Genomic DNA, 112391 nt, shown 5'->3' with positions numbered 1-112391 from the left:
GAGCGACGCCCGCGAGGCCCTCGCCGCCGACAACCGCCTGGACCTCGCGGCGCTCGCCAAGGAGCTCAACTGCTCCCCGTACCACCTCAGTCGCGTCTTCCGGGAGGTCACCGGCACCACGCTCGCCCGGTACCGGGGCGGGCTGCGGCTCGCCGCCGCCCTGGAGCGGCTGCTCGGCGGCGAGCGGCAGCTCGGCCTGCTCGCCGCCGAGGTGGGCTTCACGGACCAGGCCCACATGACGCGGGTCCTGCGCGCGCAGACGGGCCTCGCCCCGGGCCGGCTGCGGGCGCTCCTCGGCCCGGCCGGTCGAGCGGAACCCGAGGCTCCCCGCGAACAGCCCGTACGGGGTGATTAGGCTGCCGCCATGACTGAGCCGCAGACCGGCGCCGGCGCCGGCTCCACCCCCGCCCAGCTGCAGCCCATGCCCGAGGACTGGCAGCGGGCCCTCGCCGTCGTCGCCCACCCCGACGACCTCGAATACGGCTGCTCCGCGGCCGTCGCGGCCTGGACCGACGGCGGCCGCGAGGTCGCCTATCTCCTCGCCAGCCGCGGTGAGGCGGGCATCGACACCCTGCCGCCCGCCGAGTGCGCGCCGCTGCGCGAGCGGGAGCAGCGGGCCAGCGCGGCCGTCGTCGGCGTCAGCACCGTCGAGTTCCTCGACCACCGGGACGGCGTCATCGAGTACGGGACGGTGCTGCGCCGCGACATCGCCGCCGCCATCCGCAGGCACCGTCCCGAGCTCCTGATCACCCTCAACCACCGGGACACCTGGGGCGGCGTCGCCTGGAACACTCCGGACCACGTGGCCGTCGGCCGCGCCACCCTGGACGCCGCCGCCGACGCGGGCAACCGCTGGATCTTCCCCGAGCTGATCGAGGAGCAGGGCCTTCAGCCGTGGGACGGGGTGCGCTGGGTGGCCGTCGCCGGGACCACCGAGCCGACGCACGCCGCCGACGCGGGCCCGGGACTGGAGCGCTCCGTGCGCTCGCTCCTCGAACACCGCACCTACATCGAGGCGTTGACCGACGCGGACCCCGAGAAGTACTGCCGTTCCTTCCTCACGGCCAACGCCGAGGCACGGGCGGCGCGCTTCGGCGGGCGGCCCGCGGTCGCGTTCGAGGTCTTCACTCGGTGACCCCGCCCCCGTAACCTGACGCACCGTCAGTAAGTGGCGGTGGCACGGTTCTTGGGGGCTGGATGATCGACACGATCGGCACGGACATCCCGGAGGGCACCGAGCGCCTCCGCCTCGACGTCGAGGACGGCATCGGTGCCCTCACCCTCTGTCGCCCGGACAAGCTCAACGCCTGGAGCTGGGAGTCCACCCGCCAACTCGGCCTGTTCGCCGACCGGATCCGCTTCGACGACACGATCCGGGTGGTGCTGCTGCGCGCCGAGGGCCGGGCGTTCTGCGCGGGCATCGACGTCACCGCGCCGGGCGGCGCGATCACCGGCCGCTCCGGCGCCGAGCGCACCCGCAACTACCACGAGGGCATCCGCTGGGTGCACGAGCGCTTCCGCGCCTTCGCGGGCCTGCCCCAGCCGGTGGTCGCCGCCGTGCAGGGCTACTGCCTCGGCTTCGGCTTCGAGCTCGCGCTCATGGCCGACGTGCGGATCGCGGCGGCGGACGCGGTGTTCGCGCTGCCCGAGGCGCAGCTCGGCGTGGCCGTCGACGCGGGCGGCGACCTGCGCATCGCGCGCGAGGCGGGCGCGGGCTGGGCCAAGCTCCTCGCGCTCACCGGCCGCCGTGTCGACGCGGCGACGGCGGAGCGCCTCGGCCTGGTCCAACTCCTCGTGCCCGAGGAGGAGTTGGGTGCGTCCGCCGGTGCCGTGGCGGCCGAGGTCGCGGCCAACGCGCCGCTCGCCGTCCAGGGCATCAAGCGGGACATCGACGCCTACGCCGACAGGGGTCTGGCAGAGGCCCTCGACCAGGTGGCGATGACCGCGGCGCTCACCCTCGCGTCGGAGGACGTCCGCGAGGGGTACGCGGCGAAGGCGGCGCGCAGGGCGGCGCGCTTCGAGGGGCGGTGACGTCCGGCGGACGCCGCCGCCCCTCCGGCTCACCGCTGCCCGAGCGGGAGAGCGGTGCCCTCCTCGACGGCCCGGAGCTTGTCCGGGTTGGCCACGTTGTGGAGGGTGGTGATGCGGCCCTCCGCGTCGAAGTCGAACGTGACCGTGGCGATCACCCGGTCCGGGGCGCTGAACATCAGGCCGAGGCCGCCGTTGAGCTCGACGAGTTCGGCCTTCATGTCGGCCGGTGCGACGCCCTGATAGGTGACGGTGCCCATCGCCGCGAACCAGCCCGCGACCGTGGCCGCTCCCACCACCGGGCGCAGCGCCTGGCGCACCTTGCCGCCGCCGTCGGTCCACAGGGTGACGTCCGGGGACAGCAGTTCCATCAGGGAGTTGACGTCCCCACCGGTCGCGGCCGCGAAGAACCGCTCGGTGACTTGGCGCTGCCGTGACCGGTCCGCCTCGAACCGCGGCCGCCGGGCCTGCACGTGCTCACGGGCGCGGTGCGCGGCCTGCCGCACCGCCGCCTCCGACCGCTCCACGGCCTCGGCGATCTCGGCGTGGCTGAAGGCGAAGACCTCCCGCAGGACGAACACCGCGCGCTCCAGCGGGCTCAGCGTCTCCAGGACCACCAGCATCGCCGTGGAGACCGTCTCGGCGTCCGCGACGGCGTCGGCGGTGTCGCCGGTGGTGAGGATGGGCTCCGGCAGCCACGGGCCGACGTACGTCTCCCGCTTGTGGCGGGTGGAACGCAGCCGTTCGAGCGCCAGGTTGGAGACGATCCGCGACAAGTACGCCTTGGGGTCGGCCACTTGCGAGCGGTCGGCGGCCGACCACTTCAGCCAGGCGTCCTGCACCGCGTCCTCGGCGTCGGCGGCCGAGCCGAGTATGCGGTACGCCACCGAGAACAGAAGGGTGCGATGCTCGTGGAAGGGGTCGGCGGGGGTGGTGTCGGTGTCGGTCACTGCTCGTCCTTGCGGGTGCGGGTGAAGCGGCCGCCGTGCGGCCAGAACGCGCCCGAGGCGGGCATCTTCTTCATACGGCCGTACGTCGGCCAGGGTGAGGCTGTCACGAACTCCTTATACCGGGCGGCCGTCCTGCCGGTGAGGAAGATCCTTCTCGGACTGTCGTCGGGGTGTGTGAACTGCACCACGCCGTCGTTCCGGCCGAGGCTCACCGGCGTGTGGTAGTAGCCGAAGCGGAACGGCTTCGGCCGCTTGCCCTTCAGTTCGCGCAGCACCGACAGGGCGGCGTGCACCCCGGTCGGCATCCCGCCCTGGCAGGTGCCGTGCATGACGCCGTAGCCCTGCCGGATCGCGGCCGCGTCGCCCACCGCGTACACCTCCGGGTGCGAGACCGAGCGCAGCGCGGCGTCGGTGACGACGCGGCCCCGCTCGTCGACGGTCAGCCCGGCCGCGGCCGCGAGCGGCGACACGCGCGTCCCGCTCGTCCACAGCACCGCGTCGGCGGACATGCTCTCCCCGCCCGCCAGTTCGACCGAGTCCGGCAGCACCTTGGCGACCTCCACCCCCTCGCGCACCTCGACGCCCAGGCGGTCGAGGGCGGCCCGCAGATACGCCCGCGCCTTCGGCCGCAGGGACGCGCCGACTTCCCCCCGCCCGAGCAGCACGACCCTCAACTCCGGGTGCCGCTCGGCGATCTCGGCCGCCGACTCGACGCCGGTGAGCCCGCTGCCGCCGACCACGACCGTGCCGCCGCCGAGCCGCGCGAGCCGGTCGGCGAGAATCCCGGCGTCCTGCGCGGAGTCGAGGGTGTGCGCGTGCTCCTCGACGCCCGGCACCGCGGCGGTGTCGGCGACGCTGCCCACGCCGAAGACGAGCGTGTCGTAGGAGAGCACCCGGTCGTCGTCGATCCGCACCGTGCGCGCGTCCGCGTCGACGGCGGTCACCCAGCCGCGCACGAACCGGGCGCCCGTTCCCGCGAGCAGTTCCGGGATGCTGAACTCCGGGAGCGGCTGTCCGGTCGCCGTCATGTGCAGCCGCAGCCGCTCCGTGAACCGCTCCTGCGGGTTCACCAGGGTCACCTGGACGTCGTCGCGTCCCTTGGTGCGGGGAGCGAGCTGCATGGCCGCGGCCATGCCCGCGTAGCCCGCGCCGAGGATCAGGACGCGGTGGGTTCCGGCCGCCTTCGGCCGCGCCGTCTCGCCCTCGTGGTGGTTGCTCATCGCTGTTCCCCTTCGCTCTCGCTTCGTTGTTGACGACCACCAGATGGAAGGAGAGCGCCGGAACGTGACATCGGGTCCATGTGACGCCGGTCACAGGCGAGTTGGCGGTGTCACGAGCTGCATCGGCCGATGGCTCACCCGGTGAACGGGCCGCGCCCCATCTGCTCCCGCACCGTCACCACGGCCGGGCTCACGAGCCCCCGGCGCTGCCAGTTCGCCCCGTCCACCACGAGGGTGTGACCCGTGATGAAGCGGGCGTACGGGGAGGCCAGGAAGGTGGCGGCCCAGCCGAGTTCGCGCGGGGCGCCGACACGCAGGGCGGGCTGGCGGTCGTCCTGGTCGCGGGCGCGGCCGAGGCTGCCACCGTGACCGTCGCCGCTGTCGCCGCTGTCGCCGCTCGCCCGGTCGAGGTTCGCGCGGATGTCGGCGGTCATGTCCTCGTGCGGCATCAGGCCCGGTACCAGGCCGTTGACCTGGATCCCGTACGGGCCCCACTCCACCGCGAGGCTCTCCACGAGCGACTTCACTCCGGCCTTCGCCGCCGCGCTGTGCGCGAAGCCGGGGCCGCCGGTCCAGGCGTACGAGGCGCCCACGTCGATCACCGAGCCGGGGGCGCCCGCCGCCAGGTGGCGGCGGGCGAACTCGCGCGTGACCAGGAACGTCCCGGTGAGGGTGATGTCCACGACCGAGCGCCATGCGCGGGGCGACATCTCCTCCGCCGGTACGGGGAAGTTGGCGGCGGCGTTGTTGACCAGGACGCCCGGGAGGCCGTGGGCCGCCTCCGCCGCGTCGAAGAGCTCCACGATCCGCTCCGGGTCCCGGATGTCGCAGACCACGGCCGTCACCTTCCCGCCCAGCGCGGCGAGTTGGTCCCGCGCGGCCTTGAGGCGGTCCTCCTTGCGGCTGGCGATCACCAGGTCCGCCCCGAGCCGCGCGAACTCCGCCGCGATCGCCTTGCCGAGCCCCGTGCCGCCCCCGGTGACCAGGACCACCTGCCCGTCATAGGTGCCGGGCGGCAGCGCGCTCGCGCCGGGCGGGGGCGGGGCGGGGAGTCCGGGCAGGGCGCGGCCGGTGTGCTGGGTGCCCTCGTCGTCGTACGTCATGGGCGCCATCGGTAGCGCGACGGGCGTGAAATCTCCATGCCCGTACGGGATTCCGCTCCACGCCCCACTGCGGCGTTGACAAACAAGTTTGCCGAAACTGGAATGGGTCCATGAACGCAGACGGGCACAGTCACGCGCACGGACAAGCGCAGACCCACGCGAACGAAGGCGCCGGAACCGGGGCCGACGAGATGGACCACGTCCTCGCCGAGGTCGGCGCCCGGCTGCGCAACATCCGCAAGGAGCGCGGCGCCACCCTCGCGGGACTCTCCGAGGCGACCGGTATCTCCGTGAGCACCCTCTCCCGACTGGAGTCCGGCCAGCGCAAGCCCAGCCTCGAACTCCTCCTGCCGATCGCCCGCGCCCACCAGGTCCCGCTGGACGAACTGGTCGGCGCCCCGCCCGTCGGGGACCCGCGGGTGCGGGCCAAGCCGATCGTCCGGCACGGCCGCACACTGCTGCCCCTGACCCGGCAGCCCGGCGGCCTCCAGGCGTACAAGTGCATCGAGCCCGCCCGCACCGAGCCGGCCCCCGAGCCGGGGACCCATGAGGGCTATGAGTGGCTGTACGTCCTGTCGGGAAAGGTGCGGCTGATCCTCGGCGAGCACGACGTGGTGCTCGGACCCGGCGAGGCCGCCGAGTTCGACACCCGGGTGCCGCACTGGTTCGGGACCACGCCGGAGACGGGCGCGGAGTTCATCAGCCTCTTCGGGCCGCAGGGTGAGCGGATGCACGTACGGGCGCGACCCGCGAAGAAGGGCGGGGACGAGTAGGGGCGCCCTTCGGCCCCGGGCCCCTCCGGCGGATCAGAGCTGGCGCAGCTTCTTCCACGTCCTCGGGCCGACCTTGCCGTCCGCGGCACCGGCGCCCAGCTTCTTCTTCTGGTACCACTTCACGGCGCGCACGGTGTCCGGGCCGAACTGGCCGTCGACGACGAGCCGGCCGGGGTAGTGCGCGGTCTGCATGATCAGCGCCTGGATCTCGTTCACGTGCCGGCCCCGGTCGCCGGAGTCCGTGTACTGCTGTCCCTTGTAGTAGCCGCAGTACATGCCGACGCCCGCCTCGCGGCCGCACTCCACACCTCGTGCCTGTGCCTGCGCCTGCGGCGCGAGGTTCGCGGTCAGGGCGAGGGCCGCGGTGAGGGCGCCTGCGATCACAGTGGCTGAGCGGTGCCGAGCGTTCATGGTGGTTCCCCCGTGTGGTGTTGCCTGCGTCGTGCGGCGTGGGTCGTGCGGTCTCGGTAAAGAGTCGTGCCCGGGCCGGGTGTGATCAAGTGCCGCGGGAAGTCTGTGGCAGAGAAGTGACCATTCCGGCTCCCGGGGTGGGGCGGGACGGTTCCCCTCGGGGCAAGCGACCGCTTAGTATGCCGTTGAGCCCGGTCGACGACAGCCCGTGGAGGCCCCGCATGCAGGCATGGCAAGTGCACGAGAACGGCGAGCCGGGCGAGGTGATGCGCCTCGCGGACGTGGACCGGCCTGTGCCCGCCGAGGGGCAGGTCCTGGTGAAGGTCCGCGCCGCCAACATCAACTTCCCGGACGCGCTGCTCTGCCGGGGCCAGTATCAGGTCAGGCCGCCGCTGCCGTTCACGCCCGGCGTGGAGATCTGCGGCGAGACCGAGGACGGGCGGCGCGTCATCACCAACCCGGCGCTCCCGTACGGGGGTTTCGCGGAGTACGCGGTCGCGGACGCCGCCGCCCTGCTGCCCGCCCCCGACGCCCTCGACGACGCGGAGGCCGCCGCCCTGCACATCGGCTACCAGACGGGCTGGTTCGGCCTGCACCGGCGCGCGCACCTCCAGGAGGGGGAGACGCTCCTGGTGCACGCCGCCGCGGGTGGCGTCGGCAGCGCCGCCGTCCAGCTCGGCAAGGCCGCGGGCGCCAAGGTCATCGGTGTCGTCGGGGGAGCGGACAAGGCGGTGGTCGCCCGCGAGCTCGGCTGCGACCTGGTCCTGGACCGGCGCGCCGACGACATCGTGGGCGCCGTGAAGGAGGCCACCGGCGGCAGGGGCGCGGACGTCGTCTACGACCCCGTCGGCGGCACCGCCTACGCACAGTCCGCCAAGTGCGTGGCCTTCGAGGGCCGCATCCTCGTCGTCGGGTTCGCGAGCGGCGCCATCCCGACGCCCGCACTCAACCACGCCCTGGTGAAGAACTACGCGATCGTGGGCCTGCATTGGGGCCTCTACAACACCAAGGACCCGCGGTCGATCGCGCGCTGCCACGAGGAGCTGACCGAGCTCGCGGCCAAGGGTGCGATCAAGCCGCTGATCAGCGAGCGCGTGGCCCTGGGCGGCGCGGCCGCCGCCGTGCAGCGCGTCGCGGACGGGGTCACCACCGGCCGGGTCGCCGTCGTTCCGGAAGGAGCCGCCGCATGACCGACGCCGAGAAGGCCACCACGAAGGCAGCCGTGGACGAGGCCGAACTGCGCCGCCGTACCCAGGAGTTGCTCGCCGCGCACCCGCCGGGGGCCACCGACCGCCTCGACTTCCTCAAGGCCCGCTTCGACGCGGGGCTCGCCTGGGTGCACTTCCCCGAGGGGCTCGGCGGGCTCGGCGTGCCACGGACCCTGCAGGCCGTCGTGGACGAGGAGCTGGAGCTCGCGGGCGCGCCCGACAACGACCCGCGCCGGATCGGCATCGGGCTCGGCATGGCCGCGCCCACCGTCCTCGGCTTCGGCACGGACGAGCAGAAGGAGCGCTTCCTGCGGCCCCTGTGGGTCGGCGAGGAGGTGTGGTGCCAGCTCTTCAGCGAGCCCGGCGCCGGGTCCGACCTGGCCGCGCTCGGCACCCGGGCCGTGCGGGACGAGGCGACCGGCGACTGGGTCGTCAACGGCCAGAAGGTGTGGACCTCCAGCGCCCACCTGGCCCGCTGGGCCATCCTCATCGCCCGCACCGACCCGGACCTGCCCAAGCACCGCGGCATCACCTACTTCGTGTGCGACATGACCGACCCCGGCGTCGAGGTGCGGCCGCTGCGGCAGATCACCGGCGAGGCCGAGTTCAACGAGGTCTTCCTCACCGATGTGCGGATCCCCGACAACCGGCGCCTCGGCCCCGTCGGCGACGGCTGGAAGGTCGCACAGACCACGCTCATGAACGAGCGGGTCTCCATCGGCGGCATGCGCATCCCGCGCGAGGGCGGCATGATCGGCCCGGTCGCCGCCGCCTGGCGCGCACGCCCCGAGCTGCGCACCCACGACCTGCACCAGCGCCTGCTGAAGCTCTGGGTCGAGGCCGAGGTGGCCCGCCTCACCGGCGAGCGGCTGCGCCAGCAGCTCGTCGCGGGCCAGCCCGGCCCCGAGGGCTCCGGCATGAAGCTCGGCTTCGCCCGCCTCAACCAGGAGATCAGCGGCCTGGAAGTGGAACTCATGGGAGAACAGGGGCTGTTGTACGACGACTGGACGATGCGCCGGCCCGAACTCGTCGACTTCACCGGGCGCGAGGCGGGCTACCGCTATCTGCGCGCCAAGGGCAACAGCATCGAGGGCGGGACCAGCGAGGTCCTGTTGAACATCGTCGCCGAGCGCGTCCTCGGCCTGCCCGCCGAGCCGCGCACCGACAAGGACGTCGCCTGGAAGGACCTCGCGCGATGAGCGACCTGCTGTACACGCACGAGGAGGAGGCGCTGCGCGCCGCGGTCCGCGACCTCCTCGCCGCCCACTGCCAGCCCGCCTCCGTGCTCGCCCGCAGCGAGTCCGACCAGCCGCACGACCGCGAGCTGTGGAAGGCGCTCACCGAAGGGATGGGGCTCGCGGGCCTCCTCGTCCCCGAGGAGTACGACGGACAGGGCGCCTCACACCGCGAAGCCGCCCTGGTCCTGGAGGAGTTGGGCCGCACGGTCGCGCCCGTGCCGTTCCTGACGAGCGCCGTCATCGCCACCGAGACGCTGCTGATCTGCGCGGGCGGTGCGGCGGCCGAGCTGCTCGGCGGCCTCGCGTCCGGGCGCACCATCGGCGCGCTCGCGGTCGGGTTCGCCACCGCCCCCGGGGGCGCCTTCACCCGCGTACGACACGAGAACGGCGCCCTGCACGGGCAGTTGACCGGCATCGCGGACGCGAGCGTCGCCGACGTCCTCCTGGTCCCCGCCGACGGCGGCCTCTACGCGGTCGACACCGCCCAGCGCGGCGTCACCGTCACGCCGCAGACCTCCCTCGACCGCACCCGGCCGCTCGCCACGGTCACCTTCGAGGCGGCCGCCGCGCGCGTGCTCACCGACGACGCCGAGCACGCCGAGCAGTCGGTGCGCCTCGGCCTGCGGGCCGGGGCCGGACTGCTCGCCTCCGAGCAACTCGGCCTCGCCGAATGGTGTTTGACGGAGACCGTCCGCTACACGAAGGAGCGGAACCAGTTCAACCGGCCCGTCGGCTCCTTCCAGGCGCTCAAGCACCGGCTCGCCCAGCTCTGGCTGGAGACGGTGGGCGTCCGCGCCGCCGCCCGGCACGCCGCCGACGCCCTCGCCACCGGCAGCGACGAGCCGAACCTCGCCGCCGTCCTCGCGCAGGCGTACGCCGCCCCGGTCGCGGTGCACGCCGCCGAGGAGGCGCTCCAGCTGCACGGCGGCATCGGCATGACGTGGGAGCACCCCGTGCACCTCTACCTGAAGCGCGCCAAGGCCGACGCGATCGCCCTCGGGACGGCGGGCCGCCACCGGGAGGAACTGGCCGCCCTGGTCGACCTCCAGGCGCCCTGAGGCGCTTCTGCTCCCTGAGATCCTCCCCGCAGCCCGTACGGACCCCCGTACGGGCTGCGCGTTTTACCCACCCATTACATGAGGCATAATTGCGAGCCGTTCGCAATAACGTTTGATCTTCAGTAGGGGTGTGGCATGAGGGCCCGATCGATACGCGCAGCCGGTGTCGCCGCGACGGCGACCGCACTGACGGTTGCCGCGTCGGCCTGTTCGGCGCCGGGCGACGGCAAGGGGTCCGGCGGCGCGAAGGACTCGGCGGTCGTCGGCATCGCGTACGAACCGGAGACCCTCAGCCCGCTCCTCGGCTTCGGCAAGGACGGCAACTCCAAGATCTTCGACGGCCTGCTCACGCACGACGCCGACATGAAGCTCAAGCCCGCGCTCGCCGCCGCGCTCCCCAAGGTCACCGACGACGGCAAGACCTACACGTACGAGCTGCGCAAGGGCGTCAAGTTCAGCGACGGCAAGCCCTTCACGTCCAAGGACGTCGTCTTCACCTACGAGACGATCCTCGACAAGAAGACCAACAACGCCTCCAAGACCGAGCTCGACGCCGTCAAGAGCGTCCAGGCCAAGGGCGACGACACCGTCGTCTTCCACCTGAAGTACCCCTACGCGCCGTTCGCCGAGCGCACCGTCCTGCCCATCGCGCCCGAGCACATCGCGGGCAAGCAGGACGTGAACACCGGCGACTTCACCAAGAAGCCCATCGGCACCGGCCCCTACAAGCTGGTGAACTGGTCCAAGGGCGAGAAGCTGACCTTCAAGGCGAACCCCGGCTACTGGGGCGGCGCACCGAAGATCAAGAACTTCACGATGGCGATCATCAAGGACGACGACATCCGCGCCACGCGCCTGCGCACCGGCGACCTCGACGGCGCCATCCTGCCGCCCAACCTGGCCAAGACGTTCAAGGGCGACGGCGACAAGAAGACGTACGCCGCCAAGACCTTCGACTACCGCGTCGTGACGCTGCCCACCGGCAACAAGGTCGCGGGCGACACCGACGTCCGCCGCGCCCTCGACATCGGCGTGGACCGCGCGGCCATGGTCAAGTCGATCCTGGAGGGCGCGGGCAAGGAAGCCTACGGGCCGGTCCCGACCGACAGCCCCTGGTTCACCAAGGGCACCGAACGCAAGCAGGACCTCGCCAAGGCCAAGAAGATCCTCGACGACGCGGGCTGGAAGCCGGGCAAGGACGGCATCCGCGAGAAGGACGGCGTCACGGCCACCTTCCCGCTCTGGTACCTCACCGGCGACAAGCTCCGCCAGGACCACGCCCTCGCCTACGCCTCCGACGCCAAGAAGCTCGGCATCAAGGTCGAGGTGCAGTCCGGCACCTGGGAGGTCATCGAGCCGCGCATGCCCAAGGACGCGGTCCTCGCGGGCGGCGGCGCCCCCGCCGACCCGGACTTCGACCAGTACCTGATGCTCAAGTCCGCGCTCGCGGGCGACGGCTTCAACAACATGGCGCACTACAAGAACGCCACGGTCGACAAGGCCCTGGAGGACGCCCGCGAGACGGACGACCGGGCCAAGCGCAAGGCCGCCTACGATCGCGTCCAGCGCGAGCTCGTGAAGGACCCCGGCTACACCTTCCTCACCCACATCGACCACCTCTACGTCGTCGACAAGGGCTACGGCGACCTGAGCACCCAGGTCGAGCCGCACGACCACGGCCTCGCCTCCGGCCCGTGGTGGAACGTCGAGGACTGGCAGACGAAGAAGTGAAGTCCCCCCGCCGGGCGCTCCCTTGGGGGCCGATGGCGCGCCTGACGGCACGGCGGGCCCTGTTCGCCGTGCCCGTCCTGCTCGCCGTCACCTTCGGGGTCTTCGCGATCGCCGCGCTCTCCCCGTTCGACCCCGTCAAGGCGTACGCCGGGAACGCCGGGCTCACCGCCTCCCAGGAGAACCTCGACCAGCTGCGCGCCAACCTCGGCGTGGACAAGCCGCTCGTGGGCCGCTGGTGGGACTGGCTGACCTCGGCCGTCACCGGGGACCTCGGGCAGTCCAGCACCCTGCGCCAGCCCGTCGCCGACGCCATCGGCGAGCGCGTCGGCTGGTCGGTGCTGCTCGCCGCGACCGCGTTCGCCGTGGCGATCGTGCTCGGCACCCTGCTCGGCGTGCTGGCCGCCCGCCGCCCCGGCGGCTGGCTCGACCGCGCGGTGACCTCCCTCGCCTACACGCTGGAAGCCGCGCCCCCGTTCTGGCTCGGCCTGCTCGCCGTGTGGTTCTTCGCCCTGAAGCTCGGCGTGCTGCCCGCGGGCGGACTCACCGACACGGCGAGCTCCACCGTCTCGGCCGGACAGGTCCTGCACCACCTGGTGCTGCCCGCCGGGGTGTTGGCGGTGTCCCAGCTGCCGTGGTTCGTCCTGTACGTGCGCCAGGGCGTGGGCGACGCGCTCGGCGACGACCCCGTACGCGGCGCCCGCGCGCGGGGGCTCGCCGAGCGCACCGTGCTGCTCGGGCACGCGCTGCGCTCGGGGATGCTGCCGGTGCTCACGCTCGTCGGCTCCCGGGTGCCCGAACTCATCACCGGAGCGCTCCTGGTGGAGACCGTCTTCAGCTGGCCGGGCATCGCCGCAGCGACCGTGCAGGCCGCGACGTCCGTGGACTTCCCGCTGCTCGCGGCCCTGACCGTGCTCGCCACCGTCGCGGTGCTCCTGGGCAACCTGCTGGCCGACCTGCTGTACGGCCTGGCCGACCCGAGGGTGGGATTCGATGGCTGACACCACGACTGTCTGGCGTGCCCGAGGAGGCGTACGGCGCTCCACGCGCGCGTGGCGTGTGCGGACCTCCGCGGTGCTCGTCGCCGCCGTCGTCCTCACCGTGCTCGTGGTGCCGCCTCTGGTGCACCTGGACGAGCAGGCCGTGGACCTCGCCGCCAAGCTTCGACCACCGTCCTGGGCGCACCCGTTCGGCACCGACGACGTGGGCCGCGACCTGCTGCTCCGCTGTGTGTACGGGCTGCGCGTCTCCCTGCTCGTGGGCGTGGTGGCGGCCGTCGTCGCCACCGTGATCGGCACCGCCGTGGGCGCGCTGGCCGGGGCGCTCGGCGGCTGGGTGGACCGCGTCGTGATGCGGCTCGTCGACGTCTTCTCGTCGGTGCCGCACCTGCTGCTCGGCATCTTCATCGTCGCCATGTTCCGGCCCGGCGTATGGCCGGTGGTGGTGTCCGTGGCGCTCACGCACTGGCTCTCCACGGCCCGCATCGTCCGCGCCGAAGTGCTGTCCCTGCGCTCGCGCCCGTACGTCGACGCGGCCGTCTCCGGGGGTGCCTCGCGGTGGCGGGTCACCGTGCGCCACCTGCTGCCGGGCGTGCTGCCGCAGGCCGGGCTCGCGGCCGTCCTGATGGTGCCGCACGCCATCTGGCACGAGTCCGCGCTGTCCTTCCTCGGCCTCGGCCTGCCCACCCACCAGGCGAGCCTCGGCACCCTCGTGCAGACCGCGCGCGGCTCGCTGCTCGCGGGCGACTGGTGGCCGACGCTCTTCCCCGGCCTGTTCATCATCGTGCCGACCCTGGCCGTCGCCGGGCTCGCGGGCGCCTGGCGGGAACGGATCAACCCGCGCCGCCGATCGGAGCTGATGCTGTGACCGCCTCTGCCTCTGCCTCTGCCCCTGCCTCCGCCTCTGTCGACGCCGCGCCCGTGCTCTCGGTGCGAAACCTCTCCGTGCGCTTCCGGATGCGCGGCGACACCTTCGTACGGGCCGTCAGCGACGCCTCGTTCGACCTCGCGGCGGGGGAGTGCCTCGCCCTCGTCGGCGAGAGCGGCTGCGGCAAGTCGGTGCTCGCCTCCGCGCTGCTCGGCCTGCTGCCGCAGAACGCCGAGACCGCGGGGTCCGCCGTCCTGAGTTCCCCCAGGGGCGACGGCACCGACCTGCTCACCGCCGACGAGCGGACCCTCGCCCGCACGGTGCGCGGGCGCCGCGTCGGCCTCGTGCCGCAGAGCCCCGCCGCCCACCTGACGCCCGTCCGCACGGTCCGCTCCCAACTGGCGGAGACCCTGCGCGCGTTGACGGGCGTCCGCAAGCCGGAGGTGCGCGCGGCCGTGGAGGGGGCGGCCGCGCGCACCTCGTTCCCCGTCGACCACCTGGACCGCTATCCGCACGAGCTGTCGGGCGGGCTCGCCCAGCGCGCCGCGACCGCGCTCGCGCTGATCGGGGACGCCCCGCTGCTCCTCGCGGACGAGCCCACCACCGGGCTCGACCGCGACCTGGTCGACCGCACGGTGGACGAGCTGCGCCGCCACACGGGGGCGGACCGCGCGCTGCTGATGATCACGCACGACCTGGCGGCGGCGGAACGCATCGCCGACCGGATCGCCGTGATGTACGCGGGCCGCATCGTCGAACTCACCGACGCCGCCGCCTTCTTCGGCACGCCCGGCCCGCGCCACCCGTACGCCCGCGGCCTCCTGAACGCCCTGCCCGAGCGGGAGTTCACCCCCATCCCGGGCATGCCGCCCGAGCTGGCCGCCCTCCCGGACGGCTGCGCCTTCGCCGCGCGCTGCCCCCGGGCGAGCGCGGCGTGCGAGGACCAGCCGCCGTTCGTGGGCGGCTTGGCCTGCCATCATCCGGAGGCCGGGCTTGAGCCCGGAGGTGGGGCAGGTGCGGGAGCCGAGCCCGCAGCCGGAGCTGAAGCCGAGAGCGAGACCGAGCCTGCGGCTGGAGCCGGATCGGAGACTGAGGCCGAGTCCGCGGCTGCCGCCGTAGCCGGGACCGAGTCCGAGTCCGCGTCCGTATCCGCGACCGCCGCCGTCACCCCCGCCGAGGAGGCCCGCCATGCTTGAACTCGGCGCCGTCACCGCCGGATACGACCCCCGTGAGCCCGTCTTCCGCGACGTCAGCCTCACCATCGAGACCGGCGAGTCCGTCGGGCTCCTCGGGCCGAGCGGCTGCGGCAAGTCCACCCTCGCCCGGGTCGCCGCACTGCTGCACCGCCCCGACGCCGGACGCGTCGTCATCGACGGAGAGCCCGCCCGCGGCTGGCGCCATCGCGCGCCCCGCGAGCAGCGCACCGCCTTCGGCGTGGTCTTCCAGCAGCCCCGGCTCTCCGCCGACCCCCGGCTCACCCTGGCCGACCTGATCGCGGAACCCCTGCGGGCCACCGGCCGCCCCGAGAAGGGTGAAGTGCGCGAGCGGGTGGGGGAGTTGGCGGACAGCACCGGGCTCGGTGACGATCTGCTGCGGCGCCGTCCGCACGAGGTGAGTGACGGGCAGCTGCAGCGGGCCTGCCTGGCCCGGGCCCTGGTGCTGCGGCCGCGATGGCTGATCTGCGACGAGATGACCGCGATGCTGGACGCCTCCACGACGGCGGCCCTCGTCGCGGTCGTCGAGGAGTACCGGCGCGAGCGGGGTGCGGGGCTGCTCGCCGTCGGCCACGACCGGGCCCTGCTCGAGCGGTGGTGCGACCGGACGGTGCGCTGGAGCGAGCTGTAGCGGAGCGCGGCCCCGTTCGGGAGCGGTGGCTCAGTCCTCGGCCGCCTGCGCCTGGCCCCGCGCCACCACCCGTACCTCCAGGCCGTCCGCGCGCAGCGCCCGTACCCGCTCCGCCGGCAGGCCGTCGTCCACGACCAGCAGGTCGAAATCGGTCACCGGCGCGAGCGCGTACAGCCCGTCGCGGACGAACTTCGAGTGGTCGGCGACCAGCACCCGGCGGGTCGCCGCCGCCATCATCGCCCGCTTGACCTGCACCGTCTCCGGTGACGTGTGATAGCAGCGGCCGCGCGTCACCGCCGTCGTCGACATGAACAGCACATCCGCGCGGAACGCCTCCACGCTGTCGGCCGTGTGCAGGCCCATGAACGCGTCGTACGCCGGGAAGTAGGAGCCGCCGAGCGCGATCAGGGAGACGCCGGGCTCCTTGGCGAGCGCCGCCATCGCGGGCAGCGAGTTCGTGATCACCGTGAGCGGGGTCAGCGACTGGAACTGCCGCGTCATGTGCAGACACGTCGTGCTGTCGTCGAGCAGCACCGTCTGGCCGGGGCGCACCAGCGTCGCGGCGGCCCGTGCGAGCAGCTGCTTCGTCTGCGCCATCGTCGACATGCGCTCGGCGACGCTGCCGTGGAACTGCGCCGAGGGCAGCCCCGTGGCACCGCCGCGCACCTTGCGCAGCCAGCCCTGCGACTGCAGGAAGTCCAGATCCCGGTGGATCGTCATCAGGCTGACGTCGAACTCCTCGGCGAGCTCCGCGGCCCGGACGAAGCCGCCCCCGAGCACCCACTCCCGGATGCGGCGCCGCCGCTCCTCCCGGACGTCCGCCCGGTCCGTCCCCGCCATCGCGTCCGCCGCCTCTCCGGTTCCCGGGTTCCCGCCCGGCCCATCGCTGTGTGAAGTTCCCGAGTGATGATCTCATGGATTTCACAGCCGTGCCGGGCCGTACGGGGGCGTGCGGCCAGTTGAGGGGCGGGGGTCGAAGGTCCTCCTCACACGGCGAACGGCCCCCCGTACGGGATGAATTCCCAGTCGATTGACTTGGCTTTATTCGCACTTGTTAGCTCGGTTCTGCGTCCACCCCGTCCCCCTCGTGGACACCTCAACCACCGCCGCAGGGAGCTTCAATGACGAACACTCCCGTGCCGCCCGCCACGGGCAGCACCGGCCGACCGCGTTCCGTCTTCACACGCGTCGGCATCCCCCAGTCCCTCTCCTGGGGCTACCTCGGACTCCTCGTCTTCATGACCGGTGTCGGCATCGAGGCCGGCTACCTCTCGCCGTACCTGGAGAGCCTCGGCATCTCCGCCTCCCATGTCGCGATGGTCTTCACCGTCTACGGCATCACCGGAGCCGTCGCCGCCTGGTTCGCCGGGGCGCTCTCCGACCTGTGGGGCCCGCGCAAGGTGATGTGGATCGGGCTCATCACCTTCGTCGTCACCCACGTCTTCTTCCTGACGGTGGCCATCCCGAGCGCCGACTATCCGCTGCTGCTCCTCGGCTACGGCCTCCGCGGACTCGCCTTCCCGCTCTTCGCCTACGCCTTCCTCGTCTGGATCGCCGCCGTCGCCCCCGCCCGCCAGATGGGCAGCGCCATGGGCTGGTTCTGGTCCGCCTTCTCCGCCGGACTGCCCACGATCGGCTCGCTCGCCGCGAGCATGCTCATCCCGCACATCGGCGAGCGCGGCACCCTCTGGGCCGCGCTCGGGGTGGTCTGCGCGGGTGGCCTCATGGCGCTCCTCCTGATGCGCGAACGGACCGGGTCGCAGCGCCTCGCACCCGCCGGGGAGAGCCCCATGGCCGGGCTCGTCGGCAGCCTCACCATCCTCTACCGCAACCCGCGCGTCGGCGCCGGAGCGGCGGTCCGGATGTTCAACACCGCCTCCCAGTTCGGCTTCCTGGTCATGCTGCCCGTGTGGTTCGTGAAGGAGATCGGGCTCACCAACGAACAGTGGCTGCGCCTGCTCGCCATCATGTTCGCCACCAACATCGTCACCAACGCCCTCTTCGGCGCCATCGGCGACCGCGTCGGCTGGCGCACCACCGTCGCCTGGTGCGGCGGCCTCGGCTGCACCCTGTCGACCCTCGTCCTCTACTACGTGCCCACGGCGGTCGGTTCGCAGTACCTGGTGTGTGTGCTGGTCGCCGTCTTCTACGGCGCGACGCTCTCCGGATACGTGCCGCTGTCCGCCCTGATGACGGCCATCGCACCCACCCACAAGGGCCAGGCCATGGCCGCCCTCAACCTCGGCGCCGGCGCCTCCACCTTCGTGGGACCGCTCGTCGTCAGCCTCTTCCTCGGGCCGCTCGGGGTCGGCGGAGTCACCTGGATCTTCGCCGGATTCCATGCGGTCAGCGCGCTGCTCACGCTCGTCCTGAAGACGACCGTGCCGCCGCTCGCCCCCTCGCAGTCCCTGCCGCGTCAGGCCGAAATCGGGAATGAACTCGTCGTCGGCGCCACCAGCAGCACTCCGAACGGACGGTGACCCCACCATGTCGGTCCTCGCCATCGATGTCGGCACCACCATGATCAAGTCCGTGGTCTTCGACGACCAGGGCACCGAGATCGCCGTATCGCGGCTCGCCACCGAGGTGCACCGGCGCCACGCGGGCTGGGCCGAGCAGGACATGGACACCGTGTGGAACGCCGTCGTCTACACCGTCCGCAACGCCCTCTCCGAGATCGACGACCCGGTCTGGCTGGTCACCTTCACCGCGCAGGGCGACGGCGCCTGGCTCGTCGACAAGGCCGGGCGCCCCACCGGGCCCGCCATCCTCTGGTCCGACGGGCGCTCCGGCGACATCCTCACCCGCTGGGAGCGCGAGGGCGTCCTCGAAGAGGCGTTCCGCCGCAACGGCTCCCTCACCTGCTCCGGCATGCCGAACGCCATCTTCAGCTGGCTCGGCTCCCGCGACCCGCAGCGCCTGGCCCGCTCCAGCGCCTCGCTGACCGCCGCGGGCTGGCTGTTCCTCAACCTGACCGGCGTCGTCGCGATGGACGAGTCGGACGCCTCGGCGCCCTTCCTCGACCACCGGACGGGCGACTACGACCCGGAGATCATCGACCTCTTCGGCCTCACCGCCTACGCCCGGCTGCTGCCGAAGGTCCTCGGCGAGGAGGAGCGCATCGCCGAGATCACCAAGGAGGCGGCGAGCCAGCTGGGCCTGCCCGAAGGGCTCCCGGTCGTGATGGCCCCCTACGACATCGCCTCCACCGCCCGCGGCGTCGGCGTCGTCAACCCGGGCCAGGCGTGCTCGATCCTCGGCACCACCCTCTGCACGGAGATCGTCCGGCACGACGTCGACACCACCGGCGAGCCGTCCGGCATCAACATCGCCTACCGCGGCCGCGAGCGCATCCTGCGCGCCTTCCCCACCCTCAACGGCGCCGAGGTCCTCGGCTGGGCCTCCAAGCTGCTGCGCCTGGAGGGCGGCCCGCCGGAGCTGTCCGAGCTGGCCTTCACGGCAGCGCCCGGCGCGGGCGGCCTGATGTTCATGCCGTACCTCTCGCCGGCCGGGGAGCGCGCACCGTTCCTCGACCCGCGCGCCCGCGGCGCCTTCTGGGGCCTGTCCCTGGAACACACCCGGGCCGAGATCGCCCGCGGCGTCTTCGACGGACTCTCCCTCGCCCTGCGGGACTCCCTCGTGGCCTCGCGCACGGACGTCACCGAGCTGCGGCTGTGCGGCGGCGGCGCCAACAGCGACGCCTGGTGCCAGCTCATCGCCGACGCCACCGGCGTGCCCACGGCCCGCTCCGGCGACACCGAACTGGGCGCCAAGGGCGCCTTCCTCACCGGCCTGGTGCTCAGCGGCGCCGAGTCGAGCATGCACAGCGCCGCCGCCAAGTACGTGCGGATGCGCACCAGTTGGGAGCCGGATGCGAAGCGCTCCGCCTTCTACGCCGGCCAGTTCGACTCCTTCCTGAAGTGGCGCACCCTCGCCCGCGACTCCGGCTGGAGCGCCGAGGCCGCCGTCCCCGGCCCCCGTACCACGACCGAAGCAGCCGACCGCCCGCACATCGGAGACTTCCATGACTGACCAACTGACCTCCCGGCCGGGCCAGTTGCCCGCCGACGCCGTCTGGCTCGGCCTCGACCTCGGCACCCAGTCGGCCCGCTGCGTCGCCGTCGACGCCACCGGCCAGGTCCTCGCCGCCGCGTCCCGGCCGCTCACCAGCCACCGCGACGGCAAGCGCCATGAACAGGACCCCGAGCAGTGGTGGACCGCCCTCGCCGAGGCGTGCCGGGAGGCCCTCGCCGGCATCGCCCCCGAACGCGTCCGCGGCCTCGCCATCGACGGCACCTCCGGCACCATCCTCCTCGCCGACGCCGCGGGCACCCCCCTCACCCCGGGCCTCATGTACGACGACGGGCGCGCCGCCGAGCAGGCACAGCGCGCCAACGCCGTCGGTGAGCCGGTGTGGCAGGAGCTCGGCTACCGCTCCATGCAGCCCTCCTGGGCGCTGCCCAAGCTGCTGTGGCTCCTGGAGCAGGAGGGCCACGAGACGGCAGCAGCCACCACGGGGGTGCGGCTGCTGCACCAGGTGGACCTCGTGACCTGGCGGCTCGCGGGCCGCCAGGTGGCGAGCGACGCCAGCCACGCCCTCAAGACCGGCTACCACCTGGTCGAGGAGTGCTGGCCCGGCAAGGAGTTCGCCGAACTCGGCGTCCCCGAGGGCCTGTTGCCCGACGTCGTGCGCCCCGGCACCGTCCTCGGCGCCGTGTGCGCCGAGGCCGCCGCGGCCACCGGCATCCCCGAGGGCACCGCGATCGTCGCGGGCATGACCGACGGCTGCGCCGCCCAGATCGGCGCGGGCGCCCTCACCCCCGGCGCCTGGAACTCGGTGCTCGGCACCACCCTCGTCTTCAAGGGCATGAGTCCGCACCTGGTGCGCGACCCGGCCGGGGTCGTCTACTGCCACCGCGGGCCCGGCGACAGCTGGCTGCCCGGCGGCGCCTCCAGCAGCGGCGCGGGCGTCATCTCCCGCGAGTTCCCCGGCGCCGACCTCGCCGAACTCACCGTCCTGGCCGCCGAGTCGGACAGCGACACGGTCGCCTACCCGCTGGTGTCCACCGGCGGCGAGCGGTTCCCGTTCCGCGCCCCCGACGCCGAGCCCTTCGTCCTCGGCGAGCCGCGCTCCGAGGCCGAGCGCTTCCACGCCCACCTCCTGGGCGTGGCCTGCGTGGAGCGGCTCTGCTTCGACTACCTGGACCTGCTCGGCGCCCCCGTCGACGGTCCGCTCACCCTGACCGGCGGCGGCGCGAAGAACCACTACTGGAGCCGGCTCCGCGCCGACGTCATGGGCCGCCCGGTGCGGCTGCCCGAGCAGGCCGAGGGCGCCCTCGGCATGGCCGTCCTCGCCGCCACCTCCAGCGGGGTGTCCGTGCAGGACGCCGCGGCCGCCCTGGTCCGCATCGGCGAGGAGATCCAGCCCGACCCGGCCCGCACCCGCCGCTGGATCCCCGTCTACCTCGCCTTCCTCGACGAACTCGTCCGACGCGGCTGGCTCGACAACGCCGTCGCCGCACACGCCAAGCAGAGGGCAGCACAGTGACCGACTTCATCCTCGTACGCCACGGCGAGACCGTCTGGCACGCCGAGAACCGGTACGCGGGCCGCGCCGACGTGGCCCTCACCGAGCGCGGACTGCACCAGGCCGAACAGCTCGGCGCCTGGGCGCGCGGCCAGCAGATCGACGCCGTGTACACCTCCACGCTGTCCCGGGCCCGCTACACCGCGGCCCCCGCCGCCCGCGCGCTCGGCCTCGAACCCACCGCCGACGAGCGGCTCTGCGAGATCGACTTCGGCGACGGCGAGGGACTGACCATCGCCGAGATGGCCCAGCGGTTCCCCGAGCAGCAGGCCGCCTTCCTGCGCGACCCCGTCGCGAACCACCTCCCGAACGGCGAGGACCCCCGCAAGGCCGCCGAGCGGGCCCGCACCTGCCTGGAGGAGATCGCCGCCGCCCGCCCCGGCGGCCGGATCCTGATCGTCGCGCACAACGCCCTCTTCCGGGTCCTGCTGTGCGACCTCCTCGGCATCGAACTCGGCGCCTACCGGCGGGTGTTCCCGGTCCTCGACAACGGCACCCTCACCGAGGTCCGCCTCAGCGGCGGCAACGCGTCCCTCCTGCGCTTCAACGCGCCGACGCCCGCCGTCCCCGCCATCTCGCTCCCCTGACTCCCCCCCACCCCTCACCGAGAGAGCACCATCATGAGCACCAAGGTCCTCGCCGCAGGCGACCACTTCGTCCTCCCGCACCTCCTCACCGAGGAAGTGGAGAAGGCCACCGCGGCCACCGACGAGACGGTGGACGTCACCGAGCTCAAGCTGCCCTGGCCGCACACCCCCTTCGGCCCCGTCGCCGAGGTCATCGAGGCGTCCGGCACCGAGGACGAGCTGATCGAGGCGCTCCAGGGCGTCGAGGTCTGCGTCACCCAGCTCGCCCCGCTCACCGAGCGGATCCTCGCGGGCTGCCCCGACCTGAAGCTGATGTGCATCAGCCGCGGCGGCCCGGTCAACGCCAACCTGGAGGCGGCCACGAAGCACGGCGTCGCCGTCTGCTACGCCCCCGGCCGCAACGCCGTCGCCACCGCCGAGCACACCCTGACGCTGCTGCTCGCCGCCGCCCGGGGCGTGGGGGACACCCACTACGACATGCGTAACGGTGTCTGGCGCGGCGACTACTACGACTACGACAACTGCGGCATCGAGATCGACGGCGCCACCGTGGGCCTCATCGGCTACGGCGCGATCGGCTCGCGCGTCGCCAAGGTCCTCAAGGCCATGGGCGCCGAGGTCCTCGTCCACGACCCGTACGTCAAGCCCGAGCTGGTCGCGGGCATCGCCGAACCGGTCGGCCTGGACGAGCTGTTGACCCGCTCCCGCATCGTCTCGCTGCACGCCCGCGTGACCGACGAGACCAAGGGCATGATCGGCGCCGAGCAGCTCGCGAAGATGCCGCGCGGCTCCGTCCTCGTCAACTGCGCCCGCGGGGCGCTCCTGGACTACGAGGCGGTCTGCGACGCCCTGGAGTCGGGGCAGCTCAGCGGCTGCGGCTTCGACGTGTTCCCCGAGGAGCCCGTCCCCGCCGACTCCCGCCTGCTCACGGCCCCCGGCGTCGTGATGACCCCCCACATCGCGGGCGGCAGCCAGGAGGTCGCGCACAAGGCGGCCCGCATCGTCGCCGGTGAGGTCGGCCGCTACCTGCGCGGTGAGCCGCTCGCCCACTGCGCCAACCCGGACGTCTTCAAGGCCGCCCCCGCCCAGGGCTGAACGCCGCAGACCCCCCACGAGAATTCAGACTTCTAGGAGAACCACGTCATGGACCAGTCGAACCGGTACGCGCGCCTCGACCTCAGCGAGGCCGAGCTCATCGAGGGCGGCCGCCACGTGCTGTGCGCCTACACCATGAAGCCCAAGGCGGGCTACGGCGACTTCCTCTCCACCGCCGCCCACTTCGCCGCCGAGTCGTCGACCGGCACCAACGTCGAGGTGTGCACCACCGACGACTTCACCAAGGGCGTCGACGCCCTCGTCTACGAGATCGACGAGCCCCGCGAACTCATGAAGATCGCGTACCCGATCGAGCTCTTCGACCGGAACATCATCGACGGCCGCGCGATGCTCGCGTCGTTCCTGACCCTCACCATCGGCAACAACCAGGGCATGGGCGACGTCGAGTACGCCAAGATGCACGACTTCTACGTGCCGCCGGCCTATCTGCGCCTGTTCGACGGCCCGGCCATGAACATCCAGGACATGTGGCGCGTCCTCGGCCGCCCGGTGGTCGACGGCGGCATGGTCGTCGGCACCATCATCAAGCCGAAGCTCGGCCTGCGCCCACAGCCCTTCGCCGACGCCTGCTACGACTTCTGGCTCGGCGGCGACTTCATCAAGAACGACGAGCCGCAGGGCAACCAGGTCTTCGCGCCGCTCAAGGACACGATGAAGGCCGTGGCCGACGCCATGCGCCGGGCCCAGGACGCCACCGGCGAGGCGAAGCTGTTCTCCGCCAACATCACCGCCGACGACCCGGCCGAGATGATCGCCCGCGGCGAGTTCATCCTGGAGACCTTCGCCGAGAACGCCTCGCATGTCGCGTTCCTCGTCGACGGCTACGTGGCCGGTCCCACCTCGGTCACCACCGCCCGCCGGAACTTCCCGAACCAGTTCCTGCACTTCCACCGCGCCGGCCACGGCGCCGTGACCAGCCCCCAGTCGCAGCGCGGCTACACGTCCTTCGTGCACTGCAAGATGACCCGCCTCCAGGGCGCCTCCGGCATGCACACCGGCACCATGGGCTACGGCAAGATGGAGGGCGACGCCGCGGACAAGAACATCGCGTTCATGCTGGAGCAGGACGCTGCCGACGGCCCCTTCTACCACCAGGAGTGGCTGGGCCTGAAGTCCACCACCCCGATCATCTCCGGCGGCATGAACGCCCTGCGCCTGCCCGGCTTCTTCGACAACCTGGGCCACTCGAACGTGATCCAGACCTCCGGCGGCGGCGCCTTCGGCCACAAGGACGGCGGCACCGCGGGCGCCAAGTCCCTGCGCCAGGCCCAGGACGCCTGGCAGCAGGGCATCAAGCTCACCGAGTACGCCAAGGACCACCCGGAGCTGAAGGGCGCCTTCGAGTCGTTCACCGCCGACGCGGACAAGCTCTACCCGACCTGGCGCGACGAGCTCGGCGTCAAGTGAACGCCTGAGGGCAAGTCCGCCAACTCATGGCACGCGCCTCCCTGTTGGCGCCGTACGGGGCACATACTCCCCAAGGCCCGTCACGCCGTACGGCACTACCAGGGAGGCACCGTCATGGCCCGCACCACCCGTCGCAGAGCCCTCACCACCCTCGGCGCCGCCGTCGCAGGATCGCTCGTCGTGCCCGCCCACGCCGCCGCGACCGAGCAGCGCACGGGCGGCCACCACCACCCCCGGCCCCTGTTCCGCGCCCACGCCCACAACGACTACGAGCACCCCCGCCCCCTCCTCGACGCCCTCGACCACCGCTTCAACAGCGTCGAGGCCGACATCTACCTCGTCGACGGACAGCTCCTGGTCGCCCACGACCCGGCCGACCTCGACCCCACCCGCACCCTCGAATCCCTCTACCTGGAGCCCCTTGCGGCGCGCATTCGCGCCAACCACGGCTCCGTGTACCGGGGTTGGCACACCCCGCTGCAGCTCCTCATCGACATCAAGACCGAGGGCGCCTCGACGTACGCCGAGCTCGACCGCCATCTCGCCCGCTACCGGCGCATGTTCACCACGTACGCGAAGGGCAAGGTGCACCGCTCCGCCGTCACCGCCGTGATCTCCGGCGACCGCGCGGCCCGCGGCCCCATGGAGGCACAGCAGTTGCGCCGCGCCTTCTACGACGGGCGCCTCCTCGACATGCTGGCCCCGACCCCCGCGCCCGCCTCCTTCATGCCGCTCATCAGCGACAACTGGACCCTCAGCTTCACCTGGCAGGGCGTGGGGCCGATGCCCGCCGCCGAACGCGACAAGCTGCGCTCGATCGTGGGCAGCGCCCACCAGCGCGGCCAGCGCGTCCGCTTCTGGGCCACCCCGGACCTCGCGGGCCCGGAGCGCGAGGCGGTGTGGACCGAGCTCCTGGCCGCCGGGGTGGACCACCTCAACACCGACGACCTCGCGGGCCTGGAGGCGTTCCTCGACGCGCACGGGCGGTAGCAGGGCCGCGGGCAACGAGCCCCGCACCACCACCCGTTCGGCGGGCACGTCGTGCGTCCGGACGGCCCCTCCGCTGCGCCACACTGACGGCCGAAAGCCGCGGTGCTGACGTGGCGGAGGAGGTTCGACGTGGCCATTTCGGTGTCTGTGGTGCTGCTGCTTCTGATCCTTGCGGTGGTCTTCCTGCGCAACGGGGCGCTGAAGATCTCGCACGCGATCGTCTGCACGCTCCTCGGCTTCTTCCTCGCGGGCAGCAGCATGGCGCCCACGATCCACAACGGTCTGACGGCGACGGCCGACATCGTGAGCGGCCTCCAGCCCTGACCTCCGCGGGCGCGCACCGTCGCCGCATGGCGTGATCGTTGCGGCCTCGTGAACAACTCCCGTGATTGCATGGACACTTCATGGGGTCGGCTCTAGCTTCGGCGCATGCCACGCATGTCTCCCCGGGCCCTGCGCCGAGCGCTCGCCCTGACCCTCACGGTCCCGGCCGCTGCCCTCGCCGTCCCGGCCCACGCCGACGACATCCCCAAGGCCCCCGGCCACCGGCTCGTCGAGCAGTACGCGGGCGCGCCCGTCACCGCCGCCCCGGTGCCCGGACCGACGCCGCCCCAGCACCCCTACCTCGCCGCCAACGGCCGCAGCGGGATGCACGCCGACGCGGCGGGCAGCGGAACCTACCCGTGGAACGGGCCGTTGGGGAAGAAGCCGAAGGTCAGCAGCGAGAAGATGGCGGCGCTCGGCGGCGAGTGCGCCACGGTCACCTTCGACAGGGCGGGCCGCATCGTCACCGTCTGCGGCACCTTCACCGGCTTCCTGGTCAAGCTCCTCGACCCCACGTCGCTGAAGACGCTCGCCGAGTACAAGCTGCCGCAGCGGCCCTCCACCGTCGAGGCCATCACCCGGCTCGACTTCTCGAAGATCTTCAAGGACACCTCGGGCGGCGCCTACTCCTACCTCGACAACGAGGACCGCCTCGTCCTCGCCGACTCCCGCCAGCACATCGTCCGGCTCGCCCACGAGCAGGCGGCGGACGGGAGTTGGCGCTTCGTCGTCGACAAGGACTGGGACCTCACCGGGCAGGTCCCGCACGACTGCGTGAGCTGGACCAACCTCCACCCCAGCGGCGAGTGCGACCCGGTGACGTCCGTGATGCCCGACTGGCAGGGGCGCATCTGGTGGGTGACCCGGCAGGGCCGCATCGGCACCGTCGACCCGAAGGCCGAGTCCGGCTCCGGCGCCATCCGGTCGATCCGGCTCGACGGGGAGGAGATCCAGAACTCCTTCACCGTCGCCGAGGACGGCGTCTCCATCGTCTCCGACCACGCCCTGTACAGCTTCAAGGCCGCCGCCGACGGCACCCCCCAGGTGCAGTGGCGGCAGACGTACGACCGCGGCACCGGCTCCAAGCCCGGCTCGATCAACCAGGGTTCCGGGACGACGCCCGACCTGTTCGGCGCGCACGACGAGTACGTGGCGATCACCGACAACGCCGACGACCGCATGAACGTCCTCGTGTACCGCCGCGACCCCCGGGTACCGGACGACAAGCGTCTCGTGTGCAAGGTGCCGGTCTTCGGCTCCGGCGCCTCCACCACCGACAACTCGATGATCAGCCACGGCAACAGCCTCGTCGTCGAGAACAACTACGGCTACGAGAACATCACTTCGCTCACCTTCGGGCGGAGCGTCGTCGGCGGCGTCAGCCGGGTCGACGTGCGCGCGGACGGCAGCGGCTGCGACACGGTGTGGGAGAGCGACGTGCGCTCCCCGTCGACGGTGCCCAAACTCTCCACCGCCGACGGCCACGTGTACCTCTACACGAAGGAGCCCAACAAGCTGGGCATCGACGCCTGGTACCTGACGGCTGTCGACTTCCGCACCGGCGAGCAGAAGTGGAAGCAGCTCGCCGGCACCGGCCTCGCGTACGACAACAACTGGGCGCCCGTCACGCTCGGACCCGACGGCACCGCGTACGTCGGGGTCTTCAACGGACTGGTGGCGGTGCGCGACAGCGAGTGAGGCGTCAGCCGAGTGAGGCGTCAGCCGAGTTCGGCGTAGACGATGAGGTTGTCCACCGGGTGGCCCGCGTCGTCGAACGCGCCGTCGCACGTGATCAGGCGCAGTGCGCGGGAGTTGGTGGCGCCGTAGACCTTGTCCGTGGGGAAGGTCTTCTTGCTGACCGTCTCGGTGTCGGTGACGGTGAAGCGGAGGGTCTTCCCGCGGGAGTTCCGCACGGTGATGTCCGCGCCCTTGCGGAGCTTCTTCAGGTCGTGGAAGACGGCCTTGCCGAACCGGGTGTCGTTGTGGCCGATGATGACGGCCGCGCCGCGCTCGCCGGGCGCCGGGTTGCCGGTGTACCAGCCCGCGGTCATGCCCTTCTCGGCGGGCGGCACCTCGACCGTGCGGTCCTTGTTGAGGCCGAGCCGCATCAGGCCGCTGGAGACGCCGATCGAGGGGATCGTGACGCGGGTGGGCGACGCCGAGGAGTCGCCCGCCTTCTTGCCGGAGACGTGCGCGTCCTGGTCCGGGGGCGGCGTGTCCGCCGTGGCGGGGGTGTCGGAGGCGGTGATGGTCCGCACGTCCCCGCTGCCGTCCGAGCAGCCGGTGACGGCCGAGGCGAGGGCGAGACAGGCGACGGCGGGCAGGACGTGGGTGCGCCAGATCGGTTGCGGGCTGCGGCTGCGGAACATGCGGGCTCCTGAAGGTTCCTGGAGGCTGGGTCGGCAACGGGCTGGGTCGGCAAAGCAGGTGGCGCCGCCCGGGGGCAGGGCGGCGCCACGGTCAGGTGGGTCAGCCGTTGTTGCCGCCGAGCCCGCCCCGGCGGCGCAGCACGAAGGTGCCCGCGCCCGCGAGGAGCGCCGCGCCGGCGGCCGAACCGGCGAGCACCGTCGTGGTGTCGGTGCCGGAGGCGGCGGTGGGGCGCTCGCCCGCGGCGACGCCGCCGCGCGGCTTCTTCTCCATGCCCTGCTGGTCGGCGGCGGCGCGCTTCTTGGCCGCCAGGGCGGCGGCCTCCTTCTTCTTCGCCGCGTCCGAGGGGGCGTCGGGCTTGGGCGCCTCCGAGGGAGCCTCGGTCTTGGGCGCGGGGGTGGGCTTGGTGGCCGGGAGCTCACCCGCGGCGACGCCGCCGCGCGGCTTGGTGGCGGGTGCCTTGGTGGAGTCGGCGGGGGCCTCGGGCCTCGGCGTCTCGGAGGCCGCCGGGGCGGGGGCCTTGGGCTTCGGCGTCGCGTCGCTGGCGAAGGCCGCGGCCGACGGCACGAGCACCCCGCCGAGCACAGCGGACGTGAGGACGGCGGTGCGCAGCGACTGGCGGCTCGCCGACGGGCGGCGGTGGGACGCGTGACGGGACATGAAAGTGGCTCCAATTCAGCTTCGGCTCGGCCGGATCGGCCGGTTCGGCGCCCCGCCGCGCCGCGCTGGGCGCCGCCGGGGCGTGATCGTCAGCCTCGCGCGAAGTTATGAGGAACCTGTCAGGGCACTTATGAGGAACCTGTCAGGACGCTGTGGTCCTCACATCAGGGCCGCCGCCAGGACCCTGCGCCGGCAGCCGCAGCGTGAACACCGAGCCCTCGCCCTCCGTGCTCACCGCGCTCGCCGAACCGCCGTGCGCCTCCGCGAGCTTGCGGACGATCGCCAGGCCGAGCCCGCTGCCGCCGGTGCGCCGGTTGCGGGACTTCTCCGCGCGCCAGAAGCGGTCGAAGACATGCGGCAGATCGGCCGCGGGGATGCCGCTGCCCGAGTCGGCGACCTCCACCACGACCAGGCCCGACTCCCAGCCGTCGGCCAACTGCTCCGCGTATGCCCGGAGTTCGACCGTGCCGCCCTCGGGGGTGTGCCGCACCGCGTTCGACACGAGGTTCCCGACGGCCTGCCGCAGCCGCACCGGGTCGGCCGTGAGCGCGACGGGCGGGCCCCCGGGCGCGGTCACCTTCAGCTCGACGTCCGCCGCGTCCGCCCGCACCTGATGGGCGGCGGCGACCTGGGTGAGCAGCTCCGTGACCCGGACCGGCTCGGGGTGCAGGCGCAGCGCGTCCGCGTCCGCCTGGGCGAGGTCCTGGAGGTCGTCGATGATGTGCTGGAGCTGCACGGCCTCCTCCAGGAGCGAGGAGACGAAGGCCGGGTCGGGGTCGGCGAGCCCGTCCTGGGCCGCCTCCAGCCAGCCGCGGATGTTGCTCAGCGGCGTCCGCAGCTCGTGCGCGACATCGCTGACCATGGCCTTGCGCAGCTCCTCCAGACGGGTCCGGTGCGCCGCCATGTCGTTGAAGGCGGCGGCCAGTTGGCCGATCTCGTTGTCGGCGCTGACCGGGACGGGGTCGGAGCGGTCGCCGTCCTTGAGACGCTGCGCCGCTCCCGTGAGGGCCCGCAGCGGCCGCACCAGGCGGCTGCCCGTGAGCACGGACACCCCGAAGGTCAGGGCGAGCACCAGGGCCGCGACACCCGCGATCTTGGCGGTGTTCGCGGGGGAGAGGTCGAAGCCCGGCACACTCGCCCGGTCCGGGTCGCCGATGAACAGGAGCGCGGGCCCCGCCACGTAGGAGCGCAGCTGCTCCTGGCGGGACGAGTTCACACAGGTCGCGACGGTCTCGTCGGCGTTGTCGTCGTAGGCCGTCGGCGCCGGACCCGTCTTCGTCATGTCCAGGCCCAGCTTCACGGGGTCCCGGCCCTGGCGGCGCAGACAGGCGTCGGTGAGCTTGGTGAGGGCCTTGAGCGCCTTCGTCTCGGTCTTGGTGGGCTCGTCGAGGAAGCTCGGCACCTTCTCGCTCGGAGCCTTCTCGTCGGGCGCCCTCGTTCCGGGGGCTTGCGGCGCGGGGGTCGGGACCGTCGCGGCCGAGCACTTCGCCGTCTCGGCGTCGTTGTCGACCCGGCCGCTCGCGGTCTCCGTGACACGGGGGCGCCCCGCCGAGTTCACCTCGACGTCCGCGGGGATCCCCATCTGCCGCAGGCACTCCGCGTTCCGCTCGGCCAGCGCCCGCAGCTTGGCCCGCTCCTTCGCGGGCAGCCTGAACGGGCCGACGGCGCGCGGGTCGATGCGGTCGGTCGTGGCGGTGCTCCCCGTCGCGGGCGTACCGCCCGAGCCGAGCAGCGTGTCCACGGTCAGCGGGTCGACGACGGCGGAGTGGCGGGTGGGCAGCGCGGGCGGGGAGTCGCCGGTGGCGGAGTCGGCGATGGTCCGGCGGTCCGGGGCCTGCGTGGTCACGGCGATGCGGCGGCCGTACTGGTCCGCCAGGTCGCGCACCGTCTTCTCGACGCCGTCCCACTGGCGGTGCTCGGCCGCGTAGCCGAGCAGGGTGTCGTAGATGCGGGCGTCGTCGGCGAGGTTCTGGCCCTGCTCCTGCCGGATCGCCCCGGACGTCGTCTGCACCGCGAGCCAGGCCGTCGCCGCCACGGAGCACGCGGCGACCAGCGCCGAGACGGCGAGGAAGCGGCCGAGCAGGCTCTTGCGCAACGGGAGCCTGCGGTAGGGGCGTTCGGCCCTCCCGGCCCGGCCCCTACGCCGAGCCACGCCCCGCGCCCTTCTCGGGGTCGGTCAGCTTGTAGCCGACGCCGAAGACGGTGAGCAGCCGCGCGGGGCGGCGCGGTGCGGGCTCGATCTTCTTGCGGAGGTTCATGACGTGCACGTCGACGGTGCGGTTGCTGATGAACCGGTCGAAGCCGTGCAGCTCCTCGAGCAGCTGCTGCCGGGTGAAGACCCGGTCGGGCTCGGCGGCCAGCGTCTGCAGCAGCCGGAACTCGCCGGGCGTGCACTCCACCGGGGTCCCCTCGACGGTCACTTCGTGCCGGTCGGGGTCGACGCACAGCGCGCCCACCGTGAGGACGGAGCTCTCCGGCTCCGGGGCGGGCGCCGCGGTGCGCCGGGTGCGGCGCAGCAGCGTGCGCACCCGGGCCATCAGCTCGCGCGGGCTGTAGGGCTTGGTCATGTAGTCGTCGGCGCCGAGGTCCAGCCCGAGCAGCAGATCGTCCTCGGTGGAGCGGGCCGTCAGCATCAGGACCGGCAGCTCCCTGGCCTCGCCGCGCAGCACCCGCACCACGTCGAGCCCGTCCGCGCGCGGCATCATCACGTCGAGGACCAGCAGGTCGGGCTCCTTGTGCCGGACCTGCTCCAGGGCCGCGCGGCCGTCGCGCACGACCGTGACGGAGTGGCCCTCCCGCTCCAGATAGCGGCGGACCAGCTCGGCCTGCTTCTCGTCGTCTTCGGCGACCATGACGTCTGCGCACACGCGGACGATCGTAAATGAGTCCGATTTGTGCGATTTGAGCGCCCCCTCCTGGGGGCGGGCTCGTTCCTCCGGGGCAGGCTCGTTCCTCCGGGTCAGGCCCGCGAGAACACCCCTATCCCGTTCGCCACCGCGCGCTCCGGGGCGTCCGTCGGATGATTCCGTACGGTGACGCCGGGCGCCCCCGGATCCCGGGTGACGAGCGTCGAGGAGCCGCCGCCGTCCAGGCTGAACGCGTCGTCGGAGCCCAACTGGCGCATGGTCGCGGCGACTTCGGCGATGGTGAGACCGGTGCGGTACTGCGGGGCGCCGTCGAGTGCGAGCAGCAGCAGGCGCCGGCCGTGGTCCGTGATCCCGGCCGCGGTGCGCACCGCCGACACCGTGTTGTCCAGGCCCGGCAGCGGCTGCCCGCCCCGCAGCACCGGATAGCCGCCGACCGCGAACCGGAACGGGATGTGCGAGTCCGCGGCCACCAGCCGGTGCCGTAGGAACACCGGGTCGCCCTCCGACAGCTTCCGCAGCCACTGCGCCCCCGCCTCCCGGCCGACCAGGACCGTGGTGTCCGCCGCGATGGGCCCGGAGCCCGGCGCGTCGGCGGCGGCCACCACGCGGCCGTGGCGCACCGTCACCTCATGGGTGTCCTGGCTGCACGGCGCCGCCCGGTCGGTGTCCGTGCCACAGGTCGAGCGGACCCGCGACGTGCTGCCCCAGTCGGCGGTGAACGCGCCTATGGAGCCCACCGGCAGTGCGTACTGGTTGAGCCCGCCGAGCGCGACGCGCCCCTCGCGGGTGCGCACGGACCCGTCGAGGGCGAGGCTGTCCAGGCGGGCCCTGCGGTCGACGCCCACGCCGAGGACGTCGCGGGTCGTGGTCGACGGCGGCAGGGCGGGCCCGAAGCGCTGGCCGTCCGGGACGGCGGCCTTGAGGGTGTGGCCGTTCACGATCGCGGGGCCGACGGGCGCGCCGGTCGGCTCGACGCCGGGGTGCTGGGTCTCGCTGATGTTGAAGAAGTCGCCGTTGACCCCGCCGACGGCACCCCCGGCGTCGGCCATCGCGGAGACCCGGGCGCGGGCGCCCACGGCCCCCGGATACAGCAGCCCGACGCCCACCCGCGGGTCGCGCAGATCCACGCTCAGCACATGGGCGTGCGCCGTGCCCTTCGCCGCCGGTATGTCGAACTCGGTGTACTCCACGCCGGGCGCGACCGTGCGCGCCTGCGCCGTACCGGGCCCCTCCGCGCCGCTGGCCGGTGCCGCTCCCGAAAGAGCCGCACCGGCCAGCGCGCCCATGGCGATGACGGTAGTGAACAGTGCTCTGAGCCGTCCCGTACGTCCGCGCACCGTGCCCCCAGGTCTCCACTGTGTTCTGTTGGAAGCACCAACTGTCCCAGCGGGCAGGGGAGTTCACCAGACGGTCGGAGTGGCTAGGCCCCGACGAGCCGGGAACGGATCAGGAAACGCACGCCCTCCGGCGCCTCCAGGGAGAAGCCGCTGCCGCGCCCCGGCACGACGTCCACGATCAGCCGGGTGTGGCTCCACACCTCGTACTGGCTCCTGGACATCCAGAACGCCACGGGCTCGGCGACGCCGTCCACGGCGAGGGACGCCAGCAGTACGTCGGAGCCGCCGGTGCGGAACTCGCCCTGCGGATAGCACATGGGCGCACTGCCGTCGCAGCAGCCGCCGGACTGGTGGAACATCAGCGGCCCGTGGTCGGCCCGCAGCCGCCGCACCAAGTCGGCGGCGGCCGGGGTGAGTTCCACGCGCGGGGTCTCCGGCATCGGGTCCATGGCGGGCAGTCCACACCCGGCGAGGTTGCGAGGAGGTTGCAACCGGCGCCCCGCTCCCGCACCTGGGGCGTCGAGTAGGGTTTCGCTCCCGGGGCGCACAGGGGACACGCGGGGGAAGGCGGGGGCACCGAGGTGAGCGGGCAGGTGGAGCGAGGCGCGCGGACCCGGCCGCGCAACCGCAAGCAGCTCATCGTCGCCGCCGCCGGGGCCCGCTTCCTGCGCTTCGGGTACACCGGCACCGCGATGACCGCGATAGCCGCCGACCTGGACGTGACCTCCACCGCCCTCTACCGCCACTTCCCGAACAAGCAGGCCCTCCTCGCGGCCGTCGTCACCGAGGCGACTGGCTCGGTCGTGGCCGCCGCCGAGGAGGCCCGCGGCGACGGTGTCGACGCCCTTCTGGACGTCCTGGCCCGGCAGGCCCTGCTCCGCCGCGGCCACCCCGCCCTCTGGCGGCGCGAGGCCCGGCAGCTGACCACCGCCGGGCAACAGGCCACCGGGCGGCGGCTGTTGGCGCTGCGCGACGCCGTACGGGACGAGCTGCGTGCCGCGCGGGACCTCGCGGAGCCGGATGCCGCCTTCCTTGCCGAGTGCGTCCTGTCGCTGCTCGGCAGCGTCTCGTACCACCAAGTGGCGCTCCAGGGCGGCCGGTTGGAGGCGCTCCTGCGGGAACTCGCCGGGCGGGCGGCGACGGCGCCCCTGCCCGTGGCGGTGCTCGCCAGTGGTGCGGCCGGTGTGCCGTCCGTACCGTCGTCCGTGCCGTCGCAGGCGCCCGGACCACCGGCGGACCGCCGCGAGCAGCTCATCCGGGAGGCGACGCGGCTCTTCGCCGCCCGGGGCTACGCCGACGTCGGCATCGAGGACGTGGCCGCGGCCGCAGGGATCGCGGGGCCCAGCGTCTACCACCACTTCAGCGGCAAGGCCGACCTCCTCGCCGAGATCATCGACCGCTCGGCGCGGGCGATCCGCCGCTACACCGACGCGGCCCTCAGCGACGGCAGTTCGCCCGCGGACTCGCTCCGGCTCCTGCTGCGCTCCTACGCCGACTTCGCCCTCGGCCACCGGGCCGGGATCGCGGTCTCGGTGACCGAGGTGATCCATCTGCCGCGGGCCGAGTCCGCCGCGTACCGGGCGGTGCAGCGCGAGGGCATCCTGCGGTGGGTGCGGCTGCTGTGCGCCGCGCGGCCCGGGTTCGACGAGGACGAGGCGCGGGTGACGGTCCAGGCCGTGGTCATGATGGTGAACGACGCGGTGCGCCGCCCGCCGCCGGTGGACCCGGGGGAGCGGGCCGCGCTCGTCGACCGCCTGGCGGCCGTCGGCCTGCGCGTCCTGCTCCCCGAGACCTAGGGAAACCTGGCCGAACCAAGGCAATCCATCGCGACCCAGGCAACCCCGAGCGACCCCGGGCAACTCGGCGCCATTCAGGACGCCTTGCGCAGTGCGGCCGTCGCCGCGTCCCAGTCGCGGCCGCCGTGGCTGCCCCACTTCTGCCGCGCCTCGGCGGGCGTCAGCGTCACGGGGTCGATCGGCGGATCCCCGTACAGCTTCTGCTCCATGACCGGGCGGACGGCCGGGGCGAGTCGGTCGACGGCGGCGAGCAGCGCCGTGGGGCGGGCGGCCGCCCGGGTCAGCGCGCGGGCCGGGGCGGCGATCGCCCGGTCCAGGGCGCGCGGCTGGTCGAAGCCGCCGAGCACCCGCATCCAGCGGGGGATGGTCGCGATGACGGCGGGCGCCATGAAGCGGCTGCCGAGCCACAGCTGCGTCCCCGCCAGGGAGCGGTCCGAGCGCAGGAAGTAGTGGATGAGGGCGCGGGCGTGCTCGGTCATGCAGAGGCGCCGCCGGATGTCCGCGTAGTAGTCCCGCACGTCCGCGCGCGAGCGGGGCACCTTCGCGGGGTCACAGGTCTGCAGCTCGGCGGCGACGGCCGACTCCGCCCAGAACTGGTCCTGTTCGGCGGGGGAGAGCGGACCGGGCCCGTAGCGCTCGTACATCAGCAGGTTGGAGTGCCAGCCGGTGATGTGGATCCAGAGCTGCGAGTCCGGGTCGTTGGCGCTGTAGGGGCGCTGGGTGACCGGCTCCGTGCCCTGGGCCCGGTCGTGGATGCGCATGAGGACGTCGGACGCCTTGAGCGCGGTCTTCGTGTCGGCGACGGCGATGGTGAGGAAGTAGGCGAGCGTGTGGTTGAAGCGGCTCTGCGCGTACTCCCGTACGCCGTTCTGGTCCTCGACCGCCGCGGCCAGGAACGGGTCGAACGACTCGACGACGATGGAGCGCTGGAAGGCGAGCAGGCCCGTCGGTCCGTACCCCCACACCTTCCAGGTGGGTGAGCCGGGCCCGAAGAACCCCCAGTCCTCGCGGCGCGGCAGCGGCTTGTACGTCATGGCGGTCGGCCTCCCGAATGGCGAGTAACTTCTCGCGACTCGACGCACCATAGGCTGTGATACATCGAGTCAACAAGGGGTGCGCCGTGGACAGTTGGGGGCCCGTCGCGCAGGATGGGCCCGCTCGCAAATTCGCGTATGGAGGAGCTGTTCACATGCGTAGACGAACCTTCCTCGTGGGTGGCGCCGCGCTCGGCGCGTCCGTCGCCGCGCAGCCCTGGTTCACCGGCCCCGCGGCAGCCGCCCCCGCGACAGCCGCCCCCGCGCGACCCGTGGGCGCGCTCCCGCCCAGGGGCGCCGTGATCGAGGTGCTGCGCCGCGTCGCCGACCACTGGACCGGCGCCCACGCGGACCCCGGCGACAACGGCTGGGCCAACGCCACGTTCTTCAGCGGACTGCTCGCCCTGCACCGCCTCACCGGCGACGCCAAGTACCTGACGTACGCGCGCGGTTGGGCGGAGAAGCACGCGTACGGGCTGGGCGGCGGCGTCACCACCCGGCACGCCGACAACCAGTGCGCGGGCCAGGCGTACCTCGACCTGTACGAGCTCGACCCCGCGCACGACGAGCGGCAGCTCGCCGCGATCGAGGCGTGCCTGCACGGGATGACCGTCACCGACCGGCCCGACAAGAACGACGACTGGTGGTGGGACGACGCCCTGCACATGGCGATGCCGCCCTTCGCCCGCCTCGGCGCCCTGCGCCGCGACCCCCGGTACTGGGACAAGCTCCACCGCCTCTACGGCCACACCAAGCACACCGAGGGCGGGCCGGGCCTCCACGACGACGCCACCGGGCTCTGGTACCGGGACAAGCGGTTCCTGCCCGGCGGCATCGTCTCGCCCGGCGGCCGTCCGGTGCTCTGGTCGCGCGGCAACGGCTGGGTGGCCGGCGGCCACGTCAAGACCCTCAAGGCGCTGCCCGCGGGCGGGCGCCACACCGCCGAGTACCGGGCCACCCTCGTCCGCCTGGTCAAGGCGGTCGCGGCGGTCCAGCGCGCGGACGGCTTCTGGAACGTGAACCTCGCCGACGCGAGCCATCTGCCGGGCCCCGAGACCAGCGGCACCTCTTTCTTCCTGTACGGGACGGCGTACGCGCTCCGGGCCGGGCTCGTGGACCGCGCGGCCCACGAGGCGGTCGCCGCCCGGGCCTGGCACGGACTCGTCACGACGGCCGTGCACCCCGACGGATTCCTCGGCTACGTCCAGAAGGTGGGCGACCGGCCCGAGTCCAGCCAGCCCGTCACCTACGAGAGCACCGCGGACTTCGCCGTCGGGGCGTTCCTGCTCGCGGGGACGGAGCTGGCCCGGCTCGTGAAGTGAATCCTGGCTCGGGAAGTGAGTCGTGGGCCGGGGCGAGTTTGCCCGGATAAAAGCTGCCATTTACCAGCATTGCGATGACGATCGACCATCATGGCCGGGTGAGAGCGAGCCGCCCATGCTGATCCCGGTCCTGCTGGCCTGTGTCGTCTCCTGGTACCTGCTCAAGGCCGTCGGCCGGCGGGTCCCCCGGGTGGGGCGGCTCGTCGACCGCGCGGTCCCCTGGACCCGGAGGCTGCACGCGTGGGTGCTCTCGGCCCCGGCCACCTTCGGCTACATCGCCGTCTTCACCTGCTTCACGCTCGTGCAGACGACCTCCCCGCCGCGCCTCGTCGACGTGCTCACGCGGGTCAACAGCACCAGCCTGTTCGAGCTCCGCCGGGACGCCCTCGACGTCCTCGCCACCAGTGCGTTCTGGGTGGCCGACCGGGGCAGCGGCCTCGCCCTGTACGCGGTCGCCTTCGCCACCGTGGTCGCGTGGGCCGAGCGGCGCTACGGGACGCCGCGGCTCATCCTCATCGCCCTGTCCGGCCACGTGCTCGGCTCGCTCATCACGGAGGGGCTGCTGCAGAACCAGATCAACACCGGGCGGGCGTCGGAGAAGCTGATCTACTCGACGGACGTCGGCGTGAGCTACATGCTCGTGGCCTCCGTCGCCGCGGCCGTCCTCGTGATGCGCGGCCGGGTGCGGCTCGTCGCGGCCGCGTGCGTCCTCGCCGCGCTCGTCACGCCCATGATCAGCGACCGCACCATCTGGGACCTCGGCCATGTCATCGCGGCCGCCTGCGGGCTCGCGGTGGCCGCCCTGTCCCTGCTGGCCGGGCCGCTCCGCGAACCGCAGCCCCTGCGTGATCCGCGCGTTCCGAGTGGTCCGGGTGGTCCGGGTGTCACGGGTGGTCCGGGTGTTCCGCGAGAGGGCGGAGTGCAGGACGTTCAGGAGGGCCGGGATCGTGCGTAAGTCCGCCTGAAGTGACCGGAGTTGATTACGATCGCGGTCATGTTGCTGCGAAATATGCCCAGGATGTCGATGTCGCGCATGGTCATGGTGCTCGCGGTCTCCCTCGCCGCCGTCTTCACGGGAGTCGGCGCCGAAGGGGCGAGCACGGCGCGGGCCGACGACGGCGGACCGCCGTCCGGGAGACAGGTGCTCTTCTTCAACCACGCCTACGGAGTGCTCGACCGGGAGACCGCCGACGCCATCGAACACTCCGCCTACCTCCGGGAGTTCGCCAACTTCGAGGTCCGCACCACGACCGGGTCCGGCGGCGAGACCTGGACCGGCCGCTACCTCAAGGGCCGCGAGACCTACGTCGAACTCTTCGGCATCGGGGACGTGCCCGGACAGGACGGCACCCTCGGCTCCACCGGCCTCGGCGTCTCCGCCGAGCGGGCCGGCGGGCTGAACACGGCGGCCGAGCGGCTCAAGGACGAGGGCGTGCCGGAACCCGTACGGTTCCGGCAGACGCGCGACTTCGGCGACGGCGTGCCCGTGCCGTGGTTCGACGCCGTCTTCACCACCGACCAGTACGACGCCTTCGGCGCCTGGGGCATGGAGTACCTGCCGGAGTACTTCGCCGACCCGCGCAGCAGGACGGAGCCGCCCAACTACCCCGGTGACGTGGGCCGCGAGCGCTATCTGCCGGACGACTACCGCGACCACCAGATGCGCGACGTGACCTCCGTCCGGCTCGCCGTCACCGCGCGCGACCTGGGCAACACCGTGCCGCTGCTGCGCGCCGGGGGCTTCGCCGTCCGGACCACGGCCGACGGCGGTGCCGTGGCGCAGGGCGGCGGCACCACGATCCGGCTCGACGCGGTCGCCTCGCGCGACCAGGCGGGCCTGCGGCAGCTCACGTTCGGGCTCAACCGGCCCGCGAAGGAGCGGCACGTGGAGGAGATCGGCCACTCGAAGCTGGTCGTCGGGCCGGGCACGGGCGCGGTCTGGGACTTCGCCGCCCCGAAGTAGGCCCGGGGAGCGGCTTCCCGGGCAGCCGGGGGAGCGGTTCTGGAAAAAACCGAAGTGGTGCGGGGCCGTCCCCGAACAGCCCTGGAACCCGCCGCATCGGTGCTGGGCTGCGACGTTGGGGGCGGGCGACGGCGGCTGACCGAAAAGCGTCGTTGTCGCCCGCGCACCCCGGTGTCAGCATCGGCGGACGCCGTGTCGCGCTGCCTTGGGGGAGGCTGATGCCGGTGGACGACCGACTCGCAGTCGACGGAGCGCTCGCGCGCGACACGCTCGGCATGAGTTCCGACTATGTGGCGCCCCGCACCGCCACCGAGGACAGACTCGCCGCCCTCTGGGGGACCGGCCTGGAGATCGCGCCGATCGGCGTCGACGACGACTTCTTCGAACTCGGCGGGGACTCCCTGCTCGCCGCCGAGCTCCAGCTCGCCATCGACCAGGAGTTCGGCGTGGAAGTGCCCGCCGCCGCACTCTTCCTGACGCCCACCGTCGCGGCGCTCGCCGTGGCCGTGGAGGCGGCGGCACGGGACGGCGACGGCGGGGGAGCGGTCGAGGGCGCGGACGGCGCCGCGCGGCACGGGGCGTGAGCATGAGCGCCCCGCCCTCACTCCCGCCGCCGTCCTCGTGGCCGGACCTCGCCGACCCGGACCTGTACGCCGACGGCGACCCGTACGCCGCCTGGCGCGGCCTGCGCGAGCACGCCCCCGTGCACTGGCAGCCGGCCGGTGACGGGCTCGGCTTCTGGTCGGTGACCCGGTACGCGGACGTCGAGCGGGTCCTGGAGGACCACGCGAGCTTCACCTCCGAACGCGGCACGCTGCTCAGCCTGTTGGGCCGCCACGACCCGGCCGGGGGCCGCCAGATGGCGGTCACCGACCCGCCCCGGCACGACCGGATGCGGGCGCCGCTGCACCGGGCGCTGCGGCTGCGCTCGGCCGAGGCGCACAGCGAGGAGATCCGGGCGGGGATCCACGAGCTGCTGTCCGGAACGGGTACGGCCGGTTCGGCGGGTGCTCTTGGTCCGGCCGGTTCGGCGGGTGTGGCCGGTTCGGCCGGCCGGGCCGGTTCAGGCAGTGAGGACCGGACGTTCGACCTCTCCGCCGCCTGCGCCCAGCTCCCGTTCGTGGTGCTCGGGCCGCTGCTCGGGCTGCCCGCCCGCGACCGCCCCCACCTGGTCCGCCTGGCCCTGATGTGCGCCGCCGAGGACGACCCCGAGCACCAGCTGCCCGAGGGCCCCGAGGCCACCCTGGAGCGCGGACACCGCGAACTGTTCGCCTACTTCGCCGACTTGGTACGGGACCGGCGGCGCCGCCCGCGCGAAGGGGACGGCGGCGACCTGGTCGACGTCCTCCTGGCGATGGAGGTCGACGGCGTCCGCCTGACCCCCGGCGAGGTCCTCTCCAACTGCTACAGCCTGCTCCTCGGCGCGAGCGTCACCCTCGCCCACGTCCCGCCCGCCGCCGTGCTCGAACTGACCCGCACCGGCGGCTACCACGACTGGGCCACCCGGCCCGAACTCCTCGACAGCGGCGTCGAGGAGGCCCTGCGCTGGGCCTCGCCGGCCCGCCACTTCATGCGCCACGCCCGCCGCCCGCTCGACCTCGCGGGCGTGCCCGTCGCCGCGGGCGACCCGGTCGTGGCGTGGCTGGGCTCCGCCAACCGCGACGGGGCGGTCTTCGCCCGGCCCGACACCTTCGACCCGGCCCGCCGCCCCAACCGGCACCTCGCGTTCGGCGCGGGCCCGCACTACTGCGCGGGGGCGGGCATCGCCCGGGTCACGCTCCGCCTGTTCTTCGCCGAACTCTTCGCCCGGTACGCGGAGATCGAGGTGACGGGTCCGCCCCGCCGGGCCCGCTCGACGTTCCTCAGCGGCATCACACGCCTGCCCGTACGCGTACGGCCGAGGCAGAAGGAGGTGGCGCGATGACGGCGGCCACGCCGCGCGCGACGCGGGAGATCCACGAAGCGACATACGCGCAGGAGCTGTTGCACCTGGTCGAGACGCTGCTCCCGGGTACCGTCCTGCAGCCGGGCTTCCTGGTCCGCGCGGCCTACCGGGTGCGGGGCCCGGTGGACGAGTCGGTGCTGCGCCGCGCCCTCGACGACGTGGTGGCCCGCCACGGGGCGCTGCGCCAGGGCGTGCACCCGCCCCTGCCCGCGCACCTGACCGTCACCCGTCTCGACGCGAAGCAGTCCGCCGACGACTGGATCGCGGAGGTGACGACGCGCCCGCACCCGCACGACGAACTTCCGCTCCTCTGGGCCTACTTGGCGCAGCCGGGCGAGGGTGACGGTGACGCGGTCCTCGTCCTCGTCGCCCACCACATCGCGGCGGACGCCTGGTCGCAGGACGTGCTCGCCCGCGACCTCGTCGCCGCGTACACGGCTCGGCTGCGCGGCGAGAAGCCCCTCGGCGCCGACGTCATGCAGTACGCCGACATCGCCGCGGAGGACCACAGCGACGCCTGGCAGGCCCGCATCGGTGAGGCGCTCCCGTACTGGCGCACCCGGCTCGCCGGGGCGGAGCGGCTCGGGCTGCCCGCCGAGACGCCGGACGCCGCGCCGGGACCGACCGCGGTGCACCCGTTCCGGGTCGACGAGGAGCTGCGCCGAGCGGTGCGCACGGCGGCCCGGCGCGGTCGCACGACGCCCTTCACGCTGCTGCTCACCACGTTCGTGGGCGCGCTGCTGCCGCCGGGCGACGCGATGGTGCCGGTGATCACGGCGGGCCGGATCCCCTCGGAGTGGCAGACGGTCGGCTTCCTGCTCAACGTCCTGCAGATCCGCGTGACGCACACCGGACCGGCCGGCCTGACGGACCTGTGCCCCCGCGTGGACACGCGCTGCCGCGAGGCGTACGCGAACGACATCCCCCTCGTCCCGGTCCTGCGGCAGAACCCGGAGCTCCTGGAGCGGATGACCGACCGCCACCACGTCGCACCCGCCTTCCAGATGATCGTCCGCCCGCCGGACCGCGCCCCGCAGCGGCCGCAGGACCTCGCGCTCGACCCCCTGTCGATGGACACCCGGCCGCCCCTGCCGGTCCCGCTCCCGTTCCTGTGGACCATGCGCTGGGGAGACGACCAGCCCGGCGGCTACGTCACCTATGACTCCCGTCTGTTCAGCGAGGCGTGGATGGAGAGTGCCGTCGACCGCTACATGAACGCCCTTGCGGAACTGGTCCGTTGACGTGCGGCGCGTGACGGGCCCGCCGTTCGCCGGGCGGCCGCCGCACATCCTGGACCTCGCCGAGGCCCACCTCGGCGCCCCCTCGCCCGCGGTCGCCGACCACGACGGGACCTTCACCTACGCCGAACTGGAGGCGGCCTCCCGCGCGGTCGCCCACCTGCTGCTCACGCAGGGCGCCGACATCGACGAGCCCGTCGTGGTGCACGGCACGGCGTCGCGGTGGACGGTCGCGGCGCTGCTCGGGGTGGTGCGTGCGGGGTGCCGGTACGTGCCGGTGGACGCGGGGTTTCCGCCGGAGCGGCAACGGAGGATGCGCGAGGCGAGCGGGGCGCGGTTCGTCCTCGCGACGGGCGGTGCGGGCGGTGCGGGCGGTGTCGAGGGGATACGTGCTGTGCATGGCGGCTCGTACGAGGTGGAGGTGGAGGCAGAGGGAGGGGCGAAGGGAGAGACGGAGGGAAAGACGGAGGCGGAGGGCGTGCGTCGCGCACGCGTGCTGAGCATTCCCGGCGACCTGGGCTCCCCGCCCCCGCCCCGGTTCACCGGCCGGCGCGGCACGCTCGCCTACACCATCTTCACCAGCGGCTCGACCGGACTGCCCGCGCCCGTCACCGTCTCCGCGACCGCCCTCGGCTGGTCCACCGCCGCCCGCCTGCGCCACTACCGCGAGCCCGTCGGCGCGTTCCTGCTCTGTTCGTCGATCTCCTTCGACAGCTCGATGGCGGGCATCTGGTGGACGCTCGCCACCGGAGGGCTGCTCGTCGTGCCCGGCGGGCGGCCCGGCGACCTCCTCTCGCTGGCGCGCGCCGCCGAACAGCACGCGGCCACCCACCTGTTGATGGTCCCCTCGCTGTACGGGACCGCGCTGCGCGGCGGGCTCGGGGCCCGGCTCGGCGGGCTCACCACGGTCATCGTCGCGGGCGAGAGCTGCCCGCCCGCGCTCGTGGCCCGGCACCTCACCCACCTCCCGGGCGTCCGCCTCCACAACGAGTACGGACCGACCGAGTGCACCGTGTGGGCCACCGTCCACGCCTGCACCTCCGCCGACGCGTCCGCCCGTACGGTGCCCATCGGGCGCCCCGTCACCGGAGTCACCGCGCACATCGGGCCCGGCAGTGACGGCGGCCCCGGCGAGCTGTACCTCTCGGGTCCCGGCCTCGCCGTCGCCGAGCCGGGCCGCGGCGAGGGGGGAGCGGTTCGTCACCCTCGACGGCACCCGGTGCTTCCGTACGGGAGACCTCGTCTCCGTCCGCGACGACGGCGCGCTCCTCTTCCACGGGCGCGCCGACCACCAGTTGAAGCTCGGCGGGATGCGCGTCGAGCGGGCCGAGATCGAGCAGGCCCTCACCGACTGCGCGGGCGTCGCCGAGGCGGGCGTCGGCGTCACCGCGACGGCCCGGCCGCGCCCGGTCGCCTTCGTCGTCATGGCGGGGACGGACGCGGACCTCGACGAACTCGGGCTCCGGACCCGCCTCCTGCACAGCCTCCCCACGACCGCCCTGCCCGCGCGCGTCGTCCCCGTACCGGCCCTGCCCCGGCTGCCCAACGGCAAGGTCGACCATGGGGAGTTGGACCGCCGGGCGACGGGTGGCGGCTGACAGCGATCCGGGTCGGGCCGGGCCGATTCGGGCCGGGTCGGGGACTGGCCGCGTGCGGGCCACGGGCGGGCCGCGTGCGGGCTAAGAGCGGGCCGCTCCGCGCAGGGCCGTCGCCGGGATCACCGCCAGCGCGAGGACGCCCGCCGCCGTCGCCAGGAGGGGGTAGCCCGCGCCCGCCACCACCAGGCCCGAGACCATGCCGCCCGTCGCGCCCGCCAGGGACATGCCCACGTCGACCAGGCCCTGGACGGAGGCGCGGCGTTCGGGCGGGACGGCGTCCGTGATGAGGGCGGTGCCGCTCACCAGGGCCAGGTTCCAGCCGATGCCCAGGAGGACGAGGGCGCAGGCGAGCAGGGGCGCGCTGGTCGGTGGGGCGAGGGCGGCGAGGAGGCCCGCGGCCAGCAGGACGGCGCCGGACGCGGCCGCGACGGGCAGCCGGCCCGAGCGGTCCGCGAACAGACCGCTCAGCGGCGACGGCAGGAACATCGCGCCCACGTGCAGGGCGATGACGAACCCCGCGGCCTGCGTGCCGTGGCCGTGCCCGGTCATGTGCACGGGTGTCATCGTCATCACGGCGATCATCACCAGCTGAGCCGTGATCATCACGGTCGCGCCCGTGACCGCACCGGCGGGCAGTGCGGCGGGCGGAGTGGTGGGCGTCTGCCTCTCGGCGGTCGGCTTCGGTGCGGGGCGGGCCAGGAACAGGGGGTCGGGGCGCAGCCACACCCACAGGACGAGGCCCGCCGCCGCATAGGCGACCGTCGCGAGCAGGAACGGCCCGGCGAGGCGCGGAATGCCCCAGGCGTGCGCCCAACTGCCCGTCGGCCCCACGAGGTTGGGGCCCGCGACCGCGCCGAGAGTCGTCGCGAGCAGCACCGTCCCCGTGGCCCTGCCCCGCCGCTCGGGCGGTGCGAGATCGGCGCCCGCGTAGCGTGCGAGCAGCCCCGTGGCCGTCCCGGCCCCGTAGACGAAGAGCGAGGTGAGGAGCAGCCAGGCCCACCCGCCGGCGGCGCCCGCCACCACCCCGGCACTGCCGAGCGCGGCGGCCCCGTGGCCGAGGGCCAGCCCGGGGCGGCGGCCCTTGCGCTGCGAGATGCGCCCGATCACGGCGGCGCCCAGGGCGGCCCCCGCGGTGAACAGCGCGGTCGGCAGCCCGGCGAGCCCCGTCGAGCCGAGCAGGTCCTCGGCGAGCAGCGCACCGACCGTGATCCCGGCTGCCATCCCCGCGCCGCCGAGGGCCTGCGAGACGACGAGGACGGTCAGGACCCGGCGCAGCACCGGGGGCGGTGCCTCGTCCCCGGTGCTCCGCCGGACCGTCTCGGTCACAGGTCCGCTATCTCGGCCAGGGACAGGCCCAGTTCGTCGTGGAGGAACCGCACGACCGTCCAGTGCGCCACGGCGTCCTCGTCGAAGGGCCCGAACGCCTCGGTGTAGAGGGGGATCCAGCGCAGCGCCTCCTCGGCGGCCGTCGCCCGCCCGGGAGAGCGCTGGTACGCGTCGTAGGAGATGCTCCGGTGGTGGATGAAGTGGCCGCCGGGGAGGCGCTGTTCGCACAGTTCCCGGTACTCGCGGGTCTGCAGGATGAGGTAGTGCCAGATCTCGTCGATGTCCTGCTCCACGGGCAGGAACAGGCCGCCGAGCCGCTCGGGGTGGCGCGAGACCAGGTAGAGGTAGCGCAGACACTCGCGGACCTGGGTGGCGACCACGGGCGCGGCCGGTGCGCCGGGCATGGCGGCGAAATGCTCCACCACCTCGTCGTGCAGGGCGGGGCCGAGCAGGTCCTCGGCGGTGGGGGCGTGGGCGGGCGCGGGGGTGGGTGCGGTGGGCATACGGGGTCCTGTTCCGGGGCGGTGGCGCGAGGCAGGGGCAGGGGGCGGGGCGTGACCGGCCGTGCGTGCTCAGCCGGGCGTGCCCGGCGCCAGCCAGGCGTACTTGCCGGAGCGTCCGATCGGTATGTGGGCGCTCTGCTCGGCGTGGCAGGCACGGCCCGTCAACGCACCGACCGAGGCGGCCAGTTGGCGCTCCTGGTCGGCGGCGAGCGGTACGTCGTCGAAGGTCGTGTACGCCAGCAGGCACCGGCCCTCGCCGGTCAGTCGCAGCTGGTGCAGGAAGACGCGGGACGAGACCGCGGTGATGCGGGCGTCCAGGTCGGCCTGGGCGACGGGCCCGCCGGGCGTCGGCAGCAGCTCCTTCTCGCGTCCGCAGAAGGAGACGATGCGCTCCGGGTCGGCGCTGCCGTCGCGGGTGCGGACGCAGTCGCCCGAGCGGTAGCGCACGAGCGGCATGAACGGGTTGCGGACGCTGGTGACGATGAGGCTGTGGATGCCGCTGCCCGGCTCCACGGGGATCAACTCCACGCTCATGTCGTGCAGATAGGGCCGGTAGCCGCCGTCCGCCGCGCTGTCGCTCTTGCTGTCGCTGTAGAAGAGGTAGCCCAGCTCCGTGCTGCCGAAGAGGTCGACCACGGGACAGTCGAAGTGGGCGCGCAGATACGCGCGGACGTTCAACGGAGCGTACTCGTAGGCGTGGATGATGCCCGAGGGGCGCGGGAAGGCGTCCCACAGGCCCCAAGCGTCGACCCTGCCGACCAGGTGCGCGAGGTGGTGGGCGGAACAGTCCAGGAGGTAGGCGCCCGTGGGGTGCGCGGAGCTGACCTCACGGATCTCGGCCAGCATCCGCTCGACCTCGGCGCGGTCCCAGTCGGCCGGATCCAGGCGGCGGTTGAGGTACAGGGTGCGGTCGTCGAGCCAGCGCTCTCCCGGGGTCGCGCCGGGCTTGCGGGCGTTGACGCGGGCCACGTGCTCGGTGGCGAGGACGGTGGTGAGCGAGACCCGCCGCGCACCGTCGTGCCAGCTCGCCCCGAGGTCGGGGTGCTCGCTCCACAGCCGGTAGTAGGAGCGGAGCAGGAAGTACGGGGGCCGGATGAGCTGCATGCGGGCGTGGTTGGTCCCGGTCGACAGGACGAACTCGGCCTCGCCCGACTCCAGGGCGCGCTCCAGCGCGGGGGTCATCCAGTTGTCGGGGAAGCCCCGGGCGATCTCCGGCTTCTCGAGGATGGGGAAGTCGCCGCGCTCGACGGCGCCGCGGTACAGGGGGATGTCCCGTATGTGGTCCAGGACGTCGGCGTTCGGCAGGGGATTCAAGGGGGCTCCGGTGAGGGACGGGGGTGCTCGGCCATGCGGTCCCGGGGGCGGGGCGGCCACCGCACTGTGGCCGCCCCGCACAGGGGTCAGGAGATGCAGCCGGTCTTACCGGTGGCGCTGATGCAGCCGCTCTTGGGCGTCGAGCTGATGCACCCGTCCTTCGCGCCCTGCGCGGAGTTCGCGGCGACCCACTTCTGCCATACGGACTCCTCGGTCATGCGCTGGATGAGCTTCTCCACGGTGAACCCTCCATGGGTCGGTGATGGTTGGTGACGTGCTCAGTGCCCCGCGGCCCGCGCTGTTGCGGGCTCCTCGGCACCGGTACCGGCCACGGGAAGCGTCTTGAGACGCACCGCTTCCGTGCCGGAGTCGTTGTGCCGCAGCGCCCAGTTCTCCAGCGTCGTGCGGCAGGCGTGGTCGAGATGGCGTACGGCGGTGAGGTCCAGCTCGATGGGCCGGTCCTTCGGCAGGGCCTCGAGCGTCTCGAGGATGCGCGGAAGCCGCAGGAAGGTGGCGTTGCCGGTGAGCGTCACCACGAACCGTCCGTCGGTCAACTCCCGTACGTCGACCTGCACATGGGAGGTGTCCCAGGCGGACTTGACGACGGCGAGGACCAGTCCGAGGACCACGCCCTCGAACATGTTGGTCACCACGATGGCGATCGCGGTGGTGGCGAGGACGAACGCCTCGCCGCGGTGGGCGCGGGCGAGCGGCACGATCTCCTTGACGGGGATCAGCTTGCAGCCCGCGTGCACCAGGACACCGGCGAGCGCGGCGAGGGGGATGATGCCGAGCGCCGCCGGGAGCAGCACGGCGAACAGCAGCAGCCAGGCGCCGTGCAGGATGCGGGAGAGGCGGGTGCGGGCCCCCGCCTGCACGTTGGCGGAGCTGCGGACGATGACCGCCGTCATGGGCAGCGCCCCGAGCACGCCGCACACGGTGTTGCCGACGCCCTGGGCGACGAGCTCCTTGTCGTACTGGGTGCGCGGCCCGTCGTGCATGCGGTCCACGGCCGCCGCGCTGAACAGCGACTCGGCGGAGGCGATCAGCGTGAACGCCAGGACGGTGCCGAGCACGGCCACGCCGCCCAGGTCCGCCAGATCGCCGAGGCCGGGCGGCTGGATGGCGTCGAACAGTCCGCGCACCGTCACGTTGGCCACGTCCAGGCTGAGCCCGGCGCAGACGGCGGTGGCGAGGGCGACGGCCGCGAGCGGCGCGGGCACCAGGCGGGCGGCGGCGGGCAGCTTCGGCCACAGCACGAGCACCGCGATGGTGCCGAGGCCGACGGCGGCCGCGGTGAGGGCGGTCGAGTCGCCGAGCGTGTCGCCGAGCAGCCCCGGCAGCCCGGCTATCTTGTCGACCCCCGAGCGCGGCTGGGCCGCCCCGGCCATGGTGTACAGCTGGCCGAGGATCAGGACGAGCCCGATGCCGGCGAGCATGCCCTGGACGACGGAGACGGAGATCGCCCGGAACCAGCGGCCGCAGCGCAGCAGTCCGAGCACGACCTGGAGCACGCCGGTGAGCAGCACGATCGCGCCGAGCATGCCGAGCCCGTACTCCTGTACCGCCTCGAAGACGAGCACGGTCAGTCCGGCCGCGGGCCCGCTGACCTGGAGGGAGCTGCCCGGCAGGAAGCCGACGACGATGCCGCCGACGATGCCGGTGACCAGGCCGAGTTCGGCCGGTACCCCGGAGGCGACGGCCACGCCGACGCACAGCGGCAGGGCGACCAGGAAGACGACGAGTGAGGCGAGGACGTCCTGACGGGCGACGCCTGGTTCACGCAGCGCGCTGAAGGGCGCGCGGAGGTGGGGCAGGAGAGTGCGCATGGTGGTGGGGGATCCTGTCGTGTGTGCTGGGGGCCGGGCGGTGGGGCGCGCCGGCCGTCACAGCGGATCGAACGCCGGCCGGCCGTCACGCGACGGACGGTGGGCGAGGACGGCCCCCGTGTGGACCTCGTAGTACCAGGCGTGGAGGGTGAGTTCGCCGGTGGCGGTCCGCTCTCTCACGCACGGGTAGGCGTGGAGCATGTCGAGCTGGGCGAGCACATGGGTCTGCACGGCCTCGGCCACGTCCACGGAGGCGGGGACGGCCGAGCGCAGGGGTGCGTCGGGCGCGACGGAGTGCTCGAGCCAGTCGCGTACGGCGGGTACGGCGGAGAGGTCCTCGCGCCGCACCAGGGCGCCCACGGCGCCGCAGTGGGAGTGTCCGCAGACGACGATGTCGCGGACGCCGAGCACGCACACCGCGTACTCGATGGTGGCCGCCTCGCTGAATGGCCTTTCGCCGGGGGCGAGTTGGCCACCGGCGGGGTAGCGCGGCACGACGTTGCCCGCCGTGCGCAGTTCGAAGAGCTCGCCGGGCCGCGCCCCGGTGATGAGGGTCGGGACGACGCGCGAGTCGGAACAGGTGATGAAGAGGGCTTCGGGCGACTGCCCGGCCATGAGGGCCTCGAAGGCCGGTGCGTTCCGTGGGTCCGCGACATGGGTCGAGGCGAAGGAACGGGCGTTGTCGATCAGTGATTTCAAGGTGGCCTGCCTCCTGCGTCGAACGGCGGAAGCCGGGGGACGCGGTGTGGTCGGGTCGATGGTGACAGCGCAGTGCGCTTCTCTCACTTTGCCATCCCATTAACCTTCGGCGCCAGTACAAATTTCTGCCAAAGATTGAGTAATTAACGCTCCTGATCTGGGGAGTTGGCCAAAGATTTAACGACTCAATGAAGTCCATGTGGAGATGGCGTGGAGTTCGATCCCTCCTTCCATTTACCCCTTCTTTACACAGTCAGATTTCGCCATTCGGTGCTGCGCCCCATTGCTGCGCGGGGCAGGGCACCGCTTCTATGACGTCATGAGTCACCTGGTGAGACGCAGCGGCCGCAGCGGCGGCAGAAGACCTCAGCGGAGCGGATTACCGGGTGCGGCGGTGCTGTTGAGCGTCGCCGCACTCGTCGCCTCAGCGGCTCCCGCGCGCCCCGTCCCGGGCCAGGAGGCGCAGACGCGCGCAACGGAAAGCGCGATGGACGCGGCCTGCGCCTATCTGGAGGGCAAGGGGGGCCGCTACCGGATCGCGGACGCGCGGCGGGACTTGATCCCCGCGGGGACGGTCACCTCGGGGGACGAGGAGACCGTGCGACTCCGGCAGCGGCATCGGGGCGTCCCGGTCCTGGGCGGCGAGTACGTCGTCCGGATGGAGAAGAAGGACGGCGCGCGCGTCGTCACCGGCGTCTCCGGCAGGTACTTCACCGGATTGCGCACGGGCGCGACGGCTGAGGTTGAAGGGGGCGGCGAGGGCGGTTCGGTCGGAGCGGGCAGCGAGAGCAGTGAGGAGCGCGCCGTCGAGCGCGCGGTCGACTCCGTGCGCCGCGACCTCGGCGCGCGGCGGGCCGCGCTCAAGGGGGGCGCGCACGGCCTCGTCGTCCTGCCCGCCGGGCCCGGCGTCCTCACCCGGCACGTCACGGTGACCGGCAGCGACGCGGAGACGGGCGCGCCGGTGCTGCGCGAGGTCTACGTCGACGCCCGCACGGGCCGCCCGGTCCTGCAGTACAGCGGGATCAAGACGTTCGCCCCCGCCCGCACGGGCACGGGCGACCGGCTCGACGGCACGGACGACCGCCGAGGCGGCACGAACGCGAGGCGCGACGGTACGAACGCGAGGCCCGACGGTACGAACGTGAAGCTGGAGGTCGACCGCGACGCGGCCCGCGGCGTCTACGTGCTGCGCGACCGCACCCGCATCCCCACCAGTGAGGACGGCCTGGAACACACCCTGTCCACCTGGGACGCGCGCGGAGAGCGAGCCGGTGATCTGGCCGGGCAGTGGCCCGCGGACATCCAGGAGTTCGCCTCGCCCACCCCCGGGTTCGGCAGGGCGGCGACCGAGACCGGTGCCGTGGACGCGCACTGGGCGGCGGCCCAGGTCCACGACTACTACAAGAAGAAGCACGGCCGCAGCAGCCTCGACGGCCACGGCATGACCATCAACTCCGTGGTGGGCGTGGCCCAGGACGGGCAGCCGGGGGCCAGTGCCTTCTGGGACGGCGACAAGGTGGTGTACGGCGCCGGGGACGCCGAGCACCGTCCGGCCGCCGCGGGCCTGGACGTCGTCGGCCACGAGATGACGCACGCCGTGGTCGAGCACTCCGCAAGCCTCGTCCACGCGGGCCAACCCGGCGCCCTGGACGAGGCGTTCGCCGACTACTTCGGCAACTCCATCGAGAACGCCGTGCGCAAGGTCCCCGACAGCGACCCGGACGCGGGCCTCGTCGGCGAGCGGCTGTGCCGGACGAAGTCCCCGCGCGCGTGCGCCGTCCGCGACCTGAACGACGGGCGGACCACGGCCACCTTCGCTGCGGGTGCGGGTGCGGGTTTGGGTGCGAGTACTGGCGCAGACGGATTGCACCTCAACTCGACCGTCTTCAGCGGGGCGTTGTGGGACGCCCGCAAGGAGCTGGGCGCCGACCTCACCGACACGCTCGCCTACCAGGCGCTGACCCGGTACCTCACTCCGCTCGACGGCTTCACCGAGGGCAGGGCCGCCGTGCTGGCCGCGGCGAAGGACCTCGGCGTCCCTGCCGCCGCGCAGAGGAAACTGGCCCGCGCCTTCGCCGCCCACGGCATCGTGCCCGGCTGGGAACGGGCCCTCGGCGTCGAGGCCGACCCGCTCCCCGGGTAGGCCGGCACGGGAGCCGGCACGGTCACGCGCCCGGCCCCTCCGGCGTCGTCGCGCCCATGGTGATGACCAGGTAGGACTCGCCCGGCCCCGGCGGGCGCGTCCAGGAGCGGGTGACGAACGAGTGCAGCCGTCCCCGGTCGAGGGCGAGGCGGGGCAGCGTGACACCGAAGGCGGCGGAGATCGCCGCCAGAGCGTCCGCCTCGCCCCGCCCCTCGCGGTACGCGCCGCCTTCGCGTATCTCGGGGAACAGTCGCTCCGGCGCCAGCTCGGCCGGTATCTCCCCGAAGCGCTCGCACCGCTCGCCACGGACCGTGAACGCGTACTTCTCTGTGCCGTGCTCGGCCACGGAGAGGTGGAACAGGGCGCCGAGGTCGAAGCCGTCGGGTGCCGCCCAGACCACCACGGCGCGGCCGTGCCGGGAGGCGGCTACGGCAGGGGAGACGAACCGCTGGTCGTTGAACGGCTGCGGGTCCCCGTCGAACGCGAAGCTCCAGTCCCGCGCGGCCCGGCCGAGCGCCGCCAGCGCCTTGTCGTCGTACGAGGAGGACCGCCCACCGGCCCGGGCCCGGCGCGCGTCCCACCACAGCATGGGCGGGTACAGCACCGCCGCATCCTCGCCCTCCTCACCGCCCACGAGGCCGGGCAGCGCGGCGGGTTCCACCCCCTCGGCCAGGACGAAGCGGTACGCGCGGCGCCCGCCCCCGTCCCGGTCCCCCGCCAGCCACGCGAGACCCTCGGGGTCCACGTCGACGGCTGTCGCGACGGCACCGGTCGCCTCCTCGCCCCGCGGCGTGGCCAGCAGTGCCCGCGCCCGCTCCGGCGTGAGCAGGGGGCCGAGCAGCGGGTCGGCGGCGAGGCCGACCGGCGCGATGTGGTCGGGGCCCGCCGGCTGCCACGTGGGCACCGCGGCGAGCAGGGTCCGCCAGGCCGCGTCCGTCCCGCCCCAGCGGGCCTGCTCCCGGGCCGTCGCCACGGCATCCCCGAACGGCCCCGGCGGGTTGTACGCGTATCGGCCCTCGCGCAGCTGCCGCGTCACCTCACGCTCCACGGCGCGCACTTCGTCCGAGCCGCCCGGGACCTGGGACACGCTCGGACCGTCGTCGCTGTCGCTGTCGCTGTCGCCGCCGTCCCAGGACCGGCCCGCGCGCCCCGTGTGCTCGGCGAGCAGCGCGGGCAGCAGCTCCCGCACGTACACGGGGTCGGCGGCGAGTCCGTCGAAGCGGCACATGTAGCGGTCGCCGAGCAGCCACCTGATCTGGTCCCGGAGTGCCCCGGCGCGCGGCCTGCCGAACTCCTGCACCTCCGCGAGCACCGCCTCGGCCCGCTCGAAGTCGCCCCGCAGCGCGTCCCGACGCGCCTCCGCCGCCCGCGCGTCCAGCTCCTCGGTCGTGGAGTTCACGAACTCCGGCTGGTCGTCGCGGTCGGCCCGCATGCGGTGGAACTCCCGGTAGGCGTCCTGCATGAACTCCCAGAAGGACGCGTGCCGTTCGGGCGGGCTGGCCCGCCAGGGCGCCCACGTGTACACCGCCCACTCGCCGTGCTCGTCCACGTCCCCCGGGTCCAGCATGACGCTCACGGCGTCGGACTCCACTGCCAGTTCGAGCGCGCGGGTCCAGACCGTGGCCTCCAGGATCTCCTCGCGCGTCGCGTCCTCCTCCAGGTCCTCCTGGAAGATCTCGGCGAGGCCCGCGGCGTCGTCGTGCCAGTCGGTCGTCTCCGCGCCCGCGAGCAGCCACACGAACCAGCCCGCGTGCCGCCAGCCGTCGGTGACCTCCAGGAACGACCGGAAGGACGGCGGCAGTCGGTGCCCGACGCGCGCTTCGAGGGCCGCGATGCGGGCGTCCGGCGCGGGCGCGAAGCCCAGCCACCGCGCGCGCCGCGCCTCCTCGTCGCCCTCGCCCTGCATGTCGTCCGGAGCGCATCCGTCCGCCCACTCCTCGCTCCACCGCGTGAGGAATCCCCGCCAGTCGTGGCTCGCGCCAGCCGTTTCCATCATGCGAGCGATCGTCGCACCCACCACTGACAATGCCGGATCCACGGGCGGTCGGACCGGCAGACGACCGGACCGGTAGCCGACCGGACCGGCAGCCGGTCCGACCAAGGGTCAGGCGGCCGCCCTGGCAGCGGGCGCGGGCTGCTCCGACAGCACCTCGGCCCGGAAGGCGGCGACCGTCTCCCGCGCCCCCTTCAGGCCGATGCGGGCGAACGTCTCGTCCAGGCCGGCGAGTTCAGCGAGTGTCTCCTGCCGGGCGCGGCCGAGGCGGGCCCGGGACTTGGCGAGGCCGAGCCGGGAGAGCGCCGCACCGCGCGGCTCGCCCATCTCGTCGAACTCCTCCAGGGCGATCCCGTACGTGACGCGGGCGGCCTCGTACCACCCGGCCCGGTAGAGGATGTTGCCGCGCATCTTGTGGTTGTAGGCGAGCGCACCGGCCAGATCCATGGCGCGGCACACCACTTCGGCCTCCGTGAGCAGGGCCAGGGCCCGGTCAGGCTCGCCGCGCAGCGACAGGATGTCCGCGACGCCGCGCAGCGACCAGGCGCGGCCCCTGGCGTCGTCCGCCTCGGTGGCGATGCGCGCCGACTCCTCGAAGAGGTCGAGGGCCCGCGCGTAGTCACCGGTGTTGCGGTGCATCTGGGCGATGCCGGACATCGCCCACACCATGTGGCGCGCCTCCCCGTGCGCCCGCCCCTGCTCCAGGAGTTGCTCGTGCAACTCGGCGACCGCCGCGTAGTCGCCCTGGATGCGGCCGGTCTCGGCGAGCCCCGCCAGCGAGTAGCCGTGCGCGAGCCGGTCACCGCTTCCCGAGGCGAGCGCGACCGCCCACGTCAGCAGCCGGCGGGCCAGCGGCAGCGCGCCGCACTGCCGGGCCAGGGTGCCGCCGCTCCACAGCGCCCAGGCCATCGCGCCCGCGTCCCCCGCGGTGCGCGCACTGCGGTAGCTCTCGCGCCATGCGGCCCGCGCCTCCCCGGCCCGGCCGAGGCGCCGGTTGGCCTCGGCCACCGCCAGGGCGGCACGGGCTCTGTCCAGGGGCGTGGCCGCCTCGGCGCGGGCCCGGCCCGCCGTCGCCAGAACGTCCTCGTAGGAGGAGTTCACGCCGAGCTCCGCGCTGAGCTCGCCCTGGTACTCGGGCGCGAATGCCTTGCCGTACATCAACCCATGGCCTCTCGATCAACTCCGTGGTTCCGATCAAGAAGTTACGAGGGGCCGGGGGTGCGCCGAATCCGTCCGCGTATGGGCTTTGCCGTACGACTCGAGTGCTACGTGCGGGGGTGGAGGTCATCACCTGGGTGTACGGGATCGTCAGGGTCGGCCTCTGCTCGCCGCTCGCCGCCCGTCGACCGCTGTCCGTGTCTATCTGCGCCGTACGGGCAGCAGTTGGGCGAACGCGCGCAAGACCGCCGCGCGCTCCTCGGGGGCGGTGCCGCGGACCGCGATGCAGAGCGCGAGAAGGAAGGTCGTGGCGAGCACGATCACGGCGGCGAGCAGGATCTGGGGCGTGACGACGGCGAGTTGGATCAGTGTGGTGGTCATGGCGATCCTCCAGGGGCTGGCCAGAGCGAGACTGGTCCGGGCGGATGCGGATCCGGCAGAGCTGCGGATCCGGAGGGGCCGGAGGCCGACGGAGGCGACGCCTGAGAGGGGCGATCAGTGATCGCGATGTTCTGGAGCAGGGGTGCGTCGGCGGTCGGCGCGGCCGGCCGGGATCACTTGCCGTGCGCGTAGGCGCTCATGCGCCGGAGATTCGCGGACATGTCCACCACTCCCTGCGGTTGAGCCCGCGGAACGGGCCCCCTACGGCGCGATGTCGCACCGGTTCTGTCCCACCATGCCCTGTCGCAGTGCCGGTGCGCCACACGTAACTCTGCTCTGGCGCAGGGGTGTTGGTCACAGCGATGCGTTTGCGCCACGGGGAGGGAGCGCTCCGGCGCCCCCTCCCCTCAGGGCCTCACATGCCGGTGAACTCCTTGACCACGCGGCGGCACTGGGCGAACAGCATTCCCACATTCACCGACTTGCGGCACACGGCCACGGCGACGACGTCCTGTCGCTGGTTCATGCGGATGAAGAGGTGGGTGAGGTGATCGCTGTTCACCAGGATCTCCTGGAAGTAGTGCTGGTCGTTGGTGACGCCCCTGCGCTCCTTGAAGACGTCCTCGATCATGATGACGGTGCGCCCCTGGAACAGGTCCAGCGTCGCCCCCGCCAGCAGGTCGAGCACCTCCGGCGGGTGGCTGTCGACGGTCTCGTACGCCAGCAGCATGCCGGTCGACATGTCGACGACGCCGCTGGCGACGCAGTCCGGGGTCTCCGTGCGCAGCGCCTTGGTGAGCGCCACGCACTGGTCCGAGAAGTTCTGGGGGATGCGTTTGGTCGCCATGGTGTTCATGCCTTGTCTGTGAGGAGGGCGTCGACGCGGTCGACGATGGCCTTGGACTCCTGGTGGAGGCGGACGAGGTCGAGACCCTCGTCGCCGAGGACGACCAGGACCGCCGTGTCGCCGACGGCGTAGATGGCCACGGGGCCCTGGCTGCCGTGGCAGACCGCGCGGCGCAGTGCGCCCCGGTCGGTGGCCGTGGTCACGCGCTGTGCCAGGCCGAGCTCGGCAGCGGCGAGCGCGGCCAGCTTCTCCGCGTCGAGGGACTCCTGCGTGTCGGCCGCGATGAGCAGCCCGTCGACGGCGGCCACCGCCGAGTCGGTCACCCCCGCCCACTGCTCACGCAACTCCCGCAGGTACGCGGTGAGTTCTTCATGGTCCATTCGCTGGGCTCCCTTGGCGTCGGTGTGCTGATGTGCGTGGGGGGCGTTCGGTGGGCGCGCCGGTGAAGCCGCTGGCGCCGGGGTCGCGGCGGGGCAGCCGGTCCCGCTCGGCGCCCGGTGCCGGCGGGGCCTGCTCGGCGGGGGAGGCGGGGCGGCCGGGGCCGCGGCGGGCGAGGGCGGGCAGCGGTGCGCGCTCGCGCGGCCAGGCCGGGGGAGCGTCGCGGCTCGCGCGCACCAGGAGCCGCTCGGCGAGCATGCGCGCGGTCTCGACGGTCACGGCGTAGAGCGCGCGGCCGGTGGCGAAGGCGATGTCGCGGGGTGTGCGCCGCCCGTCGCAGAGACTGAGGATCTCCCGGCGTACTGCGGGCAGGCTCGGCGGTGGCAGATGGTCGGTGGCGGGTACCACCCGGTCGCGGTCCGGCCGTACCGGGTGGGGGAACGCGGCGAGGGCGGCCAGGCGCCTGCGGGTCTCGCGCAGCAGTCGGGCCGGTTCGTCGCCGCAGCGGGCGTCGGTGAAGAAGCCGTGGCGGGTGTCGGTGAACCGGTCGTGGGGCGCGTCGGCGGGGCGGTCGCGGTGCGCGTCGGCAGGGGTGTCGTACGCGGCGTCGAGCGGGAGGGCGTCGGGTGCGCCCAAGTCCGTGGTGCAGTCGGTCAGTTCGCCCGCCGTCACCGCGAACGCCGCGTCGTGCCGGGCCATCATGGACAGCACGCGCAGCTCTGCCGCGCCCATGTGCCCGCGCGCGACCAGCCCGGCCTCCGGCCCGGGGTTCGGCCCGAGGTCCGCCCCGAGATCCGCCCCGGGATCCGTGGCCCGCCCGGCGAGTGCCGCCGCCCACTCCGTCTCGCCGACCCGCCCCGAGCGCAGCAGCAGCGCCTCCAGGCCGGGTGCGCCGGGGCTGTCCACGCCGATCACGCGCCCCTCGCGCAGATGGAAGACGCCGCCCGGGCGCCCCGTGACCCGGATGCGGGCGGTGGCGGCGGTGGACGCGCACTCGGCGAGGGCGCGCGCGAGGGTCCCGTACCCTGCCGGATCGACCAGCCCACGCACGTCCGTCATCGCTTCCCACCCCTTGCCCGGCCCTCGGTCTCCACCGGGGAAAGCGCACCGTGACGTGGTGCAACAGCCAGCCCAGGTAGGGGAGTTGAGGGTGTCTCAGATGTTGTGCGCGCATGCCGGTCTCCGGCATCGCGGGGGTATGTCTACCAACCGATGAGGCGCACCCCGACCCGCTCACGCAATGTGATGGAAGGTGGCGGGGCCTGGTGTTCCCGGGCCGATTTCTGATCGGTGGTTCCAGGGGCCCTCGCGCCCCGTCCCGAGGGGCCGCGGAGGCCCTTCGTACGGGTGTCGCTTCTCCCTGTCGGGGCAGGTCGGGGGCCCTGCGGCGCGGTGTGGGGCGGTGTGCGGGCCGGGAGCGCGCACATCACCGGCGAGCGCGGTGCGGTCCGGCCCGTGCGCGGGGTCGCGTCCGCCGTGGCGACCCTTTGCGGCACGGAAGGGGGCACGACCGGACACGTGTCCGTCAACCGCGGGCATGTTGCGCTGGAAGGCGCCAGTTTCCCCGGAGGGCCCCGTTCTCTGCATAACCTCCGCGTCACGGCGAGGCGCTGACCGTGGCGTATCGCCGGGGAGGGGGCACCAAGTGCCAGGTATTGACGCATGTCTGTGTGAACTCATGGCCCTGCCGGGCGCGCGCGGCGCGTCCCTCGTGGACTGGACGTCCGGCTTCGCGCTCGGCGCCGCCGGGAATCCGCCCCATGGACTGTCGGAGAAGACCACGGCGGAGACGGCTGAACTGGCCCGCACGGCCTCGGAGTTCACCACCTTCCAGCCCGCCTTGACCGCCGCGAACGCCGTGACCGCGGTGACCACCGCGGCCTCCACAGTCGCGCGTCCGCGCGAGCGCCCGAAAGGCGACCCCGCGTCCCCGCCCCCGCCCCCGCGCCCGGCCCCCGGGCGCGCGGCGCAGGGCGCCGTCGTGGAGGACCTCATGGTCACCACGCGCACCCACTACCACCTGCTGCGCTTCGTCGACACCGCCCTGGACACCAGCGTCTTCCTGCACCTGTGGCTCGACCGGAGCCAAGGCAACCTCGCTGTCGCCCGCCTGCGCCTGCACAAGGCCGCCGAACACCTGGTCCTCGAATGACGACACTCGCCCCCGCCCCGGAAGCCCCCCTGCCCACCCGGTACTCCCCGCTCCTGCGCCACGCCCGGCAACGCGCCACCGGAGCACTGCGGTTCGCCGCCGGAACCCTCTACCTCGCCGACGGCGGGGTCGTCCACGCCGAGAGCCCCGCCGCCCCTGGCGTCGACGTCCTGCTCACGGCCGGCGACCGGATGCCGCGCGCGGACTGGGACCGGCTCCTCACGCGTGCCGGACCGCGCCGCCCGCTCGCCCGGCTCCTGGTCGACAGCGGCCGCGTCTCCCGCGGCGAGCTCGAAGTCTGCCTGCTGACCGCCGTGTTGGACGCGGCGTTCTTCGCCCTCGCGCCCAGCACCGAACCCCCGTCCTTCCGCGCGGGAGCGGCCCCGGCGATCCGCGTCCCGAACCCGCTGCCGGCGGCGCGGGTCGAGGAGGAGACCCGGCGCCGCCGCCACCTCCTCGACGACCTGGCACCCGACCTGTCCGGCGGCACCGCACAGCCACTGCGGCGCCCGTCCCCGCCGGGCACCGTCGTGCCGCCGCGCCGGCACGCGTTGCTCGAACTCGCCGACGGCACCCGCACCCCGGCCCAGCTCGCCCGGCTCCTCGGCCGCCCCGCCTTCCACGTCCTGCTCGATCTGCACCGCCTCGCCCACGCGGGGCTCGTGGACCTCCCGGCCCCACCGCCGCCCGCCGCACGGCAGCCGGAGGCCGCTTCGCCCGCCACCGTCGCGCGGCAGCCCGAGGCCCTTCCGCCTCTCGCCGTTCGCCGGTCGCCGGAGAGCGTCCCGCCTCCCGCCGTTCCCCGGTCGCCCGAGGCGCCCCCGGCTCCTCCGGCCTCCCTGTCGCCCGCTCCCGAGCAGCCGTCGTCGGGCATGGCCTTCGCCCCGCCCGACACCGACCTGCTCCTCCGGCTGCGCAGCGCCCTCCAGGCCCTGTGAGCAGCGCCGCCCCGTATCCCCCAACCCCGCACATCCCACCCGAAAGAGGCACTCCATGACGCCTCCCCAGGCACGTCAACCCAACCGACGCAAAGGAAGCAACAGCCACATGTACAACACCGAAACCGCCCTCAAGGAAGCCATGACCTCGATCGAAGGCACGCTGGGGGCGGCCCTCGTCGACTACAACAGCGGCATGGCCCTCGGCACCCTCGGCGGCAGCAAGGATCTCGACCTGTCCGTGGCGGCGGCCGGGAACACCGACGTCGTCCGCGCCAAGGCCCGCACCATGGAGATGCTCGGCCTGAAGGGAGAGATCGAGGACATCCTCATCACGCTCAACGAGCAGTACCACCTCATCCGCCTCCTCCAATCCCGCAACGGCAACGGCCTGTTCCTCTACCTGGCCCTCGACAAGAGCCAGGCCAACCTGGCGATGGCCCGCCACCAACTCAAGCGCATCGAGGGCGAGTTGGACGTCTGAGCGCGCCGGGCCTCCGAGCCGCCGCCGCCCTGATCCGCAGGCGGCGGCGGTCTGCCCGTACAAGATGCTCGTGGGTGGCTCCGGTGCACCCCCGCCGACCGGCGGGGGTGCACATTTTGAGACGTGTCGTCGACATTTTGCGCTCGTTCACCTTGAAACCTGCGAAGCGACCACCCAGGGTTGTCATGCACCCGCCCCTCTCGGATGGAAGGCGAGGACCCCCATGCCCCTGTCGCGACGTTCCGTCATCAAGTCCGCACTGGCCGGCGGCGTGGTCGCCGCAGGCGGCCTCCCCGCGGCGGGCCGCGCGTCGGCCGCGTCCCCTCCCGGCGACGTCGTCGGCCGGATAACGGTCGGCTACCAGGGTTGGTTCGCCTGCCGGGGCGACGGAGCGCCGATCGACGGGTGGTGGCACTGGAGCGGCGACTGGGGCCGTCCGCCCGCCCCGTCCAACAACGCCATCCGCAGCTGGCCCGACATGCGCGACTACGCCCGCGGCTACCCGACGGCGTACGCGCCGCTCGGCAACGGTTCGCCCGCGACCCTCTTCTCCTCGTACGACCAGCAGACGGTCGACACCCACTTCCGCTGGCTGCGGGAGAACGCCATCGACACCGCGGCGCTCCAGCGCTTCAACCCCAACAGCGCCGAGGGCCCGACCCGCGACGACATGGCCGCCAAGGTGCGCGGCGCCGCCGAGCACCACGGCCGGAAGTTCTACATCATGTACGACGCCACCGGCTGGACGAACATGCGCACCGAGCTGCCCGCGGACTGGACGAACAAGATGCGCGCCCACACCGCGTCCGCCGCCTACGCAGTCCAGAACGGCAGGCCCGTCGTGGGCATTTGGGGCTTCGGCTTCAACGAGGACAACAAGAAGTGGCCGGCCGCCGACTGCCTGGAAGTCGTCAACTGGTTCAGATCCCAGGGCTGTTACGTGATGGGCGGCGTACCCACCCACTGGCGCACGGGCACCGGGGACTCCCGCCCCGGCTACCTCGACGTCTACCACGCCTTCGACATGCTCTCGCCGTGGATGGTGGGCAGGATCGGCACCATCGCGGACACGGACCGCTTCCACGCCGACGTCAACACCCCGGACCAGGCCGACTGCGACGCCCACGGCATCGACTACCAGCCGTGCGTGCTGCCCGGCGACGTCCAGTCGCGCCAGCGCGCCCACGGCGACTTCATGTGGCGGCAGTTCTACAACATGGTCCGGCTCGGCGCCCAGGGCATCTACATCTCCATGTTCGACGAGTACAACGAGGGCAACCAGATCGCCAAGACGGCCGAGAGCGCCGCCCACGTCCCCGCGGACTCGGGCTTCCTCGCCCTCGACGAGGACGGCACCGCCTGCTCCGCGGACTACTACCTGCGGCTCACCGGCGACGGCGGCCGCATGCTGAAGGGCCAACTCCCGCTCACCGACGTGCGTCCGACGGTCCCGATGCCCGGCGGGGCGGCCGGGCCCGCTCAGCAGGCGGGCGCGGCCGCGCTCCGGGCCGACGGGGAGACGCCCCGGTCGAGCAGGTCGCGAAGGTGAGGGACAGCCCCGGCCGGATGCCGTGGATACAGCGGCAGTGACGCCAGGCCGTCGTGTCCCCGGAGTGGGCCCGCCAGGTCGCGGAGGATGTCGGGGGTGTGGTTGCTGACGATCCGTCCACTCCAGCGGTCCAGCAGCACCGGCGTGGTCAGCGGGCCGTCGTAGCCGTACGCCGACGCCGCGTAGGCGTCACGGAGTGCGGCATGGGCGTGCGGCGTATCGGCGGGCCTGGCGAGGCGCGTCAGGCGGACCGACCGGGGCAGGCCCAGCAGGCCGAGGGCGAGGGAGATGCGCCGGGAACAGGGACACCCTTCCGACAAGAAGAGCTCGTAGCGGTGCGGAGCCGGGTAGAACCCGTCGCCGCTGTCGCTGATGCGGCCGCGGAACCGGGGCGCGGGGGAGCGGGGCAGTGGGGGCGTTCCGGCGAGGCGGGACATGGTCTCGGGCATGACTCTCCCTGGGAGTGCGACGGGGGCGACAGGGGTGAAGGGAGTGAAGAGGGTGAAGAGGGTGAAGGGGGGAACTGCGGCTGGCGTGCCGCGTATCAGCCGGCGCTCGAAACGCGCCGGAGATCGATATGAAGTCGCCTGGTCAACCCGTACGGGGACATGCCCACCCGATCGACACTCAGGGGCTCGCCCGGGGCGAGACCACGCTTGCCCCGCCACACCGGCGGGACCCGGTCGTCACCCGGGGCACCCCATCGCGGTGGAAGGGTTGCCTGCCAGCGGGCCGGGGCCGATGACCGCGGGGGCGGGAGTGGCCCGCCCCGTGGGCGCTGACAATCGTGACCGTCCCGGCAAGTGTCGGCCGACCCGATGGGCACGTCAAGAAGGCCGAGACGGACATCTCAACTGCTGGGCAGGCGCGTTGACATGCCTTCCCCGGCGCGCATAGCTTGCGGCGTGCAGCTATTTCACGGCGCACGGCACGGTGCCCCAGGGCGGAGAAGTGACGGAGACAGCGATGCACGGAGCTGACGCGACGGCCCCCTTGCGGCCCGCTCGCCTCCTGCTGTGCGCGAACCGCTGTGTGGACCTCCTGCGCGTCAACAGCGCGCTGTGTACGGCCTCTTGCCGCGTGCTCTGAAGCGCACCCTCTGCACCGTGCTCTGAAGCGCACCCCTCTGTACCGCGCTCTGAGGCGCGCCCTCTGACGAAGCCGACCGTCTCCTGACGCCGACTCGGCGACGCCCACCCGACGTCCGATCCCACCGATGCGGCGGCCCCGGCAGCAACAGCCCCGGAAGCGTCAGCTCCGGAAGCAACAGCTCCGAAAGCGCCAGCTCCGCTGCGGAAGCATCGGCTCCGGAAGGACGGCGGCATCCGGCTGTCGACGCCCTCAACGTCCTCAACGCCCCTCAACGCCCCTCAACGCCGTCAACGCCCCCGACGACCACGCTCGGCCCGGCCGGACCCCCGACGGGCGCGCTCCGTCGCTCCCGACTTCTCCGTCCGTCGGCCACTCCCGTACGGCCCATCAGGAAGGTGTCACTCCGTGACGTCCGCATCCCCCTCCCCACTCCATCTCGCCGTCGCCCTCGACGGCGCCGGCTGGCACCCGGCCGCATGGCGCGATCCGGCCGCCCGCCCGCGCGAACTGTTCACCGCCGACTACTGGACCGGTCTGATCACCGAGGCCGAGCGCGGCCTGCTCGACTTCGTGACCCTGGAGGACGGCCTCGGCCTCCAGTCGGTACACCCCACCGAGCCCGACCCGCGCACGGACCAGGTCCGCGGCCGCCTGGACGCCGTCCTCGTCGCGGCCAGGGTCGCGCCACTGACCCGGCACATCGGCCTGGTCCCGACCGTGGTGGTCACGCACACCGAGCCGTTCCACGCCTCCAAGGCCATCGCGACCCTCGACTACGTGAGTACGGGTCGCGCCGGGGTCCGCGTACAGATCAGCGCCCGCCCGAACGAGGCCGCGCACTTCGGGCGCAGGACCGTCAGGCCGCTGCCTCCCGGGGGGTACAACACGCCCGCCGCGCAGGAGGCGATCCGGGAACTCTTCGACGAAGCGGCCGACTACGTGGAAGTCGTGCGCCGGCTGTGGGACAGCTGGGAGGACGACGCGGAGATCCGGGACGCGTCCACGGGCCGGTTCATCGACCGCGACAAGCTGCACTACATCGGCTTCGAGGGCGACCGCTTCAGCGTCAAGGGGCCCTCGATCACGCCCCGTCCGCCGCAGGGCCAGCCCGTCGTCGGCGCGCTCGCCCACGCGACCGTCCCCTACCGCCTGGTGGGCCGGGCCGCCGACATCGGGTACGTCACGCCGCACGACGCGGAGCAGGCCCGCACGATCGTCGCGGAGATCCGGGCCGAGCAGACCGCCGCGCGCCGCGCGGACGACCCGCTGCACATCTTCGGCGACCTGGTCGTCTTCCTCGACGACGATCCCGCCGAGGCCGCCGCCCGCCGCGAGCGCCTGGACGCCCTCGCGGGACAGCCGTACGAGAGCGACGCGCGGATCTTCACCGGAACACCCGGCCAACTCGCCGATCTGCTGCAGGAGTTGCAGGAGGCCGGACTCTCGGGGTTCCGGCTGCGCCCGGCCGTCGCCGGGCACGACCTACCGGCGATCACCCGGGGACTGGTCCCCGAGCTCCAGCGCCGGGGCGCCTTCCGCCGCGCCTACGAGGCCGACACCCTGCGCGGCCTCCTCGGCCTCGCACGGCCCGCCAGCCGCTACGCCGCCACGACGACCGCCTGAGCCCGAAGGACCCTGACCATGACGAAGCCGCTCAAGCAGATCCATCTCGCGGCCCACTTCCCCGGCGTCAACAACACGACGGTATGGAGCGATCCGGAGGCGGGCAGCCACATCGAGTTCAGCTCGTTCGCCCACTTCGCCCGCACCGCGGAACGCGCCAAGTTCGACTTCCTGTTCCTCGCGGAGGGACTGCGCCTGCGCGAACAGGGCGGAGAGATATACGACTTGGACGTCGTCGGACGGCCCGACACCTTCACCGTGCTGGCCGCGCTCGCCGCCGTCACCGACCGCCTCGGTCTGACCGGCACCATCAACTCCACGTTCAACGAGCCGTACGAGGTGGCCCGCCAGTTCGCCTCCCTCGACCACCTCTCGGACGGCCGCTCCGCCTGGAACGTCGTGACCTCCTGGGACGCGTTCACCGGCGAGAACTTCCGCCGCGGCGGGTTCCTGCCGCAGGAGGAGCGCTACTCCCGGGCCAAGGAGTTCCTGGAGACCGCGCACGAGCTCTTCGACTCCTGGCACGGCGACGATATCCTCGCCGACCAGGCCACCGGCACCTTTCTGCGCGACGCCAAGGCGGGCTCGTTCGTGCACACCGGCCAACACTTCGACATCCACGGGCAGTTCAACGTCCCCCGCTCCCCGCAGGGCCGTCCGGTGATCTTCCAGGCGGGGGACTCCGACGCAGGGCGGGAGTTCGCGGCGTCGAGCGCGGACGCGATCTTCAGCCGGTACGCAACGCTCAAGGAGGGCCAGGCGTTCTACGAGGACGTCAAGGGACGCCTCGCCCGTCACGGACGCGCACGCGATCAGCTGCTGATCCTGCCCGCCGCGACCTTCGTGCTCGGCGACACGGACGCCGAGGCGGCGGAACTGGCCCGCGAGGTGCGGCGCCAACAGGTGAGCGGTGCCACGGCCATCAAGCACCTGGAGTTCGTCTGGAACCGCGACCTGTCCGCCTACGACCCCGACGGGCCGCTCCCCGACATCGACCCCGACCTCGGTGAGCACACCGTGGCCCGCGGCCGCGCACAGGTGCGGATGTACCGGGACCCGCTGGCCACGGCCCGCGAGTGGCGCGAACGCGCCGCCGCCAACAACTGGTCGATCCGCGACCTGGTCATCGAGACCGGCAACCGGCAGACCTTCGTCGGCTCACCGGCCACCGTCGCGCAGACCATCGACGACTTCGTCCAGGCCGACGCCGCCGACGGCTTCATCCTCGTCCCGCACATCACGCCGGGCGGTCTCGACGGCTTCGCCGACCGGGTCGTTCCCCTGCTCCAGGAACGCGGCGTGTACCGCACCGAGTACGAGGGCAGCACCCTGCGGAACCACCTCGGCCTGGCCCACCCCGACGACCCCACGGCCCAGGGGCGGGCGGCCTCATGACGCACCTGTCCGACACCCCGCTCGGCGTCCTGGACCTGGTGCCGATATCGTCCGGGTCCACCGCGACCGACGCCCTCCACCCCGGATGGCTCGACCTGGGCCTCGGCCGCTCCGGCGGCCGCCCGCCCGCGTCCGCGCCGACTCCCTCACCAGCCGTGGCGGACAGCCGCGCCCCGAATGGGCTGCTCATCCCGCCCCGCTTCCGCTTCGAGCACCTTCTCGGCTCACCTCGGGTGGCGCTGCAGCGCACGCTGCTCCAGCTCCCGGACGCGCCGTCACAGCCGTACGGCGAACAGGTCGACGACATCGTGGCGTTGCCGGCGGGCAGCTACCGCTCGCCGGACGGCGTCGAGGCCCACGCCGTCCCCGGCGAGGGCGCCGACGCCCACGAACACGCCGACCGGGTGCGCTCCCACGAACTCCTGGCAGAGGAGTGGCGCAAGCGGTAGCCGCGGGTCCGAGCGGTCACACGGCGGCGGCGGGTGCGGTCCGTCGCCGCGCGCGGTAGGCCGCGGCCTTGATCTTGTTGCCGCAGGACTCCATTCCGCACCACTGTCGCCGCATGCCGCGGGAGCGGTCGATGTAGACCCGTGTGCACTCGGGATTGCCGCATTCCTTCAGCAGCGGGACATCCGGGCCGCTGAGCAGTTCGACGGCCTGCCGGGCGACGGTGGCCAGGGCCTGCCCGGGGGTCGCCTCGTTGTGCCGTCCGGTCAGGCAGAGCTGCGGCGTCACGGGCGTCTCGCGCGCGGCGGCATTGAGCACCGCGAGTGCCTCGCGGTCGAACCCCTCGTCGAGGCGGCGGTTGGTGAGGAGCCGGTAGACCGCCTCGCGGATGGTCGTCGCCCGCCGGACGTCCTCCTCGTCGGCGGGCGTGATCGTGTCCACGAGCCCGGATTCCAGATACCAGGCGTTCAGCCGCTCCGGAGTCACGAACATCTCGAACCGGTCCGAGCGTCGTGCGCGGAGCGTGGCCGCGAAGTCAAGGGCCGGGTGTCCGCATACGAAAACATGGTCGAGATTCACCACACGATCCTGACAGGTGACTCTCGGGCAGTGCAAGAATCGTCACCGGTCCGAGCGGTATCGCAGGGACGGCGTGCTGAGGTGGGAGACCGGTTCGAGGCGGAGCTCGCGGCCCTGCCAGCGTCGGCGCAGCCAGCGGTCATGGCTCGCGAGGACGATCGCGCCCGGGCCGGTTCCCAGGGCCTCCTCCAGTTCGTCGCACAGGCGCGGGGACAGGTGGTTGGTCGGCTCGTCGAGCAGCAACAGTTGGGGTGGACGAGCCATGAGCAGGGCCAGGGCGAGCCGCCGGCGCTGTCCCACGGACAGCAGGCCGACCGGCTTGTCCAGGTCCCCCGCGTGCAGCAGACCGAGCGAACTCAGCGGCACCCGCTCGGACACCTCCGGGCCCAGCGACAGCTCATAGGTGTCACGGACCGTGCGGTCGGGCCGGTCGAACGCGGTGTCCTGGGTGAGCAGCCCCACCGTGACACTGCGCCGCCTGCGCACCACGCCCTCGGCAGCGACCTGTCCGGCGAGCACGGCGAGGAGCGTCGACTTGCCCGCTCCGTTGTCGCCCGTGATCAGCAGCCGCTCGGTCGCCGACACCTCCAGAAGATCCAGCGCGAGTCTGCCCGGCACCCGTATGTCCGCCAGCGAGACGAGGGGCTGCGGGCCCTCCGGCGACCTCGCGGCCGGCGCGTCGGCCGCGAACCGCAGCGGGCTCGGCGGCTCGGCGACCTGGCCGCGTTCCAGCTCCTCCAGCCGCCGGGTGGCGTTGCGCACCCGGCGGGAGACCTGGTTCTGCACCCGGCCTGCCCGGTGGCCGTAGCCCATCTTCTCGTTGTCGCGCCGTCCCCGGTCCGGCGCGACCCGGTGTGCGGTGACGCCCGCCGCGTGCCGCAGTGCCTCCAACTCCTCCTGTTCTTCCGCGTATCGCCGTTCCCAGCGCTCCCGTTCGGCGCGCTTCTCCCGTACGTACGTGCTGTAGTTGCCGCCGTGGCGCACCGGACCTTCCACGGCCGGATCGAGGTCGATGAGGTCGGTGCAGACGCTGTCGAGGAACGCCCGGTCGTGGCTGGCGGCCAGCACGGTTCCGGGCAGGGCGCGGATCTGCTCCTCCAGGAAGGCGGCGGCTCCGTCGTCGAGGTGATTGGTCGGCTCGTCGAGGAGCAGCGCCGACGGCCGCCGGACGAGCAGCGCGGCCAGGGCGAGCCGGCCGCGCTGTCCGCCGGAGAGCGAGCCGAGCGTACGGTCGTGCCCGAGCGAACCCAGGCCGAGGCCGTCGAGGACCAGGGCCGCGCGGCGGTCGGCGTCCCAGGACTCGCGCTCCTGCGCCCGCTCGAGGCACCTGCCGTACCGGCCGAGGAGTTCTTGGTGGCCGGGTGAGTCCTCGGGGACCCGCGCCAGCTCTTCGCCGAGCAGTTCCAGTTCCGCCAGGTCCGCACGGGCCTCGTGCAGCGCCTCGGCAAGGACCGCGTCGATGGTCGAGGCCGCGTCGAAGGGCATCTCCTGGTGCAGATGCCCGAGGTCCGCGGGGCGGGTGACGCTTCCCGCGTCGGGCTCGTCGACACCGGCGAGGACCCGCAGCAGAGTGGATTTGCCGACGCCGTTCTCCCCGATCAGACCGATGCGGTGGCCGGGCGACGCGGTCAGGGAGACACCGTCGAGGACGCGTCGGCCACCGAGGTCACGGACGAGGTCATGGGCGAGCAGGGCGGGTACGGGCATGGAGATCCGTCCAACGTGGTCGGGTGAACGCGGTCGGGTGGTGGGCCCGCCGGGCGCACGGCCTCGGCGCGGGCCTCTGCACACGTCGGCGGCTCACACCGCGAGGCCCCCGGTCTCCTTGAGCACTCCGTTGGCCAGGCGCAGCCAGCGGTTCACCCCGATCTCGGCGAGGAACCGCTCGTCGTGGCTGATCACGACGAAGGCGCCCTGGTAGGAGTCGAGCGCGCTCTCCAACTGGCCCGCGCTGACCAGGTCGAGGTTGTTGGTCGGCTCGTCGAGCAGGAGGAGTTGGGGCGCCGGTTCCGCGCACAGCACGCAGGCCAGGGTGGCGCGCAGCCGCTCGCCGCCGGAGAGCACCCCGACGGGAAGGTGCGCCCGTGCGCCCCGGAAGAGGAAGCGCGCGAGCAGGTTCATCCGCTCCGCCTCGGGCCGCTCGGGTGCGAACGCGGCGAAGTTCTCCGCCACGGTGCGGTCCAGGTCCAACAGGTCGAGGCGCTGCGAGAGATACGCGATCCGGCCCTCGCCGCGCCTGACGTCCCCGTCCTCCGGGGCGAGGTCGCCGGTGACCAGCCGCAGCAGCGTGGTCTTGCCCGCGCCGTTGGGGCCGGTCAGCGCGATGCGCTCGGGGCCGCGGATGTTCAGGTCGACGCCGCCGTCGGCGAACACGGCCCGGCCCGCGTGGTGGACCTGCATCCCCTCGCCGAGGAAGAGAGTGCGCCCGGCGGGCACCTGGGTGCCGGGCAGTTCGAGGGTGAGGCGCTGTTCCTCGCGCAGCGCGCGCCCGGCCTCGTCGAGCCGGGCCTTGGCCTCGCCGACCCGGGCCGCGTGCATCTGCCCCGCCCGGCCCGCGGACTCCTGCGCGCCGCGCTTCATGTTGCCCGCGAAGATGCGGGGCAGACCGGCGCTCTTGAGATTGCGGGCGGCGTTGCTCTGCCGGCGCTCGGCGCGTTCACGGGCCTGCTGCAGCTCGCGCTTCTCGCGCTTCAGCTCCTGTTCGGCGTTGCGGACGTTCTTCTCGGCGACCTCCTTCTCGGCGCGCACGGCCTCCTCGTACTCGGTGAAGTTGCCGCCGTAGAAGCGCAGTTCGCCGCTGCCGAGTTCGGCGATGCGGTCCATGCGGTCGAGCAGCGCGCGGTCGTGACTGACGAGGAGCAGGCAGCCGTTGAAGTCCGAAAGGACGTCGTAGAGCTTGTGCCGGGCCTCCAGGTCGAGGTTGTTGGTCGGCTCGTCGAGCAGCAGCACGTCGGGGCGCTTGAGCAGCTGGGCGGCGAGGCCCAGGGAGACGATCTGGCCGCCGCTGAGCGTGCTCAGGGTGCGGTCCAGAGCCAGGTCGGCGAGGCCGAGGCGGTCGAGTTGGGCGCGGGTGCGCTCCTCGATGTCCCAGTCGTCGCCGATGGCGGCGAAGTGCTCCTCGCTGACGTCACCCGACTCGACGGCGTCGAGCGCGCGGATCACCGCGGCGATGCCGAGCACCTCGGCGACCGTGAGGTCACCGGTCAGCGGGAGGCTCTGCGGGAGGTGGCCGAGGGTGCCGTTGACGGTCAACGAGCCCGCGGCAGGGGTGAGTTGACCGGCGATCAGCTTGAGCAGGGTGCTCTTGCCGGAGCCGTTGGGGGCCACCAGGCCGGTACGGCCGGTGGCCACGGCGAAGGACAGGTCGGCGAAGACCGGGGTGTCGTCGGGCCAGGCGAAGGAGAGGTTCGAGCAGACGACGGCGGCGTCGGACATGGAGATGACCTCGCGAGGATCGAGGGCAGACGGAGCTCTGCCCTGGCAGCGTGGGAAAAAGGGGGTACGACAAAGCGGCCACGGCAGCGACGCTCTTCAAGCGCCGTCCGACGGCCGTCTACATCCGGATCTCATCCGGAGATGTCGTCGTCACCCGCCACGTCTGCTGCTCCTCGATCGAGTGGTCAAATTCGCCGCCACTGTAGCAGGCGTCGAAAGCCGCCCGGTCCGCCGAGGGCGGGCGTTCCCGCATGCTGTCTGTTGACACTCCCGAGAGACGCATGCCAGCATCGTCACCGGTTGGAACGGTGATGCTCCGGATCTGGTCGTGCATCCGCTCCGATCCCGACCGCTGCGCCTCTCACGCTGTCTTATGCCGTCTCATGCCCAAGCCCGAGCCCCCGGCAGGAGCGATCGGCGGCGCCCTGAATGTCGTTCAGCTCTCTTCATCACCACCTCAACCAGTGGCTTCGCGTCCGTCGATCTGCGTGACGTGCATACGCGTCAGGTGTCAGGTGCCAGTTGTCAGCACGCTCAAGAACACACCTACTCCCTTGGAGGGGAACCCATGGGTCGATTACTGACCGTCCTCGCGGCCGGCGTGCCGCTGATCGCGGCGGTGTGCCTGCCGACCGCGTCGGCGGCTTCGCAGCAGAACTCCGGCCGCGAGGAGCCGGCCTGCGCCACGACGTCCGTGAACGCTCCCGCCGGCACAGTGGCGGAGTCCGTCACGGCGACCCGCCTTCCGGGCGGGACCGTCCACGGCAGCGGCATCCTGGGAGGGACGGTCACCGGCGTCCCTGCCTACTGCGAGGTGACGGTCACCCTCACCCACCCCGGCGACAACGACCATGCCAAGGTGCGCACTTGGCTGCCCGTGGAGAAGTGGAACGGCCGCCTCCAGGCGATCGGCGGGAGCGCCTACGCGGCGGGGGACAACGGTGTCGGTCTGGCCACCGCCGTCAAGAACGGGTACGCCGCGACCACCACCGACGCCGGTGTCGGTGACGTGCTCGACACCGACTGGGCGCTGAACGGCGACGGGCGGGTCAACACCGCACTGCTGAAGAACTTCTCCTCCCGCTCCCAGCACGAGGCGGCGGCCGTGAGCAAGGAAGTCGTCCGCGCGGTCTACGGCAGGGGCGCCTCCTACGCGTACTTCAACGGCTGCTCCACCGGCGGCCGCCAGGGCTACATGGAGGCCCAGCGCCACCCCGACGACTACGACGGCATCCTCGCTGCCGCGCCCGCCGTCAACTGGGACGAGATGGAGGTCGCCACCCTGTGGCCGCAGGTGGTCATGAACCAGGAGGAGACCTACCTGTCTCCCTGTGTGGCGAAGGTCCTCACCGACACCGCCACTCGGGCATGCGACCCGCGAGACGGCGTCAGGGACGGCCTGGTCGACGACCCGGCCCGGTGCGACGTCGATCTCCGACGGCTCGTCGGCTCCCAAGTGCGCTGTCACGGGAAGAAGTTGACTATCACGGCGGCCGACGTCGCCGTGGTCCGCAAGATCTGGGACGGGCCCCGGACCACGTCGGGGGAGAGGCTGTGGTCCGGTGTCCCCGTCGGAGCCGACCTGACCGGCCTGGCGGGCGTCACCGAGCCCGACGCGGACGGCAACGTCAAGGGCGCACCGTTCCCCGTGCCCCGGCACTGGGTCGCGTCGTGGGTGAAGAAGCAGCCGTCGTTCGACGTCTCGACGATCACCTACCGTCAGTTCACCGAGCTCTTCCGGCAGTCCCAGGCCGAGTACGACGAGGTCATCGGGACGGACGACCCCGACCTCTCCGCCTTCCGCCGGTCCGGCGGCAAGCTGCTGAGCTGGCACGGTCAGGCCGATCAGTACATCCCCGCCCAGGGCACGGTCGACTATCGCAGGAAGGTCGAGCGGCGCATGGGCGGCGCCGCGCGCGTCGACGCGTTCTACCGCCTCTTCCTCGCCCCGGGCACGGTGCACTGCGGCCTCAACAGGGGTGACGGCGCCGCCGACGACCTCGGTGCGCTGCGGACCTGGGTCGAGCACGGCAGGGCCCCCGGAGTGCTGCCCGCCACCCTCATCGGCAGCGAGGGGCGGAGCGTCACCCGTGATCTGTGCGCCTACCCCAAGGTCTCCCGCTACAAGGGCCACGGCGATCCGGCCGTCGCCGACAGCTTCCGCTGCGTCCTTCCGGACCGGCGCTGAGCGCCGCTGACCGGGGGCTTCCGTGCCCGTCCGGGCCGGCAGTCCTTCTCCCGGCGACGAGCAGCAGTCCTTCACCCGACGAAGAAGAGGCATGATGATCGATCGACGTTTCCTCCTGCGCGCGAGCGGCACCGCCGCGGTCGGCGCGCTGGGTTCGGCCGCCCTGTCCGCCACCGCCGAGGCCGCTGAGCCCGCCCGGCACCCTTCCCCCTGCCCTGGGCATCCCGATCCGACCTCGGGCGTCACCCGCACCCTGCTCCAGGAGCACCCGTCGCCCGCCGAGGGGTGGGAAGCCGTACAGACACTCGTACGGATCCCACGGCACAAGGAGTCGGGGCGGCACAGCCACCCCGGCATCGAGGTCGGCTACATCATCCAGGGTGACGTCCTGATGGAGTTCGACGACGGCCCGCCCCTCCGGCTGTCCACGGGTGACCCGTTCTTCATTCCGGACGGAGCCATCCACAACGCCCGCAACGTCGGCACGGTGACGACCAAGATGCTCTCCACCTACGTCGTCGACGAGACGAAGCCCCTCGTGACCACGTACTGAAATCCGGCCGGGCGCACCGTGTGAGCGGGGTGCGCCCGGCCACCCGTGCGAGCCGTGCGAGCGCGTCGCACGACGCAGAGGCCGCCCACGGCGTTGGCGGGAAAGTGCATCACCTGTTTGACGGGTGACGGCCTGCATGCCAGGGTCGGGGCCTCAACAGCGCCGGGGCCGGGCCACCTCGCCGGACAGGGCTGACGGACACGTAGGACGGAAGGTTTGTGATGATCGACAGACGTACCTTTGGCAAGGCCGTCGGCGCGGGCACCGGAGCGGCCGCCGTCTCGTTCTCGGGTCTGGGGGGTCAGGCGGCCGCCGCGACCGCCGCGACCGCCTCGCCCCGGTCGGGCGGCGGGCCCGCTCCGGCCGTGCCCGACATCGCTCCTGGTACCCACACCGCATTCGCCCGGCTGAAGCACGTCAAGGCCGGTGTCCTGAACGTCAGTTACGCCGAGGCCGGGCCGGCGCACGGTCCGGTCGTCCTGTGTCTGCACGGCTGGCCCTACGACATCCACAGCTTCGTCGACGTCGCCCCGCTCCTGGCCGGTCTGGGGTACCGCGTGATCGTTCCCCACCTGCGCGGGCACGGCGACACGCACTTCCTGTCCAGCCGCACGCCCCGGACCGCCGAACAGTCCGCCATCGCGCTCGACATCATCGCCCTGATGGACGCGCTCAAGATCCACAAGGCGGTTCTCGCCGGATTCGACTGGGGCTCGCGCACCGCCGACATCATCGCGGCCCTGTGGCCCGAACGCGTCCAGGCGCTCGTCTCCACCAGCGGATACCTCATCACCGATCGCAAGGCGCAACGGGAGCCCGCCGCCGCGGCCGTGGAACACAACTGGTGGTACCAGTGGTACTTCGCCACCGAGCGCGGCAAGAAGGCCATGGAGAACCCGAAGGAGCGCGTCGCCCTCTGCCGCTACGTGTGGACGCTCGTCTCTCCCAACTGGAACTTCGACGACGCCACGTTCGAACGCACCGCGCAGGCGTTCCGCAACCCCGACTACGCCGCCGTCGTCCTCTACAACTACCGCTGGCGCATCGGCCTCATCGAGGGCGAGCCGCGCTACGACTCCTACGAGAAGCTGCTCGCCGCCCAGCCCTCCATTTCCGTGCCCACCCTCACCCTCGACGCTGCGCTGGACCCCTTCACCCCGCCCGGCGACGGCTCGACCTACCGCCGTCACTTCACCGGGCCCTATGAGCACCGCACCGTCGCGGACGTCGGGCACAACCTTCCGCAGGAGGCGCCCACAGCCTTCGCGCAGGCGGTTGTCGACGCCGACCAGCTCGGAGCGGGTGTCTCTTCGGATGCGTCACCGTCTTGACTGGTGACGCAGAGAGGGGCACGCTGATGACCGTCCCACCCTCGCGGGGACACCGACCACGATCGACGAAGCGGAGATCGGCCATGAACAGGGAACTCACCGGCGATACCACCGAGGCGGCGCGACACGAGCGCTACGGCAGGCTCCCCGACCGCATCCGCTTCGAGGACATGACCGAAGAGGTCGAGACCGAGCGGGACGGCGGCGCCAACTCGTACAGCCCCGAGGGCCCATGGAAGTTCTACTCGTGTCTGGCTCTCGACCTGGGGCTGTAGCTCGTCTACGGGCTGCGGGCCCCGTTCGGGCCGTAGGTCCCGTACGGCATGCGCCGACCATGCGGCGGCGCATGCCGTACGGAGAGTCCTCGGCACGGAGAGTCCTCGGCACGGAGAGTCCTCGGCACGGAGAGCCCTCGGCCAGAAGGCTCAGCCGACGTCGAACTCCTAGGGGAGCGAGCGGGACTGGACGGGGCAGATGGTTGCCCCTTTGCGGCGCAGACGGAGGCGTGGCTGCCGTGGTGCATGGCGAGCGGGCTTTTCAAGATGGCCGCACACGTCTGGGCCGCCGTGAACGTCGGTGCCCGCGCCGGTGGGGAGGAGCCCAGCGGTAGGACCTTCGAGAGCACCGCGGACCTCGCCATTGTGGACGCCGGCGCCGCGGCCACCTCGGCGGTCAACGACACGGGCCGCGTCGGCAACACCCCGAGCGTCCTCAAGGTTGGCGTCGACATCGTGCACACTGGCGCGGCGACCTCCAGGTCGACCTGGAGGCCCGCGCCGGCACGGTCAACTCGGCGAAGCGGACCAGCAGTTCGGACCCCGCGGGCAACGGCAAGGAGACCTGCACGGTCAACGCCTGGTCCGAGCTGCCAAGAGGCTCCGCCTCACCGAGGCGCATCGCCGCTGCGGTAGTCAACTCTTCGGCGCGGCCGCCACGTTGCCGATTCCGACCGCGTTCTTGATCTGTTCGCATCGCGTATGTCGACCATCGTTCAACGGACCATTTCCGGCCAACATCCAGCCAAAATGCTGACATGTACGTGGTTGAAATGACACGCTCCCCCGCAACTCGCTGCACGTACAGCAACAAGCTGCACGCCCGCATCGCGTCTTTCTGCTCCGGGCGGCCCTCCATGCCTCCCGGGCCCCACGGATGGAGCCCGCGTGACCTCTCACATATCCCGTAAGCGTTCGACGCTCGCGATCGCCACCGCCGTCGCGGCCGGAGCGCTGCTCACCGCCGGACTGTCCACCGGTGCCTCCGCCCAGCCGGACAACGACACCGAGCCGTCCGGCTCGCCCGTCGCCCTCTCGGCGTCGGCCCGCGCGGACCTCCTCCAGGAGGCGAACGCCGACAGATCGGCGACCGCCGAGAAGATCGGCCTCGGCGGCAAGGAGAAGCTGGTCGTCCGCGACGTCGTCAAGGACCGCGACGGCACCACGCACACCCGCTACGAGCGCACCTACGACGGCCTGCCCGTCCTCGGCGGCGACCTCGTCGTGCACACCGCCAAGAGTGGCAAGGTGAAGAGCGTCACCAAGGCCACCGAGGCCACCGTGAAGGTCGCCTCCACGGACGCGAAGCTCGCCAAGTCCTCCGTCGCCGAGTCAGCCGAGTCGACCGCCGCGAAGGCGAAGACCGCCAAGGCCGACGCGCAGTCGCCGCGCAAGGTGATCTGGGCCGCCTCCGGCAAGCCCGTCCTCGCGTACGAGACCGTTGTCACCGGTGTGCAGGAGGACGGTACGCCCAGCAGGCTCCATGTCATCACGGACGCCGCGACGGGCAAGAAGCTGTACGAGTACCAGGCCATCGAGAACGGCACCGGCAACAGCCAGTACAGCGGCAAGGTCACGGTCGGCTCCAAGAAGGTGGCGAGCGGCTACGAGCTGACCGACAAGGCCCGCGGCGGCCACCGCACCTTCGACCTGAAGCACGCGGAGAGCGGCGCCGGCAAGCTCTTCAAGGACGCCAACGACGTCTGGGGCAACGGCAAGCCTTCGAGCGCCCAGACCGCCGCCGTCGACGCCGCCTACGGCGCCCAACTCACCTGGGACTACTACAAGTCCGTCCATGGCCGTAAGGGCATCAACGGCGACGGCAAGGGCGCGACCTCCCGCGTCCACTACGGCAACGGCTACGTGAACGCGTTCTGGGACGACAGCTGCTTCTGCATGACGTACGGCGACGGCGAGGGCGACAAGAAGCCCCTCACCTCGATCGACGTCGCGGCCCACGAGATGACGCACGGTGTCACCTCGGCGACCGGCAACATGGAGTACAGCGGCGAGTCCGGTGGCCTGAACGAGGCCACCTCCGACATCTTCGCCGCTGCCGTGGAGTTCAAGGCCAAGAACCCCAAGGACGTCGGCGACTACCTCGTCGGCGAGAAGATCGACATCAACGGCGACGGCACCCCGCTGCGCTACATGGACAAGCCGAGCAAGGACGGCGGCTCCCTGGACAACTGGAACGCCAACGCCGGGAACGTCGACGTCCACTACTCCTCGGGCATCGCCAACCACTTCTTCTACCTGCTGTCCGAGGGCAGCGGCAAGAAGCGGATCAACGGTGTCGACTACAACTCGCCGACCGCCGACGGTTCCAAGGTGCTTGGCATCGGACGCGGCAAGGCCGAGAAGATCTGGTACAAGGCTCTGACGACGTACTTCACGTCGACCACCAACTACAAGGCGGCCCGTAAGGGCACGTTGAGCGCTGCGAAGGACCTGTACGGCGCGAATTCCACCGAGTACAAGCGCGTGGCCGCTGCCTGGACCGGCGTCAACGTCAAGTAACCCCCGGTCAGTCACGTAAGGGGCGGCGTCCGAAACGGACGCCGCCCCTGTCGCGTTCACCGCATCAGCGCCCCGCCCGCTTTCCCGTGCTCTCGAATGGCACTGTCACCAGCCTCGACTCGGCAGCGTCTGGTCGTGGAGATGGGGTCTCGCCAGGCGCTGGACGTCACGAGCCGTTGAGATCCGGCCTCAGGCGGAAGTGCAACCGTCGGGCCATGCCCTGTGGGTCGACGTCGAGCGAGCCACCGGAAGCGGAGGCGTTGCCGGGCATCCAAACCGTCGCTTTGAGGCCGCGACTGTCCATCCAGCAGGCTCTGGTCTTCTGACTCGGGAATTCTGTTCAGATGTGCAGGGTTCATGTGTGGCACGGATGTTGCTGCCAGGCTCGGCTCCACGCCGCATGCGGTGGGCCGATGGCGGGCCCGCTGTGTCGAGCACAGGATCGCCGGGCTCGGCGACATGCCGCGCCCCGGTGGTCCGCGGACCGTGGCTGATGAGCAGGTCGCCGCGGTGGTCAAACGGACGCTGGAGAGTACTCCGGAGAACGCGACGCACTGGTCGACGAGGTCGATGGCCGAGGAGATGGGGCTGTCGCGGTCGACGATCTCCAGGATCTGGCGGGCGTTCGGCCTGCAGCCGCACCGGTCGGAGACCTTCAAGCTGTCGACGGATCCGTACTTCGTCGACAAGGTCCACGATGTCGTCGGCCTCTGTCTGGACCCGCCCGAGCGGGCCTTGGTGTTCTGCGTGGATAGAAGTCGCAGATCCAGGCCCTGGACCGGTCCCAGCCCGTGCTGCCGATGATGCCGGGGGTTCCCGAGCGGGCCACCCACGACTACGTGCGGGCCGGCACCACCACGCTCTTCGCCGCTCTCGAGATCGCCACCGCCAAGTTCCACCTGCACTTCACACCCACCGGGTCGTCCTGGCTGAACCTCGTCGAGCGATGGTTCGCCGAACTCACCAACAAGCAGAGACGACGAGGCGTTCACAAGTCCGTCCAGGCCCTCGAGAAGGACATCCGCAACTGGATCAACGCCTGGAACACCGACCCGAAGCCCTACGTCTGGACGAAGACCGCCGACGAGATCCTCGAACGCCTCGCCTCACATCTGAACAGAATTCCCGACTCAGAAGACTAGAAGAACCCAAGTTTCTTTGGGCTGTATGAACAAAGAACGTTCTTCGTCTGCTGGTAGTGCTCCAGCATCATCTTGTGCGTCTCGCGCCCGATACCCGACTGCTTGTACCCGCCGAAGGCGGCATGCGCCGGATACGCGTGGTAGCAGTTCGTCCAGACGCGGCCCGCCTGGATCGAACGGCCCGCCCGGTAGGCGGTGTTGATGTCCCGCGTCCACACGCCCGCGCCGAGCCCGTACAGCGTGTCATTGGCGATCTTGATGGCGTCGTCGAAGTCGCTGAACGACGCGACCGAGACGACCGGGCCGAAGATCTCCTCCTGGAAGATCCGCATGCGGTTGTCGCCCTCGAAGATCGTCGGCTGGACGTAGTAGCCGCCCGCCAGCTCGCCGTCGTACTCGATGCGCTGCCCGCCCGTGAGGACCTTGGCGCCCTCCTGCTGGCCGATGTCCAGGTAGGAGAGGATCTTCTCCAGCTGGTCGTTGGACGCCTGCGCGCCGATCATGGTGTTGGTGTCGAGCGGGTGGCCGGGCGTGATCTGCTCGGTGCGGGTCACCGCCGCTTCCAGGAACTCGCTGTAGTGCCCGCGCTGGATGAGGGCGCGCGAGGGACAGGTGCACACCTCGCCCTGGTTGAGGGCGAACATGGTGAAGCCCTCCAGGGCCTTGTCGCGGAAGTCGTCGTTCGCGGCCCACACGTCGTCGAAGAAGATGTTCGGCGACTTGCCGCCCAGCTCCAGTGTCACCGGCTTGATGTTCTCGGAGGCGTACTGCATGATCAGCCGCCCCGTCGTGGTCTCCCCGGTGAACGCGACCTTGGCGACGCGCGGGCTGGAGGCCAGCGGCTTGCCCGCCTCGACCCCGAAGCCGTTGACGACGTTGACGACACCCGGCGGCAGCAGGTCCGACACCAGGTCCAGCCATACGTGGATGGAGGCGGGGGTCTGCTCGGCGGGCTTGAGGACGACCGCGTTCCCGGCCGCCAGCGCGGGCGCAAGCTTCCATGTCGCCATCAGGATCGGGAAGTTCCACGGAATGATCTGCGCGACCACGCCGAGTGGCTCGTGGAAGTGGTAGGCGACGGTGTCGTCGTCGACCTCGCTGAGCGATCCCTCCTGCGCGCGGATGACGCCCGCGAAGTAGCGGAAGTGGTCGATGGCCAGGGGGATGTCGGCGGCCAGTGTCTCGCGCACCGGCTTGCCGTTCTCCCAGCTCTCGGCGACCGCGAGCAGTTCGAGGTTCGCCTCCATCCGGTCGGCGATCTTCCGCAGCACGTCCGCCCGTTCACCCACGGAGGCGCGGCCCCAGGCCGGTGCCGCGGCGTGCGCCGCGTCCAGGGCGCGCTCCACGTCCTCGGCGGTGCCGCGGGCGATCTCGGTGAACGGCTGCCCGTTGACCGGGCTCGGATTCTCGAAGTACTGGCCGCGCGCGGGCGGGACGTACTCGCCGCCGATGAAGTGGTCGTAGCGGGCCTGGTAGGAGACGACTGCGCCCTCGGTGCCGGGTGCCGCGTAACGGGTCATCTTCACTTGCCTCCCGGAGACGGCCGCCCGCCGTCGGGCGGCACTCGCCCGGAGGCTAGGCACGCGAACGTTGCACGGACGTTGCGCCCGAGGGTTACGTGGGGTCGGGCGCCGCCGACGTCAGCTCGCCGTCCAGCTCGGCGAGCCGGGCCAGGACGGGAGCCGTCGGGCGTACGGCGGCCAGGGCGCGCCACACCGTGAAGTCGTCCTCGCCCCACGGGGTGTGCGCCCAGTCGGACAGGAGGTCGGGGTCGCGGCGCGCGACGAGGGCCGCCCGTAGCTCATCGGCGAGGCGCCGCCGCAGCCGCGCCACCGCGGGCGCCTGGGAGGCGGGCAGCAGCGGTCCCGCGTACGCCGCCGCGGCCGCCGTGACGGAGCCCGCCGCGAGCCGCCGCTCGACGAGCGCGACGTCCGACTCCACCCGCGACGCGAGCCGATAGGGCCGCGACCGGAGCAGCTCCGGGCCCAACAGACGGCGCAGCCTGGCCAGTTCGGCGCGCAGCGTCACCGGGGTGACCGACTCGTCCTCGTAGAGCGCGCACAGCAGCTCGTCCCCGCTCAGGCCCTCCGGGTGGCGGGCGAGCAGGACCACGATCTCGCTGTGCCTGCGGCTGAGGCGCACCTTGCGGCCGTGCGCGAGCAGCAGCGCCTCGTCGCGGCCGAGCGCCGTGAGCTCGACCGTGTCGCCGGTCGGCGGGCGCGGTGCGGACGCGGCGAGTTGGAGCTCCGCCGCCCGCGCCACCGCCTGCACGAAGGCGAGGCTGTGCGGATGCGCGAGCCCGTCCCCGCCGGTGATGTCGATCGCGCCGAGCAGCCGTCCGGTGCGCGGGTCGTGCACCGGGGCGGCCGCGCACGTCCACGGCTGTACCCGCCGCATGAAGTGCTCGGCGGCGAACACCTGCACCGGCCGGTCCACGGCGACCGCCGTGCCCGGCGCGTTCGTCCCCATGGCAGACTCCGCCCAGCGCGCACCCGGCACGAAGTTCATCCGTCCCGCCCGCTGCCGCGTCGCGGCGTGCCCCTCGACCCAGAGCAGCCTGCCGTGCGCGTCGCACACCGCGAGCAGATGCTCGCCGTCCGAGGCGTACGTGCCCATCAACTCCCGGCACAGCGGCATCACTCGGGCGAGAGGGTGCTCCGCCCGGTACGAACCGAGCTCGCCGTCGGTGAGCTCCACCGACGCCTCGAACCCTTCGGGGCTGACCCGCGCGCGGGCCGAGCGCCGCCAGGAGTCGGCCACCACGGAGCGCACCGGCCGGGCCACCGTGCCCGCCGCGGCGAAGCTCTCATGCGCGCGACGCAGTACCCGCAGCCGCTCGGCGGGGTCGGCGCCGGGCTCGAGGGCCACCCATGGATCGGTCAACTCGGCCTCCCGGAACGGCGATGCGGTGCTGCCATCGTCGCCCCGGGAACGGCGTGCGACAACCGTGCCGACCGGGTTCACGCCCGCCTCAGGCCGAGTTGACCAGCCGTATGTAGCGCGACCAGTCCCAGTAGGGACCGGGGTCGGTGTGGTCGCTTCCCGGTACCTCGTAGTGCCCGATGATGTGCTTGCGGTCCTTCGGCAGGCCGTACTTGTCGCACACGGCCGCCGTGAGGGCCGCCGACGCCTCGTACAACGCGTCGGTGAAGTACTCCGGCTTGTCCACCCACCCTTCGTGTTCGATGCCGATGCTGCGGGTGTTGTAGTTCCAGTTGCCCGCGTGCCAGGCGATGTTGCGCTCACGGACGCACTGGGCGATGTGGCCGTCCTTGGAGCGGACGACGTAGTGGGCGGAGACCTTCTTCGCCGGGTTCTGGAAGATCGCGAGGGTGTCCGCGTAGGTCTCCTGGGTGACGTGGATGACGACGAAGTCGAGCGGATAGCTGCTCGGGCGGTTCGATGCCGAGTAGTTGGAGGTACTGGCGGGGACCCACTCGGCGAGCGGATAGTCGACGGCCTCGGCCCGGGCGGCGGCGCGCGTGGCGGGGAGCAGTGCGGCCGGGACGGCGGCGACGGCCGCGCCTTGCAGGAGGCGGCGCCTGCTCAACGAAGGAACTCGTCTTGCTCGGTCCATGGCTGATCTGCCTCTCGGTGGGGGGAACGCTGACCTTTCCGTAGCGCCTTTCAGAGGGCTCTTCTCGATATGCCCAACGGGATGCCGGATCGCGCCTTTCAGAGGGGTGACCGCACCATGTGGGGGAGCGGTGCGGCGGTTTCCCGCAGGCGGGCGTGGAGTGGCGTGGGTGACCGTCGTCGGGGCCGTCCGACGGTCGAGGGTGTCTCGTCCGAAGTACGGTACGGGGCCCGGAGGTTGGCGTGGAAGAGGGGACGGCGCACCTGTGGATAACCCGCCGGGTGTGAACAACGCACGTCAGAGGTCCCGACCAGTGGCGGTTCGGGTTTCGCGCGAGCTCAGGGCTTGACGGCGGGGCACGCCGCGCTCGATGCCCCGTGGACGGCGCGGGAAGGTTTCACGCCAGGTTCTCCGACACCCGCTCAAGGGTGCGCGGCTTTCTTGTCCGGCTCCCCGGTTCAGCCCTTGACCGCCGCCGGATCGTCGAGCACCGCCCGCACCACCGAGTGCGCCGCCCCCAGCAGCGGACCCTCGCGGCCGAGCCGGGAGACCGTGACCGCGCACGCCCGGTGCGCCGTCCGCCCGTTCAACTCCCTCTCCAGCGCGGGCAGCAGCCACGGCGCGAGCTCCGACAGGGCGCCGCCGAGCACGACGGCACGCGGATCGAGCAGGTTCACCGCACCGGTCAGGGCGATGCCGAGAGCGGTCCCGGCGCCGCGCAGCGCCCGCAGCACGTCCCGGTCGCCCTGCCCGGCCCGCTCGGCGAGCAGGCCCACCCGGTCCGCGCCCGGCTCCAGGCCCGCCGCGCGCAGGACCGCCTCTTCGCCCGCGTACTGCTCCAGGCAGCCCCGCCCGCCACAGGGGCACGGCGGCCCCGCAGGCCGCACCGGCACATGACCCAACTCGCCCGCGAAGCCCCGGGTTCCGCGCAGCAGCCGGCCGTCGACCACCGGGGCCGCGCCGATGCCGATCTCCGCCGAGACGTGGAGGAAGTCCTGCGGTGTGCCCTCGGCGAGCCAGAGTTCCGCGAGGGCGCCGAAGTTGGCCTCGTTGTCGACGGTCACAGGGAGGTCCTCGGGGACGCGGATCCTTGCTGCCCGGGCGGGAAGTTCCGAGGTGAGGAGAGCGCCGACGTCGGTGTCGTGCCAGTCCAGGTTGGGCGCACGCACCACCGTCCGGGTGTCGCGCCCCACCAGGCCGGGCACGGCCAGGGCCAGACCCGCGGGGCGCAGTCCGGCGCTCTCCGCCTCCGCGCCCACCCGCCGTACCAGCGCGGCGAGTTCCTGTACGACGGTCCGTGGGTCCCGCCCCCGGTTCGCGCCCTGGCGCTCGGCACGCGCGCGTACCTCGCCCCTCAGGTCGACCGCGCACACCGCGAGGTGATCGACGCCGATCTCCGCGCCGAGCCCCACCGGCCCGCGCCCGCTGACCACGAGCGCGGAGCCGGGGCGGCCGACCTTCCCGGGCCGCCGGGGACCGTCGAGGTGCTCGGGCCCCGGCTCCTCCAGGAGGCCGGAGCGGATCAACTCGTCGACGAGGGTGGACACGGCGGCCCTGGTCAGTCCGATACGGGACGCGACGGAGGCGCGGGACACGGGGCCGTGCGCCGCGACGGCGTGCAACACCCGCGCGAGGTTGCGGCGGCGCATGCCCTGCTGGGTGTCGGGCAGGCGGGTGTCGGAGGCGCCGGGCCGCGTATCGTGCGCGGGCATGTCGCCGGGACGCGCCTGGTGCGCCGGTGCGCTCATGCTGTCCCCGCCCTCAGTTCCGCGGCGCCCTGCCGAGGAGCGGCGCCGCGTCGGAGAGTACCCCGGTCATGCGTGCGAGAGCCGCCTCGTCCCGCGGCAGGGGGTCGAGGACGGGACCTTCGGCGGTGCCCCAGCGACGCGCCACCGCCGCCGGATCCTCACCGGTCAGCAGCCCCGCGGCCTGCGCGGCCGCGCCGAGGGCGACCAACTCCCGCGCCCGGGGCACCTGAACCGGGCGCCCGGAGAGACGCCGTACGGTCTCCTGCCAGGCCCGGCCGCGCGCCCCGCCCCCGATGAGCAGCAGCGGCTCCGCCCGGTCGGCGTCCTCCTCCAGGACCAGGTCCAGGGCGTTCAGCAGGGAGTGCACCGCCCCGTCGTAGGCGGCCTGCAACAGCTGGCCCGGCGTGGTGTCGTGCCGCAGCCCGTGCAACAGGCCCGAGGCGTGCGGGAGGTCGGGCGTGCGCTCGCCGTCCAGGTAGGGCAGCAGCGTGAGACCGCCCCCGGGCTCGACGGCCTCGCGGTCCAGGCTCAGGAGCGCGGCGACGCGGTCGACCGCCAGGGTGCAGTTGAGGGTGCAGGCCAGCGGAAGCCACTCCCCGCGCGCGTCGGCGAACCCCGCGACCGTGCCCGTCGGATCGGCCGGGCGGCGCCGCGAGACGGCGTAGACCGTGCCGGACGTGCCGAGGCTCAGCACCGGGGCGCCCGGACGCAGGCCGAGCCCGAGCGCCGCCGCCGCGTTGTCGCCCATCCCCGGGGCGACCAAGGTGCCGGGGGAGAAGGGCAGTTCGGTGCCGCCGCGGACCGTGCCCGCGACCTCTCCGGGACCCACGACCCGGGGCAGGCACGCGGGATCGAGGCCCACCATGGCGAGGATGTCGTCGTCGTACGACTCCGTGGCCGAGGCCCACCAGCCGGTGCCGGAGACGTCGGAACGGTCCGTGGTGCCAGCGCCGGTGAGGCGTTCGGTGAGGTAGTCGTGGGGGAGCCGCACGGCGGCCGTGGCGCGCGCCGCGTCGGGCTCGTGCTCACTGAGCCAGGCCCACTTGGTCACCGTGAAGGACGGCCCCGGCACGCTGCCGACGCGCTCCGCCCACTCCTTGCCGCCGCCGAGCCGTGCCACCAGGGCCTGCGCCTGCGCCGCCGAACGCACGTCGTTCCACAGCAGCGCGGGCCGCACCGGCCTGCCGTGCGCGTCGAGGGTGACGAGGCCGTGCTGCTGTCCGCCGACGGCCACGGCGGCCGCCTCGTGCGCGGCCGGGCCGCACGTGGCGAGCGCCGTGCGCAGGGCGTCGAACCACTGCTCCGGGTCGCTCTCCCGGCCGGGGCCCGTGGTGACCGTGTGCGGGGCCTGGCCGCTCGCCACCACGCTTCCGGTGGCCGCGTCCACGACCAGGGCCTTCGTGGACTGTGTGGAGCTGTCCACGCCGACGACGAGGGGGCCCTCGGCTGCTGGCACTGCTGACATCGCGGATCTCCGTTCCTGCGGCTGCCGTTGGGGCGACTTCTTGTCCCTGTCTTCCCAGCGATGCCCCCGGATACTAATTTGTAAATCGCCATGACGAATAGGTGTCGTTCCGAACCAGGGAGTCGCACATGACGTACCAGCCCACTCCGGAGGACAAGTTCAGCTTCGGCCTGTGGACCGTCGGGTGGCAGGGAAGGGACCCGTTCGGGGAGGCCACCCGGGCCCCGCTCGACCCGGCCGACGCGGTCCGTCGGCTTTCCGAACTCGGTGCCTACGGAGTGACCTTCCACGACGACGACCTGATCCCCTTCGGCGCGGCGGAGGCCGAGCGCGCGGAGCACGTGAAGAGGTTCCGGCGGGCCCTGGACGACACCGGCCTGGTCGTGCCGATGGCGACGACCAATCTCTTCACGCACCCCGTCTTCAAGGACGGCGCGTTCACCGCCAACGACCGTGACGTACGGCGCTACGCCCTGCGCAAGACGATCCGCAACATCGACCTCGCGGCGGAGCTCGGCGCCCGCACCTATGTGGCGTGGGGCGGCAGGGAGGGCGCGGAGTCCGGCGCGGCCAAGGACGTGCGGGCCGCGCTCGACCGCATGAAGGAGGCGTTCGACCTGCTCGGCGAGTACGTCACGACACAGGGGTACGACCTGCGCTTCGCGATCGAACCCAAGCCCAACGAGCCGCGCGGCGACATCCTGCTGCCCACCGTCGGCCACGCCCTCGCGTTCATCGAGCGCCTGGAGCGTTCCGAACTCTTCGGAGTCAACCCCGAAGTGGGCCATGAGCAGATGGCCGGGCTCAACTTCCCGCACGGCATCGCCCAGGCCCTGTGGTCCGGAAAGCTCTTCCACATCGACCTCAACGGCCAGACCGGCGTGAAGTACGACCAGGACCTGCGCTTCGGGGCGGGCGATCTGCGCAGCGCCTTCTGGCTGGTCGACCTCCTGGAGAGCGGTGGCTACGAAGGCCCGCGTCACTTCGACTTCAAGCCGCCGCGCACCGAGGACGCGGACGGGGTGTGGGACTCGGCGGCGGGCTGCATGCGCAACTACCTGATCCTGCGCGAGCGTGCGGCGGCCTTCCGCGCCGACCCGGAGGTGCACGCCGCCCTGCGCGCGGCCCGGCTCGACGAACTGGCGCGGCCCACCGCCGAGGACGGTCTCGCCTCGCTCCTGGGCGACCGCGCGGCCTTCGAGGACTTCGACGTGGACAAGGCAGCGGCACGCGGCATGGCCTTCGAACGCCTCGACCAACTCGCGATGGACCACCTCCTGGGAGCGCGCGGCTGACTTCTGGAAGCACGCGGCTGACCGGTTCGGCGGCATCCCTTTCCGTATCGCGGTCTCAACTTGCGTACGGGGGTCGCATCTTGACCCTTCTGAGGCGACTCTTGTCGGTATGGCCATGCCGCCGGTACCGCCGCAGCCTCCGCCGCCGGGTGACGCGCCGCCTCCGGGAAGCGGCGGATTCGGACCGCCCCCGGGCGGCTACGGCCCGCCCCCCGAAGGCGGCGACGGGCCGCCCGTCGCACCCGGAGGTCCGGACGGGCGGCGGAACGGGCTGTACATCCTGCTCGCCACGGCCGTGGCCGTAGCGGCGATCGTCGCCGTGGTCGTCCTCGTCGCGGGCGGTGACGACTCGAAGGACGACAAGGGCCCCGGGGACCGCCCGTCCAGCCCCACGGCCCGGCCCACTCCGACGTTCAGCGTCCCGGAGATCCCCTCGCAGATCCCCACCCGACTGCCCACGAGGGTCCCCACCCGGCTGCCCAGTGGGCTGCCCTCGATCCCCTCCGGCCTGCCCAGCGAACTCCCCTCGGGCCTTGGTCAGCTGATCCCTCGCGGCAGCCGCACATAGGTCACGGTGGTCTCTACTCCGCTGTCCACCAGGCGGCCGTCGCCGTCGAAAGCGCCCGGCCCGTCCGTCATACCGAAGTCGTTGTCGTTGATCAGCGCCAGTGTGTTCGCGTCGACCCGGGCCACGCCCTCGATCTTCCCGGGCACGCCCTTGACCTTCCCGAGGTCCACCGCGAGCCGCTTGCGCAGGACGGGCACTCCGGCGCCCGCGGGGTCGTCGAGCTGCTCCAGGGAGGGACGGGTGGTGTCGTCGTCCCAGCGGCCGCCGAGGATGTCCGCACGCCGCTCCAGGCGCACCAGGTGGAGCCGGGCGGCCTTGTCGGTGCGTTCCTCGACGAGCAGCCGGTCACGCCCGACGGCCACCACGGAGGAGATCTTCAGCTCCGAGGTGTCGTCCTCGCCCGGGTCGACGACGCCCACCGGGTCGAAGCGGTAGGCGTACTCGGCGGTGACGGCCCGCTTCTTGGGCGAGAAGCGCAGCAGCCGCGTCGTACGGGAGGCTTCGCCCGCGTCCTCGTCCGGTACGGACAAGGGGCTCTGCACGGCCATCACCAGGTCGCCGCCCGGCAGTTGGGCGAGCCCTTCGAAGCCCCTGTTGACCTTGCGGTGGAGCAGGATGCCGGGCAGGGCCTCGACGACGGGATAGTCGGCGCCGCGCAGCCTCAGGCCCTCGGGCACGTAGCGCTTGAGCACCTTCCCGCGCGCGGACACATGGACGAGCGACGGCCCGTACTCGTCGGCGAGCCAGAAGGAGCCGTCCGCTGCCCGCACGACGCCCTCGGTGTCGAGGCCGTTCGGATTGGGGGAGAGGGGCTTCTTCGCGTCATAGGAGTACGGCGCCTCGTCGCGCCCCTCCTGGTTGGACAGTCCCGTGACGGGCTTCCCGGAGCGGGTCGTGACCGGCATCGCGGAGAGGACCTTCACGCTCTTGCCGGACACCTTGATCCTGACGATCGCCGGATCGAAACCGGGCACGGGGAAGGTGCGCCGCTTGGTGCCGTCGACCTTGATCTGGCCGTTGGGTCCCCGGTCGGTGACGGTCCAGAACTCGCCCTTGCGGTCCGCCGGATACAGATCGCTGCCGATGCCGCCGAGGTCGATGCCGCGGTCGTCGGCCACGCTGCCGGGCAGCAAGGAGTTGCTGAACTCGCCCAGAGGAAGGTCGCCGAGCGTCGCCTGCGCGACGACCCGCGCCTCCCTGTCACCGTGCGCCTTCTTGTCGTCGGAGCCTCCGGTGCCGCCGCCGAGCGGGACGCCGGTCGCGGTGCCCGCCACCACGATCGCGGCGAGCACGGCGATCGGCACACCGATGGCAGCGGAACGGCGGACACGGCGCGGACGCGCGGCGTGCGGGGACATCGGGGCCTCCTGAGGCGTGCGAGCGGTTGCTGCGGCCAGACTTCGCCGCCGCGCCGAACGCGGGGAGACCATGAGGTGAACGGGAGGGGGCGTGTCGACGGCGCCTCCCGCGAGGGGCAGGAAGCGCCGCCGTCAACCACCGAGCCGGCCAGCGGTGATGGGGCGCGGAGCCCCTGACACACCCCCCTTCCGGTGGATCGCTGACGCGCAGGGCGCCCCCGCTGCTGAGTTCGGGTGGGTGCCGACGGTGAGGCGGACACCAGGGCCGTGGCCGCCGGAGAGGCGATTCCGGCGGCCACGGCCCGTTCCCTGAACCGTTGCCTCCACGCTGACGGATGTCATGACCGTGCTCAATCGCTGGTCAGGGCGAGTGCGCGCGCCGATGTTCCCGGCGCACGGCGTGACGGGGAGAGTGCGCCGGTGGGCGCCGTGTGCGCTCAGGCTCAGCCTGAGGGCGGCGCCTACGGCCCGGCGGCGAGCGGGCACGCGGCTCCGCAGGTCCCGGGGAGGGCGTGGTCACTCGCCTCCAGAGGGTCCGGGGAAGGGGCGGTCACTCGCCTCCGGCCGCCACCGCCAGTGCCGTGGCCGGGTCGTGGCTCGCCGCTCCCGCGGGGACCCAACGCCCGCGCTCCTTGCGGTAGGGCCACCACCGGCCGTCGGGCCCGTGCCGCAGCTGTACGTCGGTGCCGACCACCGTCCAGCGGTTGTGACTGGCCCGCAGGTGCGGCCGCTCGTCCTCGTCCCACGCCGCGTCCAGCGCCGCACGCGCGCGTGCCAACGCGTCAGCCCGGGGCGTCCACTCCTCCTCCAGGACCGCCAGAGCGGCACGGCCCCCGAACCCCCAGGCCCGCACGGCGAGTGTGAGACCGTCACCGGTCCGGCCCGACTCCTTGGCCAGCTGCGCCGCCAGCGGCGCGGGCGGGCCGGCGGCGGCCAGGCGCACCGCATCCTCGCCCACGGTCAACTCCGCCTCCGTGAGCTGCTGTTCGTGACCGGGAGCGAGCGCCTCCGCGAGCAGCCGGTGCGCCTCGACGGCCGCCTGCGCCGCCAGGAACTCCAGCGCCGTCACGTCGACGCCGGGCGCGGGCTCCGTCTCGGTGTCCAGGCTCGGCGGCAGTCCGGGCTCGGCGGGCGGAGCGGCCGGCTCGGGCAGCGGCGGCAGGATGAGCCCGTCCGCGTACGCCTCCGCGGCGTCCACGCCCTCCTGGGCCCCTTCCCGCTCCTCCTCGGAGCCCTCCCGCGGCTCGGCCCGGGCGACGCTGCGCACCTGCAGCTCGTCGAGGAACGCGCGCTCCGTGCGCCCCCGGATGAGCAGCAGCGTGAACGGGTCCTGGTCGAGCAGACGTGCCATCTGATAGCAGAGCGCGGTCGAGTGCCCGCAGTGGTCCCACGCCTCGCAGTCGCACTCCGGCTCCAGATCGCCGATGCCGGGAAGGAGTTCCACGCCCGCCGTCGCCGCGTCCTCCACCAGGTGCGGTGGCATCTCCCGGTCCAGGAGCGCGGCGATGTGCCCCGCGCGCTCCACGGTCATGGACAGGAACCGGTCCCACTCGTCCTCGCTCAACTGCGGCAACAGGACGTCGGAACGGTGCGGCGTGCCGTCCGGGTCGGTGACCACGGCCGTGATCCTCCCGGGCCGCACCGTGACCGCCCCCACGGCTCCCGCGCGCGCGAGCCTGCGTCCGTTCTTCAACTGCCGCAGTTCGAGAGCGGTGTCCTCCAGGGCCTTGAGCCACGCCTGTCCCCACCAGGTCTGCGCGAACCCTCTGCCGTGCGCGGGAGGCAGCGCCGAGAAGGTCCGCTCTCCCTGTTCGTCGTACGTTCCTCCGTGCACCGCGTTCATCGCGTCCCCCCTCGCAACTCGACCAGTTCGGCCAGATCGGCATCGGACAGCTCGGTCAGCGCGGCCTCGCCGGTGCCGAGCACGGCGTCGGCCAGCTCCCGCTTGCGGAGCAGCATCTCCGCGATGCGGTCCTCGATCGTTCCCTCCGCGATCAGCCGGTGCACCTGCACGGGCTGTGTCTGTCCGATGCGGTACGCACGGTCCGTCGCCTGCGCCTCGACGGCGGGGTTCCACCACCGGTCGTAGTGCACGACGTGCTCGGCCCGCGTCAGGTTCAGACCCGTCCCCGCCGCCTTCAACGACAGCAGGAAGACGGGCACTTCGCCCTCCTGGAAGCGCTCCACCATGGCCTCGCGCTCGGCGATCGGGGTGCCTCCGTGCAGGAACTGCGACGGCACCCCGCGCGCGGAGAGGTGCTGTTCGATGAGGCGCGCCATCTGCACGTACTGCGTGAAGACGAGCACGCTCGCGCCTTCGGAGAGGATCGTGTCGAGCAACTCGTCCAGCAGCTCCAGCTTTCCGGAGCGCCCGGGGATGCGCGGCCGGTCCTCCTTGAGGTACTGCGCGGGGTGGTTGCAGATCTGCTTGAGCCCGGTCAGGAGCTTCACGATCAGCCCGCGGCGGGCGAAGCCGTCGGCGCCGGAGATCTCCGCGAGGGTCTCGCGGACCACTGCTTCGTAGAGGCCCGCCTGCTCGGTGCTGAGGGAGACGGCGCGGTCGGTCTCGGTCTTGGGCGGCAGCTCGGGTGCGATCCCGGGGTCCGACTTGCGTCGGCGCAACAGGAAGGGGCGCACGAGCTGGGCGAGCCGTTCGGCCGCCGCGGGGTCCGTGCCGCCCTCGACGGCCGCCGCGTAGCGCGTCCGGAAGGTGCCGAGCCGGCCGAGCAATCCCGGCGTGGTCCAGTCGAGGATCGCCCACAGCTCGGAGAGGTTGTTCTCCACGGGCGTGCCCGTGAGGGCCACGCGCGCGCGTGCGTTGATGGTGCGCAGCTGCTTGGCGGTCGCCGAGTACGGGTTCTTCACATGCTGCGCCTCGTCGGCGACGACCATGCCCCAGGGCGCACCGGCCAGCCGCTCCGCGTCCAGCCGCATCGTGCCGTACGTGGTGAGCACGAACTCGCCGTCGGCCAGGTCCTCCAGGCTCCGCCGCGCCCCGTGGAAGCGGCGCACCGGCGTGCCTGGGGCGAACTTCTGGATCTCGCGCTGCCAGTTGCCCATCAGCGACGTCGGACAGACCACGAGGGTGGGGCCCGAGGTCGCCTCGTCGGTCTGCCGGTGCAGGTGCAGGGAGATCAGCGTGATCGTCTTGCCGAGGCCCATGTCGTCCGCGAGGCAGCCGCCGAGACCCAGCGAGGTCATCCGCGCCAGCCAGTTCAGCCCGCGCAGCTGGTAGTCGCGCAGCTGGGCGGAGAGCGCGGCGGGCTGCCCCACCGGCTCCATGCCCTCGGGGTCCGACAGGCGTTCCCGCAGCGTGGCGAGCCAGCCCGTGGGGTGCACGTCGACCGTCCTGCCGTCGACCTGCGTGGTGCCCGTCAGGACGGCGCTGAGGGCGTCGATCGGGGTGACCTTGCGGTCCTGCTGCGCGCGGGCGCTGCGGGCCTTCTCCGGATCGATGAGGACCCACTGGTCGCGCAGCCGCACCACGGGCCTGTTGGCCTCGGCGAGCCGGTCGAGCTCCGCGCGGCTCAGCTCCTGGTCGCCCAGCGCGAAGCGCCAGTTGAAGGCGAGCAGCGCGTCGGTCGACAGGTAGGAGGGCGCATCCGAGGACAGCTTGTCCGGGCCGGTCCCCTCGTCGTCGGCGGGGCCGATCACCGCGCGCGCGGTGAGGCTGCGTGCGAGCTCCTTGGGCCAGTGCACCTCGACGCCCGCGACGGCGAGCGACCGGGCGCCCTCGCCCAGGAGTTCGGTGACCTCTTCGTCGGCGAGTTCGATCGCGTCGGGTACGGAAGCCGACAGAAGGGGGGTGAGCGCTCCCCACGCGCGGGCGGCCCTGCGCAGCGCCAGCAGGGCATCCATTCGGGAGTGCGGACCGAAGGCCCGGGCGGCGGCGCCCGAACCCGCCCACACCTCGGCCGCGTCCGCGACGAGCGCGGGGTCGCTGACGCTGTGGATCTGCAGCACGGCACGGAACGGCAGCCGGGCCTCGCCGTCGGTCGTGGTGGCGAGGCCGGGCACCTCGACGCGCAGGGAGACGCGCACGCCCGCGTCGTGTCCGGCGGCCACGTCGGTGGCCCACGGGCGCTGCTCCGGCACATGCTGCGGCGCCGCGGCGGCGAATGCGGAGCCGCCCGCGAGGAGGGGAGCGGCGGGGGAGCGGGGCAAGGTGTCGGCGACGGCGTCGAGGAACTGCCGCAGGAGCCGCTCGGGCCGGGGCAGCCGCGGCGGCCGCGTGCCGTCCAGGGGCACGGCGTGGGCGGCGGGCGGCATCGCGGCCGCGAGCTCGCGCACCCGCTCCAGGTCGGCGGCGGACAGCGGGCCGGCGCGCCACGCGTCGTGGTCGCCCTCGCTGAGCCCCGGCAACAACAGCCCGCGCGCGGCGAGTTGCAGCGCGAGGACGGCGGCGCTGCCCCAGAAGGCGGCCGTCTCATCGGTGCCCGAGGCGGCACGCGCGCGCGTGAGCACCGGGAGCGCGGCACGCACCGCAAGCAGCGTCGCGGGCACGTGGGTGAGCTCGACCCCGTCGGCACCGGGCAGCGCGACGGGGACTTCCTCGGACGTGCCCGCGGCCGAGGCGGGCGGTGCCTCGCCATCGGGCCGCCAGAAGGCGACCCGGCCGGTGCGCGCCGGATCGCCGGGCACGAACAGCACGGCACAGCGGGAGAGTTCGGAGATCTCGGAGGGGGAAGCGGCGGGGAGCCTGTACACGGCGATAGCGCATTCCTCAAGTTTGACTACTGCGACCAGAGCCGCCGAGAGTACAGCAATCGCAAGCCGAATTGAGGCACTGCTTGCGTGATCCCCGTCACGCTCGCCGCGCGGGGGTGTAGCCAACACCACCGCCGCGCGGGGGCGGACCCCTGTGGGACACGGGTGGTGGCGCCATGGTCGCCCAAGGTTACATATCCGTACGTTTTCTCAGGTCAGGCCGTACACAGGGAGACCGGAGACACCACCATGCCGCAGGCCACCGCAGTAGCCCCCGAACGCCCGGGCACCGCCCCGGCCCCTGTCGGACGGCCTCCTGGAGGCAGCGACTTCGCGCCGCTCCTGCGCACGGTCAAGGAACAGGGTCTCCTGGACCGCCGCACCGCCTGGTACGCGCGCAGCATCGCCGTCAACACCCTCGCCCTGGCCGCCGTGGTGACCGGCATGTTCCTCCTCGGCGGATCCTGGTGGGTGCTGCTCCTCGCCCCCGTCCTCTCCGTGCTCTGCGCCCGCACCGCTTTCATCGGCCACGACGCCGGCCACTCCCAGATAACCGGCAACCGCAAGGTCGGCCGCGCCCTCGGACTGATCCACGGCAACCTCCTCCTGGGCATGAGTGCGTCCTGGTGGAACGACAAGCACAACCGCCACCACGCCAACCCCAACCACCTGGAGAAGGACCCCGACGTGCGGCCCGGCGTCGTGGTGTTCTCCAGCCGTCACGCCAAGGCCCGCGCGGGTTTCCAGCGCTGGCTCACCCGCAACCAGGCATGGCTGTTCTTCCCCCTGACGCTGCTCCAGGGCCTGGCCATGAAGGTCTACGGCTTCCAGGACCTGCGCCGTCAGGCCCCCCGCGAACGAGCCCTGGAGGGGCTGCTCCTGGTGGCACACCTCGTCGGCTACGCCGCGCTCCTGTTCACCGCCATGCCCCTCGGCCACGCCCTCGCCTTCTTCGCCCTCCACCAGGCGCTGTTCGGTCTCCATCTGGGGCTGGCCTTCGCCCCCAACCACAAGGGCATGGAGATGACCGACTCCGACGGCGAGCGCTGGGGCCACCTCAGCCGCCAGGTGTTGACCTCCCGCAACGTCCGGGGCGGCGCGGCGACCGACTGGTTCCTCGGCGGACTCAACTACCAGATCGAACATCACCTGTTCCCGAGCATGCCCCGCCCCCACCTCCGCTTCGCCCAGCCGCTGGTGCGCGCCCACTGCGCGCGACTGGGTATGCCGTACGCGGAGACCGGATTCGTCGACTCGTACCGACAGGTGCTGCGCCACATGTACGAGGTGGGCGAGCCCCTCAGGGTCGAGTAGGGGATATTTCTCAGGGCTTCATCAGGGTCGCCTTCCGGAACCGGGGGCGGCCCGGGGCCGTTTTCCCAAGACAGAGAGCGGCAACCGCCGCGAAGGAGGCGACGCACATGTCGAAGAACGCGAAGATCGCCGCAGGAGGCGTGGCCGCCGGGCTCATCCTGCTGATCTGGCTGCCCTGGTGGGCCGCCTTCCTGATCATCGTCGGTGTCCCCGCGGCCGCCTATCTCACCCTCGACCCCGCGCAGCGCCGCAGGCTGCGCCGTGTCACGCGCAAGGAGCTCGGCCGCTGAGGAGCGTCCCCGAGCCGGCCCCGGCTCGGGGCGAGCCCCGCACCCGGCTCCCACCCGGCCCCTCCCGCGCCGGCCACCGCGTAGGGCCGACGCCCCGGGGCGAGCGGGGGAGGGCGCCCCCTCCCGTAAAACCTGTTGCGGTGACGATCACCGGGGCGTGACCATGACGCCCATGACCTTCCGAAAGGAGGCCCGGCGATCCCACGGTGATCGCTGATGGCCGCACACGAGACGTCCCGCACACCGTCCCACGAAACGCAGCCCGCCGCCCCCGCGCCCCTGACCGCGGCCTGGCTGAGCGCCCACTTCGACTCGCTGCCCTTCCCGGCCCGCATGACCGCCCTCGCGCGCTACGCCCGCACGCTCACCCCGGCCGCGTACGCCACCCTTCACGGCGCACTGGACGGCGGCAGCCCCGACGAGCGGCACACCGCGCTCTTCCTGGCCGTCGTCCGACGTGACCTCGACACGGTCGCGGCCGCGCTCACCGACCCGCTCCTGCGCCGCCGGGCCCTGTCGGCCGCCCGCAGGCTCCCCGTGCCGGAACAGGCCCTGGAGCGGCTCGCGTTGAGCGACAGCGGTGCGGCGCGCAGGGAGACCTACCGCATCCTGAGGCTCAGCCGCCGACGCCCGCTCGCGGCCCGCCTGCTGCCCCTCGTCCACGAGCGGTTCGGCGCCCGCGACGCCGCCCTGCTCCTGCCCGCCTGCCCCGAACAGACGGTCACGGACTGGCTGTCCCGCATCGAGCCCGCCCAGGGCGTGCTCAACACCCTCGCCCGCACCGCGCCCACAGCCGTGGCAGAGACGCTCACCCGCCGCCGGCCCGGGCACCGTGACCGACACCGGTTCCGGCGCCGCCACCAGGCCGTCGCGAGCCTCGCGGCCGAGCGCGACCCGAGAGCCGGTCTGCTGCTCCTGGAGCGCGGCCCCGAACTGCTCACGCGGCGGGCTGCCCGCTCCGTGCTGCGCCGACCCGCGCAAGCGCTGGAGATCCTGCGCGCCGCCCCCGTCGCATCCGACGGTTCCGCACGCGAACTCCCGCTCCCCGCGGGCCCCTTGCCGCCCTCCGTGCGGCGCGCGGTCCAGGAGCTGCCCCTCGACGACCGGGTGGACCTGGCCCGACGCTGCCCGGTCGGCCCCCGCGCCATCGGCGGGACACGGCACGACGTCGCCCCGGACGGGCTGCTGATGCTCCTGCCCGCCCCGCAACGCCGACAGCTCATCGAAGAACGCACCGCCCGGGTGCACCGGGTGCGGAGCCTGCCCACCAGCACCCTGACCGCGCTCGCACCCGCAGACCGCGCGCAGCTCGTCCGGCCCTGGGTGAAGCGCTGGGCCCGCCAGGAGTGGACGATGACCCGCCTCGCCGCGGTGCTCCCGCTGCCCGACGGCGAACCCCTGCTGCGCGAAGAGACCGAGCACCACCGGCGCCACCACCGGGAGCTGGCCTGGCCCGCCCTCCTCGCCTGCGCCGAACTGCACGGCGACCCGGCGGAGTTCGCCCGGATCGCCCTCCACTGCGAGCGGGCCTGGCACGACCAGGACGAGGTCCGCCACAGCGCCCTGCGCCAACTGGCGAGCGCACCGCCACGACTCCTCATGGCCCTTCCCGAGCGTGTCCTGCGCGACGTCGCAGTCACCACGGTCCAGTCCCGCGACTCGACCGCACCCACCCTCGCCGCCGCGGAACGCCTGCTGCGCCGCACCGCCCAGAGCGCGGCAGCACGCGGCGAAGGCGCGCGTGCCGCGTACGCGACGGCACTCCTGTGCGAGATCACCTCCGACCCCCGCTTCCGAGGGCCCGTCACGCCCCTTCGTACGGACACGGAAACGGCACGGGCCATCTGGGACGCCGCGCCCTCACGGGTCAGGGAACGCCCCGACCTCTCCACCCCCTTCGCCGAATTGCTCGCCCCCTGTCTGGGCGACATCCCGGACCTGGACTCCCTTGTCCGGCGGACGGCTCGGGAGCACGAGGACCCGCAGCTGGCGGCCCGCGCCGCCGCGGCCTGGGTGGCACCCGCACGGCTCAGGGAACAGCGCTGCGCCGAACTGATCGCCACGGACGCCTCGTTCGCAACGGTACCGATCGTGCTGCGCACCGTGGCCGCCCGCCGCACGGACCTCCTCGAACCCGTCCTGGCGGCGGCCCCCGCGGGCCTGACGGGCCGGACGCGCCCACGGCCCACCCCCTGGGCCCAGCCCCTGCCCCACACCGCCAGAGGGCGCTGGCTCCCCGCACAGCGCCAGGCATGGGACGAGCACCACGCGCGCGTGGCCACCGACGAGCTCGCCCCGCTGCGCACCCGTGCCGACGCGGCAGCCCAACTGCGCGACGCCGAGCTGCTGATGACGCTCGCGGACACGGCGCCGCAGCCGGTCGCGGCAGCGGCGCTCGCGGCGCTCGGCGACACGGCAGGCGCACCCGGGGACACCGCCACCACCCCCGTCACCGCCGGACCGCTCCTCGATGCCCTCCTGCGCCACGCGGCCGGCGGCGGGGTGCGCGGGCGCGCCGCCATGGCCTCCGTACGACACCTCCTGGAGGGCCTCACGGACCAGGAGGCGGTGCGGCTCCTCGGGCCCGTGGCACGCAGGACGGACGCGCCCGTCGGCACGCGCAAGGAAGCCGTCCGCGCTCTGGGCGTCCTCCACGAAGAGGCCGCCTTCGACGCCCTGTTGGCCGCATGGGACGCGCCCGGGCAGCACCGCGACGTGCGCGCTGTGGTGGCGCGCTTCCTCGTCCCCTGCATCACGCACTCTGATGTCGCCGACCGTCTCGCACGACAGGCCCATGAACCCGCCATACGGGAAGCGGTCCTCCACACGCGCGGGGGAGCCGTTCCCGACTCCGCCGCGCGGGCCTACCGGGACTTCCTCACCCACCTGGCCAAGGACGGCGACGACGACACCGCGGCGGCTGCCTGTCGCGTACTGACCGCCTGGCTCACCCGCGCGTCGGAAGCGGCGATGAACGCCGTCGCCGACCTCGCGGTCGATCAGCGGCGGAGCCGCCGGGTGTGGGACGCGGCGGCCCGGCAACTGGTCTGGTTCCCGCGGGGACCGGCCACGGCCGCCGTCCTGCAGCGGGTCTTCGACGAGCTGGTCGCACTCGGCGGCGCGGCGGACCGACAGGTCGCCGCGGACGCGCTGCGCCGCCTCGCGACACTCCCCGACGGCCTGCGCGTCCAAGAGGGACCGGTCTCGTCGCTCCCGATCGCCGACGCGCTGGGGCTGAGCCTGCGGCGCGCGGGCCTGCTGCCCGAGGCGGCGCGGCTGACCTGGGAGACCGCCCTGGCCGCCGTACACCATGGAGAGCACGATGCGCGGCGCTGGGAGCGGCTGCTTGCCCTGGTCGAGGAACGCCCCGAGCGGCTCGCGCTGGGGCAGGATCCCTATCTGCACATTCCCGGACCACACGCGCGGGAGGCGCTCTTGCGAGCGGTCCGCATGCTCAGGGAGCGGGACACCGCACCGTCCGGAGCACTGGCCGTCACGCTGGTCCGCGCGGGCGGCAGGGCCACCGGGTGGCCGGATGTCTGGCGGGCCGAACTGGCGGCGCTGTGCGCGCACTCGAACGCCGACACGGCCATGGCCGCTTTCCTCGTCGACCCCGACGCCGCCCACTGAACCCCCGGGGGATGACCTGGAAAGGCGACGCGGGACGGAGCGTCAGGCGGGCCGCACGGCCATCTTGTCGAGCGCCTCCAAGAGCGCGGGCAGATCCCGCCCGCGCCCCACCGGCAGCACCTCTCCGGGCTCTTCGTCCAGGAGCACGAACGCGATGTCGTCGGTCCTGGCGACCATGGACCAGCCAGGGCCGTCGGCCCGCAGCGTGCGCGCGTCCCCCGAGGCGAAGGAGGAACGCACCCTGCCGAGCGGCGGAGGGGTGTCCACGTAGGCGCGGGCTTCCGCGAGCGCACGCCGTACACCGGTCAGCGGTTCTTCGACGGCGCCGGATGCGGACGCCGAGCCTCCGCCCGCCGAATCCTCCGCTTCCTCTTCGGTTTTCGCGGAACGCTCCTCCTCCGAGGCCGGAGACGCGGAGTGAGTCCCTGCGTCCTCAGCCGCCTCTTCGGAGCTCTCCGTGGAGCTCTCCGTCGCGAAGTCGGCATCGTCGATCTGCTCGCGCCACAGCGCCCACTGGAGAGCTATCTCATCGGCGCCGAGGCGCCGTTGGGCGGGGCCCCAGGTGTCGGCCTCCGGAGGCGCGAGGGGCGCCCGGTCCACGTACTCGGGGTCCGGCTGCGGATCGTGCGGGGCGGGCACACCGGGCGCGGCGACCGCGACCGCGAGGGGCCAGCCCGGCAGCGCGGCGACCACGGTGCGCTCGTCGGGCGACAGGTCGTACTCCATGCCGCAGTCCCAGGAGGCGATGGCCACGGCGACGAGTGAGACGTCGTCGACGACGACCGTCCACCGCGCCCCGGCGCCGTCCTGGCCCAGCACCAGGCCGTACCCGCTCGCGAGCGGCGCGAGCCCGAGCGCCGCACATGCCTCGGGGTAGTCGTCGCCGAGCACCGCCGGAAACTTGGCAGGCGTCAGGAGCACCGCCGTCAGTACGTACAGCGCGTCGTCGTCGGCGGCGACAGCGTCGTCCGTCCCGGCCATGCCAGCCTCCCCAAGTTCATCCGTCGGCGCACCCTAACCACTGGTAACTGGCCTCGTCGAGGGTGGATGACCAGGAAAATCTCTCGTGGGGCAGCCTGTTCGGCACCTACGATGCCCCTCATGCCCAGAGCCAGTTCGCACTTCGTCTGTCTGCCGTGCCGCGCTTCCTTCAAGAAGGCGGCCGACTACGGACGCGTGCGGATCGACATCTGCCCGCAGTGCGGCGGCCAGTTGCTGAACGCGGGCTCCGCGCTCGCCGTGCCCAAGCGCCGTGATCGCGCGGCCTGGCGTGCCCTGGCAGCGGTCCTCACGGCCGGTGTGCGCTTCCGGCAGGCGTGCTGCGGCTGCGGGCCCGGCTACCGGCCCCGCACGCCGCGAGAGGTCCGTGAACGGCTCGCGCACGCCGAGGAGACGGGCATCGCGATCAGCGCCGCCCTGCAGTGCCTCGATCCCACGCACACCGACGTCACGCGGCAGGCAGGCCGAGGAGGCTACGCGCCACGTCGTTCGGGGACTCGTCGCGCTCCCGGGCGAGGGCGATGACGGCGCGGCACGCGAGCTCGCTGACGCCGAACGACAGGGCTTCCGGAGACACCCACCCCCTGGCTTCCTCGATGCCTTCCTGGTCGTCGTCGGCACAGGCCGCCACGTAGGCCGAGGCGGCCTCGAAGAGGTTGTGTGCGCGCTTGGGCGCCGACGGCACCGGCTGCTGGGCGCGGAAGACCTTGCGGATCTTGTGGAACATTTCTCGGGCACCTTCCCCCGGTTCGACTGCGGCTCATGATCGCTCAATATCCCCTTTCCAAACTAGAGTTGCTTCCCCGGTGGCAGAAAGGGGACCGAGCGGTGAAGCGTTACGAGCGGCTCGCGCAGATCCGGCGCCTGGACCCGGAGAAGGACTTCCTGACGATCTACCGGCTCAGCGCGGCCTACGAGTTCCCCTGGGACTTCACCCGGTCCCTGGAGCTCGCCCTCTACCGCACGTATGCCGTCCCGAGCATCGGCCGTCTCCTGGCGCAGACGGCCGAGCTGACCGACCGCACGCAGAAGCGCTACGACGACACCGTGCTTCTCCTGGACGCCGTCGTCGAGCAGGGCTTCGGCAGCGAGGAGGGGCGCACGGCGATCCGCCGCATCAACCAGATGCACCGCAGTTACGACATCAGCAATGAAGACATGCGCTACGTGCTCTCCACGTTCGTCGTGACTCCGAAGAGGTGGATCGACGCCTATGCGTGGCGGCGCCTGTCCCGCCACGAGACCGTCGCCTCCGTCGTCTACTACCGCACCCTCGGCCGGCACATGGGCATCAAGGAAGTCCCCGGCTCCTACGAGGAGTTCGAGAACTGCCTCGATGCTTACGAAGAGGCGCACTTCGCCTGGGACGAGGGCGGGCGCAAGGTCTCCGACGCCACCCTGGAACTGATGGGCTCGTGGTACCCGAGCCCGCTCGCCCCCGTGCTGCGCACGGCGATCCTGGCGCTGCTCGACGACTCCCTGCTGCGCGCCTTCCGGTACGAGCCGCCGGGCGCGCTCACCCGCTCCCTGGTCCGCGGCGGGGTGCGGCTGCGGGGCCGTGCGGTGCGTCTGCTGCCCCCGCGCGCGAAACCGCACTACGCCCGCCAGAACCCCGAGATCAAGGGCTACCGCGACGGCTACCGGGTCGCCGACCTCGGCACCCGCCCCGTACCAGGCGTACGCGGCTGCCTGGTGGTGCGCCCGCCGGACGGCTCAGGAACGCTGCCCGTCGGCCCCGGCGACTGAGGACAGTGTCGTCAACGTCTCGCGCAGCCAGGCAAGTTCGGCCCGGCTCGTGGCGCGGGCGATCGTGAGGATGCCCCGGCGGAAGGGGTCGTCGAGCTCCTCGGCGCGCAACGGCCGCTCGTCGTCGTAGAAGAAGCTCGCGGGCTCCTCGAGGAAGGTGAGGCGCCGCCGCAACACCGCGGCCTGTGCCTCCTTGTCGTCGAGATGCCGCAGGAACGCCAGGACCGTGAACCAGCGGTTCTCGTCGGTGATGTCGCCCTGCGCGGGCTCGGCGAGCCGCCGCCGCAGCTCGCGCCTGCCCTCGGCGGTGAGCGTGAGCATGTGCCGGGGGGCGGCTCCCGTACCCGGCCGGGTCTCGCGGGCGAGCAGATCCGCCTTCTCGAGGCGCTTGATGGCCGGGTAGAGCGTGCTCTCGGCCACGGGCCGCACATGCCCGGTCAGCGCGGTGATGCGCCGCCGCAGTTCGTAGCCGTGCAGCGGCGCGTCGTACAGGAAACCCAGGATGGCCAGTTCGAGCATGCGGGCATTCTGCCCCATCAGCGGTGTACATCGGTACCGAAGTACCTCGGTACCGATGTATCGTGATGTCCGGGACCGGGGGCGTGGACGTCTCGGTGCCCATCCCGTGTGGGGCGACAGAGGGAGGGCCGACGATGCGGCAGGCGCAGTTCGACGGGCAGGGCAGTCACATCCGGTGGACGGAGACCGAAGGGGCCGGACCCGCGCGCGTGTATGTCCATGGGCTCGGCGCGACGTCAGCCGTTTACCACGCCCACATCGCCGCCCGGCCCGAACTGACCGGCCGCCGCTCGCTCTTCGTGGACCTGCCGGGCCACGGCATCAGCGACCGCCCCGCGGACTTCGGCTACACACTGGAGGACCACGCCGACGCGCTCGCGGCGGCCCTGGACGCGGCCGGGGCGCGCGGAGCGGAGATCGTCGGACACAGCATGGGCGGCTCCGTCGCCATCGTCTGCGCCCACCGGCGCCCCGACCTGGTCGCACGCCTGGTCCTTGCCGAAGCCAACCTCGACCCGAACCCGGCGCCGACAGCGGGCAGCAGCGGCATCGCCGCCTACGGAGAAGAGGAATTCGTCGCCGGAGGCGGCTACGCACGCGTGCTGGAGAAGGCGGGCCCCACATGGGCCGCGACCATGCGCCTCGCCGACCCGCGCGCCCTGCACCGCAGCGCCGTCGGACTCGTCGCCGCAACCCGGCCCACCATGCGCCACATGCTCATGGGCCTCTCGGTGGAGCGGGTCTACCTCCAGGGCGCCCGCAGTGGCGAACTCGCGGACAGGGAGGGCCTGGTGGCGTCCGGCGTCACGGTGCTGACGGTCCCGGACGCCGGACACAACATCATGTTCGACAATCCCGGGGCCTACGCGGCCGCGGTCGCCGGGGCACGGTGACGCCCCCCTCGTGTTCAGTCCTGACGCACGGCGAGGGCCAGGAAGCGCGCGTCCTCGTCGACGTACGAGGTCATGCGCCAGCCCGAACCGGCCAGGAGCGGGCCCAGGTTGGACTCCGCGCGCAGGTCTCCGGGCGTGATCTGACGGCCCTGCCGTGCGGCGAGAGCCGCCCGGCCGATGGGGTGGAACAGCGCGAGGACGCCGCCCGGGCGCGTCACCCGACGCAACTCGCGCAGATTCTCGGCCGGTTGGGGCAGGTGGGCGATGAGGCCCGCGGCGAACACGGCGTCCAGGGACTCCGAGCGCAGCGGCAGGTGCGCCACGTCGGCGAGCAGCAGCTGCCCGTGACGCTCTCTGCCCGCCCGCTGGGCCGCCTGCAGCATGGCGGGTGTCAGGTCGGCGCCCAGGACGGCTCCGGAGGGCCCCACGACCTCCCTGAGCGCGGGCAGCGCGCGCCCGGTGCCGCAGCCCGCGTCGAGCACGCGGTCGCCGGGCCGCAGCCCGAGGTCGACCGCAGCCGCGCGATAGGCCGGGCCGTCGTCGGGGAACCTGCTGTCCCAGTCGGCGGCACGGGCCGCGAAGAACTCCTGCACCTTCGTGTGGTCGTCGCTCATGCGCCCCATGATCCCGCACCGATCCGCACGAGCGTGCGGCGCACACGTTCGAGCGTGACGCGATCGTTCAGGAACATCTCTGCGTCATATTCCACCAGCTTTCGAAATGCGCCCCCGTTGTGCGCCCCTCCTCGGACTAGCGTCCCGGAGCCATGGGACACCTGGACCACGCCACCTTCGGCTGGCTGACCCCCGTGCTGTCGTACGTGATGGCCTGCATCGGCGCCGCACTCGGCCTGCGCTGCACCGTCCGCGCCCTGGCCGCGACGGGCCGCGCGCGCCGCAACTGGCTGCTCACCGCGGCCTCGGCGATCGGCACCGGCATCTGGACGATGCACTTCGTGGCCATGCTCGGCTTCGGCGTCAGCGGCACCGAGATCCACTACAACGTTCCACTGACGATCCTGAGCCTCCTCGTCGCGATGGCCGTCATCGGAGCCGGCGTCTTCGTGGTCGCCCACAGCCGCGAGCGCGGTCGTGCGCTGGTGCTCGGCGGGCTCACCACGGGGCTCGGTGTCGCGAGCATGCACTACCTGGGCATGGCCGCGCTCCGGTTGCACGGACATGTCGGCTACGACCCCGTCCTCGTCGGACTCTCCGTGGTGATCGCCGTCGTCGCCGCGACCGCCGCCCTCTGGGCGGGGCTGAACATCAAGTCGCCGCTCGCGGTGGCCGTCGCCTCGCTCGTCATGGGCGGGGCCGTGAGCAGCATGCACTACACCGGAATGATGGCGGTGAGGGTGCGGGTCACCCCGTCCGGCGCCGCGCTTCCCGGGGCCACGACGATGCAGTTCATCTTCCCCCTCGCCGTCGGCCTCGGGGCATACCTCTTCCTGACCTTGGCGTTCGTCGCACTCTCGCCGACGGCGGGGGAGTACGCGGCATCTGTGTCGGCACAGCGCCCCGTCGAGGGCGCCGTCCGATGACCGAGCTGCCGCGCGGCCGCCGCGCCCACGCGGGTCCACCCGCCGACGAACACGACGAAGCGAACGCTCCCCTCGCCGGAGCCGCGCCCCTTACCGGAGACCCGGCCAACACGCCCACGCGCGCGGGACGATGGCGGCTGCGCCCCCGCACGGTCCGGGCCAAGATCGTCTGCCTGCTGATGGTTCCCATCGTCTCGCTGCTCTCGCTCTGGGCCTACGCGACGGTCAGCACCGCACAGGACGTCGCGCGGCTGCAGCGGCTGCAGCGCGTCGAGACCGGCATACGCACTCCCATAGGCACCGCCGTGACCGCCCTCCAGGCCGAACGGACCGCCGCCGTCGCCCAGGCCACCCGACCCGCCCCCGACCGGGCCGAGAGGCTCAGGCTGACTGCCACGCGCACCGACCGGGCCGTGGCGAAACTGCGCCTCAGCGACCACGACACCGTCGCCGCGGGCGCGGGGCTGCCCGCCGAGGCCACCGGCCGTCTGGAGACGTTCGTCGCGGAGGCCGCGCGACTGCGGACGCTGCGCACCGAGGTACTCGACCACCGCGCCGGCTGGGACACGGCCTATGGGCAGTACACCAAAGCGATCGCGACCGCCTTCGGAGTCGACGGCTCCCTCACCGGCATCGACGACGCCGAACGAGGCTCCCCCGCGCGCGTGTTGCTGGAGTTCTCCCGCTCGGGCGAGATGCTGGCCCGCGAGGACGCGGTACTCGCCGGCGCCCGGCTCGCCGGGAAGCTCGACGGCGAGCGGCTGCGCCGGTTCACCGCGACCGCCGACACCCGGCGCACCCTGACCGAGGCGGCGACCGCGGACCTCCAGAACCCCGAGCGGGGCGCCTGGCGCGCCGTCGAGCGGGGGAGTGCCTATGGGGACCTCCGTGCCGTCGAGGACAAGGTCCTGGTGGCCGCACCCGGCCGCAAGGCGCTCGACGCCGCGCCCGCCACCACGTGGAACGCCGCGTACGCGACGGTGAGCGACGGCCGGCGCGGTATCGAGCAGGACGCCGCACACTCCGCCGCCGACCGGGCCGACCCGCTCACACGCGGCGTGCTCACCCCGGCGGGCGCCGCCGTCCTCCTGGGACTCATCGCCGTGGCCGCCTCCCTGCTCATCTCCGTACGCATCGGGCGTGGCCTCGTCGTGGAGCTCGTCAGCCTGCGCAACAGCGCCCTGGAGATCGCGCGCCGCAAACTCCCGGGCGCCATGCGGAGGTTGCGGGCGGGCGAAGAGCTAGACATCCGCGCCGAGGCGCCACCGGGGCCGCCCGCCGAAGACGAGACCGGTCAGGTCTCCGAAGCCCTCACCACCGTGCACCGGGCGGCGCTGCGGGCCGCGATCGAGCGCGCCGAGCTGGCCAGCGGCATCTCCGGAGTCTTCGTCAACCTCGCCCGCAGGAGCCAGGTGCTCGTCCACCGCCAACTCAGCCTCCTTGACGGCATGGAACGTCGCGCCGAGGATCCGAACGAGCTGAGCGACCTCTTCCGCCTCGACCACCTCACCACCCGGATGAGGCGCCACGCCGAGAGCCTGATCATCCTCTCCGGAGCCGCCCCCGGCCGCGCCTGGCGCAAGCCCGTCTCGCTCACGAACGTCGTGCGCGCCGCGGTCTCCGAGATCGAGGACTACGCGCGCGTGGAGGTGCGCCACCTCCCCGAAGCGGCCATCAAGGGCGCGGCCGTCGCCGACCTCACCCACCTGCTCGCCGAACTCGTGGAGAACGCCGCCCAGTTCTCACCGCCCCACACGAAGGTGCGCGTCAGCGGCGAGCCCGTCGGCAACGGCTACGCCCTCGAAGTCGAGGACCGCGGCCTGGGCATGGGCGCGGACGCCCTCGCCGGCGCCAACCGGCGCATCGAACAGTCCGAGGCCCTCGACCTGTTCGACAGCGACCAACTCGGCCTCTTCGTGGTGAGCAGGCTCGCCAACCGGCACGGCATCAAGGTGCGCCTGAGCACCTCCCCGTACGGCGGCACCACCGCCGTGATCCTCCTGCCCACCCCGCTGCTGCAGACCGCCCTGCCCCAGCAGCCCACCACTCCGGAGCACTCACATGACGCGGCAGCCCAGCACGCGCGCGTACCAGGACCGGCCACGCCGCCCATGAACGGCCACCACCCCGTCCCGGCACCCCCGCCCCGTCCCGCCCTCGCCGCCTCCGCCCCGGCACCGGAGGCGACCCCGCCGGGCGTGACCGCCCTGCGGCCGCACCGCGACGAGCCGCAACGGCACAAGGAGCAAGGCCCTGAGCCGCACCGCCATCAGCCGCACCGCGACGACGCCTCCGCACCACCCGACCCCGCCGCCCCGTCCCGACCCACGCCACCCCCACCGGATGCGGCGGACCCGTCCGAGGAGCCCTCCTCCGGCGAGCTCCCCCGCCGCGTGCGGCAGGCCAGCCTCGCTCCCCAACTGCGCACACCACCAACCCGGTCGGCGCCCCAGGCCGCCCATCCCCGGGCCGACGACGAGCGCAGCCCCGAACAGGCACGCGACCGCATGACCGCCTATCGGGACGGCTGGGCCCGGGGCGGCGGCCGCCGCCCCGGCATCGTCGGCGCGGTCCCGGACCCCGCGGGGCCCGCGCCGCGAAGCGACAGCGAAGGAGACCCCGCATGATCCAGGACCCGAGCAGCACCGCCCGGCGGTCCGGCGAACTCGACTGGCTCCTCGATGACTTGGTGCTGCGCGTCGCCGAGGTGCGCCACGCGGTGGTGCTCTCCAACGACGGCCTCGCCGTCGGCGCTTCCACGGCCCTCACACGCGAGGACGCCGAACACCTGGCCGCCGTCGCCTCCGGATTCCACAGCCTCGCCAAGGGGGCCGGACGCCACTTCGGGGCGGGCGGGGTGCGCCAGACACTGGTCGAGATGGACGAAGGTTTCCTCTTCGTGGCCGCCGCGGGCGACGGCTCCTGCCTCGCCCTCCTCACCTCCGTGACGGCCGACATCGGCCTCGTCGCCTACGAAATGGCCCGGCTCGTCAAGCGGGTCGGCGAGCACCTCTACACCGCGCCGCGCTGCGCCGCCCAGCCGCCGGCCGTCGGATGACCCGGGGCGGCAGACGCAGATGACCGAGAACGACGGCGGCGCCAGGCCACGGCAGCCCGGCAGCCAGTGGTACGACAGCGAGGCGGGCCCCCTGGTCCGCCCGTACGCCATGACGGGCGGCCGCACCAGGCCGGGCCCGAGCGGCGTGCGATTTGACCTGATCGCGCTCGTCGCGCTCGACGACCGCACCCCGGGCGGCGACGATACGGCCCTGGGTCCCGAACACTGGTCGCTCCTCGAACTCTGTCGCGCCGAGACCCAGTCGGTGGCGGAACTCGCCGCCGGCACGGACCTGCCGGTGGGGGTGGTCAGGGTGCTCCTGGGCGACCTCCTCGAACTGCGCCGCGTACGCATCAGCCGTCCGGTGCCCCCCGCTCAACTACCGGACGAAAAGATCCTGAGAGAAGTGATCGATGGGCTTCGAGCGCTCTGACGCCACCGACGGCGAGCCCGCCGCCATGGCGCTGAAGATTCTGGTCGCGGGCGGCTTCGGGGTGGGCAAGACCACCCTCGTCGGCTCGGTCAGCGAGATCCGCCCGCTGCGCACCGAGGAACTCCTCAGCGAGGCGGGCCAGTCCGTGGACGACACCGCGGGCGTCGACCGCAAGACCACGACGACGGTCGCGATGGACTTCGGCCGCATCACCATCCGGGCGGGACTGTCCCTGTACCTCTTCGGTACGCCGGGACAGGACCGCTTCTGGTTCTTGTGGGACGAGCTGTCCCAGGGCGCGCTCGGAGCCGTAGTCCTCGCGGACACCCGACGGCTCGAGGACTGCTTCCCCGCCGTGGACTACTTCGAGCACCGGCGCATCCCGTTCGTGGTCGCCGTCAACTGCTTCGCGAACGCGCGTACATACGGAGCGCACGAGGTGTCCCAGGCCCTGGACCTCGACCGTGGGACCCCGGTGGTGCTGTGCGACGCCCGCGACCGCGATTCCGGGAAGGAGGTGCTGATCCGGCTCGTCGAGTACGCCGGGCGGATGCACACCGCCCGGCTCCTCGACTCGGTCGGCTGACGCCGCCGCTACGGGCGCTCGGGTCAGTCGGCGACCGCGGCCTGCGCGAGCACCTTGTCGATCCGTACGCGCACCAGCAGTTCACCGGCGACGCCGTTGCGTGCGCCGAACTCCTCGGCGCGGTCCTCGCCCATGTAGCGCGCCCCGATGCGCCCCGCCCAGTCCCGCACCTGGTCGAGGTCCTCGCTGAGTTCGGCGCGGCCCTGCAGCACGACGAAGGCGAAGGGCGGCGTGTCGTCGTCCACGCACAGCGCGACGCGGCCGTCGCGCGCCAGGTTCCGGCCCTTCACCGTTTCCTTGCCCGTGTTGAACACGATGTCGTCGCCGTCGAGCAGAAACCAGATGGGGGCGATGTGCGGGCTGCCGTCGGCCCGGACGGTGGAGAGCTTGCCGGTGCGGGTGCCCTGGGAGACGAAGGCGCGCCATTCGTCGTCGGTCATCTTCTGTGCCATGTCCCCATCATGCTTGCCGGTTCGCCGGAGGTGGGGAAGGCTGGCAGGTCAAGTCCTCCGGTCAGGGGGAACGGGGAAGCGGAAGCGGGGAGACGGGAACATGGGGCAGAACACCGGGCTCGGCTGGCTGTTGGACGACCTGACCCGGCGCATGGAACACGTACAGCACGCGCTGGTGCTCTCCAACGACGGCCTGGTGACCGGGGCCAGTTCGGAGCTCAAGCGCGAGGACGCCGAGCACCTGGCCGCCGTCTCGTCGGGGCTGCACAGCCTCGCCAAGGGCTCCGGACGGCACTTCCGCGCGGGCAACGTGCGTCAGACGATGATCGAATTCGATGACGCGGTGCTGTTCGTGACCGCGGCGGGCGACGGCAGCTGTCTGTGCGTGCTCAGCACGGCCGAGGCCGACATGGGCCAGGTCGCCTACGAGATGACGCTGCTCGTCAACCGCGTCGGCGAACACCTCGGCGTGGGCGCCCGGCATCCGGAGCGCACGCCGGTCGTAGACCTCTGACCTGCTAGAACGTCGACGTCGGCGGAGTTATCCACAGGCTCAGCGAGCGACGTGGTGATCGGGCTACGGTTTTTCCCGAGAGCAAAAGTGCTTCACGGGGGAGAACAGCCATGACCGGCGACACCATGGCCCAGTCGGGCCTGACCAGCACGACGAACAGCACAGCCGAGCCTCTGCGGACCTCGGTCTCACGCAGCCGCGCGGCACGCGAACTGGGGCTGAAGCGCGGCGAGTTCGAGCTCGCCGTGATGCTGGAGCGGATCCACACGGTGCGGGACCCCGCGGGTGGACCGCGCCGCGTCACCCGGGACGAGATCGAGCGGGTGCACGCCACCGACGGGTATCCGGACGAGTTGCGAAGGCGCATCAGAGCGGTGGGGACCGCCGAGGGCGCGGAACTTCTGTCCATCACGACGACACGCTTCTCCCGGCTCGCCCGCGCGGGCCTGCTGACCCCACTGAAGTTCTACCTGAACCGCTACCGAGCGGTGGTCTGGCTCTACCATGCGGACGCATTGCGGGAGTTCGCGGCGTCCGAAGCCAACGCCGAGTTGCTGACCGGCCGCGCACCGGAGTCGATCAGGTCCCGCCTGGAGGCCGGCGGTGACGCGCGGGCCCGCAACTGGCGGGGGCGGCACGCGAGTTTCCTGCTGCGACAGGCGGCGGACGCGTGGGAGCGTGCGGCCGCCGCGGCATCCCAGCTCGACCCGGTGCAGATCGCGGAGCTCGTCAAGGACCCTTACGAACGGGCCTATCTGCGCAGGCTCCGGCCCGAACCGCAGGGCCAGGCATCACCGGCCTCCCCGGACTCGCCCGCCGCGCGGCTGATCGAGACGATCACCACTGCCGACGACCCGGACGAGATCCGCTGGCTGCGGGCGACCCTGGTCATCGCGCTGGACGAGGCCCGGATGACACACCCGGCGCCGCGGCCCGGGGCGGGGGCGGCGCCGCAGCAAGAGCATGAGCGGCAGCAGAGGCCCGGGCCGAAGCAGGGGCTGGAGCAGAGGCTGAGGCTCGAACCGGGGCCGGGGCCGGGGCCGGGGCCGGAGCACGCGCGGGCACAGGAGCGCGGTCTGCTGACCTGGCTCCGCCGGAGGCGGTCCTAGTCCGTCGCGTCGAGATCCTTGGCGTAGTGCTCGATGGCGGGCCGATACGCGGCGATGCCCGGGTCCTGGCTCGTCGCCGTCAGGACCTTCAGGAGCAGCTCCATGGCGTCGTGGTGGCGCCCGACGTTGTAGAAGGCCATGGCCAGGAAGGTCTTGAGAGCCGCGTCGTCGGGGAATTCCGCCGCCGCGTCGGTCAAGGTTGCGACCGCCTCCGGATAGCGGCCCAGGGTCCGATAAGTGCTGCCCAGGCCGAGCAGCGCTCCCTTGCGGTCGTCGGCTGACAGACCGGGCTTCTCCAGGGCGCGTACGTAATGCGGCACGGCCTCGGCCTCCAGGCCGAGCGCGTCGTGGACCCACGCGGTCTGGTAGGCGATCTCGGCGTCGGCCGGGAAGCGCTCGGAGAGCGCGAGGAGCCGACCCCTCGCCCTTTCGTGCTGGCCCTCTTTGCGGAGGCGCACGGCCTCGGCGAGCAAGCGGTCTCTGTTGTTGTCCATTCCGCCCTCCATACAGCTCGGATCATCAGAGTGTCTCAAGGGACAAGATCACCAGAGTGTCTCAAGGGACAAGAAAGGAACGGACGTTGACGTCCTGCCCGCCCTCGTCAGCCCGCCAATTCCTCTTCCAGCCAGGTGCGGCCCCGCGTCCGCGCCGTGAGCCGCACACCCGCCAGACGCGGGGTGAGCCGCGCCGCCTCGGCCGCGACGGCGGCCTCCGCGTCCCCGCCCACGTCCTCCAGGAACCGGCACACGATCTCGCCGTCACGGTCCTGGGCCCAGCCGCCCACGATCCGTCCGTCCCACCACAGGGACGGGCCGATGTTCCCGGCCCGGTCGAAGAGGCGCGGGCCGTGCTCGCCGAGGAACCAGTCCCGCTCGTGCCAGCCCATGGGGGTGGAGTCGAGGGCGGGCAACAGCGCCGCCCACGGCTCGGGTGGGGGTGTCTCGTCGAGGTCGTCGGGCAGGAGCAGGCCGGTGACGCCGTCCAAGTCGACCTCGACCGCTCCGAGTTCACCCAGCACGCGCTTCACCTGGGTCTTGGTCCACCCGGCCCACCAGCGCAGATCGTCCGCCGTGGCCGGTCCGAAGGCGCGCAGCCAGCGGCGCGCCAACTCCGTCTCGGCCTCCTGGGTGTCCCAGTCCGCGAGCCCGTCGGGGAACCAGCCCGTCAGGGGAGCCCAGCGGTACTGGTGCGAGGTCCACGAGCCGCGCGGCCGGCCCCGCACCGCGCGGGCCTCGGCGGCCATCAGCAACAGCAGCCTGCTGGCCACCTTCTGGCGGCCTTCGTAGCTCTTGCCCCGGGACAGGACGACCTCGGTGCTCAGCCGTGGATCGTCGCTCGCGAGCTCCGCGGCCGTCGCCTCGCCGCGCTCCTTGAGGCTGCGCTCCGCCACGTCCTCCGCCTGTTCCAGCCAGGCCCGCACTCCGGCCGGGTCCGCGGCGACACCGGACTCGGCCAGCAGCCCCAGAAGATGACGGCGTTCGCGCGCGGCCACCGCCCGCGAGCAGGCCGCCTGCAGGGCGGGCGCCACGTCGAGGGACGTGACGAAGACGGTGCGGCGCATCCCCAGCAGACGGATCAGCGTCCGGTCCTCGTACAGCGCCCGCTCGACGTCGGCCACACTGCCGTCGCGCATGCGGGCCCAGGCGCCCACATACACCGACGACGGGTCGGTGCTGTGCAGCGCCACCATGGAGCGGGCCACCTCGACCGGGTCGTCCGCCCGGGAGTCCGGAGTGAGCCGGTGCCGCAGGGCGAGACGCGCCCTCCGCTGTGCCACGCCGACCTGCCGCACGATGCCTCCCGGTCCCGAACTGCCCGTACCCGCCGACGACTACAGCGCCCTGAAGAGCCCCTCCTGGACGACCGAGACGAGCAGGCGCCCCTCGGTGTCATAGATACGCCCCCGGGCAAGCCCCCGGCCGCCGGTGGCGATGGGGGACTCCTGGTCGTAGAGGAACCACTCGTCGGCGCGGAACGGTCGGTGGAACCACATCGCGTGGTCCAACGAGGCCATGTCGAAGCCACGGGGGCCCCACAGGGGCTCCACCGGGATCCGGACGGCGTCGAGGAGCGTCATGTCGCTGGCGTAGGTGAGCGCGCAGGTGTGCACCAGCGGATCGTCGCCCAGCGGGCCCACGGCGCGCATCCACACGGCGCTGCGCGGCTCGGCGTCCTTGACCTCTTCAGGCGTCCACCGCAGCCGGTCCACATAGCGGATGTCGAAGGGCTGGCGTCGGGCCATGCGCTCCAACTGCTCGGGGAGCGCGCCCAGATGCTCCTTGATCTCCTCGGCGACCGTCGGCAGCGACTCCGGGTCGGGAGCGTCGATGCGCGGCGGCAATTGGTGTTCGAAGGCGCCCGGTTCGGGCTGATGGAAGGAGGCGGTCAGGTTGAAGATGGTCCGCCCTTGCTGGACCGCCGTGACGCGGCGCGTGGTGAAGGAACGCCCGTCACGGACCCGCTCCACCTGGTACACGATCGGGACGCCGGGCCGCCCGGGCCGCAGGAAGTACGCGTGCAGCGAGTGCACCGGGCGGTCGCCCTCGGTGGTGCGGCCCGCCGCCACCAGCGCCTGCCCGGCGACCTGCCCGCCGAACACCCGCTGCAGCGACTCCTGCGGGCTGCGGCCGCGGAAGATGTTGACCTCGATCTGTTCCAGGTCCAGCAGATCGACCAGGCGGTCGGCGGGGTTGTTCATGGCGTCTCCACGACTCCTGTCCATGGCACGGGAATGCTCGGGGCCCTCAGAG

Annotated in this window: 102 protein-coding genes, 4 pseudogenes and 1 riboswitch (2 of these 107 cut by a window edge); of the genes and pseudogenes, 59 read left to right on the top strand and 47 right to left on the bottom strand. The window is 72.7% G+C overall.

Annotation, left to right across the window (positions count from 1 at the left end; translation table 11 throughout):
* From ACQB60_RS14265 to ACQB60_RS14255, 3 genes are all read left to right on the top strand, one after another.
* Positions 1-355 carry the 3' end of a helix-turn-helix domain-containing protein gene (locus ACQB60_RS14265; protein ID WP_496926313.1) on the top strand. The gene continues 506 nt to the left of window position 1, outside the view, so 355 of the gene's 861 nt are visible here — the last part of the coding sequence; its start codon lies beyond the left edge, outside the window; the stop codon is at positions 353-355.
* A gap of 9 nt (positions 356-364) precedes the next feature.
* Positions 365-1135: a PIG-L deacetylase family protein gene (locus ACQB60_RS14260; RefSeq protein WP_496926312.1), complete on the top strand. Its 771-nt coding sequence runs from the start codon at positions 365-367 to the stop codon at positions 1133-1135.
* Positions 1136-1197: 62 nt separating this feature from the next.
* Positions 1198-2031: an enoyl-CoA hydratase/isomerase family protein gene (locus tag ACQB60_RS14255; RefSeq protein ID WP_496926311.1), complete on the top strand. Its 834-nt coding sequence runs from the start codon at positions 1198-1200 to the stop codon at positions 2029-2031.
* A 29-nt stretch (positions 2032-2060) separates the two neighbouring features.
* Here ACQB60_RS14255 and ACQB60_RS14250 read toward each other — a convergent pair whose 3' ends face one another.
* From ACQB60_RS14250 to ACQB60_RS14240, 3 genes are all read right to left on the bottom strand, one after another.
* Entirely contained in the window at positions 2061-2978 is a 918-nt protein-coding gene (locus tag ACQB60_RS14250) for an RNA polymerase sigma-70 factor (protein WP_496926310.1), read from the bottom strand.
* Entirely contained in the window at positions 2975-4198 is a 1224-nt protein-coding gene (locus ACQB60_RS14245) for an NAD(P)/FAD-dependent oxidoreductase (protein WP_496926309.1), read from the bottom strand. Before ACQB60_RS14245 ends, ACQB60_RS14250 begins: the two co-directional genes overlap by 4 nt.
* 134 nt (positions 4199-4332) lie before the next feature.
* Positions 4333-5301, bottom strand: a complete 969-nt coding sequence (locus ACQB60_RS14240) for an SDR family oxidoreductase (protein ID WP_496926308.1) — start codon at positions 5299-5301, stop codon at positions 4333-4335.
* 191 nt (positions 5302-5492) lie between these two features.
* On the opposite strand from ACQB60_RS14240, the gene ACQB60_RS14235 reads away from it, so the two are divergent.
* Positions 5493-6074: a helix-turn-helix domain-containing protein gene (locus tag ACQB60_RS14235; RefSeq protein WP_496926633.1), complete on the top strand. Its 582-nt coding sequence runs from the start codon at positions 5493-5495 to the stop codon at positions 6072-6074.
* Between the two features lie 33 nt (positions 6075-6107).
* Here ACQB60_RS14235 and ACQB60_RS14230 read toward each other — a convergent pair whose 3' ends face one another.
* The gene (locus ACQB60_RS14230) at positions 6108-6485 is read right to left on the bottom strand and encodes a peptidoglycan-binding domain-containing protein (RefSeq protein WP_496926307.1); all 378 of its coding nucleotides are present in this window, start codon (positions 6483-6485) and stop codon (positions 6108-6110) included.
* A 221-nt stretch (positions 6486-6706) separates the two neighbouring features.
* Here ACQB60_RS14230 and ACQB60_RS14225 point away from each other — a divergent pair, with 221 nt between their 5' ends.
* The 8 genes from ACQB60_RS14225 (at position 6707) to ACQB60_RS14190 (ending at position 15428) form a co-directional block, all read left to right on the top strand.
* Positions 6707-7675 carry an NADPH:quinone oxidoreductase family protein gene (locus ACQB60_RS14225; RefSeq protein WP_496926306.1) on the top strand — a complete coding sequence of 323 codons (969 nt, stop codon included), beginning with the start codon at positions 6707-6709 and terminating at the stop codon, positions 7673-7675.
* The gene (locus tag ACQB60_RS14220) at positions 7672-8892 is read left to right on the top strand and encodes an acyl-CoA dehydrogenase family protein (protein WP_496926305.1); all 1221 of its coding nucleotides are present in this window, start codon (positions 7672-7674) and stop codon (positions 8890-8892) included. Before ACQB60_RS14225 ends, ACQB60_RS14220 begins: the two co-directional genes overlap by 4 nt.
* Positions 8889-9989 carry an acyl-CoA dehydrogenase family protein gene (locus ACQB60_RS14215; protein ID WP_496926304.1) on the top strand — a complete coding sequence of 367 codons (1101 nt, stop codon included), beginning with the start codon at positions 8889-8891 and terminating at the stop codon, positions 9987-9989. The genes ACQB60_RS14220 and ACQB60_RS14215 overlap by 4 nt, the downstream gene beginning before the upstream one ends.
* A gap of 135 nt (positions 9990-10124) precedes the next feature.
* Positions 10125-11720 (top strand): ABC transporter substrate-binding protein, encoded by a 1596-nt coding sequence (locus tag ACQB60_RS14210; protein WP_496926303.1) that lies wholly within the window; start codon positions 10125-10127, stop codon positions 11718-11720.
* A gap of 32 nt (positions 11721-11752) precedes the next feature.
* Complete coding sequence (locus tag ACQB60_RS14205) at positions 11753-12718, top strand: ABC transporter permease (RefSeq protein ID WP_496926302.1); 966 nt, start codon at positions 11753-11755, stop codon at positions 12716-12718.
* The gene (locus tag ACQB60_RS14200) at positions 12711-13583 is read left to right on the top strand and encodes an ABC transporter permease (RefSeq protein WP_496926301.1); all 873 of its coding nucleotides are present in this window, start codon (positions 12711-12713) and stop codon (positions 13581-13583) included. Before ACQB60_RS14205 ends, ACQB60_RS14200 begins: the two co-directional genes overlap by 8 nt.
* Positions 13584-13672: 89 nt before the next feature.
* Complete coding sequence (locus tag ACQB60_RS14195; RefSeq protein WP_496926632.1) at positions 13673-14779, top strand: ABC transporter ATP-binding protein; 1107 nt, start codon at positions 13673-13675, stop codon at positions 14777-14779.
* Positions 14772-15428 (top strand): ABC transporter ATP-binding protein, encoded by a 657-nt coding sequence (locus tag ACQB60_RS14190; protein ID WP_496926300.1) that lies wholly within the window; start codon positions 14772-14774, stop codon positions 15426-15428. Before ACQB60_RS14195 ends, ACQB60_RS14190 begins: the two co-directional genes overlap by 8 nt.
* Positions 15429-15458: 30 nt before the next feature.
* Here the strand turns inward: ACQB60_RS14190 and ACQB60_RS14185 are convergent, their stop codons facing one another.
* Entirely contained in the window at positions 15459-16268 is an 810-nt protein-coding gene (locus ACQB60_RS14185; RefSeq protein WP_384850049.1) for a DeoR/GlpR family DNA-binding transcription regulator, read from the bottom strand.
* A gap of 281 nt (positions 16269-16549) precedes the next feature.
* Here ACQB60_RS14185 and ACQB60_RS14180 point away from each other — a divergent pair, with 281 nt between their 5' ends.
* The 9 genes from ACQB60_RS14180 (at position 16550) to ACQB60_RS14140 (ending at position 27137) form a co-directional block, all read left to right on the top strand.
* The gene (locus ACQB60_RS14180) at positions 16550-17908 is read left to right on the top strand and encodes an MFS transporter (RefSeq protein WP_496926299.1); all 1359 of its coding nucleotides are present in this window, start codon (positions 16550-16552) and stop codon (positions 17906-17908) included.
* A 7-nt stretch (positions 17909-17915) separates the two neighbouring features.
* Positions 17916-19460, top strand: coding sequence for an FGGY family carbohydrate kinase (locus tag ACQB60_RS14175; RefSeq protein WP_496926298.1), 1545 nt, complete (start codon positions 17916-17918; stop codon positions 19458-19460).
* Entirely contained in the window at positions 19453-20976 is a 1524-nt protein-coding gene (locus ACQB60_RS14170; RefSeq protein ID WP_496926297.1) for an FGGY-family carbohydrate kinase, read from the top strand. Before ACQB60_RS14175 ends, ACQB60_RS14170 begins: the two co-directional genes overlap by 8 nt.
* Positions 20973-21602, top strand: coding sequence for a histidine phosphatase family protein (locus tag ACQB60_RS14165; protein ID WP_384850038.1), 630 nt, complete (start codon positions 20973-20975; stop codon positions 21600-21602). Before ACQB60_RS14170 ends, ACQB60_RS14165 begins: the two co-directional genes overlap by 4 nt.
* Before the next feature lie 33 nt (positions 21603-21635).
* Positions 21636-22697: a 2-hydroxyacid dehydrogenase gene (locus tag ACQB60_RS14160; RefSeq protein WP_496926296.1), complete on the top strand. Its 1062-nt coding sequence runs from the start codon at positions 21636-21638 to the stop codon at positions 22695-22697.
* Positions 22698-22745: 48 nt separating this feature from the next.
* Positions 22746-24125 carry a ribulose-bisphosphate carboxylase gene (locus tag ACQB60_RS14155; protein WP_384850032.1) on the top strand — a complete coding sequence of 460 codons (1380 nt, stop codon included), beginning with the start codon at positions 22746-22748 and terminating at the stop codon, positions 24123-24125.
* Positions 24126-24239: 114 nt separating this feature from the next.
* Complete coding sequence (locus tag ACQB60_RS14150) at positions 24240-25115, top strand: phosphatidylinositol-specific phospholipase C/glycerophosphodiester phosphodiesterase family protein (protein WP_496926295.1); 876 nt, start codon at positions 24240-24242, stop codon at positions 25113-25115.
* 129 nt (positions 25116-25244) lie between these two features.
* Positions 25245-25439, top strand: a complete 195-nt coding sequence (locus ACQB60_RS14145) for a hypothetical protein (RefSeq protein ID WP_496926294.1) — start codon at positions 25245-25247, stop codon at positions 25437-25439.
* A 105-nt stretch (positions 25440-25544) separates the two neighbouring features.
* A complete protein-coding gene (locus ACQB60_RS14140; RefSeq protein ID WP_496926293.1) occupies positions 25545-27137 on the top strand; it encodes a hypothetical protein in 1593 nt (530 codons plus the stop codon).
* A gap of 20 nt (positions 27138-27157) precedes the next feature.
* Here ACQB60_RS14140 and ACQB60_RS14135 read toward each other — a convergent pair whose 3' ends face one another.
* The 6 genes from ACQB60_RS14135 to ACQB60_RS14110 form a co-directional block, all read right to left on the bottom strand.
* The gene (locus ACQB60_RS14135) at positions 27158-27808 is read right to left on the bottom strand and encodes a class F sortase (protein ID WP_496926292.1); all 651 of its coding nucleotides are present in this window, start codon (positions 27806-27808) and stop codon (positions 27158-27160) included.
* A 100-nt stretch (positions 27809-27908) separates the two neighbouring features.
* Positions 27909-28466 carry a hypothetical protein gene (locus tag ACQB60_RS14130; protein WP_496926291.1) on the bottom strand — a complete coding sequence of 186 codons (558 nt, stop codon included), beginning with the start codon at positions 28464-28466 and terminating at the stop codon, positions 27909-27911.
* Positions 28467-28608: 142 nt separating this feature from the next.
* A complete protein-coding gene (locus ACQB60_RS14125) occupies positions 28609-30618 on the bottom strand; it encodes a sensor histidine kinase (RefSeq protein WP_496926290.1) in 2010 nt (669 codons plus the stop codon).
* The gene (locus ACQB60_RS14120; protein ID WP_496926631.1) at positions 30605-31318 is read right to left on the bottom strand and encodes a response regulator transcription factor; all 714 of its coding nucleotides are present in this window, start codon (positions 31316-31318) and stop codon (positions 30605-30607) included. Before ACQB60_RS14120 ends, ACQB60_RS14125 begins: the two co-directional genes overlap by 14 nt.
* Positions 31319-31425: 107 nt before the next feature.
* The gene (locus ACQB60_RS14115) at positions 31426-32619 is read right to left on the bottom strand and encodes a phosphodiester glycosidase family protein (RefSeq protein WP_496926289.1); all 1194 of its coding nucleotides are present in this window, start codon (positions 32617-32619) and stop codon (positions 31426-31428) included.
* A 134-nt stretch (positions 32620-32753) separates the two neighbouring features.
* Positions 32754-33110 carry a DUF779 domain-containing protein gene (locus ACQB60_RS14110; RefSeq protein WP_496926630.1) on the bottom strand — a complete coding sequence of 119 codons (357 nt, stop codon included), beginning with the start codon at positions 33108-33110 and terminating at the stop codon, positions 32754-32756.
* A gap of 141 nt (positions 33111-33251) precedes the next feature.
* On the opposite strand from ACQB60_RS14110, the gene ACQB60_RS14105 reads away from it, so the two are divergent.
* Positions 33252-34466, top strand: coding sequence for a TetR/AcrR family transcriptional regulator (locus ACQB60_RS14105; RefSeq protein ID WP_496926288.1), 1215 nt, complete (start codon positions 33252-33254; stop codon positions 34464-34466).
* 74 nt (positions 34467-34540) lie between these two features.
* Here ACQB60_RS14105 and ACQB60_RS14100 read toward each other — a convergent pair whose 3' ends face one another.
* Complete coding sequence (locus tag ACQB60_RS14100; protein WP_496926287.1) at positions 34541-35500, bottom strand: oxygenase MpaB family protein; 960 nt, start codon at positions 35498-35500, stop codon at positions 34541-34543.
* A gap of 155 nt (positions 35501-35655) precedes the next feature.
* Here ACQB60_RS14100 and ACQB60_RS14095 point away from each other — a divergent pair, with 155 nt between their 5' ends.
* From ACQB60_RS14095 to ACQB60_RS14060, 8 genes and pseudogenes are all read left to right on the top strand, one after another.
* Complete coding sequence (locus ACQB60_RS14095) at positions 35656-36822, top strand: glycoside hydrolase family 88 protein (protein WP_496926286.1); 1167 nt, start codon at positions 35656-35658, stop codon at positions 36820-36822.
* Between the two features lie 115 nt (positions 36823-36937).
* On the top strand, positions 36938-37777 hold the full coding sequence (locus tag ACQB60_RS14090; RefSeq protein WP_496926285.1) for a rhomboid-like protein: 840 nt from the start codon (positions 36938-36940) through the stop codon (positions 37775-37777).
* A 78-nt stretch (positions 37778-37855) separates the two neighbouring features.
* On the top strand, positions 37856-38785 hold the full coding sequence (locus ACQB60_RS14085) for a DUF5829 family protein (RefSeq protein ID WP_496926629.1): 930 nt from the start codon (positions 37856-37858) through the stop codon (positions 38783-38785).
* A gap of 224 nt (positions 38786-39009) precedes the next feature.
* On the top strand, positions 39010-39369 hold the full coding sequence (locus ACQB60_RS14080) for a phosphopantetheine-binding protein (protein ID WP_496926284.1): 360 nt from the start codon (positions 39010-39012) through the stop codon (positions 39367-39369).
* A 2-nt stretch (positions 39370-39371) separates the two neighbouring features.
* The gene (locus ACQB60_RS14075) at positions 39372-40709 is read left to right on the top strand and encodes a cytochrome P450 (protein ID WP_496926283.1); all 1338 of its coding nucleotides are present in this window, start codon (positions 39372-39374) and stop codon (positions 40707-40709) included.
* Positions 40706-41971 carry a condensation domain-containing protein gene (locus tag ACQB60_RS14070; protein ID WP_496926282.1) on the top strand — a complete coding sequence of 422 codons (1266 nt, stop codon included), beginning with the start codon at positions 40706-40708 and terminating at the stop codon, positions 41969-41971. Before ACQB60_RS14075 ends, ACQB60_RS14070 begins: the two co-directional genes overlap by 4 nt.
* A 1-nt stretch (position 41972) precedes the next feature.
* A pseudogene (locus ACQB60_RS14065) lies at positions 41973-43070 on the top strand (AMP-binding protein); the annotation flags it as partial.
* Positions 43071-43083: 13 nt separating this feature from the next.
* Complete coding sequence (locus tag ACQB60_RS14060; protein ID WP_496926281.1) at positions 43084-43566, top strand: AMP-binding enzyme; 483 nt, start codon at positions 43084-43086, stop codon at positions 43564-43566.
* Between the two features lie 81 nt (positions 43567-43647).
* Here ACQB60_RS14060 and ACQB60_RS14055 read toward each other — a convergent pair whose 3' ends face one another.
* The 6 genes from ACQB60_RS14055 to ACQB60_RS14030 form a co-directional block, all read right to left on the bottom strand.
* A complete protein-coding gene (locus ACQB60_RS14055; RefSeq protein WP_496926280.1) occupies positions 43648-44892 on the bottom strand; it encodes an MFS transporter in 1245 nt (414 codons plus the stop codon).
* Positions 44889-45395 carry a glycine-rich domain-containing protein gene (locus ACQB60_RS14050; protein WP_496926279.1) on the bottom strand — a complete coding sequence of 169 codons (507 nt, stop codon included), beginning with the start codon at positions 45393-45395 and terminating at the stop codon, positions 44889-44891. Before ACQB60_RS14050 ends, ACQB60_RS14055 begins: the two co-directional genes overlap by 4 nt.
* A gap of 69 nt (positions 45396-45464) precedes the next feature.
* Positions 45465-46709, bottom strand: a complete 1245-nt coding sequence (locus ACQB60_RS14045; protein WP_496926278.1) for a hypothetical protein — start codon at positions 46707-46709, stop codon at positions 45465-45467.
* A gap of 86 nt (positions 46710-46795) precedes the next feature.
* Positions 46796-46948: a hypothetical protein gene (locus tag ACQB60_RS14040; protein ID WP_384849973.1), complete on the bottom strand. Its 153-nt coding sequence runs from the start codon at positions 46946-46948 to the stop codon at positions 46796-46798.
* Between the two features lie 39 nt (positions 46949-46987).
* Positions 46988-48538, bottom strand: coding sequence for a SulP family inorganic anion transporter (locus ACQB60_RS14035; protein ID WP_496926277.1), 1551 nt, complete (start codon positions 48536-48538; stop codon positions 46988-46990).
* Positions 48539-48595: 57 nt separating this feature from the next.
* On the bottom strand, positions 48596-49237 hold the full coding sequence (locus tag ACQB60_RS14030) for a carbonic anhydrase (protein WP_496926276.1): 642 nt from the start codon (positions 49235-49237) through the stop codon (positions 48596-48598).
* Positions 49238-49724: 487 nt separating this feature from the next.
* Between ACQB60_RS14030 and ACQB60_RS14025 the strand changes: the two genes are divergently transcribed.
* Positions 49725-51380, top strand: a complete 1656-nt coding sequence (locus tag ACQB60_RS14025; protein WP_496926275.1) for a M4 family metallopeptidase — start codon at positions 49725-49727, stop codon at positions 51378-51380.
* Between the two features lie 22 nt (positions 51381-51402).
* On the opposite strand, the gene ACQB60_RS14020 is transcribed toward ACQB60_RS14025, so the two are convergent.
* The 6 genes from ACQB60_RS14020 to ACQB60_RS13995 all read right to left on the bottom strand — a co-directional run bounded on the left by ACQB60_RS14020 (position 51403) and on the right by ACQB60_RS13995 (position 57196).
* Positions 51403-53376, bottom strand: coding sequence for an SMI1/KNR4 family protein (locus ACQB60_RS14020; protein WP_496926274.1), 1974 nt, complete (start codon positions 53374-53376; stop codon positions 51403-51405).
* Positions 53377-53484: 108 nt separating this feature from the next.
* Positions 53485-54531 (bottom strand): tetratricopeptide repeat protein, encoded by a 1047-nt coding sequence (locus tag ACQB60_RS14015; protein ID WP_496926273.1) that lies wholly within the window; start codon positions 54529-54531, stop codon positions 53485-53487.
* Between the two features lie 201 nt (positions 54532-54732).
* Positions 54733-54912 carry a hypothetical protein gene (locus ACQB60_RS14010; RefSeq protein ID WP_496926272.1) on the bottom strand — a complete coding sequence of 60 codons (180 nt, stop codon included), beginning with the start codon at positions 54910-54912 and terminating at the stop codon, positions 54733-54735.
* Positions 54913-55327: 415 nt separating this feature from the next.
* On the bottom strand, positions 55328-55759 hold the full coding sequence (locus ACQB60_RS14005) for a hypothetical protein (RefSeq protein ID WP_496926628.1): 432 nt from the start codon (positions 55757-55759) through the stop codon (positions 55328-55330).
* A gap of 5 nt (positions 55760-55764) precedes the next feature.
* Entirely contained in the window at positions 55765-56139 is a 375-nt protein-coding gene (locus ACQB60_RS14000) for a roadblock/LC7 domain-containing protein (RefSeq protein ID WP_496926271.1), read from the bottom strand.
* A complete protein-coding gene (locus ACQB60_RS13995) occupies positions 56129-57196 on the bottom strand; it encodes a MarR family transcriptional regulator (RefSeq protein ID WP_496926270.1) in 1068 nt (355 codons plus the stop codon). The genes ACQB60_RS14000 and ACQB60_RS13995 overlap by 11 nt, the downstream gene beginning before the upstream one ends.
* 586 nt (positions 57197-57782) lie before the next feature.
* Between ACQB60_RS13995 and ACQB60_RS13990 the strand changes: the two genes are divergently transcribed.
* From ACQB60_RS13990 to ACQB60_RS13975, 4 genes and pseudogenes are all read left to right on the top strand, one after another.
* The gene (locus ACQB60_RS13990) at positions 57783-58289 is read left to right on the top strand and encodes a hypothetical protein (RefSeq protein ID WP_496926269.1); all 507 of its coding nucleotides are present in this window, start codon (positions 57783-57785) and stop codon (positions 58287-58289) included.
* A complete protein-coding gene (locus tag ACQB60_RS13985; RefSeq protein ID WP_496926268.1) occupies positions 58286-59227 on the top strand; it encodes a transcriptional regulator in 942 nt (313 codons plus the stop codon). Before ACQB60_RS13990 ends, ACQB60_RS13985 begins: the two co-directional genes overlap by 4 nt.
* Before the next feature lie 109 nt (positions 59228-59336).
* Positions 59337-59711 (top strand): hypothetical protein, encoded by a 375-nt coding sequence (locus ACQB60_RS13980; protein ID WP_496926267.1) that lies wholly within the window; start codon positions 59337-59339, stop codon positions 59709-59711.
* A gap of 223 nt (positions 59712-59934) precedes the next feature.
* A pseudogene (locus ACQB60_RS13975) lies at positions 59935-61194 on the top strand (glycoside hydrolase family 99 protein); the annotation flags it as partial.
* Here the strand turns inward: ACQB60_RS13975 and ACQB60_RS13970 are convergent.
* Both ACQB60_RS13970 and ACQB60_RS13965 read right to left on the bottom strand, forming a co-directional pair.
* Positions 61191-61709, bottom strand: coding sequence for a glutathione S-transferase family protein (locus ACQB60_RS13970; RefSeq protein WP_496926266.1), 519 nt, complete (start codon positions 61707-61709; stop codon positions 61191-61193). The pseudogene ACQB60_RS13975 and the gene ACQB60_RS13970 sit on opposite strands and share 4 nt — an antisense overlap.
* 95 nt (positions 61710-61804) lie before the next feature.
* A complete protein-coding gene (locus ACQB60_RS13965) occupies positions 61805-61870 on the bottom strand; it encodes a putative leader peptide (RefSeq protein WP_496926627.1) in 66 nt (21 codons plus the stop codon).
* Positions 61871-61907: 37 nt separating this feature from the next.
* A riboswitch (SAM riboswitch) is annotated at positions 61908-62053 on the bottom strand.
* Positions 62054-62757: 704 nt separating this feature from the next.
* Between ACQB60_RS13965 and ACQB60_RS13960 the strand changes: the two genes are divergently transcribed.
* From ACQB60_RS13960 to ACQB60_RS13950, 3 genes and pseudogenes are all read left to right on the top strand, one after another.
* Positions 62758-63975 carry an LLM class flavin-dependent oxidoreductase gene (locus tag ACQB60_RS13960; RefSeq protein ID WP_496926265.1) on the top strand — a complete coding sequence of 406 codons (1218 nt, stop codon included), beginning with the start codon at positions 62758-62760 and terminating at the stop codon, positions 63973-63975.
* Between the two features lie 18 nt (positions 63976-63993).
* A complete protein-coding gene (locus ACQB60_RS13955; RefSeq protein ID WP_496926264.1) occupies positions 63994-65370 on the top strand; it encodes an NtaA/DmoA family FMN-dependent monooxygenase in 1377 nt (458 codons plus the stop codon).
* Positions 65367-65753: pseudogene (locus ACQB60_RS13950) on the top strand (hypothetical protein); the annotation flags it as partial. The gene ACQB60_RS13955 and the pseudogene ACQB60_RS13950, both read left to right, overlap by 4 nt.
* A gap of 82 nt (positions 65754-65835) precedes the next feature.
* Here ACQB60_RS13950 and ACQB60_RS13945 read toward each other — a convergent pair.
* From ACQB60_RS13945 to ACQB60_RS13930, 4 genes are all read right to left on the bottom strand, one after another.
* On the bottom strand, positions 65836-66396 hold the full coding sequence (locus ACQB60_RS13945; protein ID WP_496926263.1) for a CGNR zinc finger domain-containing protein: 561 nt from the start codon (positions 66394-66396) through the stop codon (positions 65836-65838).
* Between the two features lie 42 nt (positions 66397-66438).
* Positions 66439-68103, bottom strand: a complete 1665-nt coding sequence (locus ACQB60_RS13940) for an ABC-F family ATP-binding cassette domain-containing protein (protein WP_496926262.1) — start codon at positions 68101-68103, stop codon at positions 66439-66441.
* 93 nt (positions 68104-68196) lie between these two features.
* Positions 68197-69831 carry a ribosomal protection-like ABC-F family protein gene (gene abc-f / locus ACQB60_RS13935; RefSeq protein WP_496926261.1) on the bottom strand — a complete coding sequence of 545 codons (1635 nt, stop codon included), beginning with the start codon at positions 69829-69831 and terminating at the stop codon, positions 68197-68199.
* A 118-nt stretch (positions 69832-69949) separates the two neighbouring features.
* Positions 69950-70165, bottom strand: a complete 216-nt coding sequence (locus tag ACQB60_RS13930) for a hypothetical protein (RefSeq protein WP_496926260.1) — start codon at positions 70163-70165, stop codon at positions 69950-69952.
* Between the two features lie 234 nt (positions 70166-70399).
* Here ACQB60_RS13930 and ACQB60_RS13925 point away from each other — a divergent pair, with 234 nt between their 5' ends.
* From ACQB60_RS13925 to ACQB60_RS13900, 6 genes and pseudogenes are all read left to right on the top strand, one after another.
* Positions 70400-72019, top strand: coding sequence for a tannase/feruloyl esterase family alpha/beta hydrolase (locus ACQB60_RS13925; RefSeq protein WP_496926259.1), 1620 nt, complete (start codon positions 70400-70402; stop codon positions 72017-72019).
* Positions 72020-72113: 94 nt separating this feature from the next.
* Positions 72114-72572, top strand: a complete 459-nt coding sequence (locus ACQB60_RS13920) for a cupin domain-containing protein (RefSeq protein ID WP_496926258.1) — start codon at positions 72114-72116, stop codon at positions 72570-72572.
* Between the two features lie 221 nt (positions 72573-72793).
* Complete coding sequence (locus tag ACQB60_RS13915; RefSeq protein WP_496926257.1) at positions 72794-73903, top strand: alpha/beta fold hydrolase; 1110 nt, start codon at positions 72794-72796, stop codon at positions 73901-73903.
* Positions 73904-73986: 83 nt separating this feature from the next.
* A complete protein-coding gene (locus tag ACQB60_RS13910) occupies positions 73987-74178 on the top strand; it encodes a hypothetical protein (protein WP_496926256.1) in 192 nt (63 codons plus the stop codon).
* Between the two features lie 888 nt (positions 74179-75066).
* Positions 75067-76698, top strand: coding sequence for a M4 family metallopeptidase (locus ACQB60_RS13905; protein WP_496926255.1), 1632 nt, complete (start codon positions 75067-75069; stop codon positions 76696-76698).
* 336 nt (positions 76699-77034) lie between these two features.
* Positions 77035-77840, top strand: a pseudogene (locus ACQB60_RS13900) (IS630 family transposase); the annotation flags it as partial.
* Here the strand turns inward: ACQB60_RS13900 and exaC are convergent.
* The 5 genes from exaC to xylB form a co-directional block, all read right to left on the bottom strand.
* Entirely contained in the window at positions 77837-79360 is a 1524-nt protein-coding gene (gene exaC / locus ACQB60_RS13895; RefSeq protein ID WP_496926254.1) for an acetaldehyde dehydrogenase ExaC, read from the bottom strand. The pseudogene ACQB60_RS13900 and the gene exaC sit on opposite strands and share 4 nt — an antisense overlap.
* Before the next feature lie 94 nt (positions 79361-79454).
* Entirely contained in the window at positions 79455-80723 is a 1269-nt protein-coding gene (locus tag ACQB60_RS13890; protein ID WP_496926253.1) for a GAF domain-containing protein, read from the bottom strand.
* 88 nt (positions 80724-80811) lie between these two features.
* Positions 80812-81417 (bottom strand): N-acetylmuramoyl-L-alanine amidase, encoded by a 606-nt coding sequence (locus ACQB60_RS13885; protein ID WP_496926252.1) that lies wholly within the window; start codon positions 81415-81417, stop codon positions 80812-80814.
* Between the two features lie 458 nt (positions 81418-81875).
* Positions 81876-83165: an ROK family protein gene (locus ACQB60_RS13880; protein WP_496926251.1), complete on the bottom strand. Its 1290-nt coding sequence runs from the start codon at positions 83163-83165 to the stop codon at positions 81876-81878.
* 13 nt (positions 83166-83178) lie between these two features.
* Positions 83179-84621 carry a xylulokinase gene (xylB, locus tag ACQB60_RS13875; protein WP_496926626.1) on the bottom strand — a complete coding sequence of 481 codons (1443 nt, stop codon included), beginning with the start codon at positions 84619-84621 and terminating at the stop codon, positions 83179-83181.
* Positions 84622-84758: 137 nt separating this feature from the next.
* Between xylB and xylA the strand changes: the two genes are divergently transcribed.
* Together xylA and ACQB60_RS13865 are read left to right on the top strand one after the other, a co-directional pair.
* The gene (xylA, locus tag ACQB60_RS13870) at positions 84759-85925 is read left to right on the top strand and encodes a xylose isomerase (RefSeq protein ID WP_496926250.1); all 1167 of its coding nucleotides are present in this window, start codon (positions 84759-84761) and stop codon (positions 85923-85925) included.
* 109 nt (positions 85926-86034) lie between these two features.
* A complete protein-coding gene (locus ACQB60_RS13865) occupies positions 86035-86493 on the top strand; it encodes a hypothetical protein (RefSeq protein ID WP_496926249.1) in 459 nt (152 codons plus the stop codon).
* On the opposite strand, the gene ACQB60_RS13860 is transcribed toward ACQB60_RS13865, so the two are convergent.
* The 3 genes from ACQB60_RS13860 to ACQB60_RS13850 form a co-directional block, all read right to left on the bottom strand.
* Complete coding sequence (locus ACQB60_RS13860; protein ID WP_496926248.1) at positions 86463-87851, bottom strand: esterase-like activity of phytase family protein; 1389 nt, start codon at positions 87849-87851, stop codon at positions 86463-86465. The two genes, ACQB60_RS13865 and ACQB60_RS13860, sit on opposite strands and share 31 nt — an antisense overlap.
* A 550-nt stretch (positions 87852-88401) precedes the next feature.
* Positions 88402-89694, bottom strand: coding sequence for an SWIM zinc finger family protein (locus ACQB60_RS13855; RefSeq protein WP_496926247.1), 1293 nt, complete (start codon positions 89692-89694; stop codon positions 88402-88404).
* Positions 89691-92558, bottom strand: coding sequence for an SCO1167/SCO6262 family helicase (locus tag ACQB60_RS13850; protein ID WP_496926246.1), 2868 nt, complete (start codon positions 92556-92558; stop codon positions 89691-89693). Before ACQB60_RS13850 ends, ACQB60_RS13855 begins: the two co-directional genes overlap by 4 nt.
* A gap of 249 nt (positions 92559-92807) precedes the next feature.
* On the opposite strand from ACQB60_RS13850, the gene ACQB60_RS13845 reads away from it, so the two are divergent.
* The 3 genes from ACQB60_RS13845 to ACQB60_RS13835 all read left to right on the top strand — a co-directional run bounded on the left by ACQB60_RS13845 (position 92808) and on the right by ACQB60_RS13835 (position 97792).
* Positions 92808-93872, top strand: a complete 1065-nt coding sequence (locus tag ACQB60_RS13845; protein ID WP_496926245.1) for a fatty acid desaturase family protein — start codon at positions 92808-92810, stop codon at positions 93870-93872.
* A 107-nt stretch (positions 93873-93979) separates the two neighbouring features.
* Positions 93980-94162, top strand: coding sequence for a tail-anchor membrane protein (locus ACQB60_RS13840; RefSeq protein ID WP_384832652.1), 183 nt, complete (start codon positions 93980-93982; stop codon positions 94160-94162).
* A 216-nt stretch (positions 94163-94378) separates the two neighbouring features.
* Entirely contained in the window at positions 94379-97792 is a 3414-nt protein-coding gene (locus tag ACQB60_RS13835) for a hypothetical protein (protein ID WP_496926244.1), read from the top strand.
* A 42-nt stretch (positions 97793-97834) separates the two neighbouring features.
* On the opposite strand, the gene ACQB60_RS13830 is transcribed toward ACQB60_RS13835, so the two are convergent.
* Entirely contained in the window at positions 97835-98773 is a 939-nt protein-coding gene (locus ACQB60_RS13830) for a hypothetical protein (RefSeq protein ID WP_496926243.1), read from the bottom strand.
* Positions 98774-98893: 120 nt separating this feature from the next.
* Between ACQB60_RS13830 and ACQB60_RS13825 the strand changes: the two genes are divergently transcribed.
* The gene (locus ACQB60_RS13825) at positions 98894-99316 is read left to right on the top strand and encodes a hypothetical protein (protein WP_496926242.1); all 423 of its coding nucleotides are present in this window, start codon (positions 98894-98896) and stop codon (positions 99314-99316) included.
* On the opposite strand, the gene ACQB60_RS13820 is transcribed toward ACQB60_RS13825, so the two are convergent.
* Positions 99240-99518: a hypothetical protein gene (locus ACQB60_RS13820; RefSeq protein WP_496926241.1), complete on the bottom strand. Its 279-nt coding sequence runs from the start codon at positions 99516-99518 to the stop codon at positions 99240-99242. The genes ACQB60_RS13825 and ACQB60_RS13820 overlap by 77 nt on opposite strands.
* Positions 99519-99619: 101 nt before the next feature.
* Here ACQB60_RS13820 and ACQB60_RS13815 point away from each other — a divergent pair, with 101 nt between their 5' ends.
* Positions 99620-100537 (top strand): oxygenase MpaB family protein, encoded by a 918-nt coding sequence (locus ACQB60_RS13815; RefSeq protein WP_496926240.1) that lies wholly within the window; start codon positions 99620-99622, stop codon positions 100535-100537.
* Here the strand turns inward: ACQB60_RS13815 and ACQB60_RS13810 are convergent.
* The gene (locus tag ACQB60_RS13810; RefSeq protein ID WP_496926239.1) at positions 100505-101056 is read right to left on the bottom strand and encodes a PadR family transcriptional regulator; all 552 of its coding nucleotides are present in this window, start codon (positions 101054-101056) and stop codon (positions 100505-100507) included. The genes ACQB60_RS13815 and ACQB60_RS13810 overlap by 33 nt on opposite strands.
* A 134-nt stretch (positions 101057-101190) precedes the next feature.
* Between ACQB60_RS13810 and ACQB60_RS13805 the strand changes: the two genes are divergently transcribed.
* On the top strand, positions 101191-101949 hold the full coding sequence (locus tag ACQB60_RS13805; RefSeq protein WP_496926238.1) for an alpha/beta fold hydrolase: 759 nt from the start codon (positions 101191-101193) through the stop codon (positions 101947-101949).
* Positions 101950-101963: 14 nt separating this feature from the next.
* Here the strand turns inward: ACQB60_RS13805 and ACQB60_RS13800 are convergent, their stop codons facing one another.
* Positions 101964-102563 (bottom strand): class I SAM-dependent methyltransferase, encoded by a 600-nt coding sequence (locus ACQB60_RS13800; RefSeq protein WP_496926237.1) that lies wholly within the window; start codon positions 102561-102563, stop codon positions 101964-101966.
* 152 nt (positions 102564-102715) lie between these two features.
* On the opposite strand from ACQB60_RS13800, the gene ACQB60_RS13795 reads away from it, so the two are divergent.
* Genes ACQB60_RS13795 through ACQB60_RS13775 form a run of 5 tightly spaced genes read left to right on the top strand, consistent with a single transcriptional unit; the run spans position 102716 to position 107566 of the window.
* Complete coding sequence (locus ACQB60_RS13795) at positions 102716-103489, top strand: MHYT domain-containing protein (RefSeq protein WP_496926236.1); 774 nt, start codon at positions 102716-102718, stop codon at positions 103487-103489.
* A complete protein-coding gene (locus tag ACQB60_RS13790) occupies positions 103486-106116 on the top strand; it encodes a sensor histidine kinase (RefSeq protein ID WP_496926235.1) in 2631 nt (876 codons plus the stop codon). The genes ACQB60_RS13795 and ACQB60_RS13790 overlap by 4 nt, the downstream gene beginning before the upstream one ends.
* Positions 106113-106547 (top strand): roadblock/LC7 domain-containing protein, encoded by a 435-nt coding sequence (locus ACQB60_RS13785; RefSeq protein ID WP_496926234.1) that lies wholly within the window; start codon positions 106113-106115, stop codon positions 106545-106547. The genes ACQB60_RS13790 and ACQB60_RS13785 overlap by 4 nt, the downstream gene beginning before the upstream one ends.
* A 19-nt stretch (positions 106548-106566) precedes the next feature.
* Positions 106567-106980, top strand: coding sequence for a DUF742 domain-containing protein (locus ACQB60_RS13780; protein ID WP_496926233.1), 414 nt, complete (start codon positions 106567-106569; stop codon positions 106978-106980).
* Positions 106961-107566, top strand: a complete 606-nt coding sequence (locus tag ACQB60_RS13775; protein WP_384832617.1) for a GTP-binding protein — start codon at positions 106961-106963, stop codon at positions 107564-107566. The genes ACQB60_RS13780 and ACQB60_RS13775 overlap by 20 nt, the downstream gene beginning before the upstream one ends.
* A 23-nt stretch (positions 107567-107589) precedes the next feature.
* Here ACQB60_RS13775 and ACQB60_RS13770 read toward each other — a convergent pair whose 3' ends face one another.
* Complete coding sequence (locus tag ACQB60_RS13770) at positions 107590-108018, bottom strand: PPOX class F420-dependent oxidoreductase (RefSeq protein ID WP_496926232.1); 429 nt, start codon at positions 108016-108018, stop codon at positions 107590-107592.
* A 100-nt stretch (positions 108019-108118) separates the two neighbouring features.
* On the opposite strand from ACQB60_RS13770, the gene ACQB60_RS13765 reads away from it, so the two are divergent.
* Both ACQB60_RS13765 and ACQB60_RS13760 read left to right on the top strand, forming a co-directional pair.
* Positions 108119-108532, top strand: a complete 414-nt coding sequence (locus tag ACQB60_RS13765) for a roadblock/LC7 domain-containing protein (RefSeq protein ID WP_496926231.1) — start codon at positions 108119-108121, stop codon at positions 108530-108532.
* A 110-nt stretch (positions 108533-108642) separates the two neighbouring features.
* Positions 108643-109641: a DUF6397 family protein gene (locus ACQB60_RS13760; protein WP_496926230.1), complete on the top strand. Its 999-nt coding sequence runs from the start codon at positions 108643-108645 to the stop codon at positions 109639-109641.
* Here the strand turns inward: ACQB60_RS13760 and ACQB60_RS13755 are convergent.
* The 4 genes from ACQB60_RS13755 to ACQB60_RS13740 all read right to left on the bottom strand — a co-directional run.
* Entirely contained in the window at positions 109638-110135 is a 498-nt protein-coding gene (locus tag ACQB60_RS13755) for a tetratricopeptide repeat protein (RefSeq protein WP_496926229.1), read from the bottom strand. The genes ACQB60_RS13760 and ACQB60_RS13755 overlap by 4 nt on opposite strands.
* Before the next feature lie 107 nt (positions 110136-110242).
* On the bottom strand, positions 110243-111433 hold the full coding sequence (locus ACQB60_RS13750; RefSeq protein WP_496926228.1) for a winged helix DNA-binding domain-containing protein: 1191 nt from the start codon (positions 111431-111433) through the stop codon (positions 110243-110245).
* Between the two features lie 39 nt (positions 111434-111472).
* Positions 111473-112339, bottom strand: coding sequence for an acyl-CoA thioesterase (locus ACQB60_RS13745; RefSeq protein ID WP_384832600.1), 867 nt, complete (start codon positions 112337-112339; stop codon positions 111473-111475).
* A 46-nt stretch (positions 112340-112385) separates the two neighbouring features.
* Positions 112386-112391, bottom strand: partial view of a DEAD/DEAH box helicase gene (locus ACQB60_RS13740; RefSeq protein WP_496926227.1) — the final stretch only. The gene runs 2568 nt beyond the window's last position; 6 of the gene's 2574 nt are visible here — the last part of the coding sequence; the start codon falls outside the window, past its right edge — the gene reads right to left on this strand; the stop codon is at positions 112386-112388.

Source organism: Streptomyces odontotermitis, from assembly GCF_050510915.1.
Taxonomy (GTDB): Bacteria; Actinomycetota; Actinomycetes; order Streptomycetales; family Streptomycetaceae; genus Streptomyces.
The sequence above is the reverse complement of the archived record's forward strand: the minus strand, read 5'-3'. Positions and strand labels throughout refer to the sequence as shown.

Coding starts and splice junctions, on each gene's coding strand:
- ACQB60_RS14260 (WP_496926312.1), top strand. CDS start 365: ATGACTGAGCCGCAGACCGGCGCCGGCGCCGGCTCCACCCCCGCCCAG.
- ACQB60_RS14255 (WP_496926311.1), top strand. CDS start 1,198: ATGATCGACACGATCGGCACGGACATCCCGGAGGGCACCGAGCGCCTC.
- ACQB60_RS14245 (WP_496926309.1), bottom strand. CDS start 4,198: ATGAGCAACCACCACGAGGGCGAGACGGCGCGGCCGAAGGCGGCCGGA.
- ACQB60_RS14240 (WP_496926308.1), bottom strand. CDS start 5,301: ATGACGTACGACGACGAGGGCACCCAGCACACCGGCCGCGCCCTGCCC.
- ACQB60_RS14235 (WP_496926633.1), top strand. CDS start 5,493: ATGGACCACGTCCTCGCCGAGGTCGGCGCCCGGCTGCGCAACATCCGC.
- ACQB60_RS14230 (WP_496926307.1), bottom strand. CDS start 6,485: ATGAACGCTCGGCACCGCTCAGCCACTGTGATCGCAGGCGCCCTCACC.
- ACQB60_RS14225 (WP_496926306.1), top strand. CDS start 6,707: ATGCAGGCATGGCAAGTGCACGAGAACGGCGAGCCGGGCGAGGTGATG.
- ACQB60_RS14220 (WP_496926305.1), top strand. CDS start 7,672: ATGACCGACGCCGAGAAGGCCACCACGAAGGCAGCCGTGGACGAGGCC.
- ACQB60_RS14215 (WP_496926304.1), top strand. CDS start 8,889: ATGAGCGACCTGCTGTACACGCACGAGGAGGAGGCGCTGCGCGCCGCG.
- ACQB60_RS14210 (WP_496926303.1), top strand. CDS start 10,125: ATGAGGGCCCGATCGATACGCGCAGCCGGTGTCGCCGCGACGGCGACC.
- ACQB60_RS14205 (WP_496926302.1), top strand. CDS start 11,753: ATGGCGCGCCTGACGGCACGGCGGGCCCTGTTCGCCGTGCCCGTCCTG.
- ACQB60_RS14200 (WP_496926301.1), top strand. CDS start 12,711: ATGGCTGACACCACGACTGTCTGGCGTGCCCGAGGAGGCGTACGGCGC.
- ACQB60_RS14195 (WP_496926632.1), top strand. CDS start 13,673: ATGCGCGGCGACACCTTCGTACGGGCCGTCAGCGACGCCTCGTTCGAC.
- ACQB60_RS14190 (WP_496926300.1), top strand. CDS start 14,772: ATGCTTGAACTCGGCGCCGTCACCGCCGGATACGACCCCCGTGAGCCC.
- ACQB60_RS14185 (WP_384850049.1), bottom strand. CDS start 16,268: ATGGCGGGGACGGACCGGGCGGACGTCCGGGAGGAGCGGCGGCGCCGC.
- ACQB60_RS14180 (WP_496926299.1), top strand. CDS start 16,550: ATGACGAACACTCCCGTGCCGCCCGCCACGGGCAGCACCGGCCGACCG.
- ACQB60_RS14175 (WP_496926298.1), top strand. CDS start 17,916: ATGTCGGTCCTCGCCATCGATGTCGGCACCACCATGATCAAGTCCGTG.
- ACQB60_RS14170 (WP_496926297.1), top strand. CDS start 19,453: ATGACTGACCAACTGACCTCCCGGCCGGGCCAGTTGCCCGCCGACGCC.
- ACQB60_RS14160 (WP_496926296.1), top strand. CDS start 21,636: ATGAGCACCAAGGTCCTCGCCGCAGGCGACCACTTCGTCCTCCCGCAC.
- ACQB60_RS14155 (WP_384850032.1), top strand. CDS start 22,746: ATGGACCAGTCGAACCGGTACGCGCGCCTCGACCTCAGCGAGGCCGAG.
- ACQB60_RS14150 (WP_496926295.1), top strand. CDS start 24,240: ATGGCCCGCACCACCCGTCGCAGAGCCCTCACCACCCTCGGCGCCGCC.
- ACQB60_RS14140 (WP_496926293.1), top strand. CDS start 25,545: ATGCCACGCATGTCTCCCCGGGCCCTGCGCCGAGCGCTCGCCCTGACC.
- ACQB60_RS14135 (WP_496926292.1), bottom strand. CDS start 27,808: ATGTTCCGCAGCCGCAGCCCGCAACCGATCTGGCGCACCCACGTCCTG.
- ACQB60_RS14130 (WP_496926291.1), bottom strand. CDS start 28,466: ATGTCCCGTCACGCGTCCCACCGCCGCCCGTCGGCGAGCCGCCAGTCG.
- ACQB60_RS14120 (WP_496926631.1), bottom strand. CDS start 31,318: ATGGTCGCCGAAGACGACGAGAAGCAGGCCGAGCTGGTCCGCCGCTAT.
- ACQB60_RS14115 (WP_496926289.1), bottom strand. CDS start 32,619: ATGGGCGCGCTGGCCGGTGCGGCTCTTTCGGGAGCGGCACCGGCCAGC.
- ACQB60_RS14110 (WP_496926630.1), bottom strand. CDS start 33,110: ATGCCGGAGACCCCGCGCGTGGAACTCACCCCGGCCGCCGCCGACTTG.
- ACQB60_RS14100 (WP_496926287.1), bottom strand. CDS start 35,500: ATGACGTACAAGCCGCTGCCGCGCCGCGAGGACTGGGGGTTCTTCGGG.
- ACQB60_RS14095 (WP_496926286.1), top strand. CDS start 35,656: ATGCGTAGACGAACCTTCCTCGTGGGTGGCGCCGCGCTCGGCGCGTCC.
- ACQB60_RS14090 (WP_496926285.1), top strand. CDS start 36,938: ATGCTGATCCCGGTCCTGCTGGCCTGTGTCGTCTCCTGGTACCTGCTC.
- ACQB60_RS14085 (WP_496926629.1), top strand. CDS start 37,856: ATGGTCATGGTGCTCGCGGTCTCCCTCGCCGCCGTCTTCACGGGAGTC.
- ACQB60_RS14075 (WP_496926283.1), top strand. CDS start 39,372: ATGAGCGCCCCGCCCTCACTCCCGCCGCCGTCCTCGTGGCCGGACCTC.
- ACQB60_RS14070 (WP_496926282.1), top strand. CDS start 40,706: ATGACGGCGGCCACGCCGCGCGCGACGCGGGAGATCCACGAAGCGACA.
- ACQB60_RS14050 (WP_496926279.1), bottom strand. CDS start 45,395: ATGCCCACCGCACCCACCCCCGCGCCCGCCCACGCCCCCACCGCCGAG.
- ACQB60_RS14035 (WP_496926277.1), bottom strand. CDS start 48,538: ATGCGCACTCTCCTGCCCCACCTCCGCGCGCCCTTCAGCGCGCTGCGT.
- ACQB60_RS14025 (WP_496926275.1), top strand. CDS start 49,725: ATGGACGCGGCCTGCGCCTATCTGGAGGGCAAGGGGGGCCGCTACCGG.
- ACQB60_RS14020 (WP_496926274.1), bottom strand. CDS start 53,376: ATGATGGAAACGGCTGGCGCGAGCCACGACTGGCGGGGATTCCTCACG.
- ACQB60_RS14015 (WP_496926273.1), bottom strand. CDS start 54,531: ATGTACGGCAAGGCATTCGCGCCCGAGTACCAGGGCGAGCTCAGCGCG.
- ACQB60_RS14010 (WP_496926272.1), bottom strand. CDS start 54,912: ATGACCACCACACTGATCCAACTCGCCGTCGTCACGCCCCAGATCCTG.
- ACQB60_RS14005 (WP_496926628.1), bottom strand. CDS start 55,759: ATGGCGACCAAACGCATCCCCCAGAACTTCTCGGACCAGTGCGTGGCG.
- ACQB60_RS14000 (WP_496926271.1), bottom strand. CDS start 56,139: ATGGACCATGAAGAACTCACCGCGTACCTGCGGGAGTTGCGTGAGCAG.
- ACQB60_RS13995 (WP_496926270.1), bottom strand. CDS start 57,196: ATGACGGACGTGCGTGGGCTGGTCGATCCGGCAGGGTACGGGACCCTC.
- ACQB60_RS13985 (WP_496926268.1), top strand. CDS start 58,286: ATGACGACACTCGCCCCCGCCCCGGAAGCCCCCCTGCCCACCCGGTAC.
- ACQB60_RS13980 (WP_496926267.1), top strand. CDS start 59,337: ATGTACAACACCGAAACCGCCCTCAAGGAAGCCATGACCTCGATCGAA.
- ACQB60_RS13970 (WP_496926266.1), bottom strand. CDS start 61,709: ATGCCCGAGACCATGTCCCGCCTCGCCGGAACGCCCCCACTGCCCCGC.
- ACQB60_RS13955 (WP_496926264.1), top strand. CDS start 63,994: ATGACGAAGCCGCTCAAGCAGATCCATCTCGCGGCCCACTTCCCCGGC.
- ACQB60_RS13940 (WP_496926262.1), bottom strand. CDS start 68,103: ATGCCCGTACCCGCCCTGCTCGCCCATGACCTCGTCCGTGACCTCGGT.
- abc-f (WP_496926261.1), bottom strand. CDS start 69,831: ATGTCCGACGCCGCCGTCGTCTGCTCGAACCTCTCCTTCGCCTGGCCC.
- ACQB60_RS13930 (WP_496926260.1), bottom strand. CDS start 70,165: ATGCACGACCAGATCCGGAGCATCACCGTTCCAACCGGTGACGATGCT.
- ACQB60_RS13925 (WP_496926259.1), top strand. CDS start 70,400: ATGGGTCGATTACTGACCGTCCTCGCGGCCGGCGTGCCGCTGATCGCG.
- ACQB60_RS13920 (WP_496926258.1), top strand. CDS start 72,114: ATGATCGATCGACGTTTCCTCCTGCGCGCGAGCGGCACCGCCGCGGTC.
- ACQB60_RS13915 (WP_496926257.1), top strand. CDS start 72,794: ATGATCGACAGACGTACCTTTGGCAAGGCCGTCGGCGCGGGCACCGGA.
- ACQB60_RS13910 (WP_496926256.1), top strand. CDS start 73,987: ATGAACAGGGAACTCACCGGCGATACCACCGAGGCGGCGCGACACGAG.
- exaC (WP_496926254.1), bottom strand. CDS start 79,360: ATGACCCGTTACGCGGCACCCGGCACCGAGGGCGCAGTCGTCTCCTAC.
- ACQB60_RS13885 (WP_496926252.1), bottom strand. CDS start 81,417: ATGGACCGAGCAAGACGAGTTCCTTCGTTGAGCAGGCGCCGCCTCCTG.
- ACQB60_RS13880 (WP_496926251.1), bottom strand. CDS start 83,165: ATGAGCGCACCGGCGCACCAGGCGCGTCCCGGCGACATGCCCGCGCAC.
- xylA (WP_496926250.1), top strand. CDS start 84,759: ATGACGTACCAGCCCACTCCGGAGGACAAGTTCAGCTTCGGCCTGTGG.
- ACQB60_RS13865 (WP_496926249.1), top strand. CDS start 86,035: ATGGCCATGCCGCCGGTACCGCCGCAGCCTCCGCCGCCGGGTGACGCG.
- ACQB60_RS13860 (WP_496926248.1), bottom strand. CDS start 87,851: ATGTCCCCGCACGCCGCGCGTCCGCGCCGTGTCCGCCGTTCCGCTGCC.
- ACQB60_RS13855 (WP_496926247.1), bottom strand. CDS start 89,694: ATGAACGCGGTGCACGGAGGAACGTACGACGAACAGGGAGAGCGGACC.
- ACQB60_RS13845 (WP_496926245.1), top strand. CDS start 92,808: ATGCCGCAGGCCACCGCAGTAGCCCCCGAACGCCCGGGCACCGCCCCG.
- ACQB60_RS13840 (WP_384832652.1), top strand. CDS start 93,980: ATGTCGAAGAACGCGAAGATCGCCGCAGGAGGCGTGGCCGCCGGGCTC.
- ACQB60_RS13835 (WP_496926244.1), top strand. CDS start 94,379: ATGGCCGCACACGAGACGTCCCGCACACCGTCCCACGAAACGCAGCCC.
- ACQB60_RS13830 (WP_496926243.1), bottom strand. CDS start 98,773: ATGGCCGGGACGGACGACGCTGTCGCCGCCGACGACGACGCGCTGTAC.
- ACQB60_RS13825 (WP_496926242.1), top strand. CDS start 98,894: ATGCCCAGAGCCAGTTCGCACTTCGTCTGTCTGCCGTGCCGCGCTTCC.
- ACQB60_RS13820 (WP_496926241.1), bottom strand. CDS start 99,518: ATGTTCCACAAGATCCGCAAGGTCTTCCGCGCCCAGCAGCCGGTGCCG.
- ACQB60_RS13810 (WP_496926239.1), bottom strand. CDS start 101,056: ATGCTCGAACTGGCCATCCTGGGTTTCCTGTACGACGCGCCGCTGCAC.
- ACQB60_RS13805 (WP_496926238.1), top strand. CDS start 101,191: ATGCGGCAGGCGCAGTTCGACGGGCAGGGCAGTCACATCCGGTGGACG.
- ACQB60_RS13800 (WP_496926237.1), bottom strand. CDS start 102,563: ATGAGCGACGACCACACGAAGGTGCAGGAGTTCTTCGCGGCCCGTGCC.
- ACQB60_RS13795 (WP_496926236.1), top strand. CDS start 102,716: ATGGGACACCTGGACCACGCCACCTTCGGCTGGCTGACCCCCGTGCTG.
- ACQB60_RS13790 (WP_496926235.1), top strand. CDS start 103,486: ATGACCGAGCTGCCGCGCGGCCGCCGCGCCCACGCGGGTCCACCCGCC.
- ACQB60_RS13785 (WP_496926234.1), top strand. CDS start 106,113: ATGATCCAGGACCCGAGCAGCACCGCCCGGCGGTCCGGCGAACTCGAC.
- ACQB60_RS13780 (WP_496926233.1), top strand. CDS start 106,567: ATGACCGAGAACGACGGCGGCGCCAGGCCACGGCAGCCCGGCAGCCAG.
- ACQB60_RS13775 (WP_384832617.1), top strand. CDS start 106,961: ATGGGCTTCGAGCGCTCTGACGCCACCGACGGCGAGCCCGCCGCCATG.
- ACQB60_RS13770 (WP_496926232.1), bottom strand. CDS start 108,018: ATGGCACAGAAGATGACCGACGACGAATGGCGCGCCTTCGTCTCCCAG.
- ACQB60_RS13765 (WP_496926231.1), top strand. CDS start 108,119: ATGGGGCAGAACACCGGGCTCGGCTGGCTGTTGGACGACCTGACCCGG.
- ACQB60_RS13760 (WP_496926230.1), top strand. CDS start 108,643: ATGACCGGCGACACCATGGCCCAGTCGGGCCTGACCAGCACGACGAAC.
- ACQB60_RS13755 (WP_496926229.1), bottom strand. CDS start 110,135: ATGGACAACAACAGAGACCGCTTGCTCGCCGAGGCCGTGCGCCTCCGC.
- ACQB60_RS13745 (WP_384832600.1), bottom strand. CDS start 112,339: ATGAACAACCCCGCCGACCGCCTGGTCGATCTGCTGGACCTGGAACAG.